121 protein-coding genes, 2 tRNA genes and 1 riboswitch (2 of these 124 only partly in view) are annotated in these 111,252 nt (G+C 71.9%); of the genes, 79 read left to right on the forward strand and 44 right to left on the reverse strand.

Translation table 11 applies throughout. The annotated features are described in order from the left end of the window. Positions 1 to 471: the 3' portion of a hypothetical protein gene (locus ACQPYE_RS07095; RefSeq protein ID WP_498720081.1), read on the forward strand. The gene continues 6 nt to the left of window position 1, outside the view; the window shows 471 of its 477 coding nt (coding positions 7-477); its start codon lies beyond the left edge, outside the window; its stop codon occupies positions 469 to 471. 84 nt (positions 472 to 555) lie between these two features. Here ACQPYE_RS07095 and ACQPYE_RS07100 read toward each other — a convergent pair whose 3' ends face one another. Then, complete coding sequence (locus tag ACQPYE_RS07100; RefSeq protein ID WP_498720082.1) at positions 556 to 1,149, reverse strand: GNAT family N-acetyltransferase; 594 nt, start codon at positions 1,147 to 1,149, stop codon at positions 556 to 558. Between the two features lie 27 nt (positions 1,150 to 1,176). Between ACQPYE_RS07100 and ACQPYE_RS07105 the strand changes: the two genes are divergently transcribed. The 4 genes from ACQPYE_RS07105 to ACQPYE_RS07120 are packed head-to-tail and all read left to right on the forward strand — an operon-like array spanning position 1,177 to position 5,808. Beyond that, the gene (locus ACQPYE_RS07105; RefSeq protein ID WP_498720083.1) at positions 1,177 to 2,127 is read left to right on the forward strand and encodes an ATP-binding cassette domain-containing protein; all 951 of its coding nucleotides are present in this window, start codon (positions 1,177 to 1,179) and stop codon (positions 2,125 to 2,127) included. Further along, positions 2,127 to 2,915, forward strand: coding sequence for an ABC transporter permease (locus tag ACQPYE_RS07110; RefSeq protein ID WP_498720085.1), 789 nt, complete (start codon positions 2,127 to 2,129; stop codon positions 2,913 to 2,915). Before ACQPYE_RS07105 ends, ACQPYE_RS07110 begins: the two co-directional genes overlap by 1 nt. Beyond that, entirely contained in the window at positions 2,912 to 3,775 is an 864-nt protein-coding gene (locus ACQPYE_RS07115) for an ABC transporter permease (RefSeq protein ID WP_498720086.1), read from the forward strand. The genes ACQPYE_RS07110 and ACQPYE_RS07115 overlap by 4 nt, the downstream gene beginning before the upstream one ends. Before the next feature lie 59 nt (positions 3,776 to 3,834). Continuing rightward, entirely contained in the window at positions 3,835 to 5,808 is a 1,974-nt protein-coding gene (locus ACQPYE_RS07120; RefSeq protein WP_498720087.1) for a TIGR03960 family B12-binding radical SAM protein, read from the forward strand. Between the two features lie 377 nt (positions 5,809 to 6,185). Here the strand turns inward: ACQPYE_RS07120 and ACQPYE_RS07125 are convergent, their stop codons facing one another. Continuing rightward, positions 6,186 to 7,664, reverse strand: coding sequence for a S8 family peptidase (locus ACQPYE_RS07125; protein WP_498720089.1), 1,479 nt, complete (start codon positions 7,662 to 7,664; stop codon positions 6,186 to 6,188). A 261-nt stretch (positions 7,665 to 7,925) separates the two neighbouring features. Here ACQPYE_RS07125 and ACQPYE_RS07130 point away from each other — a divergent pair, with 261 nt between their 5' ends. The 6 genes from ACQPYE_RS07130 to proB all read left to right on the forward strand — a co-directional run bounded on the left by ACQPYE_RS07130 (position 7,926) and on the right by proB (position 15,291). Beyond that, positions 7,926 to 8,669, forward strand: a complete 744-nt coding sequence (locus ACQPYE_RS07130) for a TIGR03936 family radical SAM-associated protein (protein ID WP_498720090.1) — start codon at positions 7,926 to 7,928, stop codon at positions 8,667 to 8,669. Between the two features lie 191 nt (positions 8,670 to 8,860). After that, positions 8,861 to 11,791, forward strand: a complete 2,931-nt coding sequence (locus tag ACQPYE_RS07135; protein ID WP_498720091.1) for a translation initiation factor IF-2 N-terminal domain-containing protein — start codon at positions 8,861 to 8,863, stop codon at positions 11,789 to 11,791. A 226-nt stretch (positions 11,792 to 12,017) separates the two neighbouring features. After that, complete coding sequence (rplU, locus tag ACQPYE_RS07140) at positions 12,018 to 12,332, forward strand: 50S ribosomal protein L21 (protein WP_053722830.1); 315 nt, start codon at positions 12,018 to 12,020, stop codon at positions 12,330 to 12,332. 14 nt (positions 12,333 to 12,346) lie between these two features. Next, a complete protein-coding gene (gene rpmA / locus ACQPYE_RS07145) occupies positions 12,347 to 12,610 on the forward strand; it encodes a 50S ribosomal protein L27 (RefSeq protein WP_033437370.1) in 264 nt (87 codons plus the stop codon). A 96-nt stretch (positions 12,611 to 12,706) separates the two neighbouring features. Next, on the forward strand, positions 12,707 to 14,164 hold the full coding sequence (obgE, locus tag ACQPYE_RS07150) for a GTPase ObgE (RefSeq protein WP_498720093.1): 1,458 nt from the start codon (positions 12,707 to 12,709) through the stop codon (positions 14,162 to 14,164). Beyond that, positions 14,161 to 15,291: a glutamate 5-kinase gene (gene proB / locus ACQPYE_RS07155; RefSeq protein WP_498720095.1), complete on the forward strand. Its 1,131-nt coding sequence runs from the start codon at positions 14,161 to 14,163 to the stop codon at positions 15,289 to 15,291. Before obgE ends, proB begins: the two co-directional genes overlap by 4 nt. Here the strand turns inward: proB and ACQPYE_RS07160 are convergent. Beyond that, positions 15,288 to 15,674, reverse strand: a complete 387-nt coding sequence (locus ACQPYE_RS07160) for a hypothetical protein (protein WP_498720096.1) — start codon at positions 15,672 to 15,674, stop codon at positions 15,288 to 15,290. The two genes, proB and ACQPYE_RS07160, sit on opposite strands and share 4 nt — an antisense overlap. Before the next feature lie 64 nt (positions 15,675 to 15,738). Here ACQPYE_RS07160 and ACQPYE_RS07165 point away from each other — a divergent pair, with 64 nt between their 5' ends. Beyond that, positions 15,739 to 16,203, forward strand: a complete 465-nt coding sequence (locus tag ACQPYE_RS07165; protein ID WP_498720098.1) for a MarR family winged helix-turn-helix transcriptional regulator — start codon at positions 15,739 to 15,741, stop codon at positions 16,201 to 16,203. 7 nt (positions 16,204 to 16,210) lie between these two features. Here the strand turns inward: ACQPYE_RS07165 and ACQPYE_RS07170 are convergent, their stop codons facing one another. The 3 genes from ACQPYE_RS07170 to ACQPYE_RS07180 all read right to left on the reverse strand — a co-directional run bounded on the left by ACQPYE_RS07170 (position 16,211) and on the right by ACQPYE_RS07180 (position 20,511). Next, positions 16,211 to 17,485, reverse strand: coding sequence for an MFS transporter (locus ACQPYE_RS07170; RefSeq protein ID WP_498720100.1), 1,275 nt, complete (start codon positions 17,483 to 17,485; stop codon positions 16,211 to 16,213). Between the two features lie 389 nt (positions 17,486 to 17,874). Next, positions 17,875 to 18,387 carry a GNAT family N-acetyltransferase gene (locus ACQPYE_RS07175; RefSeq protein ID WP_498720102.1) on the reverse strand — a complete coding sequence of 171 codons (513 nt, stop codon included), beginning with the start codon at positions 18,385 to 18,387 and terminating at the stop codon, positions 17,875 to 17,877. Positions 18,388 to 18,432: 45 nt separating this feature from the next. Then, a complete protein-coding gene (locus tag ACQPYE_RS07180) occupies positions 18,433 to 20,511 on the reverse strand; it encodes a RecQ family ATP-dependent DNA helicase (protein ID WP_498720104.1) in 2,079 nt (692 codons plus the stop codon). A gap of 141 nt (positions 20,512 to 20,652) precedes the next feature. Between ACQPYE_RS07180 and ACQPYE_RS07185 the strand changes: the two genes are divergently transcribed. From ACQPYE_RS07185 to ACQPYE_RS07245, 13 genes are all read left to right on the forward strand, one after another. Then, positions 20,653 to 21,918: a glutamate-5-semialdehyde dehydrogenase gene (locus ACQPYE_RS07185; RefSeq protein ID WP_498720106.1), complete on the forward strand. Its 1,266-nt coding sequence runs from the start codon at positions 20,653 to 20,655 to the stop codon at positions 21,916 to 21,918. Next, positions 21,915 to 22,475, forward strand: a complete 561-nt coding sequence (locus ACQPYE_RS07190; protein ID WP_498720109.1) for a TetR/AcrR family transcriptional regulator — start codon at positions 21,915 to 21,917, stop codon at positions 22,473 to 22,475. Before ACQPYE_RS07185 ends, ACQPYE_RS07190 begins: the two co-directional genes overlap by 4 nt. A 59-nt stretch (positions 22,476 to 22,534) precedes the next feature. Further along, positions 22,535 to 23,719, forward strand: coding sequence for a cytochrome P450 (locus tag ACQPYE_RS07195; RefSeq protein WP_498720111.1), 1,185 nt, complete (start codon positions 22,535 to 22,537; stop codon positions 23,717 to 23,719). Positions 23,720 to 23,731: 12 nt separating this feature from the next. Then, positions 23,732 to 23,863: a hypothetical protein gene (locus ACQPYE_RS07200; protein ID WP_498720113.1), complete on the forward strand. Its 132-nt coding sequence runs from the start codon at positions 23,732 to 23,734 to the stop codon at positions 23,861 to 23,863. Between the two features lie 90 nt (positions 23,864 to 23,953). After that, the gene (locus tag ACQPYE_RS07205; RefSeq protein ID WP_498720115.1) at positions 23,954 to 25,138 is read left to right on the forward strand and encodes a cytochrome P450; all 1,185 of its coding nucleotides are present in this window, start codon (positions 23,954 to 23,956) and stop codon (positions 25,136 to 25,138) included. Positions 25,139 to 25,142: 4 nt separating this feature from the next. Beyond that, complete coding sequence (locus tag ACQPYE_RS07210) at positions 25,143 to 25,364, forward strand: ferredoxin (protein WP_498720117.1); 222 nt, start codon at positions 25,143 to 25,145, stop codon at positions 25,362 to 25,364. 195 nt (positions 25,365 to 25,559) lie between these two features. Continuing rightward, positions 25,560 to 26,153, forward strand: a complete 594-nt coding sequence (gene nadD, locus ACQPYE_RS07215; RefSeq protein WP_498720118.1) for a nicotinate-nucleotide adenylyltransferase — start codon at positions 25,560 to 25,562, stop codon at positions 26,151 to 26,153. A 70-nt stretch (positions 26,154 to 26,223) separates the two neighbouring features. After that, positions 26,224 to 26,610 (forward strand): ribosome silencing factor, encoded by a 387-nt coding sequence (rsfS, locus tag ACQPYE_RS07220; protein WP_498720120.1) that lies wholly within the window; start codon positions 26,224 to 26,226, stop codon positions 26,608 to 26,610. Continuing rightward, positions 26,607 to 27,221 (forward strand): histidine phosphatase family protein, encoded by a 615-nt coding sequence (locus ACQPYE_RS07225; protein ID WP_498720121.1) that lies wholly within the window; start codon positions 26,607 to 26,609, stop codon positions 27,219 to 27,221. The genes rsfS and ACQPYE_RS07225 overlap by 4 nt, the downstream gene beginning before the upstream one ends. Continuing rightward, positions 27,218 to 27,949 (forward strand): diglucosylglycerate octanoyltransferase, encoded by a 732-nt coding sequence (gene octT, locus ACQPYE_RS07230; protein WP_498720122.1) that lies wholly within the window; start codon positions 27,218 to 27,220, stop codon positions 27,947 to 27,949. Before ACQPYE_RS07225 ends, octT begins: the two co-directional genes overlap by 4 nt. Positions 27,950 to 27,960: 11 nt before the next feature. After that, a complete protein-coding gene (locus tag ACQPYE_RS07235) occupies positions 27,961 to 28,803 on the forward strand; it encodes a DegV family protein (protein WP_498720124.1) in 843 nt (280 codons plus the stop codon). An 86-nt stretch (positions 28,804 to 28,889) separates the two neighbouring features. Then, positions 28,890 to 29,627: a ComEA family DNA-binding protein gene (locus ACQPYE_RS07240; protein WP_498720125.1), complete on the forward strand. Its 738-nt coding sequence runs from the start codon at positions 28,890 to 28,892 to the stop codon at positions 29,625 to 29,627. 673 nt (positions 29,628 to 30,300) lie between these two features. Then, positions 30,301 to 33,102, forward strand: coding sequence for a DNA internalization-related competence protein ComEC/Rec2 (locus ACQPYE_RS07245; protein WP_498720127.1), 2,802 nt, complete (start codon positions 30,301 to 30,303; stop codon positions 33,100 to 33,102). Between the two features lie 160 nt (positions 33,103 to 33,262). On the opposite strand, the gene thrC is transcribed toward ACQPYE_RS07245, so the two are convergent. Beyond that, a complete protein-coding gene (gene thrC / locus ACQPYE_RS07250; protein ID WP_498720129.1) occupies positions 33,263 to 34,525 on the reverse strand; it encodes a threonine synthase in 1,263 nt (420 codons plus the stop codon). An 11-nt stretch (positions 34,526 to 34,536) separates the two neighbouring features. Then, positions 34,537 to 34,652: riboswitch (SAM riboswitch) on the reverse strand. A gap of 96 nt (positions 34,653 to 34,748) precedes the next feature. Here thrC and holA point away from each other — a divergent pair. Next, entirely contained in the window at positions 34,749 to 35,732 is a 984-nt protein-coding gene (gene holA / locus ACQPYE_RS07255) for a DNA polymerase III subunit delta (RefSeq protein WP_498720130.1), read from the forward strand. 344 nt (positions 35,733 to 36,076) lie between these two features. On the opposite strand, the gene rpsT is transcribed toward holA, so the two are convergent. Together rpsT and ACQPYE_RS07265 are read right to left on the reverse strand one after the other, a co-directional pair. Then, on the reverse strand, positions 36,077 to 36,337 hold the full coding sequence (gene rpsT / locus ACQPYE_RS07260) for a 30S ribosomal protein S20 (RefSeq protein WP_123743614.1): 261 nt from the start codon (positions 36,335 to 36,337) through the stop codon (positions 36,077 to 36,079). Between the two features lie 128 nt (positions 36,338 to 36,465). Next, positions 36,466 to 38,745: a glycoside hydrolase family 3 N-terminal domain-containing protein gene (locus ACQPYE_RS07265; protein WP_498720132.1), complete on the reverse strand. Its 2,280-nt coding sequence runs from the start codon at positions 38,743 to 38,745 to the stop codon at positions 36,466 to 36,468. Between the two features lie 169 nt (positions 38,746 to 38,914). On the opposite strand from ACQPYE_RS07265, the gene ACQPYE_RS07270 reads away from it, so the two are divergent. Beyond that, on the forward strand, positions 38,915 to 39,718 hold the full coding sequence (locus ACQPYE_RS07270; protein ID WP_498720134.1) for a sulfite exporter TauE/SafE family protein: 804 nt from the start codon (positions 38,915 to 38,917) through the stop codon (positions 39,716 to 39,718). Here ACQPYE_RS07270 and ACQPYE_RS07275 read toward each other — a convergent pair. The 3 genes from ACQPYE_RS07275 to ACQPYE_RS07285 all read right to left on the reverse strand — a co-directional run bounded on the left by ACQPYE_RS07275 (position 39,687) and on the right by ACQPYE_RS07285 (position 41,709). Beyond that, on the reverse strand, positions 39,687 to 40,457 hold the full coding sequence (locus tag ACQPYE_RS07275; protein WP_498722855.1) for a VOC family protein: 771 nt from the start codon (positions 40,455 to 40,457) through the stop codon (positions 39,687 to 39,689). The genes ACQPYE_RS07270 and ACQPYE_RS07275 overlap by 32 nt on opposite strands. A gap of 114 nt (positions 40,458 to 40,571) precedes the next feature. Further along, positions 40,572 to 40,787 (reverse strand): type II toxin-antitoxin system antitoxin, encoded by a 216-nt coding sequence (locus tag ACQPYE_RS07280; protein WP_498720136.1) that lies wholly within the window; start codon positions 40,785 to 40,787, stop codon positions 40,572 to 40,574. Between the two features lies 1 nt (position 40,788). Then, positions 40,789 to 41,709, reverse strand: a complete 921-nt coding sequence (locus tag ACQPYE_RS07285) for an SPFH domain-containing protein (RefSeq protein WP_498720137.1) — start codon at positions 41,707 to 41,709, stop codon at positions 40,789 to 40,791. A gap of 121 nt (positions 41,710 to 41,830) precedes the next feature. Here ACQPYE_RS07285 and ACQPYE_RS07290 point away from each other — a divergent pair, with 121 nt between their 5' ends. From ACQPYE_RS07290 to ACQPYE_RS07300, 3 genes are read left to right on the forward strand one after another with little or no spacing between them, the layout of a single operon-like run. Continuing rightward, a complete protein-coding gene (locus tag ACQPYE_RS07290) occupies positions 41,831 to 42,940 on the forward strand; it encodes a winged helix DNA-binding domain-containing protein (protein WP_498720139.1) in 1,110 nt (369 codons plus the stop codon). Between the two features lie 4 nt (positions 42,941 to 42,944). After that, positions 42,945 to 43,406 (forward strand): GNAT family N-acetyltransferase, encoded by a 462-nt coding sequence (locus tag ACQPYE_RS07295; protein ID WP_498720141.1) that lies wholly within the window; start codon positions 42,945 to 42,947, stop codon positions 43,404 to 43,406. Between the two features lie 13 nt (positions 43,407 to 43,419). Beyond that, complete coding sequence (locus tag ACQPYE_RS07300; RefSeq protein ID WP_498720143.1) at positions 43,420 to 43,788, forward strand: VOC family protein; 369 nt, start codon at positions 43,420 to 43,422, stop codon at positions 43,786 to 43,788. Here ACQPYE_RS07300 and ACQPYE_RS07305 read toward each other — a convergent pair. After that, the gene (locus tag ACQPYE_RS07305) at positions 43,765 to 44,361 is read right to left on the reverse strand and encodes a class I SAM-dependent methyltransferase (protein ID WP_498720145.1); all 597 of its coding nucleotides are present in this window, start codon (positions 44,359 to 44,361) and stop codon (positions 43,765 to 43,767) included. The genes ACQPYE_RS07300 and ACQPYE_RS07305 overlap by 24 nt on opposite strands. 69 nt (positions 44,362 to 44,430) lie before the next feature. Further along, positions 44,431 to 44,865, reverse strand: coding sequence for a type II toxin-antitoxin system PemK/MazF family toxin (locus ACQPYE_RS07310; protein ID WP_498720147.1), 435 nt, complete (start codon positions 44,863 to 44,865; stop codon positions 44,431 to 44,433). 102 nt (positions 44,866 to 44,967) lie between these two features. On the opposite strand from ACQPYE_RS07310, the gene lepA reads away from it, so the two are divergent. Further along, positions 44,968 to 46,812 carry a translation elongation factor 4 gene (lepA, locus tag ACQPYE_RS07315; protein WP_498720149.1) on the forward strand — a complete coding sequence of 615 codons (1,845 nt, stop codon included), beginning with the start codon at positions 44,968 to 44,970 and terminating at the stop codon, positions 46,810 to 46,812. A gap of 119 nt (positions 46,813 to 46,931) precedes the next feature. Beyond that, entirely contained in the window at positions 46,932 to 47,450 is a 519-nt protein-coding gene (locus ACQPYE_RS07320) for a Uma2 family endonuclease (RefSeq protein ID WP_498720151.1), read from the forward strand. A 55-nt stretch (positions 47,451 to 47,505) separates the two neighbouring features. Here ACQPYE_RS07320 and ACQPYE_RS07325 read toward each other — a convergent pair whose 3' ends face one another. Further along, positions 47,506 to 47,727 carry a hypothetical protein gene (locus ACQPYE_RS07325; protein ID WP_498720154.1) on the reverse strand — a complete coding sequence of 74 codons (222 nt, stop codon included), beginning with the start codon at positions 47,725 to 47,727 and terminating at the stop codon, positions 47,506 to 47,508. 120 nt (positions 47,728 to 47,847) lie between these two features. After that, positions 47,848 to 48,273, reverse strand: a complete 426-nt coding sequence (locus ACQPYE_RS07330) for an HD domain-containing protein (RefSeq protein ID WP_498720156.1) — start codon at positions 48,271 to 48,273, stop codon at positions 47,848 to 47,850. A 109-nt stretch (positions 48,274 to 48,382) separates the two neighbouring features. On the opposite strand from ACQPYE_RS07330, the gene ACQPYE_RS07335 reads away from it, so the two are divergent. Then, a complete protein-coding gene (locus ACQPYE_RS07335) occupies positions 48,383 to 49,867 on the forward strand; it encodes a chitinase (RefSeq protein WP_498720158.1) in 1,485 nt (494 codons plus the stop codon). Between the two features lie 51 nt (positions 49,868 to 49,918). Here ACQPYE_RS07335 and ACQPYE_RS07340 read toward each other — a convergent pair whose 3' ends face one another. Further along, a complete protein-coding gene (locus tag ACQPYE_RS07340) occupies positions 49,919 to 51,478 on the reverse strand; it encodes an alkaline phosphatase D family protein (protein WP_498720160.1) in 1,560 nt (519 codons plus the stop codon). Positions 51,479 to 51,707: 229 nt separating this feature from the next. Between ACQPYE_RS07340 and ACQPYE_RS07345 the strand changes: the two genes are divergently transcribed. Both ACQPYE_RS07345 and ACQPYE_RS07350 read left to right on the forward strand, forming a co-directional pair. Further along, positions 51,708 to 52,745 (forward strand): NAD(P)H-dependent flavin oxidoreductase, encoded by a 1,038-nt coding sequence (locus ACQPYE_RS07345; RefSeq protein ID WP_498720162.1) that lies wholly within the window; start codon positions 51,708 to 51,710, stop codon positions 52,743 to 52,745. Between the two features lie 17 nt (positions 52,746 to 52,762). Further along, positions 52,763 to 54,412, forward strand: a complete 1,650-nt coding sequence (locus tag ACQPYE_RS07350) for a DUF885 domain-containing protein (RefSeq protein WP_498720164.1) — start codon at positions 52,763 to 52,765, stop codon at positions 54,410 to 54,412. On the opposite strand, the gene ACQPYE_RS07355 is transcribed toward ACQPYE_RS07350, so the two are convergent. Then, entirely contained in the window at positions 54,377 to 55,819 is a 1,443-nt protein-coding gene (locus ACQPYE_RS07355) for an amino acid permease (RefSeq protein WP_498720165.1), read from the reverse strand. The genes ACQPYE_RS07350 and ACQPYE_RS07355 overlap by 36 nt on opposite strands. A gap of 122 nt (positions 55,820 to 55,941) precedes the next feature. Continuing rightward, positions 55,942 to 56,910 carry a zinc-binding dehydrogenase gene (locus ACQPYE_RS07360; RefSeq protein WP_498720166.1) on the reverse strand — a complete coding sequence of 323 codons (969 nt, stop codon included), beginning with the start codon at positions 56,908 to 56,910 and terminating at the stop codon, positions 55,942 to 55,944. A 68-nt stretch (positions 56,911 to 56,978) separates the two neighbouring features. Between ACQPYE_RS07360 and ACQPYE_RS07365 the strand changes: the two genes are divergently transcribed. From ACQPYE_RS07365 to ACQPYE_RS07375, 3 genes are read left to right on the forward strand one after another with little or no spacing between them, the layout of a single operon-like run. Then, positions 56,979 to 57,215 (forward strand): hypothetical protein, encoded by a 237-nt coding sequence (locus ACQPYE_RS07365; protein WP_498720168.1) that lies wholly within the window; start codon positions 56,979 to 56,981, stop codon positions 57,213 to 57,215. A gap of 11 nt (positions 57,216 to 57,226) precedes the next feature. Continuing rightward, positions 57,227 to 57,664 (forward strand): guanyl-specific ribonuclease, encoded by a 438-nt coding sequence (locus ACQPYE_RS07370; protein ID WP_498720169.1) that lies wholly within the window; start codon positions 57,227 to 57,229, stop codon positions 57,662 to 57,664. Next, positions 57,661 to 57,930, forward strand: a complete 270-nt coding sequence (locus ACQPYE_RS07375) for a barstar family protein (RefSeq protein WP_498720170.1) — start codon at positions 57,661 to 57,663, stop codon at positions 57,928 to 57,930. The genes ACQPYE_RS07370 and ACQPYE_RS07375 overlap by 4 nt, the downstream gene beginning before the upstream one ends. Here ACQPYE_RS07375 and ACQPYE_RS07380 read toward each other — a convergent pair. Then, positions 57,927 to 58,718 carry an enoyl-CoA hydratase-related protein gene (locus ACQPYE_RS07380; protein WP_498720171.1) on the reverse strand — a complete coding sequence of 264 codons (792 nt, stop codon included), beginning with the start codon at positions 58,716 to 58,718 and terminating at the stop codon, positions 57,927 to 57,929. The two genes, ACQPYE_RS07375 and ACQPYE_RS07380, sit on opposite strands and share 4 nt — an antisense overlap. A 61-nt stretch (positions 58,719 to 58,779) precedes the next feature. Here ACQPYE_RS07380 and ACQPYE_RS07385 point away from each other — a divergent pair, with 61 nt between their 5' ends. From ACQPYE_RS07385 to ACQPYE_RS07400, 4 genes are all read left to right on the forward strand, one after another. Beyond that, positions 58,780 to 59,403, forward strand: coding sequence for a DJ-1/PfpI family protein (locus ACQPYE_RS07385; RefSeq protein WP_498720172.1), 624 nt, complete (start codon positions 58,780 to 58,782; stop codon positions 59,401 to 59,403). After that, positions 59,400 to 59,858, forward strand: coding sequence for a MarR family winged helix-turn-helix transcriptional regulator (locus ACQPYE_RS07390; RefSeq protein WP_498720174.1), 459 nt, complete (start codon positions 59,400 to 59,402; stop codon positions 59,856 to 59,858). The genes ACQPYE_RS07385 and ACQPYE_RS07390 overlap by 4 nt, the downstream gene beginning before the upstream one ends. Before the next feature lie 94 nt (positions 59,859 to 59,952). Continuing rightward, a complete protein-coding gene (locus ACQPYE_RS07395; protein WP_498720175.1) occupies positions 59,953 to 61,437 on the forward strand; it encodes a glycoside hydrolase family protein in 1,485 nt (494 codons plus the stop codon). A gap of 151 nt (positions 61,438 to 61,588) precedes the next feature. Then, positions 61,589 to 62,962: a hypothetical protein gene (locus ACQPYE_RS07400; protein WP_498720177.1), complete on the forward strand. Its 1,374-nt coding sequence runs from the start codon at positions 61,589 to 61,591 to the stop codon at positions 62,960 to 62,962. Between the two features lie 2 nt (positions 62,963 to 62,964). On the opposite strand, the gene ACQPYE_RS07405 is transcribed toward ACQPYE_RS07400, so the two are convergent. The 9 genes from ACQPYE_RS07405 to ACQPYE_RS07445 are packed head-to-tail and all read right to left on the reverse strand — an operon-like array spanning position 62,965 to position 71,244. After that, positions 62,965 to 63,696, reverse strand: a complete 732-nt coding sequence (locus ACQPYE_RS07405; RefSeq protein ID WP_498720179.1) for a sirohydrochlorin chelatase — start codon at positions 63,694 to 63,696, stop codon at positions 62,965 to 62,967. Further along, the gene (locus ACQPYE_RS07410) at positions 63,693 to 64,565 is read right to left on the reverse strand and encodes an ABC transporter permease (RefSeq protein WP_498720180.1); all 873 of its coding nucleotides are present in this window, start codon (positions 64,563 to 64,565) and stop codon (positions 63,693 to 63,695) included. Before ACQPYE_RS07410 ends, ACQPYE_RS07405 begins: the two co-directional genes overlap by 4 nt. Next, positions 64,552 to 65,340 (reverse strand): ABC transporter ATP-binding protein, encoded by a 789-nt coding sequence (locus tag ACQPYE_RS07415; protein WP_498720181.1) that lies wholly within the window; start codon positions 65,338 to 65,340, stop codon positions 64,552 to 64,554. Before ACQPYE_RS07415 ends, ACQPYE_RS07410 begins: the two co-directional genes overlap by 14 nt. 21 nt (positions 65,341 to 65,361) lie before the next feature. Then, positions 65,362 to 66,441, reverse strand: coding sequence for an ABC transporter substrate-binding protein (locus ACQPYE_RS07420; protein WP_498720182.1), 1,080 nt, complete (start codon positions 66,439 to 66,441; stop codon positions 65,362 to 65,364). Positions 66,442 to 66,462: 21 nt separating this feature from the next. Then, the gene (locus tag ACQPYE_RS07425; RefSeq protein WP_498720184.1) at positions 66,463 to 67,806 is read right to left on the reverse strand and encodes a sulfate adenylyltransferase subunit 1; all 1,344 of its coding nucleotides are present in this window, start codon (positions 67,804 to 67,806) and stop codon (positions 66,463 to 66,465) included. Next, complete coding sequence (gene cysD / locus ACQPYE_RS07430) at positions 67,807 to 68,712, reverse strand: sulfate adenylyltransferase subunit CysD (RefSeq protein WP_498720186.1); 906 nt, start codon at positions 68,710 to 68,712, stop codon at positions 67,807 to 67,809. It abuts the gene before it with no gap. Further along, on the reverse strand, positions 68,709 to 69,410 hold the full coding sequence (locus tag ACQPYE_RS07435) for a phosphoadenylyl-sulfate reductase (protein WP_498720187.1): 702 nt from the start codon (positions 69,408 to 69,410) through the stop codon (positions 68,709 to 68,711). Before ACQPYE_RS07435 ends, cysD begins: the two co-directional genes overlap by 4 nt. Beyond that, entirely contained in the window at positions 69,407 to 69,565 is a 159-nt protein-coding gene (locus tag ACQPYE_RS07440) for an Insertion element protein (protein ID WP_498720188.1), read from the reverse strand. The genes ACQPYE_RS07435 and ACQPYE_RS07440 overlap by 4 nt, the downstream gene beginning before the upstream one ends. Further along, positions 69,562 to 71,244, reverse strand: a complete 1,683-nt coding sequence (locus tag ACQPYE_RS07445) for a nitrite/sulfite reductase (RefSeq protein WP_498720190.1) — start codon at positions 71,242 to 71,244, stop codon at positions 69,562 to 69,564. The genes ACQPYE_RS07440 and ACQPYE_RS07445 overlap by 4 nt, the downstream gene beginning before the upstream one ends. A gap of 292 nt (positions 71,245 to 71,536) precedes the next feature. Between ACQPYE_RS07445 and hemW the strand changes: the two genes are divergently transcribed. After that, entirely contained in the window at positions 71,537 to 72,751 is a 1,215-nt protein-coding gene (gene hemW, locus ACQPYE_RS07450) for a radical SAM family heme chaperone HemW (protein WP_498720191.1), read from the forward strand. A gap of 47 nt (positions 72,752 to 72,798) precedes the next feature. On the opposite strand, the gene ACQPYE_RS07455 is transcribed toward hemW, so the two are convergent. After that, complete coding sequence (locus ACQPYE_RS07455; protein WP_498720193.1) at positions 72,799 to 73,230, reverse strand: nuclear transport factor 2 family protein; 432 nt, start codon at positions 73,228 to 73,230, stop codon at positions 72,799 to 72,801. A gap of 70 nt (positions 73,231 to 73,300) precedes the next feature. Further along, positions 73,301 to 74,035: a GNAT family N-acetyltransferase gene (locus ACQPYE_RS07460; protein WP_498720194.1), complete on the reverse strand. Its 735-nt coding sequence runs from the start codon at positions 74,033 to 74,035 to the stop codon at positions 73,301 to 73,303. A gap of 110 nt (positions 74,036 to 74,145) precedes the next feature. Here ACQPYE_RS07460 and hrcA point away from each other — a divergent pair, with 110 nt between their 5' ends. From hrcA to ACQPYE_RS07510, 10 genes are all read left to right on the forward strand, one after another. Further along, positions 74,146 to 75,168 carry a heat-inducible transcriptional repressor HrcA gene (gene hrcA, locus ACQPYE_RS07465; protein WP_498720196.1) on the forward strand — a complete coding sequence of 341 codons (1,023 nt, stop codon included), beginning with the start codon at positions 74,146 to 74,148 and terminating at the stop codon, positions 75,166 to 75,168. Between the two features lie 81 nt (positions 75,169 to 75,249). Further along, a complete protein-coding gene (gene dnaJ, locus ACQPYE_RS07470) occupies positions 75,250 to 76,401 on the forward strand; it encodes a molecular chaperone DnaJ (protein WP_498720197.1) in 1,152 nt (383 codons plus the stop codon). Further along, the gene (locus ACQPYE_RS07475; protein WP_498720198.1) at positions 76,398 to 77,132 is read left to right on the forward strand and encodes a 16S rRNA (uracil(1498)-N(3))-methyltransferase; all 735 of its coding nucleotides are present in this window, start codon (positions 76,398 to 76,400) and stop codon (positions 77,130 to 77,132) included. The genes dnaJ and ACQPYE_RS07475 overlap by 4 nt, the downstream gene beginning before the upstream one ends. Before the next feature lie 279 nt (positions 77,133 to 77,411). Then, positions 77,412 to 78,011 carry an alpha/beta hydrolase family protein gene (locus tag ACQPYE_RS07480; protein ID WP_498722856.1) on the forward strand — a complete coding sequence of 200 codons (600 nt, stop codon included), beginning with the start codon at positions 77,412 to 77,414 and terminating at the stop codon, positions 78,009 to 78,011. A gap of 126 nt (positions 78,012 to 78,137) precedes the next feature. Continuing rightward, on the forward strand, positions 78,138 to 78,479 hold the full coding sequence (locus ACQPYE_RS07485; RefSeq protein ID WP_498720199.1) for a histidine triad nucleotide-binding protein: 342 nt from the start codon (positions 78,138 to 78,140) through the stop codon (positions 78,477 to 78,479). 51 nt (positions 78,480 to 78,530) lie between these two features. Beyond that, a complete protein-coding gene (locus ACQPYE_RS07490) occupies positions 78,531 to 78,905 on the forward strand; it encodes a hypothetical protein (protein ID WP_498720200.1) in 375 nt (124 codons plus the stop codon). A 68-nt stretch (positions 78,906 to 78,973) separates the two neighbouring features. Next, positions 78,974 to 80,050 carry a PhoH family protein gene (locus ACQPYE_RS07495; protein ID WP_498720201.1) on the forward strand — a complete coding sequence of 359 codons (1,077 nt, stop codon included), beginning with the start codon at positions 78,974 to 78,976 and terminating at the stop codon, positions 80,048 to 80,050. Between the two features lie 5 nt (positions 80,051 to 80,055). Next, on the forward strand, positions 80,056 to 80,610 hold the full coding sequence (gene ybeY / locus ACQPYE_RS07500) for an rRNA maturation RNase YbeY (RefSeq protein ID WP_123743568.1): 555 nt from the start codon (positions 80,056 to 80,058) through the stop codon (positions 80,608 to 80,610). Positions 80,611 to 80,623: 13 nt separating this feature from the next. Further along, on the forward strand, positions 80,624 to 81,922 hold the full coding sequence (locus ACQPYE_RS07505; RefSeq protein ID WP_498722857.1) for a hemolysin family protein: 1,299 nt from the start codon (positions 80,624 to 80,626) through the stop codon (positions 81,920 to 81,922). Beyond that, the gene (locus tag ACQPYE_RS07510; protein ID WP_498720202.1) at positions 81,915 to 82,247 is read left to right on the forward strand and encodes a cytidine deaminase-like protein; all 333 of its coding nucleotides are present in this window, start codon (positions 81,915 to 81,917) and stop codon (positions 82,245 to 82,247) included. Before ACQPYE_RS07505 ends, ACQPYE_RS07510 begins: the two co-directional genes overlap by 8 nt. A 7-nt stretch (positions 82,248 to 82,254) precedes the next feature. Here the strand turns inward: ACQPYE_RS07510 and ACQPYE_RS07515 are convergent, their stop codons facing one another. Further along, complete coding sequence (locus tag ACQPYE_RS07515) at positions 82,255 to 83,103, reverse strand: C39 family peptidase (protein ID WP_498720203.1); 849 nt, start codon at positions 83,101 to 83,103, stop codon at positions 82,255 to 82,257. 167 nt (positions 83,104 to 83,270) lie between these two features. Between ACQPYE_RS07515 and era the strand changes: the two genes are divergently transcribed. The 9 genes from era to ACQPYE_RS07560 all read left to right on the forward strand — a co-directional run bounded on the left by era (position 83,271) and on the right by ACQPYE_RS07560 (position 89,351). Continuing rightward, positions 83,271 to 84,167, forward strand: a complete 897-nt coding sequence (gene era, locus ACQPYE_RS07520) for a GTPase Era (RefSeq protein ID WP_498720204.1) — start codon at positions 83,271 to 83,273, stop codon at positions 84,165 to 84,167. Between the two features lie 12 nt (positions 84,168 to 84,179). Continuing rightward, positions 84,180 to 84,932: a DNA repair protein RecO gene (gene recO / locus ACQPYE_RS07525; protein WP_498720205.1), complete on the forward strand. Its 753-nt coding sequence runs from the start codon at positions 84,180 to 84,182 to the stop codon at positions 84,930 to 84,932. Positions 84,933 to 84,986: 54 nt separating this feature from the next. After that, a complete protein-coding gene (locus tag ACQPYE_RS07530; protein WP_498720206.1) occupies positions 84,987 to 85,805 on the forward strand; it encodes an isoprenyl transferase in 819 nt (272 codons plus the stop codon). Continuing rightward, complete coding sequence (locus ACQPYE_RS07535; protein WP_230566865.1) at positions 85,806 to 86,234, forward strand: YbjN domain-containing protein; 429 nt, start codon at positions 85,806 to 85,808, stop codon at positions 86,232 to 86,234. Beyond that, positions 86,234 to 86,506, forward strand: a complete 273-nt coding sequence (locus ACQPYE_RS07540; RefSeq protein ID WP_498720207.1) for a hypothetical protein — start codon at positions 86,234 to 86,236, stop codon at positions 86,504 to 86,506. The genes ACQPYE_RS07535 and ACQPYE_RS07540 overlap by 1 nt, the downstream gene beginning before the upstream one ends. Before the next feature lie 127 nt (positions 86,507 to 86,633). Further along, a complete protein-coding gene (locus ACQPYE_RS07545; RefSeq protein WP_498720208.1) occupies positions 86,634 to 87,065 on the forward strand; it encodes a hypothetical protein in 432 nt (143 codons plus the stop codon). 38 nt (positions 87,066 to 87,103) lie between these two features. After that, positions 87,104 to 87,523: a hypothetical protein gene (locus ACQPYE_RS07550; RefSeq protein WP_498720210.1), complete on the forward strand. Its 420-nt coding sequence runs from the start codon at positions 87,104 to 87,106 to the stop codon at positions 87,521 to 87,523. Positions 87,524 to 87,572: 49 nt separating this feature from the next. Continuing rightward, a complete protein-coding gene (locus ACQPYE_RS07555; RefSeq protein ID WP_498720211.1) occupies positions 87,573 to 88,586 on the forward strand; it encodes a permease in 1,014 nt (337 codons plus the stop codon). A 30-nt stretch (positions 88,587 to 88,616) separates the two neighbouring features. Further along, positions 88,617 to 89,351: a TIGR03943 family putative permease subunit gene (locus ACQPYE_RS07560; protein ID WP_498720212.1), complete on the forward strand. Its 735-nt coding sequence runs from the start codon at positions 88,617 to 88,619 to the stop codon at positions 89,349 to 89,351. 9 nt (positions 89,352 to 89,360) lie between these two features. Here ACQPYE_RS07560 and ACQPYE_RS07565 read toward each other — a convergent pair whose 3' ends face one another. From ACQPYE_RS07565 to ACQPYE_RS07575, 3 genes are read right to left on the reverse strand one after another with little or no spacing between them, the layout of a single operon-like run. Continuing rightward, positions 89,361 to 89,804, reverse strand: coding sequence for a Fur family transcriptional regulator (locus ACQPYE_RS07565; RefSeq protein WP_498720213.1), 444 nt, complete (start codon positions 89,802 to 89,804; stop codon positions 89,361 to 89,363). After that, positions 89,801 to 90,205 (reverse strand): ArsR/SmtB family transcription factor, encoded by a 405-nt coding sequence (locus ACQPYE_RS07570; RefSeq protein WP_498720215.1) that lies wholly within the window; start codon positions 90,203 to 90,205, stop codon positions 89,801 to 89,803. The genes ACQPYE_RS07565 and ACQPYE_RS07570 overlap by 4 nt, the downstream gene beginning before the upstream one ends. 45 nt (positions 90,206 to 90,250) lie before the next feature. Continuing rightward, complete coding sequence (locus tag ACQPYE_RS07575; protein ID WP_498720216.1) at positions 90,251 to 90,517, reverse strand: DUF6703 family protein; 267 nt, start codon at positions 90,515 to 90,517, stop codon at positions 90,251 to 90,253. A 17-nt stretch (positions 90,518 to 90,534) separates the two neighbouring features. On the opposite strand from ACQPYE_RS07575, the gene ACQPYE_RS07580 reads away from it, so the two are divergent. Next, the gene (locus tag ACQPYE_RS07580; RefSeq protein ID WP_498720217.1) at positions 90,535 to 90,915 is read left to right on the forward strand and encodes an antibiotic biosynthesis monooxygenase family protein; all 381 of its coding nucleotides are present in this window, start codon (positions 90,535 to 90,537) and stop codon (positions 90,913 to 90,915) included. Positions 90,916 to 91,099: 184 nt separating this feature from the next. Beyond that, positions 91,100 to 92,485 (forward strand): glycine--tRNA ligase, encoded by a 1,386-nt coding sequence (locus ACQPYE_RS07585; protein ID WP_498720218.1) that lies wholly within the window; start codon positions 91,100 to 91,102, stop codon positions 92,483 to 92,485. 10 nt (positions 92,486 to 92,495) lie between these two features. Here the strand turns inward: ACQPYE_RS07585 and ACQPYE_RS07590 are convergent, their stop codons facing one another. Continuing rightward, a complete protein-coding gene (locus ACQPYE_RS07590) occupies positions 92,496 to 93,422 on the reverse strand; it encodes an AraC family transcriptional regulator (RefSeq protein ID WP_498720219.1) in 927 nt (308 codons plus the stop codon). Between the two features lie 94 nt (positions 93,423 to 93,516). Here ACQPYE_RS07590 and ACQPYE_RS07595 point away from each other — a divergent pair, with 94 nt between their 5' ends. Next, a complete protein-coding gene (locus ACQPYE_RS07595; RefSeq protein ID WP_498720220.1) occupies positions 93,517 to 93,936 on the forward strand; it encodes an anthrone oxygenase family protein in 420 nt (139 codons plus the stop codon). On the opposite strand, the gene ACQPYE_RS07600 is transcribed toward ACQPYE_RS07595, so the two are convergent. Next, a complete protein-coding gene (locus ACQPYE_RS07600) occupies positions 93,933 to 94,853 on the reverse strand; it encodes a tetratricopeptide repeat protein (protein ID WP_498720221.1) in 921 nt (306 codons plus the stop codon). The genes ACQPYE_RS07595 and ACQPYE_RS07600 overlap by 4 nt on opposite strands. A gap of 706 nt (positions 94,854 to 95,559) precedes the next feature. Between ACQPYE_RS07600 and ACQPYE_RS07605 the strand changes: the two genes are divergently transcribed. Beyond that, the gene (locus ACQPYE_RS07605; protein WP_498720222.1) at positions 95,560 to 97,002 is read left to right on the forward strand and encodes a SulP family inorganic anion transporter; all 1,443 of its coding nucleotides are present in this window, start codon (positions 95,560 to 95,562) and stop codon (positions 97,000 to 97,002) included. A gap of 38 nt (positions 97,003 to 97,040) precedes the next feature. Here the strand turns inward: ACQPYE_RS07605 and ACQPYE_RS07610 are convergent, their stop codons facing one another. The 3 genes from ACQPYE_RS07610 to ACQPYE_RS07620 all read right to left on the reverse strand — a co-directional run bounded on the left by ACQPYE_RS07610 (position 97,041) and on the right by ACQPYE_RS07620 (position 98,598). Further along, positions 97,041 to 97,502 carry a DUF6194 family protein gene (locus ACQPYE_RS07610; RefSeq protein ID WP_498720223.1) on the reverse strand — a complete coding sequence of 154 codons (462 nt, stop codon included), beginning with the start codon at positions 97,500 to 97,502 and terminating at the stop codon, positions 97,041 to 97,043. Positions 97,503 to 97,574: 72 nt separating this feature from the next. Continuing rightward, positions 97,575 to 97,850: a hypothetical protein gene (locus ACQPYE_RS07615; protein ID WP_498720224.1), complete on the reverse strand. Its 276-nt coding sequence runs from the start codon at positions 97,848 to 97,850 to the stop codon at positions 97,575 to 97,577. A gap of 16 nt (positions 97,851 to 97,866) precedes the next feature. Further along, complete coding sequence (locus ACQPYE_RS07620) at positions 97,867 to 98,598, reverse strand: Type 1 glutamine amidotransferase-like domain-containing protein (protein ID WP_498720226.1); 732 nt, start codon at positions 98,596 to 98,598, stop codon at positions 97,867 to 97,869. A 53-nt stretch (positions 98,599 to 98,651) separates the two neighbouring features. Between ACQPYE_RS07620 and ACQPYE_RS07625 the strand changes: the two genes are divergently transcribed. From ACQPYE_RS07625 to ACQPYE_RS07640, 4 genes are read left to right on the forward strand one after another with little or no spacing between them, the layout of a single operon-like run. Next, positions 98,652 to 99,290, forward strand: coding sequence for a YdcF family protein (locus ACQPYE_RS07625; protein ID WP_498720227.1), 639 nt, complete (start codon positions 98,652 to 98,654; stop codon positions 99,288 to 99,290). 17 nt (positions 99,291 to 99,307) lie between these two features. Beyond that, positions 99,308 to 100,570 (forward strand): deoxyguanosinetriphosphate triphosphohydrolase, encoded by a 1,263-nt coding sequence (locus ACQPYE_RS07630; RefSeq protein ID WP_498720228.1) that lies wholly within the window; start codon positions 99,308 to 99,310, stop codon positions 100,568 to 100,570. A 20-nt stretch (positions 100,571 to 100,590) separates the two neighbouring features. Then, positions 100,591 to 100,836, forward strand: coding sequence for a hypothetical protein (locus ACQPYE_RS07635; protein ID WP_498720229.1), 246 nt, complete (start codon positions 100,591 to 100,593; stop codon positions 100,834 to 100,836). Then, entirely contained in the window at positions 100,815 to 101,861 is a 1,047-nt protein-coding gene (locus ACQPYE_RS07640; RefSeq protein ID WP_498720230.1) for a serpin family protein, read from the forward strand. Before ACQPYE_RS07635 ends, ACQPYE_RS07640 begins: the two co-directional genes overlap by 22 nt. Positions 101,862 to 101,899: 38 nt before the next feature. Here ACQPYE_RS07640 and ACQPYE_RS07645 read toward each other — a convergent pair whose 3' ends face one another. Together ACQPYE_RS07645 and ACQPYE_RS07650 are read right to left on the reverse strand one after the other, a co-directional pair. Then, the gene (locus tag ACQPYE_RS07645) at positions 101,900 to 102,487 is read right to left on the reverse strand and encodes a PIN domain-containing protein (RefSeq protein WP_498720232.1); all 588 of its coding nucleotides are present in this window, start codon (positions 102,485 to 102,487) and stop codon (positions 101,900 to 101,902) included. Positions 102,488 to 102,551: 64 nt separating this feature from the next. Then, positions 102,552 to 102,995, reverse strand: a complete 444-nt coding sequence (locus ACQPYE_RS07650; protein WP_498720233.1) for a helix-turn-helix domain-containing protein — start codon at positions 102,993 to 102,995, stop codon at positions 102,552 to 102,554. Between the two features lie 169 nt (positions 102,996 to 103,164). On the opposite strand from ACQPYE_RS07650, the gene ACQPYE_RS07655 reads away from it, so the two are divergent. Then, positions 103,165 to 103,731, forward strand: a complete 567-nt coding sequence (locus ACQPYE_RS07655; protein ID WP_498720235.1) for a carboxymuconolactone decarboxylase family protein — start codon at positions 103,165 to 103,167, stop codon at positions 103,729 to 103,731. Positions 103,732 to 103,737: 6 nt separating this feature from the next. On the opposite strand, the gene ACQPYE_RS07660 is transcribed toward ACQPYE_RS07655, so the two are convergent. Beyond that, positions 103,738 to 104,664 (reverse strand): sigma-70 family RNA polymerase sigma factor, encoded by a 927-nt coding sequence (locus tag ACQPYE_RS07660; protein ID WP_498722858.1) that lies wholly within the window; start codon positions 104,662 to 104,664, stop codon positions 103,738 to 103,740. A 25-nt stretch (positions 104,665 to 104,689) separates the two neighbouring features. On the opposite strand from ACQPYE_RS07660, the gene dnaG reads away from it, so the two are divergent. From dnaG to ACQPYE_RS07675, 3 genes are read left to right on the forward strand one after another with little or no spacing between them, the layout of a single operon-like run. After that, entirely contained in the window at positions 104,690 to 106,585 is a 1,896-nt protein-coding gene (gene dnaG / locus ACQPYE_RS07665; RefSeq protein WP_498720236.1) for a DNA primase, read from the forward strand. Continuing rightward, positions 106,585 to 107,088: a hypothetical protein gene (locus ACQPYE_RS07670; protein WP_498720237.1), complete on the forward strand. Its 504-nt coding sequence runs from the start codon at positions 106,585 to 106,587 to the stop codon at positions 107,086 to 107,088. The genes dnaG and ACQPYE_RS07670 overlap by 1 nt, the downstream gene beginning before the upstream one ends. 53 nt (positions 107,089 to 107,141) lie before the next feature. Further along, positions 107,142 to 107,888 carry a trans-aconitate 2-methyltransferase gene (locus ACQPYE_RS07675; RefSeq protein WP_498720238.1) on the forward strand — a complete coding sequence of 249 codons (747 nt, stop codon included), beginning with the start codon at positions 107,142 to 107,144 and terminating at the stop codon, positions 107,886 to 107,888. A 76-nt stretch (positions 107,889 to 107,964) separates the two neighbouring features. Here ACQPYE_RS07675 and ACQPYE_RS07680 read toward each other — a convergent pair whose 3' ends face one another. After that, the gene (locus ACQPYE_RS07680) at positions 107,965 to 108,195 is read right to left on the reverse strand and encodes a hypothetical protein (RefSeq protein ID WP_073889848.1); all 231 of its coding nucleotides are present in this window, start codon (positions 108,193 to 108,195) and stop codon (positions 107,965 to 107,967) included. Positions 108,196 to 108,333: 138 nt separating this feature from the next. Here ACQPYE_RS07680 and ACQPYE_RS07685 point away from each other — a divergent pair. The 5 genes from ACQPYE_RS07685 to ACQPYE_RS07705 all read left to right on the forward strand — a co-directional run. Continuing rightward, positions 108,334 to 108,405 (forward strand) — tRNA-Asn (locus ACQPYE_RS07685). A 119-nt stretch (positions 108,406 to 108,524) separates the two neighbouring features. Then, on the forward strand, positions 108,525 to 109,370 hold the full coding sequence (locus ACQPYE_RS07690) for an oxygenase MpaB family protein (protein WP_498720239.1): 846 nt from the start codon (positions 108,525 to 108,527) through the stop codon (positions 109,368 to 109,370). A gap of 86 nt (positions 109,371 to 109,456) precedes the next feature. Then, positions 109,457 to 109,531: transfer RNA gene (locus ACQPYE_RS07695), tRNA-Ile, on the forward strand. Positions 109,532 to 109,806: 275 nt separating this feature from the next. Beyond that, positions 109,807 to 110,877, forward strand: coding sequence for a sigma-70 family RNA polymerase sigma factor (locus tag ACQPYE_RS07700; RefSeq protein WP_498720240.1), 1,071 nt, complete (start codon positions 109,807 to 109,809; stop codon positions 110,875 to 110,877). 47 nt (positions 110,878 to 110,924) lie between these two features. Then, positions 110,925 to 111,252, forward strand: partial view of a DHA2 family efflux MFS transporter permease subunit gene (locus tag ACQPYE_RS07705; RefSeq protein WP_498720241.1) — the 5' end (the start) only. 1,079 nt of this gene lie beyond the right edge of the window; the window shows 328 of its 1,407 coding nt (coding positions 1-328); its start codon is at positions 110,925 to 110,927; its stop codon lies beyond the right edge, outside the window.

The raw sequence follows: 111,252 nt of genomic DNA on the forward strand, positions 1-111,252 counted from the left end.
TACACGATCCTCTTCCAGCGGGTCCTCCCCGGCCGGACCTTCCAGGAGACCCTGGACGAGGTCAACGCCGGCTACGACCCGGACGCCGAGCCGACGCCCATGACCCTGACCGACGACCACCGCGCGGTCTGGGACAGGATCACGCGGCGGGTGTCGGAGGAAGCCGGTCAGGTGGTCATCGAGGAGTTCCGGTACAGCCTGAACCTCTGCTGGGACGGACCCGCCGGTCGGCTGATGCTCGACTACGACGGCGAGTCGGCGGCGATCGACATCGCCTACCGCTACCCGGGACCGGCGGCGCCGCCGATCATGACCCGGGCCTACCGGGTCGCCCGGGTGGTCGAGGAGGAGAGCGGTCTCGAAGGCTACGACGCCGTGGTGGGGCAGCCCGTCGCGACCGGTGACGTGGACGTGGCCGCCGCGGCGCTCGGCGGCACCTCGGGCTGGGCCCAGGCGACCCTGACGTCCTAGCGCGACCGTGCCGTCCTAGCGCCGTCGCCGGGTCAACGCGGCGCTGATCGGGTTGACGAACTGACGTCCTAGCGCCGTGCCGTCCTAGCGCCGGCCGGCCGCGGAACGCGCGGGCGACGAGCCTAGGCCGCCGGGGGCCGAGCCGTGCAGCACGGCGCCCTCGCGGTGGCCCAGGGGCAGGTACATGCGCACGTCGTCGAACCGGAAGTCGTCCACCGCGATCACGTTCGGCAGGCGTCCCCACTCGCGGAAGCCCAGGCTCTCGTACAGCTGGATCGCGCCGTGGTTGTTCCCGCGCACGCCGAGCGTCAGCACCTCCAACCCGGCCGCACGCGCGTGCTCGATCACCGCGCCCACCAGCCGCGAGCCCAGCCCGAGCCCCCGCGCCGCCGGGTGCGCGGTGACCCGCCGCACCTCGGCCATGTGCATGAACACCTCGCTCTCGGACCGCCGCCACGTCGCCGTGCCACGCAGCACACCGTCCACCCGCGCCACGACGAGCGCACCGTCCGCGGGTGAGGCGAGCACGCCGTCCAGCCACGCGTCCGTCGCCGCGCGCCCCGGCGGTCGCCGCCACCCGATCGCGCCACCGGCGGCCACCACGTCGTGCAGCACCTCGTGCACTTCGGCCCGAAGTCGTTCGTCGGCCACCGCCGGCCAGCTCAGGTCGATCTCCACGGCCGCCACCCTAAAACGGTTCCGGGAATGTCGGGTCCCGCCGCTAACGTGACGAACGTGACCCCCACCCTCGTCCACGCCAAGGGCCTGACCAAGCACTTCGGCTCGTTCGAAGCCGTCCGGGGCATCGACGTCGAGGTGAGCAAGGGCGAGGCGTTCGGCTTCCTCGGCCCCAACGGCGCGGGCAAGTCCTCGACCATGCGGATGGTGTCGTGCGTGTCACCGCGCACCGGCGGCGACCTGCGCGTGCTGGGCCTGGACCCGGACACCGACGGCCCGCGGATCCGCGCCCGGATCGGCGTCGTGCCGCAGCAGGACAACCTCGACACCGAGCTGACCGTCCGGCAGAACCTCCAGGTCTACGGCCGCTACTTCGGCCTGTCCCGGGCCGCGGTGCGCGAGCGCGCCGTGGAGCTGATGGACTTCGCCCAGCTCAGCGACCGCGCCGACGCCGAGGTGGAGCCGCTGTCGGGCGGCATGAAGCGGCGGCTCACCATCGCCCGCTCCCTGGTCAACGACCCCGACCTGCTGCTGCTCGACGAGCCGACCACGGGCCTCGACCCGCAGGCGCGCCACCTGCTGTGGGACCGGCTGTTCCGGCTCAAGCAGTCCGGCGTCACGCTGATCATCACCACGCACTACATGGACGAGGCCGAGCAGCTGTGCGACCGGCTGGTGGTGATGGACGGCGGTCGGATCGCGGCCGAGGGCTCGCCGGCCGAGCTGATCCGCCGCTACTCGACCAAGGAGGTGCTGGAGCTGCGCTTCCCGCCGGGCGAGCAGAGCGGTGACGAGGTGCGCGACCTGGCCGAACGGGTCGAGGTGCTGCCCGACCGGGTGCTGCTCTACACCGCCGACGGCGACGCGGCGCTGGCCGCGGTCCACGCGCGGGGCGTGCGGCCGGTGTCCAGCCTGGTGCGCCGCGGCACGTTGGAGGACGTGTTCCTGCGCCTGACCGGCCGGACGTTGGTGGACTGATGAGCGCGCACGTCCTGGGCCCGTGGCGCGCCGCGCTGATCTCGGTGGAGCACCACTGGACCTGGTACCGCCGCAACTGGCGGGCCACGGTGATCTCCAACTTCCTGCAACCCGTGCTGTTCCTGCTGGCCATGGGCGTCGGCTTCGGTTCCCAGGTGCGGCAGGGCGAGGCCACCGGCGGCCACCCGTACCTGGTGTTCCTCGCGCCCGCGCTGCTGGTCATCACCGCCGCGCAGAACGCCATGTTCGAGTCCACCTGGGCGGTGTTCTCGTCGTTCAAGTGGCAGCGCACGTACCTGGCGACGGTGTCCACCCCGATCACGCCCGCGCAGGTGCTCGACGGCCAGCTGCTGTGGATCGCGCTGCGCCTGGCGTCGGGCACCGCCGTGTTCCTCGGCATCGCCTACGCGCTGGGCGCGATCACCAGCCCGTCGGCGGTGCTGGCCGTGCCGTTCGCCACGCTGGCGGGCATGGCGTTCAGCGCGCCCGTGGTCGCCTACGCCGCCACCAGGGAGAAGCCGGACTCGTTCAACGCGGTCTTCCGCTTCGTGCTGATGCCGATGACCCTGTTCACCGGCGGCTTCTTCCCGCTGAGCCAACTGCCCGGCTGGGTGCACCCGCTGGCCTGGCTCACCCCGGTCTGGCACGGCATCGAGCTGGCCCGCGGCGCGACGTTCGGCACCCTGCGCCTGCTGCCCGCGCTGGGCCACGTCGCCTACCTGTCCGCCCTGGTCGCGCTCGGCGTCGTCCTGGGCCGCCGCTACTTCCGCCGGAGGCTGGCCGTATGACCAACGAGACCTCCACCACCGACCTGCCCGCACCCGGTCCACCGGTCACCCGGCGCACCGGCGCCGGCCTGCTGCTCCGGGTCGTCCCGCCGGGCCTGTACGCGGGCCGCGCGCACGTCCTGGTCGAACGGTCGTACCTGGTCAGCAGGCGTGGCTGGATGACGGTGCTCTCCGGCTTCTTCGAGCCGCTGTTCTTCCTGTTCTCCCTCGGCTACGGCCTGGGTCAGCTGGTCACCACCGTCGACGGGCCCGGCGGCCCGATGCCGTACGCCGAGTTCGTCGCGCCCGCCCTGCTGGCCGCCTCGGCGATGAACGGCGCGGTGTTCGAGGCGACGTTCAACCTGTTCTTCAAGTTCAAGTACGCCAAGACCTACGACGCGGTGCTGGCCACCCCGCTCGGCCCGGTCGACATCGCCCTCGGCGAGGCCGCCTGGTGCCTCATCCGCGGCGGCCTGTACTCGGCCGGTTTCATCGTGGTGATGCTCGGGTTCGGGCTGATCGGCTCGCCGTGGGCGCTGCTGGCGCTGCCCGCGTGCCTGCTGGTCGCGCTGGCGTTCGCGGCGGTCGGCATGGCCGCGGCCACGTTCATGCGTTCGTGGCAGGACTTCGACCTGGTGCAGCTGGCCGTGATGCCGCTGTTCCTGTTCTCGACCACGTTCTACCCGCTGTCGGTCTACCCGGGCTGGTTGCGGACCGTCGTCCAGTGGACGCCGCTCTACCACGCGATCGAGCTGATGAGGGCGCTGACCACCGGTCACGTCGGCTGGGGCGCGCTGACGCACGTCGCGTACTTCGTGGTGATGGTGGTCGTCGGGGTGGTCGTCGCCTCCCGCAGGCTCGGCAAGTTGCTGCTGACCTGACCTGGCCCACCCGGACCGCCGTTCCGGCCGGCGCCCGCACTGCCGTTACCCTGGTCGGCGTGAGCGTCGAGTCGGTCTTCCCCGCCCTGGAACCCCTGCTGCCGAGGGTGTCCAAGCCGGTGCAGTACGTCGGCGGGGAGCTCAACGCCACCCTGAAGGACTGGGACGCCGCCGCGGTGCGGTGGGCGTTGATGTACCCGGACGCCTACGAGGTGGGGCTGCCCAACCAGGGCGTCATGATCCTGTACGAGGTCCTCAACGAGCAGCCGGACGTGCTGGCCGAGCGGACCTACGCGGTGTGGCCCGACCTCGAAGAGCTGATGCGCGAGCACGGCGTGCCGCAGTTCACCGTGGACGGGCACCGGCCCGTCGGCGCGTTCGACCTGTTCGGGGTCAGCTTCGCGACCGAGCTGGGCTACACGAACATGCTCAACGCGCTCGACCTGGCCGGCATCCCGATCCACGCCGCCGAGCGCACCGACGACCACCCCATCGTGGTGGCGGGCGGGCACGCGGCGTTCAACCCGGAGCCGATCTCGCCGTTCATCGACGCGGCCGTGCTCGGCGACGGCGAGGAAGCCGTCCTGGAGATCACCGACATCGTCCGCGCGTGGAAGGCCGAGGGCCGTCCCGGCGGGCGGGACGAGATCCTGACCAGGCTCGCCGAGACCGGCGGCGTGTACGTGCCCCGGTTCTACGACGTCGAGTACCTGCCCGACGGCCGCATCCAGCGCGTGGTGCCCAACCGCGAGCGCGTGCCGTACCGGGTGTTCAAGCGGACCACGATGGACCTCGACGCGTGGCCGTACCCGAAGCAGCCGCTGGTGCCGCTCGCGGAGAGCGTGCACGAGCGGATGAGCGTGGAGATCTTCCGCGGCTGCACGCGCGGCTGCCGGTTCTGCCAGGCGGGCATGATCACCCGACCGGTGCGCGAGCGGTCCATCGAGGGCATCGGCGCGATGGTGCAGCGCGGCTTGGCGGCGACCGGGTTCGAGGAGGTCGGCCTGCTGTCGCTGTCCAGCGCGGACCACTCGGAGATCGCCGAGGTCACCAAGGGCCTCGCCGACCGCTACGAGGGCACGAACACCAGCCTGTCGCTGCCGTCGACCCGGGTGGACGCGTTCAACATCGACCTGGCCAACGAGCTGTCCCGCAACGGCCGCCGCTCGGGCCTGACGTTCGCACCCGAGGGCGGCAGCGAACGCCTCCGGCGCGTGATCAACAAGATGGTGTCGGAAGAAGACCTGATCCGCACGGTCAGCGCGGCGTTCGGCGCGGGTTGGCGGCAGGTGAAGCTGTACTTCATGTGCGGCCTGCCCACCGAGACCGACGACGACGTGGTCCAGATCGCGGAGATGGCCAAGAACGTCATCCGCGCGGGCCGCGAGGCGTCCGGCCGCAAGGACGTCCGCTGCACGATCTCCATCGGCGGGTTCGTGCCCAAGCCTCACACGCCGTTCCAGTGGGCCGCGCAGTGCGACCCGGAGACCGTGGACAACCGGCTGCGCCTGCTGCGCGAGGCGGTGAACTCCGACCGCTCCCTCGGCCGCAACATCGGCATGCGCTACCACGACGGCAAGCCGTCGCTGATCGAAGGGCTGCTCTCGCGCGGCGACCGGCGCATCGGCCTGGTGATCGAACGGGTGTGGCGCGAGGGCGGCCGGTTCGACGGCTGGTCCGAGCACTTCTCCTACGACCGCTGGGTGCGGGCGGCCGAAGCCGAGCTGCCCCCGCTGGGCGTCGACCTGGCCTGGTTCACCACGCGCGAGCGCGAGGAGCTGGAAGTCCTGCCCTGGGACCACCTGGACTCGGGCCTGGACAAGGAATGGCTCTGGGCGGACTGGCAGGACGCGCTGGACGAGCGCGAGCAGGACGACTGCCGCTGGACGCCGTGCTTCGACTGCGGTGTGTGCCCGGCGATGGGCACCGACATCGAGGTCGGGCCGACCGGCCGGACGCTGCTGCCGATCTCACCGGTGGGCAAGGGCTCCCCGGTGCGCAACCCGGCGTTGACCCCGGTGGTCCAGGGCTGACGGCCAAGGGCTGACCGAACCAGGGCTGACGGACCGTCGGCTCACGGGTGGGCTTCGGCCGCGTCGACCCGGATCGCGCGCACCGGGCACACCCGTGCCGCCGCGCGCACCTGCGGCGCTTGGTCCGCGTCGGGGTTGCCACGTACGCCACCCGCCCGGACAGCGTGGCGAGGTCCCGCACCCCGACGTCGTGTTGCGATATCGCGAGCACCACGTGCGCACCCCCTGTTAACCGCGTGGTCCACCCTCTGAGAAGGGACTACGAACGCGGGGTGCGCCGGTTCGACGGAAGGATCGGTCAGGGTGCGTGATCGATGTCACATCACTGATTTTAGGGGTTCGGAATCCCGATTCCGCGGACCGGTGCTCCGCCCGGCCTACTCCTGAACGGCGGCGAGCGCGTCGACCAGGCCGTGGCCGTAGAAGCCGTTGTACTCCGAGTGGCCCGTGCAGAACGCGTCCTGCACGCCCGTGCCGTTGAGGTCGTAGTCCGCCGGGCACGGCACCGTCTCGGCCCGCGCGTTGAGCATCTTCGACAGGTCCAGCGCGGTGGCGCCCGGGTGCGCGGACGCCAGCAGCGCCGCCACCCCCGACACGTGCGGCGCGGCCATCGACGTGCCGCACGAGTAGTCGTACCCGGCGGCCGGCACGGTCGACAGCACGCACCCGCCCTGCCCGTCGTCCGGCGCCTGCCTGCGGTCGCCGCCCGGCGCCGTCACGTCCACCGCGCCGAGCCCGTAGGAGCTGTACCCGGCCTTCACCTTGGCCGCGCCCACCGACGACACCGCCACCACGTTGCGCAGCTGGGCCGGCAGCACCAGGCACGTGTTGTCCACCGGCCGCGGCTTGACGTCCTCCGGGGCGGCGTTCGTCGGGCTCAGCGCGTCCCGACCCGGCTTGGTCAGGTCGGCCGCCGCGTTGCCCGCCGCCGCCACGGTCAGCACGCCGCGCCCGGACGCGTGCTCGACCGCCCGCCGCACCGCCTCGTAGACCACGGACTGGCCCTGCTCGTCCTGGCAGGTGAACACCCACGGGTCGATGAAGTAGCTGTTGTTGGTGATGGTCATGCCCCGTTCGGCGGCCCACATGAACCCGCACACCGCGTACTCGGGGTAGATGAACCCGGCGTCGTCCACGACCTTCACCGACGCGATCCGCACGCCCGGCGCCACACCCGTCGTGCCGAGGCCGTCGTCGGCCGCCGCGATCGTGCCCGCGACGTGCGTGCCGTGCCCGGACGTCGTCGGCGCCCACGCGGCGGGGGACGGGTCCGCCACGCCGGTCGTGCAGCCGGCGGACAGCGCCGGGTCCAGCGCGCCGACCAGGTCGGGGTGCGTCGGGTCGATGCCCGAGTCGAGCACGCCCACCACCACGTCCCGGCTGCCCTTGCTCACCGCGTGCGCCTCGGCCGCCCGGATCAGGTCCATGTCCCACTGCTCGGCCGTGCGGTCCGCCGTGCCGCCCGCGGCGCGCGCTCCGGTCGCCTCGTCGTCCTTCTTCTGCCTGGCGGGCGCGCCGTTGCGCTTGGACAGGCCGTCGGCCTGCGCGCTGTACGCCCGGTCCGGGCCGATGTGCTGCCCGAACCGGGGGTCCGGCGAGACGGCCACGGCCACCGCGATCTGCGGGTAGTAGTGGGCGGTCGTGCCGCACGCGGCGGTGATCTGGGCGTCGGCCAGCGGCGCGCTGGTGCCGGGGGCGAACACGACCAGGTAGCGCAGCGTCGGACCGGGCTGGACGCAGTCCACGGCGGGGACCTGCGTCTCGGGCTCGGCCGCGGACGCGGTCACCGAGAGGCAGCCGCTCGCGAGCAGCGCCGCGCTGACCGCGACCGCTTGGACGCGGCGGTGCAGAGGCACGGGGGACCTCCAGGGCTGGACCGGTGACGGGGGAGCCCGTCGAGCCGACGTCAGGGCGATCCGTCGATCGGAGTGCTGCTGCCGGACGGTAGCCAGACCGGGCGGAGCAGACAAGCGCAACGGTGCCGAACAGCTCCAAGGTACCGTCCTGCCGGAGTAGGAGCGTGGACCGTCGGGGTGCTGACCCCGTCGCGGGCCACCCGGTACCCAAGGGGAGTAGCCCTGAGCCGCCAGCAGCAGCCCAACCCGTCGGCCGCACCTGTGCAGAAGCTCCGACTGCGCTACGCCAAACGCGGTCGGCTGCGGTTCACATCACACCGTGACATCGCGCGCACGTTCGAGCGCGCGCTGCGCCGGGCGGGCGTCCCCATGGCCTATTCGCAGGGCTTCAGCCCCCACCCGAAGGTGTCATGGGTCGGCGCGGCGCCCACGGGCGTGGCGAGCGAGGCCGAGTACGTCGAGGTGTCCGTCGTCGACCGGGTCGACCCGGAGGCGCTGCGGGCCGCCCTGGACGCCGTGCTGCCGCCCGGGCTGGACGTGCTGGAGGTCGTCCAGTCCTCCGGCGGCACGCTGCCCGAGCGGATCGAGGCCAGCGCGTGGCGGGTCGAGCTGCCCGGCGTGTCGCCCGAAGAGCTGACCGAAGCCGTGGCCGCGCTGATGGGCTCGGCGTCCGTCGAGGTCGAGCGGCTGACCAAGGACGGGAAGAAGATCGTGGACGTGCGGCCGGCGATCGTGTCGGCCGAGGTCGAGGCCCAGGCGGGGGCGCATTCGAGCGACGCGGGACACGATGGACGAGATTTGTCACAGCCGTGTGGGATACTCATGACGGTCGTACGGCAGACAACCCCTACCGTGAGACCCGACGACGTGCTGAGTGCGCTCCGAGTCGTCGCCGACCTGGTTCCGCCGGTCCCCGCGAAGGCGACCCGGATGGCGCAGGGGCGGCTGGACGATGAAGGCGGCCTGGTCGACCCGCTTGCCCTGGACAGGGCGGCGGAGGTCTGACCGGGCGGTGATCGGAGCGGCGCTGACGGCGTCGTCGAAAGTGTTATAGGACCTGCTGTGCCGCTTGCCCCATCGGGTGGGCGCCACAGCGCGAGGCAAGGATTCCCGCCGCCAGCCGCGGCGGTGAGTGGACAAGAGAGGCCCCTGCGCGGCCGCGTCGGTTGGACGCGCCCGGGGGCGGAGGAGCTGCATTGTCGAACACGGAAAAGCCTGCCGGTGCCGCCGGCGGGGGTAACGCCACACCCGCACACCCGGATCTGGCGGACCTACCCGCCAAGCTGCGGGTGCACGCGCTGGCCAAGCTGCTCGGCGCGAGCAGCAAGGACGTGGTGGCCGTCCTCGCCGACCTGGGCGAAACGGTCAAGGGCGCGCAGTCGAGCGTGAGCCGCGATCTCGCGCTCAAGGTCGCCGAGAGCCTCCTGGCCTGGGACGACATCGTCACCGGTGAGGTGGACGAGCAGACCGAGGAACCGGTGCGGGTGACCCGCGAGGTCGCGCCGCTGGTGCCGCTGTTCGCGCCGCCGTCCGCGGTGTTCCTGCCGCCGACCCCGGTGGTCAAGGAGGTCCCGGCGAGCCGGGACGAGGACCTCGACGACACCGAGGACGACGACGCCGACGACCACGCGTCCGGCGATGACGCCGGTGACGAGGGCGAAGGCCGCCGCCGTCGCCGTCGCGGCCGTCGTGGGCGCGGTCGCGGCAAGGGCGTCGGCGACGAGAACGGCGACGACGAGAACGGCGAGGAGCAGGCCGAGGTCGTCGAGGCCGAAGCCGAGGCCGACGACGAGTCGTCGGCCGACGACGAGGGCCCGGGCAGCCGCCGTCGCCGTCGTCGCCGTCGCCGCAAGACCGGCGCCGAGGAAGAGGCCGCGCCGAGCGAGGACGACCCGCCGAACACGGTCGTCCACGTCCGCGAGCCCAGCCGCGACGCCCGTGACGACAAGGCCGACTCCGAGGCCGCGCAGAGCGAGGTGCGCAGCGTCCGCGGGTCGACCCGGCTGGAGGCCAAGCGCCAGCGCCGCCGCGACGGCCGCGAGGCCGGTCGCCGCCGCGCCCCCGTGCTGTCGGAGGCCGAGTTCCTGGCCCGCCGCGAGGCCGTGGAGCGCACGATGGTGGTGCGCGAGCGCGGCGACCGCACGCAGATCGGCGTGCTGGAGGACGGCGTCCTGGTCGAGCACTTCGTGACCTCGTCGGGCACCGGTTCGCTGGTCGGCAACGTCTACCTCGGTCGGGTGCAGAACGTGCTGCCGTCGATGGAGGCGGCGTTCATCGACATCGGCCGCGGCCGCAACGCGGTGCTGTACGCGGGCGAGGTCGACTGGGACGCGGCCGGCCTCGAGGGCAAGGCCCGCAAGATCGAGCAGGCCCTCTCGACCGGTGACAGCGTGCTGGTGCAGGTCACCAAGGACCCGGTCGGCCACAAGGGCGCCCGGCTGACCACCCAGATCAGCCTGCCCGGCCGCTTCCTGGTGTACGTGCCCGGCGGCGGCGCGACCGGCATCAGCCGCAAGCTGCCCGACAACGAGCGCAAGCGCCTCAAGGACATCCTCAAGCGCGTCGTCCCCGAGGACGCGGGCGTCATCATCCGCACCGCCTCCGAGGGCGTCGCGGAGGAGGAGCTGGCCCGCGACGTCACCCGCCTTCAGGCGCAGTGGCAGGTCATCAAGGACAAGGACACGCCCAAGGCCCAGGCGCCGCAGCTGCTGTACGAAGAGCCGGACCTGCTGGTGAAGGTCGTGCGCGACCTGTTCACCGAGGACTTCGCCGCACTCGTCGTCCAGGGCTCGGACGCGTGGGACACCATCGACGGCTACGTCCGGCACGTCGCGCCCGACCTCCAGGAACGGTTGCGCAAGCACGTGGGCACCAGCGACGCGTTCACCGAGTACCGCATCGACGAGCAGCTGCTCAAGGCGCTGGACCGCAAGGTCTGGCTGCCGTCGGGCGGCTACCTGGTCATCGACCGCACCGAGGCGATGACGGTCATCGACGTCAACACCGGCAAGTTCACCGGATCGGGTGGAAACCTCGAAGAGACGGTGACCCGGAACAACCTGGAGGCGGCCGAGGAGATCGTCCGCCAGCTCAGGTTGCGCGACATCGGCGGCATCATCGTGATCGACTTCATCGACATGGTGCTGGAGTCGAACCGCGACCTGGTGCTGCGCCGGCTGACCGAGTGCCTCGGCCGCGACCGCACCCGCCACCAGGTGGCGGAGGTGACGTCGCTGGGCCTGGTGCAGATGACGCGCAAGCGGGTCGGCACCGGCCTGCTGGAGGCGTTCTCGACGACCTGCGAGCACTGCCGCGGGCGTGGCGTGGTCGTGACGACCGAGCCGATGCACTCGCACGGCAACGGTGGCGGCGGCCAGCAGCCCCAGCAGCAGTCCCAGCCCCAGCAGCAGTCCCAGCAGCAGAGTGGTGGCCGCAAGTCGCGCCGCGCCAAGCACGCGGACGTCCCGGAGCCCGTGGCCGAGCAGACCGTGGAGCCGACCGAGGAGCCCGAGGCGATCGCGGAGCAGTCGACGTCGGTCGAGCCCCTGTCCGCCGTGGTGGAGGAGGAGGCCGCGCCGGAAACCCCGAAGCGCGACCGCCGCCAACGCCGCCGGGCCCGCCGCGAGGCCGGTGCGGTCATCAAGCACGGCGACGAGCAGCCCGAGCAGTCCGCGCCCGAGCAGCCCGAGCCGCAGCAACCTGAGCCGCAGCAGCCCGCTGTCCGGCAACCCGTCGCCCGGCAGGCCGCTCCCGAGCAGCCGGTCGCCGAGCAGCCCGCTCACGAGCCGGTCGCGCCTGCCGCGACCGCGGTCACGGCGGAGCCGGTCGTCGAGCAGGCCGTCGAGGCGCCCTCGGTGCCCGTCGCCGAGCCCGTCAAGACCGGGCGGACCCGCCGGCGGGTGACCAAGCCCGCCATGGTGCCCGAGCCCGTCACCCCGCCCGTCGCGGTGACGCCGGTGGAGGTCCCGCCCGCCCCGCGGGCGAGCGCCCCGGCCCCGGTCGCCGAGCAGCCGCTCAACGGCCACGTCGAGCCGAGCGCGCCCGCGGTGACCACGCGTCGCCGCACGGCCCGCCGCGCCGCCTCCCGGCCCGCCGGCCCGCCGCTGGACGGGGCCAAGGAGAGCTGATCCACCGCCTCGCCGGAACCGCTGCCCAGCCTGGCTGAGCAGCGGTTCCGGCGTCTCGGGGGCAGTACACCCACCCCGGTTTGACCCCGCAGTCCACCGCCACGTAACCTGATACGCGGCCCGCCGTCCGGTGGGCCCTGTCGCGTGAAGCCCAGCTCGCTCGTTGTCAGTGCAGCCGAGGCGCGCGCGATCCCGTCCCGTCGAGTAGCAGGAGACTTCCGTCCCGATGTACGCGATCGTCAAGACCGGCGGCAAGCAGTACAAGGTGGCTGTCGGCGACGTCATCGAGGTCGAGAAGCTCGAGGGCGAGCCGGACACCGAGATCACCTTCGCGGCGCCGCTTCTCGTTGTGGACGGCGATGACGTCACCTCCGCGGCGGACGCCCTGGCGAAGTTCTCGGTGACCGGCAAGGTCGTCGAGCAGACCAAGGGCCCCAAGATCCGCATCCACAAGTTCAAGAACAAGACCGGCTACCACAAGCGCCAGGGTCACCGCCAGAAGTTGACCCGCGTCGAGGTCACCGGCATCACCGGTAAGTGAGGATCTGACTAGCCATGGCACACAAGAAGGGCGCCTCCAGCTCCCGCAACGGCCGTGACTCCAACGCCCAGTACCTCGGCGTGAAGCGGTTCGGCGGTCAGGTCGTCAAGGCCGGCGAGATCCTGATCCGCCAGCGCGGCACCAAGTTCCACCCCGGTGTCAACGTCGGCCGCGGCAAGGACGACACGCTGTTCGCGCTGACGCCCGGTGCGGTCGAGTTCGGTAGCAAGCGCGGTCGCAAGACCGTGAACATCGTCCCGGTCGAGGCTGCTGCTTAAGCGCCTCGGGCGACGACGGAACGACCTCCGACGAGGGGCGGGACCGGTGCATTCCGGCTCCCGCCCCTCGTTGCTTCTTTAGGAAAGGAAGTCCCCGTGTCCCGCTTCGTCGACCGGGTCGTCATCCACGTCGCCGCAGGTGACGGGGGCAACGGGGTCGCGTCCGTGCACCGCGAGAAGTTCAAGCCGCTCGGTGGCCCCGACGGCGGCAACGGCGGCAAGGGCGGCGACGTCGTGCTGGTCGTGGACTCGCAGGTCCACACGCTCCTCGACTTCCACTTCCGCCCCAACGCCGCCGCCGGCAGCGGCAAGGGCGGACAGGGCGGCAACCGCGACGGCGCGCACGGCGCGGACCTCGAACTGCGCGTGCCCGACGGCACGGTCGTCATGACGCCCGAGGGCCAGGTGGTCGCGGACCTCGTCGGCGAGGGCACCCGGCTGATCGCCGCCCAGGGTGGTCGTGGCGGCCTCGGCAACGCCTCGCTGGCGTCCAAGGCCCGCAAGGCGCCCGGTTTCGCCCTGCTGGGTGAACCGGGGGAGCAGCACGACCTCGTGCTGGAGCTGAAGTCCGTCGCGGACGTCGGCCTGCTCGGCTTCCCGTCGGCGGGCAAGTCGTCGCTGATCTCGGTGCTGTCCGCGGCCAAGCCGAAGATCGCCGACTACCCGTTCACCACGCTGGTGCCGAACCTGGGCGTGATCACCGGCGGCGAGACCGTCTTCACCATGGCGGACGTGCCCGGCCTGATCCCCGGCGCGTCCGAGGGCAAGGGCCTCGGCCTGGACTTCCTGCGGCACATCGAGCGCTGCGCGGTGCTGGTGCACGTCGTGGACTGCGCGACATACGAGGCGGACCGCGACCCGCTGTCGGACATCGACGCGCTGGAGCAGGAGCTGGCGAAGTACACCCCCTCCCTGGCCGACGACCTGGCCGAACGGCCGCGCGTCGTGGTCCTGAACAAGATCGACGTCCCGGAGGCCCGTGAGCTGGCCGAGCTGGTGCGCCCGGACATCGAGGCACGCGGCCTGCCGGTGTTCGAGGTGTCCACGGCCAGCCGCGAGGGCCTGCGTGAGCTGACGTTCGCCTTGGCGCGGGTGGTCGAGGAGTACCGGGCGGCGAAGCCGAAGCAGGAGTCGACCCGGATCGTGCTGCGGCCCAGGGCCGTGGACGACCAGGGCTTCACCGTGGTGGAGGACCCGCTGAGCGAGGGCGGCTTCATCGTGCGCGGCGAGCGGCCCGAGCGGTGGATCCGGCAGACCGACTTCAACAACGACGAGGCGGTCGGTTACCTCGCCGACCGGCTCGCCCGCCTCGGGGTCGAGGACGCGCTGGTCAAGAAGGGCGCCGAGCCGGGCTGCCAGGTCACCATCGGCGACCTGGTGTTCGACTGGGAGCCGACGACGCCCTCGGGCATCGCGATGACCATGAGCGGTCGCGGCACGGACGTGCGGCTGGAGGTCAGCAACCGCGTCGGCGCGTCCGACCGGTTGGCGGCGAAGAAGGCCCGGCGCATCCCGGGCGAGTACGACGAGTTCGAAGAGGACACCGAGGAGTGATCGGAGCGGTGGCGGCGTCGCAGGCCCGGCAGGCGGTGTCCGCGGCGTCCCGGGTCGTGGTGAAGGTCGGGTCCTCGTCGTTGACCACCGCCGCCGGCGGGTTGGACCGGGCTCGGCTGGACGCCCTGGTGGACGCGGTCGCGGCGCGGTGCGCGGCGGGCAGCCAGGTGGTGCTGGTGTCGTCGGGTGCTATCGCGGCCGGTCTCGCGCCGCTGGGAGTCACGCGGCGGCCCCGTGACCTGGCCACGCAGCAGGCGGCGGCGAGCGTCGGCCAGTTGGCGCTGGCGCACGCGTACGCGAACTCGTTCGGGCGGTTCTCGTTGACCGTCGGGCAGGTGCTGCTGACGGCGGACGACGTCGTGCGGCGGTCGCACTACCGCAACGCGCAGCGCACGTTCTCCCGGCTGCTGGCGTTGGGCGCGGTGCCGGTGGTGAACGAGAACGACACGGTGGCCACCGAGGAGATCCGGTTCGGCGACAACGACCGGTTGGCCGCGCTGGTGGCGCACCTGGTCGGCGCGGACGCGTTGTTCCTGCTCTCCGACGTCGACGCGCTCTACGACGGCGACCCCCGGCAGCCGGGCGCGCAACGCGTCACCGAGGTGGCCGGCCCGTCCGATGTGGACGGTGTGCGGGCGGGTTCGTCCGGTGCGTCGGGCCTGGGCACGGGCGGCATGGCGTCGAAGCTGGCTGCGGCCAGGCTGGCGGCGTCGGCGGGCATCCCCGTGCTGCTGGCGGGTGCGGCGGACGCGTCACGGGCGTTGAGCACGGCGGACGTCGGCACGGCGTTCGCGGTGACCGGCCCGAGGCTGACCGCGCGCCGCTTCTGGCTGGGGCACGCGGCCGACGCGACCGGCAGGCTGGTGCTGGACGACGGCGCGGTGGCCGCGGTCGTCGGCCGGAGGCGTTCGCTGCTGGCGGCGGGCATCACCGGCGTGGAGGGCGCGTTCGAGGCCGGTGACGTGGTCGAGCTGGTCGACCAGTCCGGGCACGTGGTGGCGCGCGGCGTGGTCGGTTTCGACGCCGCCGAGCTGCCCGCCCTGATCGGCCGCAAGACCGGCGACCTGCCGGCGGAGCAGCGCCGGGAGGTCGTGCACGCCGACGACCTGGTGCCGTTGCGGGCTTAGCCGCGGTCGCGCAGCCACCGGCCGGCGGTCCGCCAGATCACGTGCGGGTCGACGTCGTCGGTGTGCCAGGTGGTGGCGCGGGTGACGCCGAGGTCCCGGTACTTGCGCATGATCGCCACGTGCGCGGGCAGGCCGACGAAGCCGCGCATGCCCGCCTGGTCGCGCCACACCGAGACCGAGCCCAGGCGCTTGCGCAGCGGTTCGGCCCACAGCCACAGGCCCACCGCGCCGTTCAGGCCCGGCCACTCACGGCTGAGCGTGAAGCCCGCCCGGTAGGCGCCCGGCGTGCGGTGGAGGCCGTCGAGCGTGAACTCGGTGACGCTGACGAGCACCGGTCCCGCGAAGTCCGCCTCCGGGCCGGTGATCCACTTGCTCCTGAGCACGTCGACTCCAGGTGTTCGGCAATTCGTCCGAACTTAAGATAGTTGGAAACTGAGACGATTTGTGGTGACTACCATCACCGGCATGGTCGAGGAGGAACGGCAGGACCTCGCCGCGCTGCTGCACCGGCTGACCAAGGCGCTCGTGGCCGCGGAACTGCCGCTGCTGGAGCGGCACGGGCTGGGCATGTGGGCCTACGTGGTGCTCACCGAGCTGTCCCAGGGCGCCGCGCCGACCCAGTTGGCGCTGGCCAGGGCGGTCGACGTGGACAAGACGAAGATGGTCGCGATCATCGACGGGATGGAGGCCGAGGGGCTGGTGTCCCGGCGGCCCGATCCGGACGACCGGCGGGCGCGGATCATCGAGCCGACCGCGGAGGGGCGCAAGCGGTTGCGCGGCGCCCGTGCCGCGATCCGGCGCCTGGAGGACGGCTTCCTGGCCGAGCTGTCCCCGACCCGGCGCGACACGGTGCTGGAGGCCCTGCGGGAGCTGTCGGACGAGCCGTTGTCCCGGCTGTCCGCGACCTCCTGACGCGGCGTTACCGCAGGGTCTCGCCCTTCGTCTCGGGCATCGTGAGGATGACGACGAACGCGATGGCGGCCCCGGCCGCGACGTAGACGAAGAACGTGCTGCCCGGCAGCCACTGGATCACCAGCGGCGCGGTGCCGCCGAACAACGCCACGGTCAGGTTGTACCAGGAGCCGATGCCCAGGGCGCGCAGCTCGGTCGGGAACAGCTCGCTCATCACGGCCGGCGCGATCGACGTCATGGCCGTGTAGAGCCCGAGACCGACGCAGAACACCAGCAGCAGGTTGCCGAAGCCCGGCCCGATCAGCGTGGACAGCGGCACCACCAGCACCGCCGTCGCGGCCGACCAGGCCAGCAGCTGGGGCTTGCGGCCGACCCGGTCCGACAACGCGCCCATCGGGTACTGCAGGACGATGAACAGGGCCGTCGCGATCGACAGGGCGAGGAACACGTCACCGGCGTCCGCACCCCGCTTGGTCACCGCGAACGGCGTCAGCGCGCTGAAGAACGTGTAGTAGCACAGCGTCGACAGCATGGTGAAGCCGATGAGCCGCCCCACCGCCTTGGGGTGCTCGCGCAGGGTCGTCAGCAGCGGGCGCTTGAGCTGCTGCGCCTTGGCCTTGTTGTGCTCGAACTGCTCGGTCTCCTCCAGGCTGCGCCGCAGCCACAGGCCCACCAGCCCCAGCACGCCGCCGACCAGGAACGGGATGCGCCAGCCGTACGACGCCAACTGGGCGGCGTCGAGCGAGCGGGACAGCGCGTACCCGAGCAGCGACGCGACCAGCACGGCGGTGCCGGTGGAGATGTAGAAGAAGGCCGAGTACCGCCCCCTCCGGCGCGGCGGCGCGATCTCCGCCAGGTACGCCGAGGCGTTGGAGACCTCACCGCCCAGCGACAAGCCCTGCGCGACACGGGCCACCAGCAGCAGCACCGGCGCCAACCACCCCACCTGGGCGTAGGTCGGCAGCAGCCCGATCGCGACCGAACCGCCGGCCATCAGGACGATGGTCAGCAGCATCGCCGTCCGCCGCCCGCGCAGGTCGGCGAACCGCCCGAGCAGGTACCCGCCCAACGGGCGGAAGAAGAACGCGATCGCGTACGCCGCGAGCGTGTTGATCAACGCGAGCCGCGGGTTGTCCTTCGGGAAGATCTGGGTGGCGAAGTAGATCGAGAACGTCGCGTAGATCGTCCAGTCGTACCACTCGATGGCGTTGCCGATGCTGGCCGCGACCAACTTCCTGACCGGCAGCCGGTGGGGTCGCTGCTCGGTGGTGGTCTCGCTCATGGCCGGACCCCCGCTCGGACCGAACGGTCCTGCCCGCCGGTCCCCGTGGCGACAGCGGTGATCGTGATCGTGCCGCGAGGTCGCCCGAGGCCGGGATGATCAACGGGTGTTGGCCCGGGTTGGTGCGGTGCGTGACGGACGACGAGCTCGCGGAGGGGCAGGCGGTGCTGGGTCGCGATCTCCAGGGCAGCCATGGTTGGACACAACCACAAAGCAGCCGCAGCCGGTAGATCCTTCACCGAACCCTGTCGCGAGCGTGCCTGGCGGCGTTCGCGGATGGGTGACGCGACAGCCCCGCCCGGGTGGTTTGCGGTGATGTCACGGCTGTGGAAGTGCGCGATCCCCTGGGTGTGAGGAAGGAGGATGCTCCCGGGCCGGCACCGGCCGCGTCAGGTCGTGCCTGCCCGCCACTGTTCGGCCAGCAGCCCGAACAGCAGGTCGTCCGTCCACTCTCCCTTCGCCCACGTGCTCCGCACCCGGTGCCCCTCCTGCCGGAACCCGAGCTTGGTCAGCAACCGCGCCGACCGGACGTTGCGGGCGTCGCACTCGGCGGACACCCGGTGCAGCCCGCGCACCTCGAACAGGTACGCCAACACCCGCCGCACGGCCTCCGCCGCGTACCCGCGCCCTTGGTACGCGGTCGCCAGCGTGTACCCGATCTCGGCCTGCCTCCGGTTCTCGTGCAGACCCACCCCGACGTCACCGACGAGCACCCCGTCCGCCTCGATCGCGAACTGGTGCCAGCCCGCCGCGGTCGGGTCGGCCGCCCCGACGTCCCGCACGAACTCCCGCGCCTGCACCAAGGAGAACGGCGCTTCCCAACCCTGGTACCTGGCCACCTCCGGCTCCGACCGGTAGGCGGCGAGCACGGGCACGTCGGCCGTCGTGAAAGGCCGTAACACCAACCGTTCCGTCGTCAGTCTCACCCCGTCACCCCCACCTCCTCGTCACGCCGTCACCGCCAACGCGAACGGCAGCACCGCCGATGCCCCCGCCCGCCGCAGCAGCCGCGTCGCGACCGTCATGGTCCACCCGGTGTCGACCTGGTCGTCCACCAGCAGCACCGGACCGTCCACACCGGACAGGTCCGGCACGTCGGTCTCGCGCACCAGCCCCGCCAGCCGTTGCGCGCTGTTGGCCCGGCGCGTCGCCTCGCCCAGCCACACCTGCCCGAGCAGCGGCAGCCGCCCGACCGCCGCGATCCGCTGCCCGAAGCTGCCCACGAGCGCGGGCCTGGACCGCGACCCGACCGTCACCACGCCCACCGGCCGTTGCGCCCAACTCCACGCGGAGAGCACCTTCACGCACGCGGCGAACACGTCGTCGGGGATCTCCTGGTCGGCCCCGGCGAACAACGACCGCAACCGGTTGCCCCAACCGATGTCGGTCAACCGCCCCAACGCCCGCCCGGTCGCCGCGATCTCGCCCGGCGTGATCTTCCCGGACAGCGACACCCCGGCCGCCGCCATCCCGGTCGGCCACATCTTGCGCGGCTCCACCTCGACGCCGGGCCGCAGCAGCCGTTCCCGCGCCGCCGACGCCGCCGTGTCCGACACCTCCGCCGACGGCCGCTCCCCGGTGCAGTTGTCGCACCGCCCGCACGGCGCCGCGTGCGGGTCGTCCAACTGCCGCAGCAGGAACTCCATGCGGCAGCCGTCGGTGGCGAGGTAGTCGAGCACCGCCTGCCGCTCCACCTGCCGCGCCGCCTCGATCCGCTCGTACCGCTCGGCGTCGTAGGACCACGGCTGCCCCGTCGCCACCCACCCGCCGCGCACCCGCCGCACGGCGCCGTCCACGTCGAGCACCTTCAACACCACTTCCAACCGGGTGCGCGACAGCTCCACCACCGGCTCGAGCGCCGCCGTCGACATCGCCCGGTCCGCCGGCAGCGCGTCGAGCACCTGCCGCACCACGTGCTCCGGCGGGAACGCCAGCGACGCGAAGTACGCCCAGATGTCCTTGTCCTCCGGGCCGGGCAGCAACAGCACCTCGGCCCGCTCCACACCACGCCCGGCGCGGCCGATCTGCTGGTAGTAGGCGATGGGGGAGGGCGGCGCGCCCAGGTGCACCACGAACCCCAGGTCCGGCTTGTCGAACCCCATGCCCAGCGCCGACGTCGCCACCAGCGCCTTGACGCGGTTCGCCAGCAGGTCCTCCTCGGCCCGTTGGCGCTCGGCCGGGTCGGTGCGGCCCGAGTACGCCGTCACCTCGTAGCCGCGTTCGCGCAGGAACGCCGCCACGTCGTCCGCCGCCGCCACCGTGAGCGTGTAGATGATCCCCGAGCCGGGCAGCCGCTCCAGCCGCTCGGCCAGCCACCCCAGCCTGGCCTCGGCGGTCGGCAGCCGGACCGCGGCCAGCCGCAGGCTCGCCCGGTCCAACGGCCCTCGCAGCACCAACGCGTCCGTGCCCGCGCCCAGCCCGAGCTGGTCGGCCACGTCGCGCACCACCCGGTCGTTGGCCGTGGCCGTGGTGGCGAGCACCGGCACGCCGGCCGGCAGCTCGGTCAGCAACGTCCGCAGTCGCCGGTAGTCCGGCCGGAAGTCGTGGCCCCAGTCGGAGATGCAGTGCGCCTCGTCCACCACCAGCAGCCCCGCCGACGCGGTCAGCGACGGCAGCACCGTGTCCCGGAAGTCCGGGTTGTTGAGCCGCTCCGGCGACACCAGCAGCACGTCCACGTCACCGGACGCCACCCGGTCCTGCACGTCCTGCCACTCGTCAGTGTTGGCCGAGTTGATCGTCGCCGCGTGCACGCCCGCCCGCGCGGCGGCGTCGACCTGGTTGCGCATCAACGCCAGCAACGGCGACACGATCACCGTCGGCCCCTCGCCCAGGGACCGCAGCAGCGCCGTGGCGATGAAGTAGACGGCGGACTTGCCCCACCCCGTGCGCTGCACCACCAGCGCCCGCCGCCGTTCGGACACCAGCGCGCGGATGGCCGTCCACTGGTCGTCACGCAGCACGGCCTGAGGGCCCGCCAAAGCCCTCAGCCGTTCCTCGGCCAGTTCCCGCAACGCGCTGTCGTCCATGGCGACACAGTGGCAGACCGCCCCGACAAGACGGACACCTGTGCGACGGTCCCGGCCGCGGCTTCACCCGATCGTGGACGGCCGTCCGATCCTCGGGAACCTCGAAGACAACCACGACCGGGTGACCGTAGGCTTGACGACGTGACTGATGACCTGCGCGAACAGGTGCACGCCGCGGCTCGGCGCGCCCGGGTCGCCGCCAACGAGCTCGTCCTCGCCACCCGGGAGGGCAAGGACGCCGCGCTGCACGAGATGGCCGCCGCGCTGCGCACCCGCGCCGCCGAGGTGCTGGAGGCCAACGGCAAGGACCTCGAAGCGGGCAAGGCCTCGGGCCTGAACCAGGGCCTGCTGGACCGCCTCACGCTCACCGACGCCCGGATCGAGGGCGTGGCCCAGGGCCTGGAGACGGTGGCCGGCCTCCCGGACCCGATCGGTGAGGTGCTGCGCGGCTCGATCCTGCCGAACGGCCTCGAGCTCAAGCAGGTCCGCGTCCCGATGGGCGTGGTCGGCATGGTCTACGAAGCCCGTCCGAACGTCACCGTGGACGCGGCCGGCCTGGCGCTGAAGTCCGGCAACGCGGCCCTGCTGCGCGGTTCGTCCACCGCCGAGCACTCGAACGCCGCGCTGGTCGCGATCCTGCGCGACGCGCTGGAGTCCGCCGGCCTGCCCGCCGACGCCGTGCAGCTGCTGCCGTGCCACGACCGCGCCTCGGTCACCCACCTGATCACCGCGCGCGGCCTGGTCGACCTGGTGATCCCGCGCGGTGGCGCGGGCCTGATCAACGCCGTCGTGCAGCAGGCCACCGTGCCGGCCATCGAGACCGGCGTGGGCAACGTGCACGTGTACGTGGACGCGAGCGCCGACCTCGACATGGCGCAGCGCATCGTGCTCAACTCCAAGACCCGCCGCACCAGCGTGTGCAACGCGGCCGAGTCACTGCTCGTGCACGCCTCCGTCGCGGACGAGTTCGTGCCCCGCATCATCGACGCCCTCAGGGCGGCGGACGTCACCATCCACGGCGACGAGCGGTTCGCCGGCGACCCCAGGGTCCAGGCCGCCACCGACGAGGACTGGGACACCGAGTACCTGTCGCTGGACATCGCCGCCCGCGTGGTCGGCTCGATCGACGAGGCCATCGGGCACATCGCCGCGCACGGCTCCGGCCACACCGAGGCCATCGTGACCAGCGACCTCGCCGCGGCCCGCCGGTTCACCACCAGGGTCGACGCGGCGGCGGTCATGGTCAACGCGTCCACCGCGTTCACCGACGGCGGCGAGTTCGGCATGGGCGCGGAGATCGGCATCTCCACCCAGAAGCTGCACGCCCGCGGCCCGATGGGGTTGGCCGAGCTGACCTCGTCCAAGTGGGTGGTCTGGGGCGAGGGGCACGTCCGGCCGGTGTCGTGAGCCGGCCCCGGGACGCCGCCGCGACCAGGGCGGCGTTGCTGGACGCCGCCACGAAGCTGTTCGGCGAGCGCGGGTTCGACCGGACCACGGTGCGTGACATCGCGAGCCTCGCGGGCGTGAACCAGGCCCTGCTGTTCCGCTACTACGGCAGCAAGGACGCCTTGTTCGCGACCGTGCTGGCCACGCAGAGCCGTGAGCTGCTGGAGGACTCGCCCGCCGAGCACCTGTTGCGCAACGTGCTGCTGCGGATGATGGAGGAGAGGCCGAGGCGCGAGGACCACCCGTTGTACGCGGTGCTGCGGTCCTCGCACCACGACTCGGCGGCGGAGGTCGTGCGGCGGCAGCTGGGTGAGGAGTACGCGCGCGCTCTGTCGTCCCTCACCGACGCGGAGGACGCGGAGCTGCGCGCGGACCTCGTCCTGGCGTGGGTCGTCGGCATCGGCGTGCTGCGCGGCGTGTTCGGCAAAGAGCCCTTGGCGGACGCGGACGCCGCGACCGTCGCGTCCTTGGTGACGCGAGCGGCCTCCGTCCTGTTGGAACGCAGCGAACCCGGTTGACGGTCCGTGACGACCTGCCTACTGTCGGATGTAAGCGAGTGCTTACACGGGGGTAGACGATGGAGACCAGGTCCTATCCGTTCGCCGAGCTCGACCACTTGGAGATCAACCCGACGTACTTCGAGCTGCAACGGGACGAGCCGGTCGCCAGGGTGCGGCTGCCCTACGGCGGCGAGGGCTGGCTGGCCACCCGCTACGAGGACGTCAAGACCGTGCTCGCGGACCCGAGGTTCAGCCGGGCGGCGGTGATGGAGCCGGGCGCCGACGTGCCGCGCACCCTCCCGACGATGCCGACGGACACGAACATCCTGAGCATGGACCCGCCGGACCACACGCGGCTGCGCAAGCTGGTCGCGAAGGCGTTCACGGCGCGGCGCACCGAGCAGCTGCGCGAGCGCGCCCAGGGGATCGTGGACGGCCTGCTGGACGACATGGAGGCGCAGGGCCCGCCCGCGGACCTGGTCGAGGCGCTGGCCATGCCGCTGCCCATCACGATCATCTGCGAGATGCTCGGCGTGCCGGTCGAGGACCGACGCCAGTTCCGCGCCTGGTCGGAAGCGGCGGTGGCGATCACCGCGTTCACCCACGAGGAGATCCTGGCCGCCGCCCAGGCGCTGCGGACCTACATCGGCGGGCTGGTCGAGCGCAAGCGCGCCGAGCCCACCGACGACATGCTCTCCGTGCTGGTCGCCGCGCGTGACAACGACGACCGGCTCAGCGAGCCGGAGCTGGTCTCGTTCGGGGTGACGCTGCTGGTGGCGGGGCACGAGACCACCGCGAACCAGATCGGCAACTTCGTCTTCCAGCTGCTGCGCAGGCCGGACCGGCTCGACGAGCTGAGGGCGGACCCGTCGCTGGTGCCCGCCGCGATCGAGGAGCTGCTGAGGTTCACCGCGCTGGGCGGCTCCGCGGGCTTCCCCCGGATCGCGACCGCGGAGGTCGAGCTGTCCGGCGTGACGATCAAGCCGGGGGAGGCGGTGTTCGTCAACAACGTCACGGCGAACCGCGACCCGTCGGTGTTCGCCAACCCCCATGAGCTGGACTTCCACCGCGAGCACAACCCGCACATCATGTTCGGCCACGGCGCGCACCACTGCATCGGCGCGCCCCTGGCCCGGATGGAGTTGCAGGTGGCCATCGGCACCCTGATCGAGCGGTTCCCGCTGCTCCGGTCGGCCGGCGACGTGACGTTCAAGAAGGGCCGGCTCATCCGCGGCCCGCAGGCGCTGCCGGTGCGGTGGTGACCCGATGAGCCGGTGGACCCGGACGCCGCGGTGATCGACGCCGCGGAGTCGTGCCCGGTGGAGGCCGTCCTGGTGCGTTCGGCGGACGGTGCGGTGCTCGCGCCCCAGCCCTGGCGGACGAGGGCTCCGCAGCGCCGCCGGTGAAAGCCGTAGCGGCGTCGCGGAGCACGTCCCCCGTGCCCGGCGGGATACCTACTGTCGGGGGCAAAGTGATCACTGGCAGTGGGGGTACCGATGGCGGCCAGGTCCTACCCGTTCCCCGAACCCGACGACCTCGTCGTCAACGAGACCTACCTGGAGCTGCAACGGGACGAGCCGGTGGCCCGCGTGCGGCTGCCGTACGGCCGGGAGGCCTGGCTGGTCACCCGGTACGCCGACGCCAAGGTCGTGCTGGCCGACCCGAGGTTCAGCCGGGCGCCGGTGATGGACGCCGACTACGACCCACCGCGGACCATGCCCGCAGTGCCGAACATCACCACCATCCTGAGCATGGACCCGCCGGAGCACACCCGGTTGCGCCGGATCCTGGCCAAGGCGTTCACCGCCCGTCGCACCGGGCAGCTGCGTGAACGCGCCCAGCAGATCGTGGACGGCCTGCTGGACGACCTGGAGGCCCAGGGACCGCCCGCGGACCTGGTCGACACCCTGGCCATGCCGGTGGCCATCACGCTCATCAGCGAGATGCTGGGCGTCCCGATGCCGGACCGGGCCAAGTTCCGCGAGTGGTCGGACGCGGCGGTGGCGATCACCGCGTTCACCGTGCCCGAGATCGAAGCCGGCGCGGCGTCGCTGCGCGCTTACATCCGCGAGCTGGTCGAGGACAAGCGCGAGAACCCGGCCGACGACATGCTCACCGTGCTGGTGCACGCGCACGACAACGACGACCGGCTCACCGAGGAGGAGCTGGTGTCGTTCGGCGTCACGCTGCTCATCGCGGGCCACGAGACGACCGGCAGCGAGATCGGCAACTTCGTCTACCAGCTGCTCCGCCAGCCGGCCCGGTTGGCGGAGCTGCGCGCGGACCCGTCGCTGGTGCCGGCCGCCGTGGAGGAGCTGCTCCGGATCACGAAGCTGTCCGGCTCGCCCGGCTTCCCCCGGATCGCCACCGCCGACGTGGAGCTGTCGGGCGTGACGATCCGCGCCGGTGAGGCGGTGTTCGTGGACGGCTTGGTGGCCAACCGCGACCCGGCGGTGTTCCCCAACCCCCATGAGCTGGACTTCCACCGCGAGCACAACCCGCACTTCGCGTTCGGCCACGGCGTGCACCACTGCATCGGCGCGCCCTTGGCAAGGATGGAGTTGCAGGTCTCCATCTCGACCTTGCTCAATAGGTTCCCGCACCTGGAGCTGGCCGACGACGTGGTGTTCAAGAAGGGCAGACTGGTGCGAGGCCCCGAACGACTACTGGTGAGGTGGTAGACCGATGAGCGAGTGGACGATCGAAGTCGACAAGAGCGCGTGCCTCGGGACCGGCATGTGCACGTCGATCGCGCCGGACCACTTCCGCCTCGACGGCGGCACGGCCACGCCGATCAAGTCGGCGGTGGACCCGGACGACGCGGTCGTGGACGCCGCGGAGTCGTGCCCGATGGAGGCCATCCTGGTGCGTTCGGCGGACGGCACGGTGCTCGCGCCGCAGCTGTAGAAAAAATTCCAGCCGATCGCGTCATAACCGCGTGACGTGCGCGTTCCTCTACCGTGCGGCTCTGGATTCGGGGTGGGCCGCGCGATCCGCGGTCGCGGCCCACTCCCCCGGGCCGCGACCGGGGCACGAGTGCGCGGGCGGCCTTTCGGGGAGCGACCGGTCGCCCGCGCACCACCCGAACTAGGCTCACCTCCCATGTCGAACCGGCGGATCGGCGTCATGGGTGGCACCTTCGACCCGGTGCACCACGGGCACCTGGTCGCGGCCAGCGAGGTCCAGGCCCGCTTCGACCTCGACGAAGTCGTCTTCGTGCCGACGGGCCAGCCCTGGCAGAAGAGCGAGCGCGAGGTCAGCGCGGCCGAGGACCGGTACCTGATGACGGTCATCGCCACCGCGTCCAACCCGCGGTTCTCGGTCAGCCGGGTGGACATCGACCGGCCGGGCCCGACGTACACCATCGACACCCTCACCGACCTCAAGGTCGGGCGCCCGGACGCGGACCTGTTCTTCATCACCGGCGCGGACGCGCTGGAGCAGATCCTGTCCTGGCGGCGCGCGGACGACGTGTTCGGCCTGGCCCACTTCATCGGAGTCACCCGACCGGGTTACGAACTGGTCGACACCCACCTGCCGCCGGGCGCGGTGTCGCTGGTGGAGGTGCCCGCGATGGCCATCTCGTCGACCGCCGTTCGCGACCGGACGGCCGCCGGACTGCCCGTCTGGTACCTCGTGCCGGATGGTGTCGTCCAGTACATAAGCAAGCGTCGGCTTTACTCGATGCCGGACTGAGCCGGGGACGCCGGTACCCTCATTGACTCGTGCGGGCGTAACGGCGCCCGCCGGTGTGATGAGGAGTGACGTGGCAGCCACCGACGAGGCACGACGGTTGGCGCTGGCCGCCGCTGACGCGGCAGCCGACAAGAAGGCGCACGACGTGATCGTGCTCGACGTGTCCGACCAACTGGTGATCACGGACTGCTTCGTGATCGCCTCCGCCGCGAACGAGCGGCAGGTCGGCGCGATCGTGGACGGCGTCGAGGAGAAGTTGCGCGAGATCGGCCGCAAGGCGGTCCGCCGTGAGGGCGCGCGCGAGGGCCGTTGGGTCCTGCTGGACTTCGTGGACGTGGTCGTGCACGTCCAGCACGCGGAGGAACGCACCTTCTACGGCCTGGAGCGGCTGTGGAAGGACTGCCCGCGCATCGAGTTCGACGCCGGACCACCGGCCGACGAGGTCGCCGAGGCATGACCCTGAACCGGCTCGTGCTGTGGCGGCACGGTGAGACCGACTACAACGCGACCGGTCGCATGCAGGGCCACCTGGACTCGTCGCTGACCGAGACCGGGTGGAACCAGGCGCGGTTCGCGGTGCCGGTGCTCGCCGGGTTCGAGCCCGAGCTGGTGGTCGCCTCCGACCTGCGCCGCGCCAGGGACACCGCCACGGTGTTCACCGACGCGACCGGCGTCGACCTGCGCGTCGACGAACGGCTGCGCGAGACGCACCTGGGCAAGTGGCAGGGGCTGACCTCGACCGAGATCGAGTCGGAGTGGCCGGGCTCGCTGGACCTGTGGCGGGCCGACGGCACCCTGGCGCCGCCGGACGGCGAGACGCGCGTGGTGGTCGCCGAGCGCGCTCTCGCCGTGGTGGCCGAGGTGGACGCGGAGTTCTCCGGCACGGTCATGCTGTGCGCGCACGGCGGCCTGATCAGCGCGTTGACCGGGAGGTTGCTGGAACTGCCGGTCGACCGCTGGGCGCTGCTGGGCGGCATCGGCAACTGCCACTGGACCGTCTTCGTCCGTCGGCCGCACGGCGACGGCAGGTGGCGGCTGTCGTCGTACAACGCCGGAAGCACCAGGTGAGACTGCTCGTCCTCGGCGATTCGCTCTCGTTCCACGGTCCGCAGGGGCCGTTGCCCGCCGACCACCCCGGGTTGTGGCCGAACGTCGCGGCGTCGGCGTTGGGCGGGCACGCGGAGCTGGCGGCGGGGTTCGGCTGGACGGCCCGTGATGCCTGGTGGTCGTTGACCGGGGACCCTCGGGTGTGGTCGTTGCTGCCGCGCACGGACGTGGTGGTGCTGGCGGTGGGGCACATGGACACGCTGCCGTCGCCGTTGCCGACCTACCTGCGGCAGGGCTTGCGCTACCTGCGGCCGGACGGGCTGCGGCGACGGGCCCGGGCCGGGTACCGGACGTTGCAGCCGGTGCTGTCGCGGGCGTTCTGCGGGTACCCGGTGGCGCTGCCGCCTCGCGTGACCGTGCGGTACCTGAACGACTCGGTGTGCGCTGTGCGTGCTCTGGCGCCGCGGATCAGGGTGGTCGGGATGACGCCCTCGGTGCACTGCTCGTCCGCCTACGCGGGTGTGCACAGTGGACGTGCGGCGGGGGAGCGCGCGCTGCGTGCGTGGGCGGACGGGACCGGCGTGCCGCTGCTGGACGTGCCGCCGTTGGTGGGCGACCACGTTCGGTCACGGCTCGGCAACCCGGACGGCATGCACTGGGGCTGGGAGGGGCACGAGCTGGTCGGGCGGGCCATGGCGGAACTGATCAGGTCCGTGGCGGTCGGCCACCCGGGTGCGGCGGAGCCGTAGTCTCGGCACTCGTGTCCACCACGATCGTCACCGACTCCACGGCGTACCTGCCCGAGGGGTTCGCCGAGCGGCACGGCGTCCGGGTCGTGCCGCTGCACGTGGCCGTGGACGGTCGCAGCAGGCTGGACGGGGTGGACTTCGGACCGGCGGAGCTGGCCGCCGCGTTGGGGGAGCACCGGCGGGTGACCACGTCCCGGCCGACGCCGGGTGAGCTGGCCGAGGTGTACCGGTCCGCGTTGGCCGAGGGCGCGGAGGCGATCGTGTCCGTGCACCTGTCCCGTGACCTCTCGGGCACGTGGGAGGCCGCGCGGTTGGCCGCGGAGGAGGTCGACCCGAGCCGGATCAGGGTGGTCGACTCGCGGGCCACGGGCATGGGGTTGGGGTTCGCTGCGCTGGCCGCGTGCGCCGCGGGTGGGGACGCCGCGTGCGCGGAGGAAGCCGCCGTGGCGGCTGCGGCCAGGGTCAGGATGTTCTTCTGCGTGGAGACGCTCGACCACTTGCGGCGGGGCGGGCGGATCGGCGCCGCCGCCGCGCTGGTGGGCACCGCGTTGGCGGTGAAGCCGCTGCTGCACGTGGACGACGGTCGGATCGTGCCGTTGGAGAAGGTGCGCACGATGGGGCGGGCGATCGGCCGGCTGGTCGACCTGGCGGCGTCGGCGGCGGGTTCCGGGCCGGTCGGCCTGGCCGTCCACCACCTGGCCGCGCCGGAACGCGCGGCGGAACTGGCGGCGTTGCTGGACGACCGCGTGCCCGGCTCGACCGGCTGTCTGATCTCCGAGGTCGGAGCGGTGATCGGCGCGCACACGGGCCCCGGTGTGCTGGGTGTCGTGGTGCTGCCCGGAGGGGTCTCCTAGCTCCCCTTATCCATCATTCAGCCAGTTGTCCACAGATCGGGAACTCCCTCCCCACCCCCTGCTCCACCCGGCCTAACGTCGATCCCATGTTCGACAAGAACCCGGAAACCACGACCGCCCGACTGAAGGCCCTCATCTCCCAGGAGCGGGGCAGACACCGCGCGTCAGACGCCGAGACCCTCGTCTTCGTCTCGTCGGACGGCGGTGCCGATCCGCCCAACCCGCTGCACCGCCCGCTGCACCGCCTGCTGCGCCGCTGGCTGCCCGAACCCGTCGTCCCGCACCGCCGCAGGTTCCTGCTGGCGGGCGTGATGGCCGGCGTGGCGCTGGTGGTCGCCCTGGCCCTGTGGTGGGAGCGGCCCGTGCCGGAGAGCCCGCCGGACCTGCCGGTGGCCGAGGCCGCCGTCGTCACCCGGGCCGAGGAACAACTCGTCGTCAACGTGGTGGGCCTGGTGCCCACGCCGGGCCTGGTGACCGTCCCGAACGGCGCGAGGGTGGCCGACGCGCTGCGAGCGGCGGGCGGTGCCAACCCCGGCGCCGACCTGACCCCGCTGAACCTCGCCCGCAAGGTCACCGACGGCGAGCAGATAGCCGTGGGAATCGCCATCCCGCACCAGGCCGACACGACCACCGAGCCGCTGAACCTGAACACCGCGACCAAGGACCAACTGGACACCCTGCCCGGTGTCGGTCCGGTGACAGCACAGCGGATCGTCGACCGAAGGCAGAAACGCGGCCCGTTCACGTCCCTCGACCAACTGGGCGAGATCGAGGGCATCGGCGACGCGAAACTGTCCAAACTCCGCGACCTCGTCCGCCTCTGACGCCACTCGGAGACCACCATGCCTCCCACCCGATCCTGCCGTCATCTCCAACGCCGCCAACCCTCCGCCCTCCTGACGCGCCTCCGCCGTGCCATCCGCACCGCCAAATCCCGCCTGACCACCCTGTCGAGGTTCCGCTGGGTGAGCTCGTGAACCGCGCACCCACCCCCGTCCACACCAACCCTCCACCTGCCCCGGACCAGACGCGCCGCCCTCACTTCACCTCCCCAGCCCCACCCCGAGACGGAGGTCAACGATCACCTGCCGCAGATCTGACCAACCGCACCCATCGCCGACTCAACCGCCGTAGTCCGCACTGACTGGCCCTTGGCCCAGAAGAGCCGGATCCAACGCACCTGAACTCCCGTCGATTGCCACCCCCAAGACTCAGCCTCGACATAAGCGGCACTCGACCCAAGCTTCGACCGCCGCCATCCCGATGGCTCAATCGTGAGTTTCGGGAGCGCAATGGTCCCGGCTCATCTAATCCTCCCGCACAAGCGGTCCTGCCACGGTGCTGATCGGCGTAGCGAGCGGCGTGGGCGTTCGGCCGATCGCAGTCGTTATCGGTCCAATTCGCTGTCATCCGGGCGGCTCGTTCATGGCGTAGTAAGCGGTGCGGGCTATTGGCCTGTTCGCTGTCGTTCTCCGTGTCTACCTTGAGGGTGAGGTCGTGAGTCCTCGTGCGTATCTGGTTCCTGCCGCGCTGGCGGTGTGGGCGACGGCCTTGGCCGGGCTGTTGTGGGCGTGGTGGGCCGCACTCGCGGTCGGTCTGGTCGCCGGCGTGATCGGTGGCCCGGCCTTGCGCCGGTGGCGCCCGGCAGCGGTGGCGGTGGCTGTCGCGGGTCCGTTGGCGGCGTGTTGGATCGGCGCGCAGGCTCACGGAGCGGCTCACCACCCGTTGCGGGTCGAGGCGGAGCGGGGCACTCCCGCCACCGTCCACTTCGAACTCGACAACCGGCCGCACGGCTTGCGCACCAGTGGGTTCGGCTCGCGTGCGGGTGGGGTCGACCTGGTGTTGGTGCGTGGATCGCTTGACGACGGTGGTCGGATCGTCGTGCTGGCGCCGGCGGCGCGGTGGCGGGATCTCCTTCCGGGTCAACGAGTCACCGCGCGCGGCACCCTCGCCCCTCCTCGCGGAGGTGAGCTGACGGTCGCGGTGCTGCGGGTTCGGGGACCTCCGGGGGACGTGACCGAAGCGCCGGTGTGGCAGCGGGTCGCCGAGGACCTGCGTGCCGGACTGCGGGACGCGAGCACCTCGCTCGACCCCGAACCGGCCGGGTTGCTGCCCGCGCTCGTCGTCGGCGACACCTCCCGCCTCCCACCCAGGGTGGTGGAGGAGTTCCGCACGGCGGGTCTCGCCCACGTCCTCGCCGTCAGCGGCGCGAACCTGGCGATCCTCTGTGGCGCGGTCCTGTTGCTGCTGAGGTTGCTGCGGGTCGGTCCGCGTGGTTGCGCGGTGGGTGCGATGGCGGCGCTGGTCGGGTTCGTGGTGCTGGCCGGGCCGGAGCCGAGTGTGCTGCGGGCCGCCGTGATGGGTGCGGTGGCGTTGCTCGCGCTGGTGCTGGGTCGGGAGCGGTCGGCGTTGCCGGCGCTCGCGGCGGCGGTGGTGGTCCTGGTGCTCTACGACCCGGAGTTGGCCACCGAGCCGGGGTTCGGCCTGTCGGTGGTGGCGACGGCGGCGCTGGTCCTGCTCGCGCCGAGGTGGGCCGCGGCGATGAAGGAGCGCGGCGTCCCGGTGGGCTTCGCCGAGGCGTTGGCGGTGCCGGTGGCGGCGAACCTGGCCACCGCGCCGCTGGTCGCCGGGATCTCCGGCCAGGTGAGCCTGGTCGCGGTGGTGGCGAACCTGCTGGTCGCTCCGGTCGTGGCCCCGGCCACGGTGCTCGGTGTGCTGGCCACCGTGCTGGCGTCGGCGCACGAGCCGGCGGCCCGGTTGGTCGTCGAGGTGGCCGGTCCGGCGGTGAGTTGGCTGATCACGGTCGGCAGGCACGCGGCGGCCGTGCCCGGCGCGGCGGTCGCGTGGCCCAGTGGCTGGGTCGGCGGGGTGCTGCTGGCCGGGGTGCTGGTGCTCGGCTACGTGGTCACGAGGCTGCGCCGGGTGCGGACGCTGGTCGTGGCGGCCGTCGTCGGCGCGGTGGTGGTGGTCGTGCCGCTGAACGTGGTCTCGCCCGGTTGGCCGGTGCCCGGCTGGTCGGTCGTGGCCTGTGACGTGGGACAGGGCGACGCGGTGGTCCTCGCCACCGCCGAGCGCGACCGGGCGGTGTTGGTGGACGCGGGGCCGGACCCGGTGCCGGTGCTGTCGTGCCTGCGCCGGCTGGGGGTGCGGCGGATCCCGTTGGTGGTGCTCAGCCACCTGCACGCCGACCACGTCGGCGGGTTGGCGGCGGTGTTGGCCGAACGGGGTGTGGGCGCGGTGGCGGTGGGGCCGTCGCGGGAGCCGGAGTGGGCCTGGGAGGAGGTGAGGGATCGGGCGCGGACGGCCGGGGTCCGCGTGGTCGAGTTGACCGCCGGGCAGCGGCTGAGCTGGCCGGGACTGGAGCTCGACGTGCTGGGACCGCGGGCGGACCCGGCGAGCGGGACGGACACGAACACGGCGGTCAACGACGCGTCGTTGGTGCTGCGGGCCTCCACCGCGGCCGGGCGGGTGTTGTTGACCGGCGACATCGAGCTGGCCGGGCAGGCGGACCTGCTCGGCGGGCACGTGGACCTGCGGGCCGACGTGCTCAAGGTGCCGCACCACGGGTCGCGGTACTCGTCACCGGCGTTCCTCGCGGCGGTCCGGCCGCGGATCGCGTTGGTGAGCGTCGGCGCGGACAACCGCTACGGCCACCCCAGCAGGGTGCTGGTCGACGCGTTGACGAGCCGAGGCGCGTTGGTGCTGCGCACGGACCGGGACGGTGACACCGCCGTCCTGGCAGGCCCGGACGGGCCGCGGGTCGCCCGCGGGAGCGGCGGCCATCACGACAACGGGCAAGGGGAGAACCATGAAGAACGACGTCTGGATCCGATTGCACTCCGGCTGGTCGCCGAAAGGCGGCAACCGGGCCGTGGCGTGGGCGTTGTGGCAGCCCGGCTACACCGCCCAACCCTGGCCGAGCGACGAACTCCGGCCCGCGTTCACCTACTACGTCTGCGAGGAGCTGCCCAGCGGCGAGCGGGGCATCGTCGCCAGGGCGACGGCCACCGGCGTGATCCGCCTGGCGCAGGTCTACTCGCCGGACACCGCCTACCGGCTGATCGCCGACGGCCTGTTCGACGCGGACCTCGCCATACCGCCGGAGGAGTGGCACGCCGAGCGCTACAACCAGGAGAAGGCGACACGACCCTGGCCGCAGATGCTCACCGCCTGGCGCGTGGTCACCGAACCGGTCGGCCCGCACGTCCTGCCGGAGCTGACCGCCTTCCCCCGGACGGGGTGGCTGCGCTCCTCCCGGATCGCCCTGTGACCACAACGGCAGACGGGAGGCACCGATGAGACGAGCGGCAGCCGAGGTGACAGCCGCGACGCGACCGAGGTGGCCGGCACTCGGCCGATCACCGCCGATCCGGCCGCCGGCGGGCTGACCGGGGCCGTTCCCGCCTGAGGCCGAGAACCACGGGAACCGTGGCCTCAGGCGGGAACGGGCGGTGCGGGGTCAGTCCTGGAGGGCCTTCATGACGGCCTCGGCCGACGGCGGGACGTTGGCGCGGGGGCCGACGCGGTCGCCGAGGGCGTCCAGGGTCTTGAGGCCGTCGCCGGTGATCAGGAGCACCGTCTCGCCGTCCGGGTCCAGCTGACCGGTCTCGATGAGCTTCTTCGCGGTCGCGACGGTGACGCCGCCGGCGGTCTCGGCGAAGATGCCCTCGGTCCGGGCCAGGAGGCGGATGCCCTCGACGACCTCTTCGTCGGTGACGTCCTCGATCGCGCCGTTGGTGCGGCGGACGGCGTCCAGCACGTAGGGGCCGTCGGCGGGGGCGCCGATCGCCAGCGACTTGGCGATGGTGTCCGGGCGGACCGGGGTGACCACGTCGTGGCCCGCCTTGAAGGCGGCCGCGACGGGGGAGCAGCCGGTGGCCTGCGCGCCGAACACGCGGTACGGGGTCTGCTCGACCAGGTCGAGCTCGCCCAGCTCGCGGAAGGCCTTGTCGACCTTGGTCAGCTGCGAGCCGGACGCGATGGGCACCACGATCTGGTCGGGCAGCCGCCAGCCGAGCTGTTCGGCGACCTCGTACCCGAGCGTCTTGGAGCCCTCGGCGTAGTAGGGGCGGACGTTGACGTTGACGAACGCCCAGTCCTCGTGCTCGGCGGCCAGTTCCTGTGCCAGCCGGTTCACGTCGTCGTAGTTGCCGTCGACGGTGATCAGGTTGCCGCCGTAGACGGCGGTCATGAGGATCTTCGCCCGCTCCAGCGTGGACGGCACCAGGACCACCGACTGCCAGCCCGCGCGGGCGGCGGCGGCGGCGACGGCGTTGGCCAGGTTGCCGGTGGAGGGGCAGGCCAGGACCTTGAAGCCGAGCTCGCGGGCGGCGGCGAGGGCGACACCGACCACGCGGTCCTTGAACGAGTGGGTCGGGTTGCCGGTGTCGTCCTTCACCCACACCTTGCGGACGCCGAGGGCCTTGGCGAGGCGGTCGGCCTCGACCAGGCGGGTGCCGCCGGGATTGGTGTTGGGGTGCGACTCGACGGTGGTCGGCACGGGGAGCAGGCCGCGGTAGCGCCAGATCGACCGGGGGCCCGCCTCGATGTCCTCGCGACGGATCCGACCGAAGTCGTAGGCCACTTCCAGCGGCCCAAAACACTCGAGACAGGCGTACTCGGCGGCGAGCGGCGTCTGGTGGCCGCATTCACGACACGACAGCGCACGGGCAGGACCGAGGTCGAAGGAGGTGGTGGCCGAGGGCACACTGACAGCAGTCATCGCGAGGTATCTCCTCATCTTTCCCGCGCACCGCGGGTCGGAATTGGCACCGTGATCGCCAGCGGACGCTGTGCGACGGGTTGCCGGGGCTTCTACGGGCCGATCCCTCTGCCCCTCTGGATGAGCGGTATTCAGTTGTGCCTCTCAACCTACGTCACGATCCCGACCCTCAGCCAGCGACGTCCACCATCCGGACGTCTGCCGCCCGTGGGAGGATCGCGCCGTGAGTGCGCCCGCTGACATGCCCGACGCCGTGCACCTGATCATCGGCGAGGAGGAGTTGCTGGTCGAGCGCGCGGTGCGCGGTGCGTTGGCGGCGGCACGGAAAATCGATTCGCAGGCCGACCTGACCCGCGTCCGCGTGACCGATCTCACCCCGCCTGAGCTGGCGGAACTGGTGAGCCCGTCGCTGTTCGCCGAGGGCCGGGTGGTCGCGCTGGAGGCCGCGCAGGAGTGCGGCAAGGAGATCGCCGACGCGGTTCTCGGCTACGCCAAGGCCCCGGCGGACGGGGTGACGGTGGTGGTCGTCCACAGTGGCGGCGGGCGCAGCAAGGCGGCCAAGGAGCTGCCCGCGGCGCTGCGCAAGGCCGGCGCCCGCGTGACCGAGTGCCCCAAGATCACCAAGGCGGCGGACCGCGAAGCGTTCGTGCGCAACGAGATCCGCGCGGCCGGTGGCGGCAAGGCCGACCCGGAGGCCGTGGCGGTGCTGATCGAGGCGGTGGGGTCGGACCTGCGCGAGTTGGCGGCGGCGGCCTCGCAGCTCGTCGCCGACACGGGCGGCAAGGTCGACGCCGAGGCGGTTCGCCGCTACCACCGCGGCCGGGCCGAGGTGACCGGGTTCGCGGTCGCGGAGAAAGCCGTGATGGGCGACCGGGCCGGTGCGCTGGAGGCGTTGCGGTGGGCGATCCAGCTCGGTGTGCCGCACGTGCTGGTCGCCGACGCGCTGGCCGACGCGGTGCGCACGGTCGCGCGGGTGTCCGCGGTGGGCCGGGGTGACCCGTTCAAGCTGGCGGGCGAGCTGGGCATGCCGCCGTGGAAGGTGAAGAAGGCCCAGGGTCAGTCGCGTGGCTGGGAGGAGCGGGGGCTCGCGGCGGCGATGACGGTGGTCGCGGACCTGAACGCCGACGTCAAGGGCGTCGCCGCCGACTCGGGCTACGCCCTGGAACGCGCGGTGCTGAAGATCGTCGCCGCCCAAGGCCGCCGCTGAGCGCGAGGCTGCCGGACCGCCACCGATCGCACCGATCGCCGGTTGACCGGCCGAGGCTGCCGGGTCACTGACACCGCCGGGTCGCCGGGGTGCGGGGTGCCGAGGTGCTGGCCGCTGGGGCCGGGGTGCTGAGTGAGGCTGCTGGGCACTGACGGCTTGGGGCCGGGGTGCTGGGCGGGCGGCCGGGCCGCTCACTGCTGGGTGCCGGCTGTGAGGCTGTCGGCTGTGGAGCGTGCCGCTGCTGGGCGCTGGCCGCAGGACCCCGCCGGTTGCGGAGGAGTGGAGACGTGAAGTGCCGCCCACCCCGGCGCGGGGTGGGCGGCACTGTCAGCGTGAAGACCAGATCAGATCTGGTTGGCGCGCCGCGCCAGCGCCGACTTCTTGTTGGCGGCCTGGTTGGAGTGGATCACTCCCTTGGAGACGGCCTTGTCGAGCTTGCGGGACGCGTCCTGCGCCAGCGCGACGGCCTTCTCCTTGTCACCGGCCTCGGCGGCCTCACGGAACTTGCGGATGGCGGTCTTGAGGGACGACTTGACGGCCTTGTTGCGCAGGCGCGCCTTCTCGTTCGTCTTGATCCGCTTCATCTGGGACTTGATGTTCGCCACGCGAAAGCCACCTTTTCCTCGGTCTCGGAGTCGCACCGCGCTTGTCACCGGCTCCGCCCCACGAGGGGACGGGTTTCCTCCACAGCGGAATGCCGCGCGGGTACGACCGAGAAGGTTATCAGGGCAGCTCACCGCACCGTGAATCGAGCCCTCCCGTCGCCGACCACGACCTCGTAGTCGCCCCTGGCGACCTCGGGCTTGCCCGAGCCGTCCATGTCGCCCGCCGTCACCGCGAGCCGCTGCACGTCGAACGTCACCTCGACCGCCCGCTGCTCGCCCGCCTTCAACGCCACCCGCGTGAAGCCGACCAGGCGCTGCGGCGGCGTGAGCACCTTGCTCACGGGCTGGTGCACGTACACCGGCACGACGAGCGCGCCGTCACGCGCACCGGTGTTGGCGACGGTCACCGTCACCTTCACCTGGTCGTCCCGCCGCACCTCCGCCGACCTCAGCACGGGCGCGGACGTGGTGAACGTCGTGTAGGACAGGCCGTGCCCGAACGCGAACGCCGGGTCGTAGGCCGAGCTGGGCGAGGTGTTCGCGCCACGCACCTGGTCGTAGGAGAACGGCTGGTCGCCGACCGTCTTCGGCCACGACACCGGCAGCTTGCCGCTCGGGTTCACCGCGCCGAACAGCACGTCGGCGATCGCGCCGCCGCCCTCGGAGCCGGGCAGCCAGCCCGCGACCAGCGCCGGCGCGTCCGCCACCGTGCCGAGCACCTGCGGACGGCCGGTCAGCAGCACGACCACCACCGGCTTGCCGGTCGCCCGCACCGCGTCCACCAGGCCCTGCTGCGCCGCGGTCAGCGCGGGTTCCTCGGTGTCCGACTCGCCCTCCGCGCCCGGGTCCTCGCCGAGCACGACGACCACCGCGTCGGCGTCACCGGCCTGCGCCACCGCGTCGGCCTGCGTGGCCGCCCCGACGACGTTCGCCGACGGCGCGGCGGCCTTGATGCCCTGCAGCACCGTCACCGTCGGCGGCATCGGCGACGAGGCGGGCACGCCCTGCCAGCCGACCGTCCAGCCGCCGAGCTGCCTGGCCGCGTCGTCGGCCGCGTCACCGGTCACCACGAGCTTGCCCACGCCGGTCGACAGGGGCAGCACGCCGTCGTTGCGCAGCAGCACGGTGCTCTCCGCCGCCGCCTGGCGGGCCAGCGCCCGGTCCGCGCCGTTCACGATCGCGTCGGCCTTCGCCGCGTCGACGAACGGCTTCTCGAACAGCCCCAGCTCGAACTTGAGCTTCAGGATCCGCCGCACGGCCTGGTCGATCCGCTTGCCGGGGATCGCGCCGCCGCGCACGCCCGCCAGCAGCCCGGCGGTGAACCCGGCCGCGTCCGACGGCTCCATCGCCATGTCGACGCCCGCGTTCACGGCCATCGCGATGGCCTCCTCGTAGTTCGCCGCCACGTGGTAGCGGTCCACCAGGAACCGGATGTCCTCCCAGTCGGTGATCGCCACACCCCGGAACCCCATCCGGTCGCGCAGCTGCGTGGTCAGCAGGTACTTCGACGCGTGGGCGGGCACGCCGTTCACCGCACCGGAGTTGATCATCACGGTGCCCACGCCCGCGTCGAACTGCGGCTGGAACGCGGGCAGCACGGTGTCCTGCAGGTACCGGATCGGCAGCTGGGCGGGCGCGCGGTCGTGGCCGTTGAACGGCTCCGAGTAGCCCGCGAAGTGCTTGGCGGTGGCGGTCAGCTTCGCGGTGCCGTCGGTCGGGTCGCCCTGCTGCCCGCGCACGTTCGCCGCCGCGAGGGCGCCGGCCAGCACCGGGTCCTCGCTGTAGGTCTCGTAGTACCGGCCCCAGCGGGTGTCGCGGGCGATGTCGGAGACGGGCGCGAAGTTCCAGAACACGCCGGTCGCGCGCATGGCCCGGCCGGTGGACGCGCCGAGCTTCTCCTGCAGCTCCGGGTTCCAGGTCGCGCCGAGGCCGATCTGGTGCGGGAACATGGTGGCGCTGAGCACGTTCGAGTGGCCGTGCACGCCGTCCGCGCCGTAGATCAGCGGGATCTTCAGCCTGCTGCGGTCCAACGAGTACTTCTGGATGGCGTTGGTCATCTCGGCCCACGCGCGCGGCGTGTTCGGGTTGGGCGCGTCGCCGCCGCCGGACAGGATCGAGCCGACCTTCGCGTCCTCCAGCACGGCCTTCATGCAGTCCTCGCGCAGCGGACCGGCGTTCCACTCGCAGTTGCCGCGCAGCTTGCCCAGCCGGATCTGGGTCATCTGGCCGACCTTCTCCTCCAGCGTCATGCGCCTGAGGAGGTCGTCGACCCGGCGGTCGACGGGCGCGCGTGCGTCCTGGTAGCCCTGTCCGGCCGGCTCGATGATGCCGCCGGCCTGCGCCCCGGTGACCATCAGGGTCAGCACGACCAGCGCGGCCACCGTGGTCCGCTTGCGGGATCTCAACACCGAGAACCTCCAGGTGGATCGGGAGAGAACACCCGGGAACACCCTTCCTCGCGTGACCTGAGGCACAACAGGGCTGAACGGACCATTTGGGAGCGTTCCCATGTCCACTACCAGCCACGTAGGACGCACCACGGAAAAAGCAGTACAACCGTCCGATTACTCTGAACGGGTGACCGCCGCACTCGACTGGCCCGGCTTCGGGCACATCTCGCTCGCCGCCCTGGTGTTCCTCTGCCTGGCCGCCGCCCTCGCGGGCGCGGTCGACGCGGTGGTGGGTGGCGGTGGGCTGATCCAGCTGCCCGCGCTGCTGCTGATCGCGCCCGGCGGCCAGCCGCTCTACGCGCTGGCCACCAACAAGATCGCCTCCGTGGTCGGCACGGCGGCGGCGGTGCGCACCTACGCCCGGCAGACCACGATCGACTGGTCCTCGGCGTTGCCGATGGCGACGGCCGCGTTCGCGGGGGCGGTGGGCGGCGCGGCGTTCGCGGGGGCGCTGGCGCCCGGTGTGCTCAACGGCGTGGTGCTCGTCGCGCTGGTCGGCGTCGGCCTCTACACGTGGCGCAAGCCGGAGCTGGGCGTGGCCGAGGCGCCGAGGTTCACGCGCTTCGCGCAGGTCGTGGTGATGGCCCTGGGCGGCGCGTTGATCGGCTTCTACGACGGCTTGGCCGGTCCGGGCACGGGCGCGTTCCTGGTGTTCCTGCTCGTGGGTCTCGTCGGGTTCGCGTTCCTGCGCGCGTCGGCCACGGCCAAGATCGTCAACGTGGCGACCAACCTGGGCGCGCTGCTCTACTTCATCCCGGCCGGGAAGGTGTTGTGGGGCCTGGGCCTGGTGCTCGCGCTGTGCAACGTGACCGGCGCGGTGTTCGGCGCCCGGCTGGCGGTGCGGCGCGGCTCGGCGTTCGTGCGCCGGGTGTTCCTCACCGTCGTGGTCGCGCTCGTGGTCAGTCTGGGGTGGAAGGCGGCGGTTGGATGAGCCGGAACGTCGCGCCCATCGGGTCGCCGACCGTGGTGAACCGGCCGAACCTCGACTCGACCACGTCGCCGACCGTGACGCCGCCCAGCTCGCTCACCCGCCTGGCCGCCGCGTCGGCGTCGGTGACCGCGAAGTACGTCATCCAGTGCGGCGGGATCTCGGCCGGGATCTCGTTGACCATCCCGAACACGCCCGCCACCGCGCGCCCCTCCACCCGCAGCTGGGTGTACGGGAAGTCGGGCAGCGGGTCCAGCCCCACGTCGAACACCTGCTGGTAGAACTCCGCCGCGCCGAACGCGTCGCGGGTGGCCAGCTCGTTCCAGATCACCGAGCCGGGCTCGTTCACCACGTACGCGCCGATGTGCGTGCCCGCCTCCCACAGCCCGAACGCCGCGCCGTAGGGGTCCACCGCGATCGCGCCGCGTCCCGGCCCGCCGGTGTCGAACTCCGGCACGAGCACCTTGCCGCCGTTGGCGTTGAGCCTCTCCACCGACTCGTCCAGGTCGTCGGTGGCCAGGTAGGTCGTCCACACCACGGGGAACATCACGTCCGACGGCATCTCGCCGAACCCCGCCACGGGCAGGCCGCGCGCCAGCGCCATCGTGTAGTGCCCGGTCTCCGGGCCGCCGATCTCGAAGTCCCAGCCGAACAGGCCGCCGTAGAACTCCATGGTGGCCTCACGGTCGGTGGTCATCATGTCCACCCACGCGGGTGTGCCTGGCGGGTACGGGGAGTCCATCTCGCTCACCTGGCCAACAGTCGCACCGGCCGTCACGCTCCGCGAGTCGATCAACGCCCGACCGGGTGGCACGCGAACGCCGTCGGTGCGATGGAGCCGCACCGACGGCGTCGGTCATCCGGTCGAGCCGTTCCCGTCGCTCTTGCGGGGCCGGCCGCGCCTGGGTTGGTCGGCCGCGCCGGTGGGCAGGCGACCGGCTTCGGCGAGCGCTCGGCGCAGCAGGAACTCGATCTGCGCGTTCGTGCTGCGCAGCTCGTCGTTCGCCCACCTCGTCAGCGCGTCGTGCACCGCCGGGTCGAGGCGCAGCAGGACGCTCTTGCGCTCGGCCACCTCAGGTGTACAACGACCCGGCGTTGACCACTGGCTGGGTGGATCGGTCGCCGCAGAGCACGACCAGCAGGTTCGACACCATCGCCGCCTTGCGCTCCTCGTCCAGTTCCACCACGTCCTCCTCGGCGAGCCTGGCCAGCGCGAGCTGGACCATGCCGACCGCTCCCTCCACGATCCGCGACCGGGCCGCGACCACCGCGCCCGCCTGCTGGCGCTGCAGCATCGCGTGCGCGATCTCCGGAGCGTATGCCAGGTGCGTGAGCCGGGACTCGATCACCTTCACCCCGGCGGACTGCACGCGGGCCGAGATCTCCACCGACAGCGTCTCGGTGATCTCGTCCGCGTTCTCCCGCAGGGACAACCCGGCCTCGTCGTGGTTGTCGTACGGGTAGCTGGTCGCGATGTGGCGCACCGCGGTCTCGGTCTGGATGCCGACGAACCGCACGAAGTCGTCCACCTCGAACATCGCCCGCGCGGTGTCCTCCACCTGCCACACCACCACGGCGGCGATCTCGATCGGGTTGCCGTCCGCGTCGTTGACCTTCAGCGTCGCGGTCTCGTGGTTGCGGATCCGGGTCGACACCTTCACCTTCGTGGTGAACGGGTTCGCCCAGCGCAGGCCGTCCTCGCGGACGGTGCCGGTGTAGCGGCCGGCGAACTGGAGCACCCGCGACTCGCCCGGCGCGACGGTGAACAACCCGATGGACGCGACGGTGGTGCCGACGATCAGCAGGGCGCCGGCCACGATCGCCGGGACGGAGGGCCCGTCGTCGCCCGGGATCGAGCCGAACGCGATCAGCGCCGCGCTCGCCAGCGCCCCGACCACCACGCCCGCGAGCACGCCCCACCCGGACGGCGCGCGTGCTTCCTTCTCCCGGACGACCGGGACCGGCATCTGCACCGCGATGTCGGTGACGTCCATGTTCCACCCCTCGATGTCATATCGCTTGCCTAGCAAAGTGATATCACTTTTCCAGGTCGGCGGGCAAGCCGGTCGCGCTATGAGGACAGGAGTTGACCGCGATGGGTCCTACGGTGGCCCCATGACCCCGGTACTGAGCCGTCGCGCCCTCGGCCGAGCCACCCTGGCCCGCCAGTTCCTGCTGGCCCGCACCGAGGCCGCCGTGCCCGAGGTCGTCGCGCACCTCGTCGGGTTGCAGGCCCAGACGCCGCACACCTGGTACACGGGCCTGTGGTCGCGGATCGCCGGCTTCACCCCCGACCGGGCCGCGGACCTGCTCGTGGACCGGGAGCTGGTGCGCATCGCCGTGATGCGGTCGACGATCCACCTGGTCACCGCCGCGGACGCCCTCGCGCTGCGCCCGGTGGTCCAGCCCGTGCTCGACCGCGACCTGTTCCGCAACTTCACCCACGGCCGGGACATGCGCGGGCTGGACGTGGACGCCGTGGTGGCCGCCGGTCGCACGTTGCTGGCCGAGAAGCCGCGCACCAACAAGGAGCTCGGCGCGCTGCTGCACGAGCGGTGGCCGGACCGCGCGCCCGCGTCGCTGGCCTACGCGATCCGGTGCCTGGTGCCGTTGGTGCAGGTGCCGCCGCGCGGGGTGTGGGGCCGCAGCGGCACGATCGCGCACACCAGCGCGGAGACGTGGCTGGGCGCGCCGGTGGCGGAGCGGCCGTCGGTGGGCGACCTGGTGCTGCGCTACCTCGCCGCGTTCGGTCCCGCGACGGTGAAGGACGTGCAGACCTGGTCCGGCCTCACCAGGCTGCGCGAGGTGGTCGAGGGGCTGCCGCTGCTGCGGCTGCGCGACGAGGACGGCCAGGAGCTGGTCGACCTGCCCGACGCGCCCCGGCCGGACGAGGACGTGCCCGCGCCGCCGAGGTTCCTGTACGACTTCGACAACGTGCTGCTCTCGCACGCCGACCGCCGCCGGGTCGTCACCGACGACGTGCGCGCCCAGCGGTACGACCCGCACGGTCCCGTGCCGCAGTTCTTCCTGGTCGACGGCGTCACGGCGGGCGACTGGAAGCTGCACCGGACCAAGGAGGTCGCCACGCTGGAGCTGCGGCCGTTCCACCGACTGACCGCGGTGGACGAGGTGGAGCGGGAGGGCCGGCGGCTGCTGTCGTTCCTCGCGGCGGACGTGCCGGAGCACGAGGTCCGGACAACCCCACCGGCGGCTCGACGCCCCTGACCGCATGAGGACGATCACCGTGCGCCCACCCCGCGCAGACGACCTCGCGCCGCTGGTCGAGGTCTACGTGCGGGCGCGGCGCAGCTACTACGACGGACACCTGCCAGAGGAGGAGTTGGCCGAGTGGGAGCGGTCGGCGCGGTCCCTCGGCGACGACATCTTCGACCAGCCGGGCAGGGTGTGGCTGTGCGCCGACCTGGACCACGAGTTCGCCGGGTTCGCGCAGGTCAGGGCGGGCGGTGAGCTGGGGCTCCTGCACGTCGCCCCCGCGCGTTGGGGCAACGGCGTCGGCCTCGCGCTGCACGATGCCGCCGTGGACGCCCTGCGCGACCTCGGCGTCACGACCGCGCGCCTGGACGTGTTCGCGCACAACCACCGGGCGCGGCGCTTCTACCTCGCCCGGGGTTGGCGCGAGGTCGGCCGGGACGAGTCCCACCTGCGAATGGCGCTGGAGCTGGAGGTGTGATCGCCTGGACGGCGTGGAGATCCTGAGCAGCCGCGTCCTCGTCCGCTCCCCCGAGCCGGAGCGCGCGCGGGCGTTCTACCGGGACGTGCTGGGCCTGGCCGTGTCCCGGGAGTTCCCCGGCGGCACGGTGTTCTTCCTCGGCCAGGGGTTCCTGGAGGTCTCCGGCGCCTCGGCCGGGCACCCGACGGACGCCACCCAGCTGTGGCTCCAGGTACGTGACCTGGCCCGGGCCGCCGAAGAGCTCGCCGAGCACGTCGTCCGGCCCGCCCGGCGCGAGCCGTGGGGCCTGGACGAGCTGTGGATCGCCGACCCGGACGGCAGGCGGATCGTGCTGGTCGAGGTGCCCGCCGACCACCCGCTACGCCGGGACGTGCGCCAGTAGCCGCACCGCGGGCCCGATCACGCCGCCGTACTGGTGCAACGACGTGCGCACCCCGGCGAACCCCGCCGCCTCGGCCTCCCGGATCAGGTCGTACTCGGAGGTGTCCAGCGCCCGCCGGTGCACCGAGACGACCAGCCTGCCACCGGGCCGCAGCACCCGGAACAGCTCGTGGAACGCGGCCGGCCGGTTGCCCCACAGCTGGAGGTTGTTCACCGAGACCACCACGTCCACCGAGCCCTCGGGCTGGCCCGTCCGCGTCGCCGCACCCTCGCACAGCTCCACCCGGCCGGCCACGATCAGCTCGGCGCACCGCTCGCGCGCCTCGTCCAGCATGACCTGCGACGGGTCGACGCCGATCGCCTTGAGCGCGCGGTCGCCGGCCAGCTTGAGCCCGACGCCGGGACCGGGGCCGAGCACCAGCACGACCTCCTCGGACGTCGGCGCGGCCAGCTCGGCGACGTCCTCCTCGACCTTCGCGTTCAGCACGGCCATGACCCGGCCGCCCAGCTCGCCCACCTTGCCGCGCGGGTGCCCGAACGCCGCGTCCAACGCCTTCGCCAGGTTGTTCGCCATGTCCCCAGCGTCGTCACGGCGAGCCCCGGTCGCATCGGGGATCGCCCCGAGGGCGGTCCGGGGTGGGGGTCAGCGCCAGCCCATTCGCCGCAGCGCGTCCACGACCAGCGAGAACCGCTCCGGCTCCAGCACCGAGCCCTCCCGGCGGATGTCGTCCTCGGCCAGCTCGAAGACCCGGTCCAACCGCAGGTAGGAGCGCCTGCCGTCGCGGTCCCAGCGGCCGGAGCCCAGGTCGAGGCAGTCGTCCAGCTCGTGCGGGTCGGGGGTCCTGCTGGTCAGCATCAGGCCGAGCAGCGCCCGGCGGTGGCGGCCGACGACCAGCAGCGGCCGGTCCTTGCCGCGATCCGGGTCCTCCTCGAAGGGGACCCAGGCCCACACCACCTCGCCCGGGTCGGCCAGGCCGTCCAGGTCGGGGGAGTACTCCAGGGTGGCCGCCACCGCGGCCGTGTGGACCTCGCGCACCGCGCCCCTCGAAGGGCGGGCGTCTTCACCGTTCGCGTACACGGCGGGCAGCATATGGTCTCGGTCACGTACGCGCGGGACGCCGCGACCCCGTGACGTGAGAAGATGGGTCGATCCCCCGTCCTTCGTGTGCGAGGAACCTGAGTGACCACGTTCGCCGACCAGACGTTCACGCCTCCGGACCTGATCCGGAACTTCTGCATCATCGCGCACATCGACCACGGCAAGTCGACCCTGGCCGACCGCATGCTGCAGCTCACCGGCGTCGTCGAGGGACGCGCCATGCGCGCTCAGTACCTCGACCGCATGGACATCGAGCGCGAGCGCGGCATCACCATCAAGGCCCAGAACGTGCGGCTGCCGTGGCAGGTCAACGGCCAGGACCACGTGCTGCACATGATCGACACCCCGGGTCACGTCGACTTCACCTACGAGGTGTCGCGGGCGCTGGAGGCGTGCGAGGGCACCGTGCTGCTGGTCGACGCCGCGCAGGGCATCGAGGCGCAGACGCTCGCCAACCTGTACCTGGCGATGGAGAACGACCTCACCATCATCCCGGTGCTGAACAAGATCGACCTGCCCGCGGCGGACCCGGACAAGTACGCCAAGGAGCTCGCGCACATCGTCGGCTGCGAGCCCGAGGAGGTGCTGCGCGTCTCGGCCAAGACCGGTCTCGGCGTCCAAGCGCTGCTGGACGAGGTCGTCAAGCGCGTGCCCGCGCCGGTCGGCGACGCCGACGCGCCGCCCCGCGCGATGATCTTCGACTCGGTGTACGACACCTACCGCGGCGTGGTCACCTACATCCGCGTGGTCGACGGGAAGATCACCCCGCGCCAGCGGATCCGGATGATGTCCACCAACGCGACGCACGAGCTGCTGGAAGTCGGCATCATCTCGCCCGAGCCGAAGCCGAGCGTCGGCCTGGGCGTCGGCGAGGTCGGCTACCTGATCACCGGCGTGAAGGACGTGCGCCAGTCCAAGGTCGGCGACACCGTGACGGCGGAGAAGAACGGCGCCACGAAGCCGTTGGCCGGGTACCGCGAGCCGCGGCCGATGGTCTACTCCGGGCTGTACCCGGTGGACGGCTCGGACTACCCGATCCTGCGCGAGGCGCTGGAGAAGCTCCAGCTCAACGACGCCGCGCTGACGTTCGAGCCGGAGACGTCGGCCGCCCTGGGCTTCGGCTTCCGGTGCGGCTTCCTCGGCCTGCTGCACCTGGAGATCACCCGCGACCGGCTGGAGCGCGAGTTCGGCCTCGACCTGATCTCCACCGCGCCCAACGTGGTCTACCGCGTGGTCATGGACGACGGCACCGAGCACGTGGTGACCAACCCGTCCGACTGGCCGGACGGCAAGCGCGCCGAGGTGTACGAGCCGATCACCAAGTGCACGATCATCGCGCCGAGCGAGTACATCGGCGCGATCATGGAGCTGTGCCAGGCCAAGCGCGGTCAGCTGGGCGGCATGGACTACCTGTCCGAGGACCGCGTCGAGCTGCGCTACACCATGCCGCTCGGCGAGATCATCTTCGACTTCTTCGACGCCCTGAAGTCGCGCACGCGCGGTTACGCGTCGTTGGACTACGAGGAGTCGGGCGAGCAGGACGCCGAGCTGGTGAAGGTCGACATCCTGCTGCAGGGCGAGCCGGTGGACGCGTTCAGCGCCATCGTGCACAAGGACTACGCCTACGCCTACGGCACCAGGATGGCCTCCAAGCTGCGCGAGCTGATCCCCCGGCAGCAGTTCGAGGTGCCGATCCAGGCGGCCGTGGGCGCCCGCGTGATCGCCCGCGAAACGATCCGCGCCATTCGCAAGGACGTGCTCGCGAAGTGCTACGGCGGCGACATCACGCGCAAGCGCAAGCTGCTGGAGAAGCAGAAGGAAGGCAAGAAGCGGATGAAGATGGTGGGCCGCGTCGAGGTCCCCCAGGAAGCCTTCGTCGCCGCGCTGTCCACCGACGACTCCGGCAAGGACAAGGGCAAGAAGTAGGACCACCGGCCCCATTCGCGCCGACCGGCACATCTTCGGGTGACGGGTCGGCGCGAATTGGCGTTCTCGAGGGTTTCCTCTGCCATGGTTGGCGCACCGACTTGGAGGAGGAGGCAACGATGATTCTTGATGACGGCCGTCGTTATGAACTCATTGACGGGATGCTGCACGTCAGTCCGGTGCCCGGCATTCGGCATCAGATGGTGGTCATGGGACTGATCGTCTCCCTGGGCGCCGATTGCCCCGACAGGCTGCTCGCACTTCCGGGTCCACTCGCGGTGCGTCCGTCCGAGTCGACGGAGGTGCAGCCGGACTTCCTGGTGGCCCCCGTAGAGGATTTCACCGAGGAGGCGCTGCCGGTCGCGCCGCTGTTGGCGGTCGAGGTGTTGTCGCCGGAAACGGAGCTGTACGACCTCACCCTCAAGAAGGCGGTGTACGAGCGCATCGCGGTGCGCAGCTACTGGATCATCGATCCGCAGGACCCCAAGCTGACCGCGTTCGAACTAAACGCCGAAGGCCGCTACGAGCAGGTGGCCGAGGTGCAGGGGGAGAAGGCGTTCGACGCGATGCTGCCGTTCCCGGTGCGGATCGTGCCCGCCGAACTGCTCGGCACGCTGTACGACCGGCCCCTGGAATGACGGAAGGGCCCTCAGGACGTCCCTGTCCTGAAGGCCCTCGAAGGGGTGCGGCGGCTCAGCTCTGGTTGCGCAGAGTGGTGCTGAGCGCCTGGCGGCGGAGGATCGCTTCGATCTCGCGCGCCTCGTGGCTGGAGTGCCGGGCGAGGATGGCTTCCATGTCCATCCGGGCGCTCGGGGTGTCGTAGGTGGCCAGCTCGCGGTTCAGCTCGGCTTCACGCTCGCGAAGCTGCCGACGGGTGGCGAAGTACGTGCGAACGGTCTTCAGAGGGTTGGTCATGTCGCCTTTCGATCGTCTCTCTGTATCGGTTCACCTACTATCTTGCCGCACGTCAGGGGCTTGCGCGACCAAATACGGCGTGATCTCCGCCGCAAGTGTCACGGTGGCGTGAAGGCCACGTCACCGGCCCAGGACGTCCAGTGCCCGGGAGTACTTCGCCCGCAGCCGGTCCTGGGTGGCGGTGTCGAGCAGGGCCAGCCGCGGTGGTGAGGTGTTGTCGGCGATGTCGGCCCGCTTGACCTCCACCGCGACCGGGTCGGTCAGCACCCGTGCCAGGTAGTCCTCCTGCGTCTCGCCCTCGCGGTGACTCAGCGCGAGGACGGTCGCCACCACCTCCGGCGGGCACCCGGCGGCCAGCAGGTCGTCGGCGGTGACCGCGGTGTCCTCGACCACGTCGTGCAGCACGGCCGCCATGCGCGCGTGCTCGCCGGCCACCCGGCCCATCACCCGCAGCGGGTGGCCGATGTACGGCTGGCCGGACTTGTCGACCTGTCCCTCGTGGGCCGCCCGCGCGATCCGGATCGCGTCATCAACGGTGAACGTCATCGGATCATTGTTCACACCCTTGACAAGACCTAGTGGTCTAGTCCATTTTTCGGGTGGCCCACGTCACCTGTGCTGGGCTTTGGCCGCCGACGAGAACGTGGAGGTGGACGTGCTTTCGAGGACGAGACGCGCACTGGGCGCGGTGCTGGCGGGTGTGCTGGCCATCGCGGGCCTGACCTTGGTGGTCGTGGGCAGCGCGTCGGCCGCCAACCTGGTCGCCAACCCCGGGTTCGAGGGCGGCACGGGCGGGTGGACGTGCAGCGCCGCGGCGACGGCGGCGACCACGACCAAGCGCAGCGGCACGCACGCCCTGGCGGGCACCCCGGCGGGCCAGGACAACGCCCGCTGCTCGCAGACGATCTCCGTGCAGGCCAACACCGCCTACAAGCTGTCCGCGTGGGTCCAGGGCAGCTACGTGTACCTCGGCGTGAGCGGCACCGGCAGCGGCGACAAGAGCACGTGGACGCCCGGCTCGACGGGCTTCAGCCAGCTCTCGATCGACTTCACCACCGGCGCGAGCACCAGCGTCACCATCTACGTGCACGGCTGGTACGGCCAGCCGACCTTCTACGCCGACGACGTGAGCCTCGACGGACCGGGCACCCCGCCGACGAGCACCACCACCAGCACGAGCACGAGCACCACGACCACCACCACGACGACGACCACCACCACGACCACGACGACCGGCAACCCGGACCCGTCGCTGCCCAAGCACGCGCTCACCGGCTACTGGCACAACTTCGACAACGGCTCGCGCCTGCTCAAGCTCGCCGACGTGCCCACCACGTACGACATCGTGGCCATCGCGTTCGCCGACGCCACCACCACGCCGGGCGCGGTCTCGTTCACCCTCGACCCGACGTTGTCGAGCAAGCTCGGCGGCTACACCGACGCGCAGTTCAAGGCCGACATCCGCACCCTGAAGGCACGCGGCCAGAAGGTGATCATCTCCGTCGGCGGCGAGAAGGGCACGATCAGCGTCGGCAACTCCACCGCGGCGACGAACTTCGCCAACAGCGTCAAGACCCTCATCGCGAACTACGGGTTCGACGGCGTGGACATCGACCTGGAGAACGGCGTCAACGCCACCTACATGGCGCAGGCGTTGCGCGCCATCCACGCGGGCGGCGGCAAGGTCATCGCGATGGCCCCGCAGACCATCGACATGCAGTCCACCGGCGCGGAGTACTTCAAGCTGGCGCTGGCCGTGAAGGACATCCTCACGGTGGTCAACATGCAGTACTACAACTCCGGCTCGATGCTCGGCTGCGACCAGAAGGTCTACTCCCAGGGCACGGTGGACTTCCTGGTGGCGCTGGCCTGCATCCAGTTGCAGAACGGCCTGCGCCCCGACCAGGTGGGCCTGGGCCTGCCCGCCTCGCCGTCGGGCGCCGGCGGCGGCTACCAGTCGCCCGCGAACGTCAACGCGGCGTTGAACTGCCTGGCCAAGGGCACGAACTGCGGTTCGTTCAAGCCCGCGCAGACCTGGCCGGGCATCCGCGGCGCGATGACGTGGTCGATCAACTGGGACGCCGTCAACAACTGGCAGTTCGCCAACGCGGTGGCCCCGCACCTGGACACGCTGCCGTAGCGCGGTGGACGCCGTCCCTCCCGTCACGCCACGGGAGGGACGGCGCCGTCGCTAGCCGATCCGCTGCGTGCCGGACGGCACGGTCACCGTCTTCGCCACCGCGGCCGGCGAGTCGGAGCGGGTGCGGTCGGCCAGGAAGTACCAGCTCATCCGCACGTGCTCGCGCCGCACGTCCAGCACGGTGTAGCCGTGCGAGTCCAGCTCCACCCACTTCAGGTGCCGGTTCAGCCCGACCAGCGCGGCCTCCAGCGCCAACGACGTGGTGCGCGGCGGCGAGCCGGTGAGCTCGTCGACGTTGTCCGAGGTGACCGACGGGACGACCAGTTCGGTGGCGATGGTCTTCGTCAGCGGGTACAGCGCCTCGTCCACCGGCACGTCGAACGCCCACGAGCTGTGCACGTCACCGGTGAGGAACACGGTGTCGCGCACGTCGTGCTCGGCCAGCAGCGCGATCACCGCGTCGCGGTCCCGCGGGTAGCCGTCCCACTGGTCGTTGTTGATCGTCGGTCCGACGAGCCGCGTCACGGCCCCTGCCTGCGGCACGGGCGGCACGAGCAGCGGCGAGAAGATCACCGGGTTGCCGATCAGCTTCCACTGGACGTCGGTGCGCAGCAGGCCGTCGCGCAGGAACGCCATCTGGTCCGGACCCGTGAGCGTGCGGCCGGGGTCGCCCACCTGCTCCTGGTCCACCTGCCGGCTGCGGTACGAGCGCAGGTCGAGCATGGTCAGCTCGGCGAGCGTGCCGAAGCGGAGGCGGCGGTAGACCCGGTCGCCGTCGAGCCGCACGGGCATCCACTCGTGGTAGGCGCGCATGGCGGCGGCACGGCGGTCCGCCCACGTGCCCTCGGTCGTCTCGTCGTGGTCGGGCGAGCCGCCGGACCAGGCGTTCTCCGCCCACTCGTGGTCGTCCCACGTGATGATCCACGGGTAGGTGGCGTGCAGTTTTCGGAGGTCCGGGTCGGTCTTGTACTGGGCGTGCCGGACCCGGTAGTCGGTCAGCGACCGCGCCTCGCCCGGAGGCTCGTGATCGCGGGACCGGGTGCCGATGTAGTCCTCGTACAGGTAGTCGCCCAGGTGCACGACGGCGTCGAGGTCGTCGCGCTCGGCGAGGTGCCGGTAGGCGGCGAAGCGGCCCGCGACCCAGCTGGAGCAGGAGACGACGCCGAACCGCAGCCCGTCGACCTCGGCGTGGTGGGCGGGCGCGGTGCGGGTGCGGCCGACGGGGGAGTGCCCGCCGGCGAAGGTGAAGCGGTAGAAGTACCAGCGGCCGGGGCGCAGGCCGTCGACGTCCGGCTTGACGGTGTGGTCGCGGTCGGGGCCGGTGGTGACCTCGCCGCGCCGGACGACTCGGCGGAACCGCGCGTCCTCGGCCACCTCGTAGCCGACCACCGCGGTCGGGCCCGCGCCGGAACCGGGCGCGCTGTCCTCGGTGGGCGTGACGCGGGTCCACAGGACGACCCGCTCGGGCAGCGGGTCGCCGGACGCGACACCGTGCCGGAAGTGCGGGGTCGAGGCCTCGGCGGACGACGCGGGCAGCGCGGGCGCGAGCAGCGCCACGCCTGCGAACGCGCCGAACCGCAACGCGTCCCGCCGTGGATGGGTGTTGGGCATGCCCTCTACGACGACGTGGTGGCCCCTGGAGGTTGCCCGTTGTCCCGCCCGGCGAGCACGACACACCGCTCCTGAACGTAGGACTCTCGCGTCCTGAACGTAGGACTCTCGCGTTCCGAACGCAGGACTCTCGCGAGAGTCCTGCGTTCGGAAGGCGCCGTTTTGCGCAAGGACGCCGTGGACCTGCGACTACGTGACCGGAGGCGTGGCGCGGGTTAGGGTCGGCGCCATGTTGGACCGACTCGAAGTGCCCGTCATCGCCGCGCCGATGGCCGGCGGGGCGTCCACCCCCGCGCTCGTGGCCGAGGTCGGCCGGGCGGGTGGCCTCGGGTTCCTGGCCGCCGGCTACCTGTCCGTCGAGGCGGTCGCCGAGCAGATCACCGCGACCACCGCGCTGACCGACCGGCCGTACGGGGTGAACCTGTTCGTGCCCGGCCCCCGGTCCACCACCGACCTGTCCGGCTACCGCGACCGCGTCAAGGAGCAGTCGCCGACCGAGCCGGGCGAACCGCGGTGGGACGACGACGCCTACGCCGCCAAGCTCGAACTCGTGATGGCGTTGCGCGTCCCGGTCGTGTCGTTCACGTTCGGCTTGCCGAACCCCGAGGACGTGCACCGGCTGCACGCGGCCGGCTCGACGGTCGTCGTCACGGTCACCACACCGCACGAAGCCGCGCAGGCGGCGCAGATCGGCGCGGACGCGTTGTGCGTGCAGGGGAGTGAGGCGGGCGGGCACCGCGGCACGTTCGCCGACGACGGCGTCTCGCCCGGGGGCGGCGAGCTGTTCGGCGTGCTGGCGGCCTTGCGGCTGGTCCGCGCCAAGGTGGACCTGCCGCTGATCGCCGCCGGCGGCCTGGTGCACGGCGCGGACGTGGCCGCCGTGATCACCGCGGGCGCGGTCGCGGCGCAGCTCGGCACCGCGTTCCTGGCGACCCCGGAGGCGGGCACGTCCGCCGCGCACCGCCAGGCCCTCGCCGAGGGAACCCGCCGCACCGCGTTGACCAGGGCGTTCAGCGGACGTCCGGCGCGCGGCCTGGTGAACCGGTTCCTGGTGGACAACCAGGAGCAGGCCCCCGCCGCGTACCCGGAGGTGCACCACCTGACCCGGCCGGTGCGCGCGACCGGCGACCCGGAGCTGATGTCGTTGTGGGCCGGGCAGACCTACGCGCTGGTCCGACCGGCCCCGGCCGCCGAGGTGGTGGCGAGGCTGGTCGCCGAGGCGCGCCAAGCCCTTTCCGTCGCGATCACGCGCATTTCGCCGGTGTAGCACCACAGAATGGCGACGTGACCACCGCGCGTGAACTCGCCGACGAGATGCTGACCCTCGTCCTGGACGCCGACCCCGTCATGGCGACGCTGCTCGGCATCCCGGGCTGGGACCACCGGCTGCCCGATCCGAGCGTCGAGGGCGGACTCGTGCTGCGCGCCCGTGCCGAGGACATCGCGCGGCGGGTGCGCGCCGAGGACGACGACCCGGTGACGCGCGCGGTGGTCGTGCAGCAGGCGTGGAGCCTGGTGCACCGCCTCGACGCGAACCTGGTCGAGCACACGCACGCCGAAGGCCTCACCGCGCCGTTCGCGGTGGTGCTGGGCGCGTTGCCGCTGGTCCGCCCGACCGACGACGACGCGCGGCAGGCGTACCTGACCCGGCTGTCGTCGCTGCCCGCCTACCTGGACGCGCTCACCCGGAGGCAGCGCGACTCGACCCGGCCCCCGGTCGGGCACCTGGTGGAGGCCGCGATCCACCGCGTCGACCGCTACCTGGCCGACGACGAGGACGCGCTCGGCCTCCCGTTGCGGGACGGCCCGTACGCCGAGGTGTGCGCCCGGCTGCTGCACGAGACCGTGCGCCCGGCCATCACCCGCTACCGCGACTTCCTGCGCGCCGAGGTGGTCGAGCGCGGTCGCGGCGAGGACCGGCCCGGCCTGTGCTGGCTGCCCGACGGCGACCTGGTCTACGCCGACCTGGTCCGCATGTACACCACGACCGGCCACACACCCGAGGAGCTGCACCGGATCGGCCTGAACCTGATCGAGGAGCTGGACCGGGAGTACGAGGAGATCGGCGGCCGGGTGTTCGGCCCGACCCCGGCCGCCGGCGTGCGCGCGCGCCTGCTCGCCGACCCGGAGCTGCGCTGGAGCGGCGCCGAGGAGATGGTGGAGCTGGCCGCCGCGTGCATCGCGCGCGCCGAGGAGGTCTCGGGCGACTGGTTCGGCACGGTGCCGCAGGCTCGGTGCGTGGTCGAGGTGGTGCCGGAGGCGGAGGCCCCGAACGCCCCGCTGGCCTACTACATGGACCCGGCGCTGGACGGCTCCCGGCCGGGCACCTACTTCGTCAACACCCACCAGTCCGGGCTGCGCGAGCGGTTCAGCGCCGAGTCGACCGCGTTCCACGAGGGCGTGCCGGGCCACCACTTCCAGATCGCGCTGGCCCAGCGGCTCGACGACCTGCCGGTGCTGCGCCGGTTCGCGTCCATCGAGTCCTACCTGGAGGGCTGGGCGCTCTACGCCGAGCGGCTGGCCGACGAGATGGGCCTCTACAGCGACGACGTGGCACGCCTCGGGATGCTCGCGGGCGACTCGTTGCGCGCCGCGCGCCTGGTGGTGGACACCGGTCTGCACGCGTTGCGCTGGACGCGGCAGCAGGCCGTGGACTACCTGCGCGCCAACGCCGTCATGCCGGACGTGGACATCTTCTCCGAGGTCGACCGGTACATCGAGAACCCCGCGCAGGCGCTGTCCTACATGGTGGGGCGGCTGGAGATCCAGCGCCTGCGCGGTGAGGCGGAGCGGAGGCTGGGCGACCGCTTCGACATCAAGGCGTTCCACGACCTCGTGCTGGGCGGCGGGCCGCTGCCGATGGCCGTGCTCGCCGACGTGGTCGACGGGTGGTGCGACTCAGTCCTCGACGTCCGAGGGGTTGTTGAGCACTGACCTGCGCCTGCTGTAGGCGAAGTACACGACCAGGCCGATGAGGAACCAGACGCCGAAGCGCAGCCAGGTCTCCGGCGCCAGGAACGTGATCAGCCACAGCGAGAACACCACGCCGATGATCGGCACGACCGGCATGCCCGGCGTCTTGAACGTGCGCGGCAGGTTCGGCTGCTTGTACCGCAGCACGATCACCGCCACGCAGACCACCACGAACGCCAGCAGGATGCCGATGTTGGTCAGCTCGGCGGCCTCGGCGATCGGCAGGAAGCCCGCGATGACGGCGGACGCGACGCCGAGCACCCACGTGGTGCGCGTCGGCACGTGCTTGACCGGGTGGGTCTTGGCGAACCACTTCGGCAGCAGGCCGTCGCGCGACATCGAGTAGCCGACCCGGGCCGCGCCCATCAGGAACGTGAACAGCACCGTCGTGATGCCCAGCACGGCGCCGACCGAGATGATGATGCCCAGCGCGGGCAGGCCGATGTCGGCGAACGCCGAGGCGAACGCGCTCTCCGCGTCCACGTCCTTGAAGTTCACCATGCCGGTGAGCACGAGGCAGGCCAGCACGTACAGCACCATCGAGACGGCCAACGAGTAGATGATCGCCTTCGGCATGTGCTTCTGGGAGTCCTTCGACTCCTCGGCCGCCGTGCTCATCGCGTCGTAGCCGAACACCGCGAAGAACACCGTGGCCGCGCCGGTGAGCGCGCCGGAGATGCCGAACGGGAAGAACGGGTTGTAGTTGTCGGTGTTGATGTGGAACGCGCCGACCACGATCACCAGCAGCACCACGGCGACCTTGAGGTACACGAGGATCGTCTCGAAGCGGGCCGCGTTCTTCATGCCCGTGTTGAGCACGAAGGCGATCAGCAGGCACAGCAGCACGGCGAACAGGTTGACCTTGTAGCTGCCCGCCGCGACGTCGCCGGTCTCGGTGCCCGGTGCGCCGAGCATCCACACCGGCAGGTCGATGCCGAGCAGGTTCAGCAACTCGTTGAAGTAGCCGCTGATGCCGATCGCCACCACGGCCACGATCGCGGTGTACTCCAGCAGGAGGTCCCAGCCGATGAACCAGCCGACGATCTCGCCGAGCACGGCGTAGCCGTAGGTGTAGGCCGAGCCCGCCTTGGGGATCAGGCCCGCGAACTCCGCGTAGGAGAACGCGGCCGCCGCGCTGGCGATGCCCGCGACGAGGAACGAGATGAGCACGGCGGGGCCCGCGGTCTTGTTGGCCACGGCGCCGGCCAGCGAGAAGATGCCCGCTCCGATGATGCCGCCGATGCCGATCGCGGTGAGCTGCCACAGCCCCAAGGTCCGGGTCAGCGCCGTCTTCTCGTCGCCGATCTGCTCGATCGGCTTGCGGCGGAACACGCCGCTGCCACGGCCGAATCCGTCCTGCACCGTCATTCGTCCAGCTCCCTCGGTGGATTGGTGTGCGGCGAACCGTACGCCGGTCGGTCGTCACCGGGTTTGTTCGATTGCACCATTCGAGGGAGTGGTTTTTGTGCGGGCGTACGGGTTGACGAAGTTCAGCCGCGCGTGAAGACGATCTTGCCCGCGGTCTCGCCGTCGAGCATCGCGCGCAAGCCCTCCTCGACCCGCTCGAACGGCAGCTCCGCGCCGATCTGCGGGCGCAGGCCCGTCAGGTCGCAGAACGAGAGCAGGTCGCCCAGCTCCGCGCGCGTGCCCATGGTCGAGCCGACCACCCGCAGCTGGAGGAAGAACAGCCGAGGCAGCTCGGCCGCCGACGCGTCACCGCTCGTCGCGCCGGAGATGACCAGCGTGCCGCCCGGCTTGAGCGCCTTCATCGAGTGCGACCAGGTGGCCTTGCCGACGGTCTCGAACACCGCGTCCACCCGTTCGGGCAGCCGTGCGCCGGACTCGAAGGTCTGGTGCGCGCCCAGGCTCCCGGCCAGCGCGCGCTTCTCCTCGGTGCGGCCGGTCACCCACACGCGGAAGCCCGCCGCACGGCCCAGCTGCACCAGCGCCGTCGACACCCCGCCGGACGCGCCCTGCACCAGCATCGTCTGCCCCGGCCGCAGCCCCGAGTTCACGAACAGCATCCGGTACGCGGTCAGCCACGCCGTGCCCATGCACGCCGCCTCGGCGAAGCTCAGCCCCGCCGGCTTCGGCAGCGCGTTGCGCCCGGGGACCACGACGTAGTCGGCGAACGTGCCCTGGTGCTTCTCGGTGAGCAGGGTGCGGCGCGGGTCGAGCGTCTCGTCACCGGACCAGTCCGGGTCGCCGATCACGGAGTGCAGCACGACCTCCGTGCCGTCCTCCAGCACGCCCGCGCCGTCGCAGCCCAGGGTCATCGGGAACTGCTCCGGCTTGATGCCCACGCCGCGCAGCGTCCAGAGGTCGTGCATGTTGAGGCTCGCCGCCTTGACGGCCACCTTCACCCAACCCTCCGGCACTTCGGGCTCCGGTCGTTCGCCCACGCGCAGGGCGGCGATCGGGTCTTGCGGGCTCGGCTCGGCTGCGTAGACGGCGAACATGCGGGCAACTTACCGAGTGGTAGTGATCCGTGTGCGGTGAAGCGCGTCACGGGACTAGGCTCGACGGCGTGGTTGACGCGTTCGAGCAGTGGTGGGACGGGGTCGAGCTGTGGCTGGCGCAGCTGGCGTTCCCGTTCCAGTTCGCGCTGCTCATGTGCGTGCTGCTGCCGTTGTGCCTGGGGGTGGCCCGGCTGATCGACCGCGTCGTGGACAACGCCTCGACCAGGTTCAACCCGGTGCCCAAGGTCCCGCCGCCGGCTGCCGACGCGCAGCCCCGGAAGGTGGAGGCGGGCGAGCCTTCGTAGGCTCTGGAACCGTGACTCCCGCCCGGCGGCTCTCCGTCGCACTGCTCGGCCTGATCGCGCTGGTCGTGGTCGGCTACTTCGCCAAGGACCTCACCGGCACGTCGTCGGACCCGGCGCCGCCCTCGTCGTCGTCCTCGGCCTCGGTGCCGGGCGCGGGCTCCGGGCTGCCGGTCGAGCCGCTGTCGAGCCTGCCCGCGCAGGTCGAGGCCACGTGGGAGCTGATCGGCAAGGGCGGGCCGTTCCCGTACCCGCGCAACGACGGCGTGACGTTCCAGAACCGCGAGAAGGTGCTGCCGGCCAAACCCTCCGACTACTACCGGGAGTACACCGTGCCCACGCCGGGCAGCGACGACCGCGGCGCGCGGCGGCTGGTGACCGGGTCGTCCGACGAGGTGTACTACACCGCCGACCACTACGAGTCGTTCGTCGTCGTGGACGTGGACGAATGACCTACCGGCACGTGGTGCGCCGGGGCGCGCGCTCGAAGAAGGCCGCCATCGGGGCCATCGCGGAGGCGTTGAGCTTCCCCGACTGGTTCGGGCACAACCTGGACGCGCTGTACGACTGCCTGACCGACCTGTCGTGGCTGCCCGAGGGCGAGCACGTGCTGGAGTGGGAGGGCGGCGACGACGCCGTGGAAGCCGTGCTGGCGGACGCGGTCGCCCGAACCGCCGACCTGGGCGACCGCGTCCTGACCGTCGTCTACACCGACTAGACCTCCGCGCCCGCCTCTTCCTTCGGTACCCAGGACGGCTTGCGCTTGCCGACGAACGCGGCGATGCCCTCCTGACCCTCGGGGCCGCCGAAGTGCCGTGCGGACAGGGCCAGCATGTCGGCGAACACCTCGCCCAGGTCGGTGGACCGGGGCTCTTGGAGCATCCGCTTGGTGGCGGCCAGGGCGGTGGGCGCGCCGAGGGCGAGCATGTCGGTGTAGCGGGTGACCTCGGCGTCGAGGCCGTCGGCGGGCACGGCGGAGTTGATCAGGCCGATGGCGACGGCCTTCGGCGCGGCGAACGTCTCGCCGGTCAGGAACAGCTCGTGCGCGGCACGGGGCAGCAGGCGGGGCAGCACGGTCACCGAGATGACGGCGGGCACCACGCCGATGCGGACCTCGCTGAACGCGAACGTGGCCGTGTCCACCGCGACCGCGATGTCGCACGCCGCGACCAGGCCGACGCCGCCCGCGCGCGCGGGACCCGCGAGCCGTGCCACCACGGGCTTCGGGCTGGTCCAGAGCCGCTCCAGGATCGCCGGGAACTCGTTGACCCCCTGCTCACCGGCACTCGCGCCGCCCGCCTCCTTGAGGTCCATGCCGGAGCAGAACACCGGTCCGGTGTGGCTCAGCACGACCACGCGCACGGCGTCGTCGGCCGTGGCGGTCTCCAGGTGCCCGATCAGCTCGGCGCGCAGCCGGGCGGACAGGGCGTTGCGGTTGTGGGGGGAGTCCAGCGTGATCGTCGCGATGCCACGCCGCACCTCGTAGTGGACCAGCTCGTCTGCCATGGGCCGCACTCTACGATCCCGCACAATTGACAGCACTCTGTCAAAATGACAGGATGCTGTCATGACAACGGAGACGGTCCACCTCGCCCTGTACGACACGCTGGCGGACTGGGAGTTCGGGTACGCGACGGCGCAGATCAACACGCCGCAGTTCCAGAAGGCGCCCGGCCGGTACCGGGTGCGGACCGTGGGCGCGACGCTCGACCCGGTGACGTCCATCGGCGGCCTGCGGATCACGCCGGACCTGGCGTTGGCCGACGTCGACCCGGCGGACAGCGCGATGCTGATCCTGCCCGGCGCGGACACGTGGGAGAGCGGCGACAACGCGGTGTTCGGCGCGGCGGCGCGGCGGTGGCTGGACGCGGGCGTGCCGGTGGCGGCCATCTGCGGCGCGACGGTCGGCCTGGCCGCCGAAGGTCTGCTGAACGACCGCGCGCACGGCGGCAACGTGGTCGGGCAGCTGGAGGCCGTGCCGGGGTACACCGGTGCGGCGCTGTTCAGCGGTGAGCGCGCGGTGCGGGCGGACGGCGTGATCACGGCGGGCGCGGCGTCGGCGTTGGAGTTCGCGCGGGAGATCTTCGTGGAGCTGGACCTCTACGAGCCGGCGGTGCTGGAGGCGTGGTACGGCCTGTACCGGACGGGCGACCCCTCGTGGTTCGGCAAGCTCGTCGCCGCGGTGTCGTGACCGAGGTCGAGCCCCGCACCGAGGCGGGGGACGTGCTGACCGAGGTCGTCATGCGCACGTTCCGCCTCTACGGCGGTTTCCTGGAGGCTGCGGAGGTGATGACGAAGCCGGTCGGCCTGACCGCCGCGTGGTGGCAGGTCCTCGGCGCCGTCCTGCGCGAACCGCTGCCGGTGTCGGGCATCGCCCGCGAGATGAGCCTGACCAGGCAGAGCGTGCAGCGCACCACCGACCTGCTGGTGGCCAAGGGCCTGGCCGAGTACCTGCCGAACCCGGCCCACAAACGCGCCAAGCTGTTCCGCCCCACGGCGGCGGGCTACGAGGCCGTCTCACGCCTGGCCCAGGCCCAGCACGCGTTCACCAACCGGATCTCGGCCCAGGTGGACCCGGACGACCTGCGCACCACGCTCAAGGTGATGGAACGCCTGGTGGAGGCCTTGGACGCGGACGAGGGGTGACGGTCGGACGATCGATTTTCGCCGTCGTCGTGACATAGCGGTTGGTGACATCGTTCTTCATCCATATGGATCAGTCGCCCACTAGAGTGGCGACATGCCCCCCGGTCGACGACTGTCCGTGCTGCTGGCTGCCTGCGTGCTCGCGGGCACGGTCACGGCGTGCGTCGGCTCGGTCGAGAGCGGCGACTCGATCAGCCTCGCCCCGACGCGGCAGGCCACGTCGTCACCGGCGCCGCCTCCTCGGGAGAAGCTCGTGCTCGCGGTGGACGAGCCGCGGCAGAGCTCCGGCGTCGTGGTGCGGGGCGCCGGGGACGCGCCGTACAACTACGCGCCTTCCGTGCTCAGCGAGGGCGGCCGGATCCGCGCGTGGTGGTGCAGCCAGCTGAGCGTCGCGCAGCCGGGCGGCGACGACATCCTCCACAGCGAGGGGTCGACGCTGGACGGGGCGTTCACCGCGGCGTCCCCGGTCTTCTCCGGCAGCTCCAGCGGGTTCGACGCGATGCACGTGTGCGACCCGTCGGTGATCCGCGTCGGCGGCACCTACTACCTGTACTACACGGCCGCGTCGCGGGACGACCACGCCAACGGCAGCGCCATCGGTGTCGCGACGAGCCCGGACGGCGTCGTCTGGACCCGCGCGAACAACGGTCGGCCGATCGTCGTGCCGTCCGACGACGTCATCCGCGAGAACACCTACGGCGCGGGCCAGCAGTCCGCCGTGCACGTCGACGGCTGGTTCTACCTCATGTTCACCGACACCACGGGCCGCGCGTCCCACCCGAACGGCGCCGGCCAGTTCGTGCTCCGCTCCCGCGACCCCCTGTTCGGCAAGGGGGTCGAGGCGCTGACCGAGGCGGGGATGGCGCCGGTGTCCGCGACGAACCGGCCACGCACCCGTTCGGTGGTCGAGGCGTTCAGCGCGGACTGGATGTGGATCGACGCCGTGTCGGCGTTCGCGATCGCCCACGAGACCGACGCGGGCACCACGGTCACGTTCTGGGACGAGGACTTCACCCGTCACCCGTTCGACCCGGTGCTGATCCCCGGCGTGTGGCGGGAGGGGCCGGGGTTGGTGCGCACCGCCGAAGGCCACGCCCCGATCGACCCGGCCGACCCGTGCGGCCGGGTGTCCCTGGACGTGCTGCGCGCCACCGCGATCGGCGCCGCGGGCGCGCCGACGGACATCAGGCACTTCGGCCTCGACGCGGTCGGCCTGCGGGGCTGCGCCACGGCGGCCGAGGCCAGCGCGCTGGACGGCTACGCCGTGCCGTCCCCGGAGAACACGGCCGACGTGGTGGTCGGCAACAAGGTGGTCCGCTTCGAACGCCGTTCGGTGGCCGTGAAGTTCTCCCGCGGCGTGCTGGCGCAACGGCCGGCGGTCGTGGACTCGCTGCCGGTCGCGGTCCGCGTGCCCGCGGGGGCGCAGGCGGTGCGCGCCCCGGACAACGAGGTCGGGCTGGTGCTGGACGACAAGCTGTGGGTCGTCGACTCGGCCGAGGTGGCGGCGCTGAACTCGTCCCCGATCACGAACGTGACCGCGGAGCAGTGGACCCGCTACGAGCGCGGTCGGCTCTCGTAGCCGGCTGATCCCGGTCGCGGCACTCGTGCCGGCCGGGCAATCGGTGCCCGACCTGGTCGGGGAACGTCGCAAGGCACCGGCGCACGACCGCCGACGGCAGACCGGTACTTTTCCGCTACCCGTTCCACGGGCGTCTGGGGAGGGCCGCTGGGTGACGGTGACGACCGAGGCCGGGCCGAGAACCCGGCAACCGGGGCTGCGCGCGCTCGCCGGCGGTCTGCTGCCCCCGCCGCCCGCGCCTTCGGCGTCGCGGGCGCGGACCGCGGCGGGCTTGCTGCTCTCGTTCGCCGCCGCGCTCGGGTTCCTGCTCCTCACCCCCGCCGGCCGGGCCCGGCTCGACCACCTGTGGGCCGAGGACGGCGCGCGGTTCATGGTGGACGCGGTCACGTCGCCCGCGTTCTCGAACCTGGTCGAGCCCTACGGCGGCTACCTGCACGCGTTCCCCCGGCTGGTGGCCGAACTGGTCGCGCTGCTCCCGCTGGAGTGGGCCGCCGCGGGTTTCGCGGTCGCGGCGGCCGTGCTGCGCGCCGTGGTCGCCCTGATCTCCTTCGCGGCCTCCCGCGCGTACCTGCGCTCGACGCCGCTGCGGGTCGCGCTCGCGGCGCTGGTGGTCGTGCTGCCCGCCGGCAACTCCGAGCCGTTGAACAACATGTCGAACCTGCACTGGTTCCTGTTGTACGGGGTGTTCTGGGCACTGCTGTGGCGCGACGCCCCACGCCTGCCGATCGCGCTGTTCGTGTTCCTCGCGGCCGTGTCGAGCCCGCTGGTGCTCGTCCTGGCGCCGATCGCCGTGCTGCGGTTGGCGCTGCCGCGCAAGGAGCTGCCCATCGCCTTCCTCGCGGGGACGCCGGCGCAAGGCGTGGCGATCCTGTTCGCCGAGCGGAACCCGTACTCGCACGACGCGGTCGACCCGGTGCAGGTGGCGCTCGCGAGCCTGCTGCGGGTGCCCGTGGTGGCGTTCACCGGGTCGGAGCAGGTCGCCCGGATCTACCCGGAACACGGCAACGCGGTGATCCTGGCCGTGCTCGCGCTCGCCGCCGTGCCGATCGCGCTGGCCCTGCGGCGGGGCGACCGGGCGGGCAGGTTCCTGGTGCTGCTCGGCGTGGGGTGCGGCGCACTCGTCATCGTCGTGTCCCTGACCGCCAACTGGAGCGCCGGCCTTCAGGCGCAGCACCCGGAGGTGGTGCTGGCCGGACAGCGCTACAGCATCGCCCCGTGCCTGTTCCTGTTCGCCGCCATCGCGGTGGGTCTCGACGCCGTGCCCGCCCGGCGGTGGGAGCGACCGGTGGTGGTGGCCTGCCGGTCGGTGATCGCCCTCGCCGTGGCCGTGAGCGTGTTCCTGCACTTCGGCTCGGCCGAGGTGGTGCTGACCGGCGTTCCGTGGGACGGCAGCGTCGCCCGGGCGCGGGTGCAGTGCGCCGAGGGCAGCCCGGTCGGCCGCCTGGAGCACGAGCCGACGACCTGGTTCTTCGAACTGCCGTGCCGCCACGTCGTGAGCGTGAGCGGCGTCCGACCGGGGTCGTGAGCTCAGGCGGTCCGGGCCAGGTCGGCGGTCAGGGCCGCGCGGTAGCGGTGGAGGACCAGCTCGGCCACTTCCGGGTCCGGGCCCAGCGGCGGGGCGATGATCGCGCCCTCGCCGGCCAGCCGGGACACGCGGTCCGGGAGGAAGCCCGGTGCCAGGAACCACGACGCCACGGCGATGCGGCGGGCGCCGCCGGCGCGCAGGCGGGCGACCGCGGCGGGGACGTCGGGCTGAGCGGCGGAGGCGAAGGCCGCCTCCACGCCCGCCCAGCCGGAGCCGGCGGCCCAGCGGGCGGCGATGGAGGACACCAGGGCGTTCGCCGGCGGGTGGGACGAGCCCGCGCCCGCCAGGACCACGCCGAGCGTGCGGTCACGGGAACGGACGCCCACCGAGGCCAAGCGGCGCAGGGCGGCCGACTCCAGCCGGGGGTCCGGCCCGAGCACGTCGGCGATCGTCACGGCCAAGCCGGGCAACCGGACGTCCGCCACCGCCCCCGGCACGTCCACCCGCGCGTGGAAAGCCTTGCCCAACAACAACGGCACCACCACGGCCGAGCGGTGGCCGTCCGCGTACACCCCGCGCAGCACGTCACCCAGCAGCGGCACGGAGAGGTCCAGGAACGACCCGCGCACGTCCACCGACGGAGCCAACGCCCGCACCACGTCCAACAACTGGTGCACCACGGCCGCCGAGCGCGGATCACGGCTGCCGTGCGCCACGGCCACCAACGCGGTCACAGCGCGCCCGTCAATCCGCGCGCGCGCAACACCGCCCGCTCCAACGGCCGGAACACCAGCAGCTCGATCCCCACGCCGACCAGCAGGATCAGGAAGATCGCGGCGATCACCATCGAGATGTCGTTCAGCGACGCGCCGTTGTGCAGGTACTGGCCGAGTCCCTCACCGAGCTGCGGCGACGTGGCGATGATCTCCGCCGCCATCAGCGACCGCCACGAGAACGCCCACCCCTGCTTCAACCCCGCCAGGTAACCCGGCAGCGCGGCGGGCAGCAGGATGTGCCGGGCCGCCGCCATCCGACCCGCGCCCAACGCCTGACCGACGCGCGGCAGCAGCGGCGGGATCTGGTCGACGCCCGACACCAGGCCGTTGGCGATCGACGGCACCGAGCCCATCAGCACGACGAAGTAGATGGTCGTGGGCGTCGCGCCGAACCACAGGATGCCCGCCGGCACCCAGGCCACCGACGGCAGCGACTGCAGGCCGGTCAGCAACGACCCGATGGCCGCCCGCACCACCCGCACCTTGGCGATGAGCAACCCCAGCGGAGTGGCGATCACCACGGCGGTGAGGAAGCCGAGCACCGCGCGGCTGACCGAGGTCCACAGCACCTCGAACGCGCGGCCGGTCTCGATCGCCTCGGCCACCGCCGCCCACACCGAGGAGGGCGACGGCAGCTGGTACTCCGGCCACAGCGCCGCCGCCCACAGCGCCTGCCAGACGCCGAGCAGCACCGCGAACGCGATCAGCGGCGGCACGGCGGTGCGCAGGAACCGCCTGCGCCACGACGGCCGCTGCTCCTGCGACGGCGCGTCCAGCGCGTCCAGGCCCGCGCCCACCGCCGCGAGGTCCGTGTCAAGCTGCGGCATGACCGCTGATCACCTCTCGCAGGTGGGACGTGATGTCTTCGATGACGGCGGGCTCGTCGCAGTCCACGGTGGACCACTCGCGCACCACGCGGCCCGGGCGGGAGGACAGCAGCACGACCCGCTGGCCCAGCCGCACGGCCTCGCGCACGTCGTGCGTGACGAACAGGATCGCCGTCGACGTCTCCTGCCACACCCGCACCAGCTCCGCCTGGAGCACGTCGCGGGTGATGGCGTCCAGCGCGGCGAACGGCTCGTCCATCAGCAGCAGGCCGGGCGTGCCCTCCTCGGCGCTGCCCAGCGTGGACGCCAGCGCGCGCGCCAGCGCCACCCGCTGCCGCATGCCGCCCGACAGCTCGTGGGGGCGCTTGTGGCCCGCGCCGACCAGCCGCACCAGCGACAGCAGCTCGCTGGCCTTCTCCCGGCGCGGACCCCGCTTGAGGCCCGCCAGCCGCAGCGGCAGCTCGACGTTGCGCGCCGCGGTCAGCCACGGCATCAGCGCGGCCTCCTGGAACATCACGGCGGGCCGGGACGTGGTCAGCTCGATGCTGCCGGAGGTGGGCGCGTCCAGCCCGGCGACCAGGTTCAGCAAGGTCGACTTGCCGCAGCCGGACGCGCCCAGCAGGCACACGAACTCGCCCGGGGCGACCCGCAGGTCGACGCCGTCGAGCGCGACGACGCCGGCCGGACCGTGGCCGAAGACCTTCCGCACCCCGGACAAGGTCACCGCGGCGTCCACGTCGGACACGGCCGCTGGGGTCTCAAGCGTGGCGGTCATGGTGTGCCTGCCTTCCTCGAGTTACTTCTTGTCCAGCCCGGCGGTGTCCACGGTCGGCTTGCCCGCCGCCGAGAGCACCTTGTTCAACAACGTGAAGTCGGCGAGCCCGGCCACGTCGGCGGCTTCCTTCGCCACTCCCGCCGTCACCGCGTCCTGCGCCAGCCGCGGGAAGCTCTTGGCCTGCGGGTCGACCGTCAGCTCGATGTTGTCGAACGCCCGGTCCAGCACCGGCTCGCCCAGCGCCTTGCCGGTGAGGTCCTTGAGCGCCTTGTTGATGATCTGCTTGGCCTCGGCCTTGCCGTTGAGGGCGAAGTCCGTGGCCGCGAGGTGGCCGCGCAACAGCGCCTCGACCGTCTGCGGGTGCTCCTGGAGGAACTTGGTGCGCACCAGCAGCACCGTGGTCGGGAACTTGCCGCCCTCCCACAGGTCCTTCTCGTCCAGCAGCACCTTCGCGCCCGCGTCCAGCACGAGCCGCGACGACCACGGCTCCGGGGCCCACGCGCCCTGCACGTCGCCCTTCTTGAACAGGTCGAGCGACTGCGAGTTCTCCGTGTTGGTGACGTTCACCTGGTCGGCGCCCGCGCCGATGGCCAGCTTCTCGTCGGACAGCCACTTCTTCAGCGCGACGTCCTGCGTGTTGCCGAGCTGCGGGGTGGTGATGACCTTGCCCTTGAGGTCGGCGGGCGAGGCGATGTCGGGCGCGACCACCAGCTGCGCGCCGCCGGACGTGGCGCCGGAGATGAGCCGGACCGCCTCGCCCTTGGACTTGGCGTAGGCGTTGATGGCCGGGCCGGAGCCGATGAACGTGGCGTCCAGCGACTCGCCGAGCAGCGCGTTGACCGCCTCGGGACCCGCGTTGAACGTCTGGGTGGTGAGCTTGGTGCTGCCGAGTTCCTTGGTGAACAGGCCCTTGTCGACGCCGATCAGCGCGGCGGCGTGGGTGACGTTGGGGAAGTAGCCGAGGCGGATCTCCGCGGCAGCCCCCTTGTCCTGCGAGGGCGCGGTGTTGCCGTCGACCCCGGTGTCAGCTCGCGAGCAGGCGGCGAGGGCGACGAGGGCGGTGGCTATGGCCAGGGACTTGGTCAGGATGCGGCTGCTCACGGCGGCGGTGGCCTTTCTGGGTCAGGGACCGGGGGAGACGAGGGCGTGGTTGTCGGGCAGGGCGGCGTCGCCGCCCTCGGTACAGCTGTCCACGCCGTCCACCTCCGGCAGCGGCGCACCCACGAGCCCGGCGGCGAGCGTGCTGCCGTCGGCCGCGTCGATGACCAGGAACGCCCCCGTGCGGCGGTCCTTCGTGTAGTCGTCCACCGGGATCGGCTCCGCAGTGCGCACCGAGACCTGGCCGATCTCGTTGAGCGACAGGGAGCCCGGCGCGTCGGTGCTGCCGAGCTTCTGCTCGTCGAACCGGGTGCGCAGCTCGGTGACGATCGCCTGCACGGTCCGCGTGCCGTGCTTGACCAGCACGCGCGCGCCCGGCGTCAACGCCTTCTCCGACAGCCAGCACACCGTGGCGTCGAACTCGTCGGTCACCTTCGGCGGCTGCCCGGCGGTGGCGATCAGGTCGCCGCGCGAGACGTCCAGGTCGTGCGCCAGCAGCAGGGTCACCGAGTGGCCCGCGGCGGCCTCCTGCAACGGGCCGTCGGCGGTGTCGATGCCGGTCACCGTGGAGCGCAGCCCGGCGGGCAGCACGGCGATCTCGTCGCCGACCCGCACGGTGCCCGCCGCGACCTGGCCCGCGTAACCGCGGTAGTCCGGGTGCTCGGCGGTGCGCGGGCGGATGACGTACTGCACGGGGAAGCGGAACGGCGCGTCGTGCGCGTCCGGCTCGACCGGCACCGTCTCCAGGTGCTCCAGCAGCGTCGGGCCGTCGTACCAGGGCGTCCGCGCCGAGCGCTCCACCACGTTGTCGCCCGCCAGCGCGGACACCGGGATCCCCACCACGGCGTCCTCGGCGTACCCGAGGGCGGTGGCGTGCGCGGTGAACTCCTTGGCGATGCGGGCGAACGTCACCTCGTCGAAGTCCACCAGGTCGATCTTGTTGACCGCCAGCACCAGGCGCGGCACGCCGAGCAGCGCCAGCACGGCCGCGTGCCGCCGGGTCTGCTCGATGACGCCCTTGCGCGCGTCGACCAGCAGGACGCCGAGCTGCGCGGTGGACGCGCCGGTCACCGTGTTGCGGGTGTACTGCACGTGACCGGGGGTGTCGGCCAGCACGAACGAGCGCTTGGGCGTGGCGAAGTAGCGGTAGGCCACGTCGATGGTGATGCCCTGCTCGCGTTCCGAGCGCAGCCCGTCCACCAGCAGCGACAGGTCGGGCGTGGTCAGGCCGCGGTCGGCGCTGGCGCGGTGCACCGCGTCCAGCGTGTCGGCCAGCACCGACTTGGTGTCGTACAGCAACCTGCCGACCAGGGTGGACTTGCCGTCGTCCACGCTGCCCGCCGTCGCCAACCTCAACAGGTCGCTCATCTAGAAGTAGCCCTCCCGCTTGCGGTCTTCCATGGCGGCCTCGGACAGCCGGTCGTCCGCGCGGGTCGCGCCGCGCTCGGTGAGCCTGCTGGCCGCCACCTCGGCGATGACGGCCTCGATGTCGGCGGCGTCGGACTCGACCGCCCCGGTGCACGACCCGTCGCCGACGGTCCGGTAGCGGATGGTCTTCTCGAGCTTCTCCTCGCCCTCGCGGGGACCGCCCCACGGACCTTCCGCCAGCCACATCCCGTCGCGCAGGTACACCTCGCGCCGGTGGGCGTAGTAGATCGACGGCAGCTCGATGCCCTCGCGGGCGATGTAGTGCCACACGTCCAGCTCGGTCCAGTTGGACAGCGGGAACACCCGGACGTGCTCGCCGGGGCGGTGCCGGCCGTTGTAGAGGTTCCACAGCTCCGGGCGCTGCCGGCGCGGCTCCCACTGGCCGAAGGAGTTGCGCAGGCTGAAGATCCGCTCCTTGGCGCGGGCCCGCTCCTCGTCCCGGCGACCGCCGCCGAACACCGCGTCGAACTTGTGGCCGGTGATCGCGTCCAGCAGCGGCACGGTCTGCAACGGGTTGCGCGTGCCGTCGGGGCGCTCGGCCAGCCGGCCGTCGTCGATGTAGTCCTGCACCTTGGCGACTTCCAGCCGCAATCCGTGCTGGGCCACGACCTTGTCGCGGAACTCGATGACCTCGTCGAAGTTGTGCCCGGTGTCCACGTGCAGCAGCGGGAAGGGCACCGGCGCCGGCCAGAACGCCTTGACCGCGAGGTGCAGCAGCAGGGTGGAGTCCTTGCCGCCGGAGAAGAGGATCACCGGCCGGTCGAACTCGCCCGCCACCTCGCGGAAGATGTGGATCGCCTCGGACTCCAGGCGGCCCAACGTGTCGAGAGCTGTCGCGGTGGTCATCCGTGCAACCCGCATTCGGTCTTGGACTGGCCCGCCCACCGGCCGCTGCGGGCGTCGGCGCCCGGCAACGGCTTCGCGGTGCACGGCGCGCAGCCGATGGAGGGGTAACCCGCCTGCACGAGCGGGTTCTCCAGGATCCCGTGCTCGGCGATGTAGGCGTTGAACTCGTCGTCGGACCAGGGCGCGATCGGGTTGACCTTCACCAGGCCGTTGCGCTCGTCCCACGTGACGATCGGCGTGTTCGCCCGGGTCGGCGCGTCCACGCGGCGCACGCCGGTGACCCACGCGTCGTAGTCCTTCAGCGTGCGCTGCAACGGGATGACCTTGCGCAGCTGGCAGCACCGGGTCGGGTCGGTCTGGTTCAGCAGGCCGAACCGGGCCTCCTGGTCGGCCACCGACTGCTCGGCCGCGGCGTTGACGATGTGCACGCCCGGGTAGACCAGGTCCACGGCGTCCCGCGTGCCGATGGTCTCGGCGAAGTGGTAGCCGGTCTCCAGGAACAGCACGTCCACGTCCGGCTTGACCTTGGTGGCCAGGTCGACCAGGACGGCGTCCTGCATGTTCGACGCGACGATCCAGCTCTCGCCGAACGTGCGGGCGGTCCACGCGAGCGCCTCTTCGGCACTGGCGTCCGCCAGCTCGACCGAAGCGGCCTCGGCGATCACCTTCAGTTCCTCGACCCTGGTGGGGGCGGTCATCGCTGCACCTCCTGAGGAAGGTTGAGACCAACGAACTTCACGGTGAACACGCGGCGGCAGGAGGCGCACAGCCACGAGTGGCCGGGCTCCTCCTCGGGACGGAGGTCCTCGTCGCCGCAGTAGGGGCAGTAGAACGGCGTAGCGCGCTCGCTCACTTCAGATCACCCTCGTCCGCCCGGGCGACCCACTGCGCGAACCGCTCGTCGGTCTCGCGCTCGGCCACGAAGTTGCGCACCACGCGCTCGACGTAGTCCGACAGCTCGGCGGCGGTGACCTTGTGGCCGCGCAGCTTGCGGCCGAACCCGGCGTCCAGGCCGAGCCCGCCGCCCAGGTGCACCTGGAAGCCCTCGACCTGCCTGCCGTCGGCGTCGGTGACGATCTGGCCCTTGAGCCCGATGTCCGCGGTCTGGATCCGGGCGCACGAGTTCGGGCAGCCGTTGATGTGCACGGAGATCGGCTCGGTGACGCCCGCCACGACGTCGGCCAGCCGCGTCTCCAGCGCGGACACCAGGTCCACCGCGCGCGCCTTGGTCTCGACGATCGCGAGCTTGCAGAACTCGATGCCGGTGCAGGCCATCACGCCACGCCGCCACGGCGACGGCTCGGTCTGCAACCCCAGCTTCGCCAGGTCCGCCTGGAGGCCCTTCACCTCGGCCTCGGGCACGTCCAGCACCACGAGCTTCTGCTGCGGCGTCAGCCGGACCCGGCCCGAACCCGCCCGCTCCACCACCTTGGCCACCTCGACCAGCGTGGAACCGGACACCCGGCCCGCGATCGGGGCCGCGCCGATGTAGAACAGGCCGTCCTTCTGCCGGTGCACGCCGATGTGGTCGCGGGGCGTCGCGGGGTTCTCCGGCGCCGGGCCGTCGACCATCTTGCGCTTGAGGTACTCGGTCTCCAGGACCTCGCGGAACTTCTCCGGGCCCCAGTCGGCGACCAGGAACTTGATCCGGGCGCGGTGCCGCAGCCTGCGGTAGCCGTAGTCGCGGAAGACGCTGATCACGCCCTCCCACACGTCCGGCACCTCGTCCAGCGGCACCCACGCGCCGAGCCGCTTGCCGATCATCGGGTTGGTGGACAGGCCACCGCCGACCCACAGGTCGAAGCCGGGGCCGTGCTCGGGGTGGTCCACGCCGACGAACGCCACGTCGTGGATCTCGTGCGCGGTGTCGGGCAGGCCGGAGATCGCCGTCTTGAACTTGCGCGGCAGGTTCGAGAAGCGCGGGTCGCCGATGTAGCGGCGCAGGATCTCGTCGATCGCGGGGGTACCGTCGACCACCTCGTCCTCGGCGATGCCCGCCACCGGCGAGCCGAGGACGACGCGCGGGCTGTCGCCGCAGGCCTCCATCGTGGTCAGGCCCGCGTCCTCCAGCTTCCGCCAGATCGTGGGCACGTCCTCGATGCGGATCCAGTGGTACTGCACGTTCTGCCGGTCGGTGATGTCGGCGGTGTCGCGCGCGTAGGTCTGGGACAGCTCGCCGATCAGCGCGAGCTGCTGCGTGGTGAGCCTGCCGCCGTCGATGCGGACCCGCAGCATGAAGTACTCGTCGTCCAGCTCCTCCGGCTCCAGCGTCGCCGTGCGACCGCCGTCGATGCCGGGCTTGCGCTGGGTGTAGAGGCCGTACCAGCGGAAACGGCCGCGCAGGTCGGCCGGGTCGATCGAGTCGAAACCACCGTGGGCGTAGATGTTCTCGATCCGCGAACGGACGTTGAGCGGGTTGTCGTCCTTCTTGCTCCGCTCGTTCGGGTTCAGCGGCTCGCGGTAGCCCAGCGCCCACTGCCCCTCACCTCGGCGCTGCTTGGTGCGCTGAGGCGTCGTCGTCGGGGGGACCATCCTCGTCCTCCGGGGATTCGGGGCGCTGGTGCGCGTGCGAGTCCCAGGACAGCCGTGGTGGGGGTCTCGTCAGCGCACCCGGCGCCGACGGGAACAAAAAGGCAGGCGCGGGTTATGCCGAACGACGGCACATCGCGCTGGAGACACGACGGAAGTCGACGTGGCGGCGGACCACCAGGCGGACTCCGGTCGATGTCATGGGCCTCAGCGTGCCACGCGTCCACGTCGTGGTCCACCGCCATCCGCATCGTGGGACGGGGTTGCGCTGCTGGTAGGTGGGACAATGGGCGTCATGCCCTCCGCTCTGCCGATCGGCGATCCCGCGCCGCCCGACGGCTCACTCCCCGCCTCCGCGCTCACCGGTCTCGGTGACCGCCCGTTCGGGGTCTACGTGCACGTCCCGTTCTGCGCGACCCGGTGCGGCTACTGCGACTTCAACACCTACACCGCCGGTGAGCTGGGCACTTCCGCGTCACCGGCGTCCTGGCTGGAGGGTCTGCGACGGGAGCTGGACCTCGCCGCGTCCGTGCTGGGCGTCCCCCCGGCGGTGGACACGGTGTTCGTCGGCGGTGGCACACCGTCATTGCTCGGCGCGGCGGGGTTGGGTCAGGTGCTCGACGCGGTGCGGTCGTCGTTCGGCCTCGCGCCGGGCGCGGAGGTCACCACGGAGTCCAACCCGGAGTCCACCTCGGCCGGGTTCTTCTCGGCCATCCGTGATGCTGGTTACACCCGCGTCTCGCTGGGCATGCAGTCCGCCGCCCGGCACGTGCTGGCCGTGCTCGACCGCGCGCACACCCCGGGCCGCCCGGTCGCCGCCGCGCGGGAGGCCCGCGAGGCGGGCTTCGAGCACGTGAACCTCGACCTCATCTACGGCACGCCGGGCGAGACCCTCGCCGACCTCCGCTCGTCGCTCGACGCCGTCCACGACGCGGGCGTGGACCACGTGTCGGCGTACGCGCTGATCGTGGAGGAGGGCACCGCGCTGGCCCGCCGGGTGCGCCGGGGCGAGCTGCCGATGCCCGACGACGACGTGCTCGCGGACAAGTACGAGCTGCTCGACGCCGCCCTGACCGCACAGGGCCTGACCTGGTACGAGGTGTCGAACTGGGCCGCGTCGGCGGAGGCGGAGTGCCGGCACAACCTGCTGTACTGGCAGGGCGCGGACTGGTGGGGCGCGGGCCCCGGCGCGCACAGCCACGTCGGCGGCGTGCGCTGGTGGAACGTCAAGCACCCGGCGAAGTACGCCGAGCTGCTGGCCGCCGGCGCGTCACCCGCCGCGGGACGCGAGGTCCTCGCCGAGGACGACCGCCGGGTGGAACGCGTGCTGCTGGAGCTGCGCCTGGCCACCGGCCTGCCGCTGGACGTCCTCGACGACGGGGGCCGGGCCGAGGCCAAGACCGCCGCCGCCGACGGCCTGCTCGACCAGGTCGCCCTCGACCGGGGCCGCTGCGTGCTCACCGACCGGGGTCGGCTGCTCGCCGACGCCGTGGTGCGCCGGCTCACCTGACCGCGACGGCCGCGGCCCGGTCCGGACCGCGGCCGTCGCGGGGTGCGTCAGGCGAGGCGGTCCGGCAGCGCGGCGAGGGTGTAGTTGGCCCAGATGTAGCTGTCCATCTGGTGCTGGTCCGCGGACAGGTTGACCACCCGGTCGATCCGGCCGTCGTCGTCGAAGTGCCACAGCAGGGCCCACAGGGTGTCGACCTTGCCCTCGCCCGCGGTGGTCCAGCCGCGGTGCACGTCCACCACGTACTCGTCGTTGGCCTCCAGGAACAGCGGGTCGGCCTGGAAACCCGCCTTGCCCAGCGCGGTGAAGAAGGCCGCGACCTCCTCGACGCCCCGCTTGACGCCCGCCAGCGGGTGGTGGCCCGGGATGGTCCACTCGATGTCGTCGGTCATCACGGCGCGCATGGCGTCGAGGTCGTAGGTGGCGTACGCGGCGAAGAACTTCGTGATGGCGTCGAGCTTGGCGGCCTTGTCGGCGCTCATGGGACCCCCAGTGGTCGCGGCGTGGTGCTTTCCGGCCGGCAACCCTAGCCAAGGAGCCGGGCGCGGGTGATCACTTCAGGCTGATCGACGCGGACTCCCCGATGGTCCGGTAGCCCAGCGCCCCGTAGAGGCGGGTCACCTTCCCGTCCGGCTCGGTCTCCAGGAACGGTGTGCAGCCCGCGTCGAACACCCGCGCGGTGAGGTCGGCGCAGACCGCCGACGCGATGCCGCGCCTCCGCAACGCCACCGGCACCGCGATGCCCGCCACCTGCGACAACCCGTGCCTCGGCGCGGTGAAGGCCCCCGCGCCCGCCGGCTCGCCCGCCAACCGGGCCAGCACGATCACCCCGTCGTCGCGCAACAGCGACCGCTGCCGCGCCACGTCCTCCGCGCCGACCGGCCCGGCCACGCCGAACGCCGTGTTCTGCACCACCGACACCGCGAACAGGTCGTCGTCCGAGGTCACCGCCTCGATCGCCAGCCCGGCGGGCGACGGCGGCGCGACCAGGTCGTCGATCGCCATCACCGGCAGCAGGTGGTCGACGGTGAACCCGGCCGCCTCCAGCGCCGCGTCCACCACCGGCGACGGCCGCAGGTACTCCAGCCTCGGCGTGCGCGCCCGCGACCGGAACGCCGCCACCAGCGCGTCCACGTCACCCCGCGTCGGCGCCGCGCCCTCGTCCGGCACGGCGTAGTTCAGGAACGAGCTGTCGCCGTGCGCGTCGAAGCGGACCAGGAACGGTCCGACGCGCTCGGCGTCGGCCCTGATCGCGTCGCGCAGGGCGGTCTGGATGCGGGTGAGCACGGTCGAAGCTACCCATCGCACCGAAGCGCGGCGAGCGGGTTTTCCGATCCGGGCCCGAACCTCCGTAAACTCAAGGTGAAGCAGCCCTGTCCGTCCTGGAGGTGACGCGCGTGAACGCCGATGAGCGCCGGTTCGAAGTGCTGCGCGCGATCGTCGCCGACTACGTGTCCAACCAGGAGCCGGTCGGCTCGAAAGCCCTGGTCGAGCGGCACAACCTGGGCGTGTCGAGCGCGACCGTGCGCAACGACATGGCGACGCTGGAAGAGGACGGGTACATCACCCAGCCGCACACCAGCGCCGGCCGCGTGCCCACCGACAAGGGCTACCGCCTGTTCGTGGACCGGCTCAGCGAGGTCAAGCCGCTGTCCACGCCCGAGCGCAGGGCCATCCAGAACTTCCTCGAAGGCGCCTACGACCTGGACGACGTGCTGCGGCGCAGCGTCCGGCTGCTGGCCCAGCTGACCCGCCAGGTCGCCGTCATCCAGTACCCGACGCTGAGCCGCTCCACGGTCCGGCACATCGAGGTGCTCGCCATCACACCGGCGCGCCTGATGCTGGTGCTGATCACCGACACCGGCCGGGTCGACCAGCGCTCGGTCGACCTCGGCGACGTGATCACCGAGGACAACGTGGCCCGCATCCGGTCCATGCTCAACGGCGCCATGGTCGGCAAGCGGCTGTCCGACGCCTCGGCCGAGGTCGCGAAGCTGCCCGACGAGTCGCCGGGCGAGCTGCGCGACATCGTGCTGCGGGTGAGCACGGTGCTCATCGAGTCGCTGGTGGAGCACCCCGAGGAACGCCTGGTCCTGGGTGGCACGGCGAACCTCACCCGCAACGTGGCAGACTTCCCCGGTTCGCTTCGCCAGGTGCTCGAGGCGCTGGAGGAGCAGGTCGTGGTGCTCAAGCTGCTCGCCGCGGCCCGCGACCCCGGCCGCATCCTGGTGCACATCGGCGAGGAGAACGAAGCGGCCGAGATGCGCAGCACCTCGGTCGTGTCCATCGGCTACGGCAGCCGGGACAACCTGCTCGGCGGCATGGGAGTGGTGGGGCCCACCCGCATGGACTACCCCGGCACGATGGCGGCGGTGCGAGCGGTCGCCAACTACGTGGGGGAGATCTTGACCGGACGGTGACGGCGGGGAACACCGCGGTCCCGCAGGACGTTTCGCAAGCGAGCGGACGCGTGTCGAAGCGCGTTCGCAGGAGGAAACACGGTGGCGAGGGACTACTACGGCACGCTCGGGGTCTCCAAGAACGCGACTCCCGACGAGATCAAGCGCGCCTACCGCAAGCTCGCGCGGCAGCTGCACCCGGACGTCAACCCCAACGAGGAAGCGCGCTTCAAGGAGGTGACCGCCGCCTACGAGGTCCTGTCGGACCCGAAGAAGCGGCAGGTCGTCGACCTGGGCGGCGACCCGTTGGAGCCGGGCGGCGGTGGTATGCGCGGTGGCGGCGACCCGTTCTCGGGATTCGGTCTCGGCGACATCATGGACGCGTTCTTCGGCGCGGGCGGCGGTGGCGGACGCGGTCCGCGCAGCCGCGTGCAGCCCGGCTCGGACGCGCTGATCCGGCTGTCGATGACGCTGGAGGAGTGCGCGGCGGGCGCGTCGCGCGAACTGACCGTCGACACGGCGATCCTGTGCGACCGGTGCGTCGGCAGCGGCTGCGCGGACGGCTCGTCCCCCGTGCGCTGCGACACGTGCGGCGGGCGGGGCGAGGTGCAGTCGGTGCAGCGCTCGTTCCTCGGCCAGGTCGTCACCGCGCGGCCGTGCCCGGTGTGCCGCGGTCTGGGCGAGGTCATCCCGGACCCGTGCCAGCAGTGCGCGGGCGAGGGCCGGGTGCGCTCGCGGCGCACCATCTCGGTGCAGATCCCGGCCGGCGTGGCCGAGGGCATGCGGGTGCGGCTCGCGGGCCAGGGCGAGGTCGGCCCCGGCGGCGGACCGGCGGGCGACCTGTACGTCGAGGTCGAGGAGGTGCCGCACGAGGTCTTCGAACGTGACGGCGCGAACCTGCACTGCTCCGTGCGCATCCCGATGACGACCGCGGCCCTGGGCGCGGTGCTGCCGTTGCAGACGCTGGACGGCGAGGAGGAGCTGGAGATCGAACCCGGCACCCAGCCGAACACCGAGCTGGTGCTCACCGGGCGCGGCATGCCCCGGCTGCGGTCCAGCGGTCGCATCGACGGCCGCGGCGACCTGCACGTGCACCTGGAGGTCGTCACGCCCACGAAGCTCGACGCCCGGCAGACCGAGCTGCTGCGCGAGCTCGCCGTGTCGCGTGGCGAGGACGAGCCGACGCTCGCGCACAACGGCAAGGGCGGCGGCGGGCTCTTCTCGCGGCTGCGGTCCGGCCGCAACCACCGGTGACGCTGCCGGTCTTCCTGGTCGCCGCGCTGCCGCCCGGTGACGAGGCCGTCCTGGACGGCCCCGAAGGGCGGCACGCGGCCACCGTGCGCCGGTTGCGCGCGGGGGAGGAGCTGGTGCTCTCCGACGGCACGGGCGCCCAGGTGCGGTGCGTGGTGTCGGAGGCGTTCAAGGACTCCTTGCGGCTGCGCGTCGTCGAGCGGTGGACCGTGCCCGAACCGGGCGTGCGGGTCGTCGTGGCGCAGGCGCTGGTGAAGGGCGACCGGGGCGAACTGGCCGTCGAGCTGGCCACCGAGGCCGGTGTGGACGGGGTCGTGCCCTGGCGCGCCTCGCGCTGCGTGACGAAGTGGGAGGACGGGCCGCGCGGCGCGAAGGCCCTCGAACGCTGGCGCGGCACCGCGCGTGAGGCGGCCAAGCAGGCACGCCGGGCGCGCGTGCCATCGGTCGCGGAACCCGTCTCGACGTCCGGGCTCGCGCGGTTGGCGTCATCCTCGGCGGTCACTTTGGTTTTGCACGAATCCGCTTCCGCCGGCATCGGATCGGTTCAGCTGCCCGCGTCGGGTGATGTGCTGCTGGTCGTCGGACCGGAAGGTGGCATCACCGACGAGGAATTGTCCACGTTGACCGGTGCGGGCGCGCACGTAGTGCGACTGGGACCTACCGTTCTGCGAGCGTCGACCGCCGCCGCGGTCGCTTTGGGTGCGCTGGGTGTGCTGACCGATCGCTGGCGGTAATTGGTGTTGCCCTCTTCTGGCGAACGCCTGACATAGGGGTTACGCTGATGGCCGAGGGGTTGCATTGGTCTAACCAAGATCGGCTCCTCGACGGAACTCGCCGGACACCTCCCCCCTCGGTCCGGCGCCGCCGCGTCGCGGTGGGACGACCCCCAGGTCCCACCGCGACGCGGCCTCTTTTTTGCCTCCAAGGGGTTTCGATTGCGCATCGTCTACGGACCGCACCCGAGTCAGTTCGGCGAGTTTTCCACGCCACCCGGTGAATCGTTTCCGGTGATCGTGGTAATCCACGGTGGTTTTTGGCACCAGCGCCACGGATTGGAACTCGGCCGACCGTTGGCCGCTGACCTGGTCATTCACGGCGTGGCCGCGCACAACATCGAGTACCGGCGGGTAACCGGCGGCGGCGGTTGGCCGGAGACCGGTGACGACGTGCTCGCCGCGATCGACGCCCTCGACCCCGCGCTCGGCCCGGTGGTCACCCTGGGTCACTCCGCGGGCGGCCACCTGGCGGTGTGGGCCGCCGCCCGCCACCCCCGCGTGGTCGGCGCCGTGGCCCAGGCGGGCGTCCTCGACTTCCTCCAGCACCCGCGGATCACCCGCCGCGCCGCCGAGCTGCTGGGCGGCACCCCGGCCGAAGTGCCCGCGCGCTACGCCGACGCGTCGCCGGCCGCCCTGCTCCCCATCCCGAAACCCCTGGTCCTGGTGCACGGCGAGGACGACGAGGACGTGCCGTTCGCCCAGAGCGAGGCGTTCGCCCGCGCCTCCGGCGCCGAGCTGATCGCCCTCCCGGCCACCGACCACATGGCCCTGATCACCCCGGGCACCCCGGCCTGGACCGCCTGCCGCACCGCCGCCCTCCGCCTCGCCCGCCCCTAGAACCCGCGCGAGTCCTACGTCCAGAACGCGAGAGTCCTACGTTCAGGACCCCCGTGTCCTACGTTCAGGACCCCCGAGTTGAACGCTCAGGACGCGCGACGTGCGGGGTGGGTAGCCTGCGGAGCCATGTCCGACTGCCTGTTCTGCCGCATCGTCGCCCGCGAGATCCCGGCGACCGTGGTGCACGAGACCGACACCACGCTGGCGTTCCGCGACATCTCGCCCCAAGCGCCCACGCACGTCGTGCTGGTGCCGAAGGCGCACGCCGCGGACGCCGTGGCACTGGCCGCCGCCGCGCCCACCGTGCTGGACGACCTGTTCCTGGCCGCCGGCGAGGTGGCGAAGGCCGAGGGCGTCGCCGACAGCGGCTACCGGCTGCTGTTCAACACCGGCGCCGACGCGGGCCAGACCGTCTTCCACGCCCACCTGCACGTCCTCGGCGGACGACGGCTCGGCCCGCTCGCCTGAGCCGTGCCGCCGAACGCGCCGACGTGCGCCGTCACCGGCCCACCGACTCTCGTGCCGCGGCTGCCGTACGAAGTCGCGTGCGACGACGCCACCGGCGTGCCCGCGAACTCCGGCACGTGCTCCACCAACCGCCGCCCGAGCCCGCCGTGGCTCGACGCCACCAGCACCGTGCCGACCACCGCGCACTCCCCGCCGAACCGGGTGACGACGGCGGTGCCGACCAGCTCACCGCCGTCGAACACGCCGAACCCGGCACCGACCCCGCAGCGGGAACGCCCACTCGGCCGGCTCCCGCCCGACGCGAAGCGGACGCGGGCAGGCCGGTCGTCGGGGGTGAGCACGCGCGACTCCGCCACGCCCTCGATCACACCCACCGTGCACAACCCGTTCCTTACTCCGGTGCGGAGTGTCGGTGCTGACGGCTAGCATCGGGAGCGGTAGGTCGAACCCACCCGAGCACGGCGCGAACGCGCAGGAAGAGGGCCCGAGGCCACGTGGCCGGTACCGACGACAACACGCCGCAGCCAGTCCCCGCGGCGGCCGACGCCCAATCCAAGTTCGCCGTGCCCGATGGCGCGGTGCTCGCCCTGCTCGGGTCGCGTGACGAGAACCTCCGGCTCGCCGAGGAACTGCTGGTCGCGGACGTGCACGTGCGCGGCAACGAGATCACGCTCTCCGGCCAGCCCGCCGACGTGGCGTTCGCCGAGCGCGTGTTCGCCGAGCTGGTCACGCTCGCCGGCCGCGGTCAGCAGGTCGGCCAGGACACGGTCCGCCGCACGGTCGCCATGCTGTCCGCGGGCACCGCGGAGTCGCCCGCCGAGGTGCTGAGCCTCGACATCATCTCCCGGCGCGGGCGCACCATCCGGCCCAAGACGCTGAACCAGAAGCACTACGTGGACGCGATCGACCAGAACACCGTGGTGTTCGGCATCGGCCCTGCGGGCACCGGCAAGACCTACCTGGCGATGGCGAAGGCCGTGCAGGCGCTGCAGGCCAAGCAGGTCAACCGCATCATCCTGACCCGCCCGGCGGTCGAGGCGGGCGAGCGGCTCGGCTACCTGCCCGGCACGTTGTACGAGAAGATCGACCCGTACCTGCGCCCCCTCTACGACGCGCTGCACGACATGGTCGACCCCGAGTCGATCCCCCGCCTGACCCAGGCGGGCACGATCGAGGTCGCCCCACTGGCCTACATGCGTGGTCGCACTTTGAACGACGCGTTCATCATCTTGGACGAGGCGCAGAACACGACGCCCGAACAGATGAAGATGTTCCTCACCCGGTTGGGGTTCGGCTCGAAGATCGTGGTGACCGGTGACATCACGCAGATCGACCTGCCCGGCGGTCAGCGCAGCGGCCTGAAGGTCGTCAAGGACATCCTCGAAGGCGTGGACGACGTCCACTTCTCCATCCTGACCAGCAACGACGTGGTCCGCCACCGGCTGGTCGCGGACATCGTGGACGCCTACGAGAAGTGGCAGGTCGAGCAGGACGAAGGCGGTGCCGCCGACCGGCACGAGCACCACGCCGGACCCGGTGCGAGGTCGCGCGGGCAGCGCCGGGGACGATAGGCGCCGTGAGCATCGAGATCGCGAACGAGTCGGGCGTGAACGTGGACGAGCCGTCCATCGTCGCCGCCGCCCGGTTCGCCCTGGACCGGATGGGCGTCAGCCCGTTGGCCGAGCTGTCCGTCCTGCTGGTCGAGCTGGACGTGATGGCGGACCTGCACCAGCGCTGGATGGACCTGCCCGGCCCGACGGACGTCATGGCGTTCCCGATGGACGAGCTGGACTCGGCGCGCCGACCGGACGCGGCGGGCCTCGGCCCGGCGCTGCTCGGCGACATCGTGCTGTGCCCGGACTTCGCCAAGGACCAGGCCAAGAAGGCGGGCCACAGCCTGCTGGACGAGCTGCACCTGCTGACCGTGCACGGCGTGCTGCACCTGCTCGGCTACGACCACGCGGAGCCGGCCGAGGAGCGGGAGATGTTCACGTTGCAGAACCGCATCCTGGGCGACTTCCGCACGGCGGCGGCCGAGGCGGAGCGCAAGTCGGCGCAGCGCGAGGCCGACTCGAAGCTCCTCGGGGCGGTCGGCCTGGAAGACGCGGACCGGCCCGAGCCGACAGCCTGAGGCGGCCGAGGTGATAGGCAGTTCCGCCGGCCTCCTGGTGCTGGCCGTGGTGTTGGTGTTGTCGGCGGGCGCGTTCGCGGGCGTGGACGCGGCGCTGGGCACGGTGTCGCGGGCACGTGTCGAGGCGTTGCAGCGGCAGGGTCGGGCGGGCACGGGGCACTTGATCCAGCTGCTGGCCGACCGGCCGCGGCACGTGAACCTGCTGCTGTTGCTGCGCCTGGGCTGCGAGCTGGCGGCGACGGTGCTGGTGACCGTGGTGTGCCTCGGTCTCATCGCCACGGACTGGGTGGCCATGCTGGTCGCCGGGCTGAGCATGCTCGTGGTGTCGTACGTGCTGGTCGGCGTGGGTCCGCGGACGATCGGCAGGCAGCACCCGTACGCGGTGAGCCTGCTCGCGGCGGGTCCGATCCGGGTGCTCGGTCGCGTGCTCGGCCCGTTGAGCAAGCTGCTGATCCTGGTCGGCAACGCGATCACGCCGGGCAAGGGCTTCCGCGAGGGGCCGTTCTCCTCCGAGGTCGAGCTGCGCGAGCTGGTGGACATGGCGCAGGAACGCGGCGTGGTGGACGAGGGCGAGCGGGAGATGATCCACTCGGTCTTCGAGCTCGGCGACACGATCGCGCGCGAGGTGATGGTGCCGCGCACCGAGATCGTGTGGATCGAGCAGGCCAAGTCGATCCGCCAGGCGCTGGCCCTGTCGCTGCGCACCGGGTACACGCGGGTGCCGGTGATCGGGGAGAGCGTGGACGACATCGTCGGCGTGGTGAACCTGAAGGACCTGGTGCGGCTGACGTTGTCCGAGGAGCCGAACGGCACGTCGGTGGCGGACGTGATGAAGCCGGCGTCGTTCATCCCGGACTCGAAGCCGATCGCGGACCTGCTGCGGGAGATGCAGCTGTCGCGCAACCACCTGGCGGTCGTGGTGGACGAGTACGGCGGCACGGCCGGCCTGCTCACCATCGAGGACATCCTGGAGGAGATCGTCGGCGAGATCACCGACGAGTCCGACACCGACGACCGGCCGCCGGTGGAGCACCTGACCGACGGTTCGGTGCGGGTCAGCGCGCGGTTGCCGGTGGACGACCTGGACGCGTTGTTCGGCACGGAGCTGGACGACCACGAGGTGGAGACGGTCGGCGGCCTGCTGGCGCAGCGCTTGGGCCGCGTGCCGCTGCCGGGCACGGAGGCGGAGATCGCGGGCCTGCGGATGCGGGCCGAGGGCGGCAAGGACGAACGCGGGCGGATGCGCATCACGACGGTGCTGGTGCGCCCGGCGAACAACGGCGACGACAGCGAGGGGACCACCGGTGAGTGACCTCGACCCCGAGGACCAGAAGATCGTCACGCTGGCGCGCTCGGCGCGGGCCCGCACGGGTGCGGCCGAGGGCGCGGCGGTGCGTGACACCGACGGTCGGACCTACGCGGCGACCACGGTCGCGTTGCCGTCGTTGAAGCTCACCGCCCTCCAGGCGGCCGTCGCGGCGGCCGTGTCGAGCGGCGCCGAGGGCTTGGAGGCGGCAGCCGTCGTCACCGGCGCTTCCGAGGTGGACGAGGACTCCCTGGCCGCCGTGCGCGACCTGACCGCCGGCGCGCCGGTGCTGCGCGCCGACGCGTCCGGCGCCGTGCGGGAGACCGTGTAGGCGCTGCTCAGAGCAGCACGCCGGCGCGGCCGAGGTCGTGGTTGAAGTAGGCCGAGAGGGTCGAGGCGGACGCCCGGTAGACGATCGCCTGCGAGGCGGGGTCGAGCACCAGGTAGTCCCCGTCGTACCCGGCGACGGTGAGGAAGTGCGGCACGTTCCGGCCCGACCACGGCAGGCTGACCATGTTGCCCGCCACGATCGCCGGTCGGCCGCCGCGGACGTGGGTGAGCACCCGGTTCAGGTCGTTGAAGACCACGGTGGCGCTCACGCCGTTGCGCGCCAGCGCCCGCTGGACGTCGGACTCGTTCGTGCCGAACTTGCCCGGGTCGTTCCACGTCGGGTCGTAGCCCATGTCGGACCGCGCCCGGTTGATCGCGTCGACCGGGCGGCTCGCGTTCCACGACCTCGGTGTCACGCCGGCCGCGAGCAGCGCGGACACCACGGAGGCCGGACCGCAGTCCTCGCCCTGGTTGAGCTGCCCGTGGAACTGCGACACCGGCACCAGCCGCCCGGTCTGGGCGCCGCAGTCCGGCACGCCCGGGATCCGGTAGTCGTGGCCGGTGGCCAGGTAGGCGTCGGCGAGGTAGCCGCGCAGCGCGGGCACGTAGTCCCACAGGTCGCTGGTGAACCCACGCGTGTTGGTCACCGACTGGCCGCGCGCCTGGCACGAGATGTCGACCCGCTGCCCGTCCCACACGAGGCCGAGCGAGGAGGCGGCCGAGGTCGGCGCGGACCGGATGGTGAGGCCGTCGCCGTCGGTGTTGCCGACCGTGGCCGTAGCCGCCGACGCCACGCCGGCACCGCCGACGAGCGTCGACGCCACCAACACGGGCAAGAGCAGGAGCAGTCGCTTCACGGGTGCCTCCACGTGGTCACCGGGGCAGTCACACGGGGGTGGGAGAAGCGCTTCGCGGTGGCGGTTCCCGGTCCGGGCGAGCGGCTTCGTGGTCGCGCAGGGCCCGCCGTGCCGAGACTGGCCAGGGCTGACGCGGCGCGGCCGGCGGGTACGGGGACAATGGGCGGATGGATGGTTACCGCTCCGGGTTCGCGTGCTTCGTCGGCCGCCCCAACGCAGGCAAGTCGACGTTGACCAACGCGCTGGTCGGGACCAAGGTCGCGATCACGTCGAGCAAGCCGCAGACCACCCGGCACACCATCCGGGGCATCGTGCACCGCGAGGACGGCCAGCTGGTCCTCGTGGACACCCCCGGCCTGCACCGCCCGCGCACGCTCCTCGGTCAGCGACTCAACGACCTGGTGCGGGAGACGTGGACCGAGGTGGACGTGGTCGGGTTCTGCGTGCCCGCCGACCAGAAGGTCGGCCCCGGCGACAAGTTCATCGCCGCCGAGCTGGCGAAGATCGCCAAGCGCACCCCGGTCATCGGCATCGTCACCAAGACCGACCTGGTCGGCCAGCAGCAGGTGGCCGAGCAGCTGCTCGCGCTGCAGAAGGTGATGGACTTCGCCGACCTGATCCCGGTGTCCGCGGTGAACGGCTACCAGGTCGACGCCCTGGCCGACCTGGTGCTGGGCAAGCTCCCCGAGGGGCCGGCGCTGTACCCGGACGGCGAGCTGACCGACGAGCCGGAGCTGACCCTGGTGGCCGAGCTGATCCGGGAGGCCGCGCTGGAGGGCGTGCGGGACGAGCTGCCGCACTCGATCGCGGTCCTGGTCGAGGAGATGCTGCCCCGCGAGGGGCGTGACGACCTGGTGGACATCCACGCCAACGTGTACGTGGAGCGGCCGAGCCAGAAGGCGATCATCCTGGGCCACCGGGGCGAGCGCCTGAAACAGGTCGGGATCACCTCCCGCAGGCAGATCGAGAAGCTGCTCGGCACCCGCGTGTACCTCGACCTGCACATCAAGATCGCCAAGGACTGGCAGCGCGACCCGAAGCAGCTGCGCAGACTGGGTTTCTAGGGACTGGCGACAGTGGCGAACCTCTACCGCGACACCGGTGTGGTCCTGCGGGTGCAGAAGCTCGGCGAGGCCGACCGGATCATCACGCTGCTCACGCAGAAGCACGGCAAGGTGCGCGCGGTGGCCAAGGGCGTGCGCCGCACGTCGTCGCGGTTCGGCGCGCGGCTGGAGCCGTTCGGGCACGTGGACGTGCAGTTCTACCCCGGCCGGACGCTGGACGTGATCACGCAGGTGGAGACGCTGGACGCGTTCGGCGTGGTGCTGGTGGACGACTACCAGCGCTACACGGCGGCGTGCGCGGTGCTGGAGACCGCGGACCGGCTCACGTCCGAGGAGGGCGAGCCCGGCCTGCGGCTGTACCTGCTGGTCGTGGGCGCGTTGCGGGCGCTGGCGGCGAAGGAGCGGGACGCCTCGCTCATCCTCGACGCCTACCTGATGCGCGCGATGGCGTTCGCGGGCTGGGCGCCGGCGGTCGACGAGTGCGCCCGCTGCGCCGACCCCGGCCCGCACAAGGCGTTCAACGTGCACGCGGGCGGCATGGTGTGCGCGCGGTGCCGCCCGCCGGGCAGCGCCACGCCGTCCACCGACACGTTGCGCCTGCTCGCCGCGCTGCTGCACGGCCGCTGGGACGAGGTGCAGGGCATCCCCACCGGTGCGCGCCGCGACGCGAGCGGCCTGGTCGCCGCGCACCTCCAGTGGCACCTGGAGCGGCAGTTGCGCTCGCTGCCGTTGGTCGAGCGAAAGGCGCAGCCGGCCGACGGTTAGAGTCGCCTGCCGCGCGGAGAACTCCTCCGCGGCACACCATCCGAGAGGACAGCCATGCTCCGCCGACGGCGGGTTGAGCGCGTCCAGCGCGTCACCCGACCCCCGGAACCGCACCCCACCGGCGCCACGCCCCCGGTGCTGCCCGCCGACCTCGTGCCCAGGCACATCGCGATCGTGATGGACGGCAACGGCCGCTGGGCCAACCAGCGGGGCCTGTCCCGCATCGAGGGGCACAAGCGCGGCGAGGCCGTCGTGGTGGAGGCGGCCAAGGGCGCGATCGAGATGGGCGTGAAGTGGCTGTCGCTGTACGCGTTCTCCACCGAGAACTGGCGGCGCAGCCCGGAGGAGGTCCGCTTCCTCATGGGCTTCAGCCGTGACGTGATCCGCCACCGCACCGACGAGCTGGACGAGCTGGGTGTGCGGGTGCGGTGGGCGGGTCGCCGGCCGAGGCTGTGGCGCAGCGTCATCAAGGAGCTCGAGGTCGCCGAGGAGCGCACGAAGGACAACGACGTGCTGAACCTGGCGATGTGCATCAACTACGGCGGGCGGGCCGAGGTCGGCGACGCGGCGCGGGAGATCGCCCGGCTGGTCGCGGCGGGCGAGATCAACCCGGAGAAGGTCGACGAGCGGACCCTCGCCAAGCACATGTACCAGCCCGACATGCCGGACGTGGACCTGTTCATCCGGCCCTCCGGCGAGCAGCGCACGTCCAACTTCCTGCTGTGGCAGTCGGCGTACGCGGAGCTGGTGTTCCAGGACATCCTGTGGCCGGACTTCGACCGGCTGGACCTGTGGCGCGCCTGCGAGGCGTACGCCATGCGCGACCGGCGCTTCGGAGGCGCCGTGGACAAGCCCGACGTGGAGGATTCCTAAGTGACCGACGAGGACGCCAAGGTGACCGCGGAGCTGCTCACCGCGGCCCGTGAGGCGTTGGAGATGTTCCACGAGGTGCACGTCGACGACGACGGCGCGCTGAGCTTCCAGCACGCGGAGGTGCCGTGCGCGGTGCAGGCGATGCGGCTGGCCGACGGCCTGACCGTGCTCAGCCTGACCTGCGTGGTGGCGTGGGACCTGCCCAACGACCCCAGCCTGGCCGTGTCCGCCGCGGAACGCGCCGGTCAGGGCCTGTTCGGCACGCTCGGCGTGGTGAACACCGAGCGTGGGATGGATGTCACGTTGCGCTACGCGTTCCCGGCCGAGGGGCTGAAGCCGGAGCCGTTGAGCACGCTGTTGATGCTGGTCGTGTCCACTGCCTCGCAGCTGCGCAACGAGCTGCTGGCCGGAACCGGGGACGGTGCCTGATGGCCGGGGTGATCGTGTACGAGCCCGATGACGACGGGGACGTGGAGGGCCTGCCGTGGGCCATCACGTTCGAGGCGTCGGCGGGGGAGGAGTGGGCCTCGTTCGTGTGCGGGCCCTACGAGCGCGACGACGCGGTGCGGCTGGCCGAGGAGGTGCTGGCCGCGAGCCGCGGCGTGACCGCCGTGGTGGAGCCCCTGCTGCCGGTCACCGAGGCGGTGGACGTGCTGGCGACGATCGCCGAGCTGCGCGACGAGGAAGAAGCGGCGGAGTAGCCGCCCCGGCGGGAGCGGTTCGGCGGGACGGTTCGGCCGTGTGCGGCGGTCGGGTCACCCTGTGGACGGCAGTGCCGGGGGACGCACCTCGCTACCGTTGCCGGACCGTTCCCGCCGGAGGTGTCCCGTGGTCGTCAAGAAGATCGCCGTGTCGGTCGCCGCGGTGCTGGTCGCGGTCGCCTGGTCGTTGGTGCCGGTCGGGACGGCGGTGGCGGCGGCGGGCATCACCGTGTCCGGCGTCTCGGTCGGCGCCTACCCGGACAGCGGTCTGTGGATCTCCGGGACCGCCACCTGCTCCACCACCACCGGCACCGCCACCGTCGACGTGACGGCCTTGCAGGTCCTCTTCGGCGCGAACGCCTCCGGGTGGGGCAGCACGACCATCTCGTGCGTGGACCAACCGGCCTACTGGTCGGTGTTCGCGAGCACCGCCGGCTCGTGCTTCTACCCGGGCACCGGCTCCGGGTGCTTCCAGCACAGCTCGCTGGCCAGCGTGTTCGCCACGCTGACCAGGAGCGGCGCGCAGGAGGCGTTCCACGGCGACGTCCACCCGACCTGACCTGGCAGTTCGACCACCCACCAGTGCCGGAGGTGCTCGTGAGAGCCAGACCCCTCGCCGTGTTGGCGACGATGCTGTTCGCGGTCGTGTGGTCGTTGGCGCCGGTGGGTCCGGCGTTCGCGGCGGCGGGCATCACCACCACCTCCGTCTCGATCGTCGACTCCCCTCGGCACGGCCTGATGGTCTACGGGACGGCGACCTGCTCCACCACCACCGGCACGGCCACCGTCGCCGTGTCGGTCCTCCAGTTCCAGGGCACGGTCATCGGCACCGGGAGCACCACGATCTCGTGCGCCGGCCGGCCCGCCGACTGGTCGGTGCTCGCCGACCCGGGCACGTGCGTCCCCTTCCCCAGCCACATCGGGTGCTTCCGCCCGAACTCGGTGGTCAACGTGGCCGCCTTCCTGACGAGGAACGGCGTGCAGGAGGCGTTCAAGGGCGGCGGCTTCACGACCTGACCGTCGTGGGGGCTTCGGACGGGAGCGGACGTCTGGCATCATTTCGACAGTGACAATCACTGGCGAAATCCGGGGCGCGGGACCGCGCCGTCCGCCGCCGCCGCGCTGGAAGATCACTTCGCTGGAAGTGCTCTGCGCGCTGCTCGTGGCGGCGCTGTTGTTGCAGGACTGGCTGGTAGGCGTGCTCGACGTGCCGGTGCTGCGCACGGCGTCCACGGTGTTCGTCGCGGTGTGCGTGCAGGCGCTACCGTTCCTCGTCCTCGGGGTGTTGATCAGCGGCGCGATCGCGGCGTTCATCCCGGCGACCGTGCTGCGCCGGGCGTTGCCCAGGAGGACCGCGCTGGCCGTGCCCGTCGCCGGTGTCGCCGGGGTGGCCCTGCCCGGCTGCGAGTGCGCGGCGGTGCCCGTCTCCCGGCGCCTGATGCAGCAGGGCGTGGCGCCCGCCGTGGCGCTGACGTTCCTGCTCGCGGCGCCGGCCGTGAACCCGATCGTGCTGGTGTCCACGGCCGTCGCGTTCCCCAACGCGCCGATGATGGTACCCGCGCGGTTCGTCGGCGCGCTGCTCACCGCCGTGGTCATGGGCTGGCTGTGGACCCGGTTCGGCAAGGCCGAGTGGATCGCCGAACGCGCGTTGCGCCGCCTGCCCGACCACGACGGCTCGTCGCGCTGGCTGGTGTTCGCCGAGACCGCGCGGCACGACCTGGTCGACGCGGGCGGGTTCCTGGTGCTCGGCGGCGTGTTCGCGGCGGCGTTCAACGTCCTGGTGCCGCAGGCCTGGCTGGAGACGTTGGGCGGGCAGGTCGTGCTGGCCGTGGTGGTGCTGTCGCTGTTGGCCGTGGTGCTGGCGCTGTGCAGCGAGGCGGACGCGTTCGTCGCGGCCTCGATGTCGGCCCTGCCGCTGCTGCCCCGGCTGGTGTTCCTGGTGGTCGGCCCGGCGGTCGACGTCAAGCTCATCGCGCTGCAGGCGGGCGCGTTCGGCAAGTCCTTCGCGGCGCGCTTCGCACCGGCCACGTTCGTGGTGGCGATCGCGTCGGCCCTGGCGGCGGGAGCGGTGTTCCTGTGAGGCGGGAGAATCGGGGAGGCGTGGGCGACCATGAGGCGTGAGACGCAGAACATCCTGCTGGTCCTGCTCGGCGGCGCGCTGCTCAAGCTCGCGCTGACCGGCACGTACCTGCGGTACGTCAAGGAGTCGTTGCAGCCGTGGCTGGTCGTGACCGGCGGCGTCATGGTGGTGCTGGCGCTGGTGTCGATCGCCCGCGACATCCGCGCCGGCCAGGACCGAGGGGGTCAGGCGCAGCCCAGCGGGGTCGAGCACGCCGGGCACGAGCACGGCACGTCGCGCAGCCCGTGGATGCTGCTGCTGCCGGTGTTCGCGGTGTTCCTGATCAGCCCGCCGGCGCTGGGCGCGGACACGGTCAACCGGTCCGACCGCAACGCCGCCCAGGAGGCCAACGCGTCCAGCGGGTTCGCGCCGCTGCCGTCCGACGAGGTCGTCCCGCTCACCATCAGCGAGTTCGTCACGCGCACCGCGTGGGACGACTCCGGTTCGCTGGACGACCGCACGGTCCGGCTCACCGGGTTCGTGGTGCGCAAGGAGGCCGACGTGTTCATCGCCCGGCTGACGATCTCGTGCTGCGCCGCGGACGCCTCGCCGGTCAAGGCGAAGATGGTGGGTCAGGACTTCGCCGCGCTGCCGACCGACCAGTGGGTCGAGGCCACCGGCCGGGTGGTGCCCGGCTCGGCGACCAAGGAGAGCGCGTTCGTGCCCACGTTCACGGTGTCGCGGATCGTGCCGATCACCACGCCCGAGGACACCTACGAGGGCTGAGGCCGCGGGCTACGAGGGCTGCGCCGCGGGTCGGCCGTCGGCGCAGCAGTCGCGGCACGTGCCGAAGATCTCCACGGTGTGGCTGACCTCGACGAACCCGTTCTCCGCCGCGATCCGGTCGGCCCACTTCTCCACCGCCGGGCCCTCCACCTCCACCGTGCGACCGCAGCTGCGGCACACCAGGTGGTGATGGTGGTGCTGGGAGCAGCGGCGGTAGATCGCCTCGCCCGAGTCGGTGCGCAGCACGTCGACCTCGCCCGCGTCGGCCAGGGACTGCAACGTGCGGTAGACCGTGGTCAGGCCGATGCCCTCGCCGCGCTTGCGCAGCTCCTCGTGCAGCTCCTGGGCCGAGCGGAACTCGCCCAGCGAGTCGAGCAGCTTGGACACGGCGGTGCGCTGCTTGGTCGAGCGCAGCCCGGGCACCGCGGTGGTCGGGCGCTCGCTAGTGGTCACATCTCCTCCGTCCGGGGGGTCCGGTCGGTCTGGTTGATACCACGCGGCGGCCCCTCGTCCACATGGGTCACCGCGTCCACCACGATGTGCGCGAGGTGCTCGTCGACGAGCCGGTAGACGACCTCCCGGCCGTGCCGCTCGCCGTGCACCACGCCCGCGGCCTTGAGCACCCGCAGGTGCTGGCTGATCAACGGCTGGGCCACGCCCAGCGCCTCGACCAGCTCGTGCACGCACCGGTCCGCCTCGCGCAGTTGCAGCACGATCGCGATCCGCACCGGCGCGGCGAGCGCCCGCAGCAACTCGCCCGCCGCGGCCAGGGTCCGGGTCGGTTGCCGCGGCGCGGGTGGTGGCACCCGGCGTTCCGTGGAGTGCACGTGTTCGCCTCGCACTCCGACCGTCACGGCGCCTCCCACGTGGTATGGATTTTCACCACCGATACTACGGCGCTAGAGCACGGACACCGTGATGAGCACCAGCACCCCGAGAACGAGCAGTCTCAACACGCGCGCGCTCGGGGTGAGCAGGGGCCAGGTGGTGGCGAGCAGCGACGCCACCCCGAGCGCCAACAGGCCCAGCAGCAGCGCGCCCACCGTGCCCCGCACCGACACGCCCACCACGAACAGCGCCAGGACCAGCAGGAACGCCGCCGGCGCGGGCACCCGCGAGAGCGGTCCGGCACCGGGGATCAGGGTCCGCTTCGAGTTACCAGCCACCGTGGCATCCTTGCACCGTGCTGCTCGTGTGCCGCTTCACCGTGGCGGAAACCGGGGTCGAGGCGTTCACCGGGCGCGTCGACCGGGCGTTGGCCCTGCTCACCGCCCAGCCCGGCTGCCGACGTGCCCAGCTGTCGCGGTCGACGGACGAGGCGGACCGCTTCGTGCTGACGGTCGAGTTCGACTCCGTGGTGGCCTACCGGCGGGCGCTGTCGCCGTTCGAGGTGCGTGAGCACGTCATCCCGCTGCTGTCGGAGGCGAGCACCGACGAGCCGGCCGCCTACGAGCCGCTGCTGGTGGCCGCCGACGGCGCGGTCCGCCGCGAGGTGAGCCTGCTGGCGCACGACGCGGGCACCGTCCGCCTCGGCGAAGCCGCCGGTCCGACCACTCCGCGCTGACCCACCCGGGTCCCACCGCCCCACGCGGCCACTTCACCGGGACGTCACCACCACCTCGCCGGGACGCCGCCGTCACCGGAACGCGCGCACGGGTGTCGCCCGGTCGCCGGCGGGCCACCCGGCGGCAAGGACTACCCTGGCAAGCCCGTTTCCGTCCTTTTCTGCATCTCCCGATGGAGTGTCCGTGGCAGCCGATCGCATCGAGACCGTCGTCAGCCTGTGCAAGCGTCGCGGGTTCGTCTACCCGTGTGGCGAGATCTACGGCGGCACCAGGTCGGCCTGGGACTACGGTCCGCTCGGCGTCGAGCTGAAGGACAACATCAAGCGCCAGTGGTGGAACTTCATGGTGCGCGGTCGCGAGGACGTGGTCGGCCTCGACTCGTCGGTGATCCTGCCGCGCGAGGTGTGGGCGGCGTCCGGCCACGTCGAGGCGTTCGTCGACCCGCTGATCGAGTGCAACTCGTGCCACAAGCGGTTCCGGCAGGACACGCTGGTCGAGGAGTACGCGGAGCGCACCGGCAAGCAGGTCGCGGAGGGCGACGTCTCCGACGTGCCGTGCCCGAACTGCGGCAACCGCGGCCAGTACACCGAGCCGAAGATGTTCAACGGCCTGCTCAAGACCCACCTCGGCCCGGTCGAGACCGACGAGGGCCTGCACTACCTGCGCCCGGAGACCGCGCAGGGCATCTTCACGAACTTCCTGAACGTGCAGACCACGTCGCGTCGCAAGCCGCCGTTCGGCATCGGCCAGATCGGCAAGAGCTTCCGCAACGAGATCACGCCGGGCAACTTCATCTTCCGCACGCGCGAGTTCGAGCAGATGGAGATGGAGTTCTTCGTCGAGCCGGGCACGGACGAGGAATGGCACCAGTACTGGATCGACGAGCGCACGCGTTGGTACAACGAGCTGGGTATCTCCAAGGAGAACCTGCGGCACTACGAGCACCCGAAGGAAAAGCTGTCGCACTACTCGAAGCGCACCGTCGACATCGAGTACCGGTTCCAGTTCGGCGGCCAGGAGTGGGGTGAGCTGGAAGGCGTCGCCAACCGCACCGACTTCGACCTGAACACGCACTCGGAGCACTCGGGCGTCGACCTGTCGTACTTCGACCAGGCCACCAACTCCCGCTACCGGCCGTTCGTGATCGAGCCCGCCGCGGGTGTGGGCCGGCCGATGATGGCGTTCCTGCTGGAGGCCTACACCGAGGACGAGGCGCCGAACGCCAAGGGCGGCGTGGACAAGCGGGTCGTGCTGCGCCTGGACCGCAGGCTGGCCCCGGTGAAGGCCGCCGTGCTGCCGCTGTCGCGCAACGCCGACCTGTCGCCGAAGGCCAAGGACCTGGCCAACGCCCTGCGCAAGCACTGGAACATCGAGTTCGACGACGCGGGCGCCATCGGCCGCCGCTACCGCAGGCAGGACGAGATCGGCACGCCGTTCTGCGTGACGGTCGACTTCGACACCCTCACCGACCACGCCGTCACGGTGCGGGAACGCGACACCATGTCGCAGGAGCGCGTGTCGATGGACCAGCTGGAGGGCTACCTCGCCGCCCGCCTGATCGGCGCCTGACGCCGGCGGTTCACGCGTTGGCGCGGTGTTCGGAGGGGGTCAGACCGCGTTCCCTCTTGAACGCCGTGCTCAGCGCGAAGGCGGTGCTGTAGCCGACTTGGCGGGCGACGGCGGCGACGGTGGCGGACGGTTCGCGCAGCAGGTCGGCGGCCAGGGTGAGGCGCCAGTCGGTCAGGTAGGCCATCGGCGGTTCGCCGACCAGGTCGGTGAACCGCTTCGCCAACGCCGCCCGGGACACGCCGACGGCCTCCGCCAGCGTGCCGACGGTCCACGGGCGCGCCGGGTCGCCGTGCAGCAGGCGCAGCGCGCGCCCCACCACGGGATCGGCGTGCGCCGAGTACCAGGTCGGCGCCTCCGCCTCCGGGCGGCAGAACCACGACCGCAGCACGGAGATCAGCACCAGGTCCAGGAGGCGGTCCAGCACCGCTTCCTGGCCCGGCTCGTCCCGGGTGATCTCGTCGGCCAGCAGCGGCACCAGCGGCAGGTCCGCGCGTGGCGCCACGAGGAACGGCGGCAGCGCCGACAGCAGCCGCCTGCTCACCTCGCCGTCCACCTGGTACGTGCCGCTGAGCACCACCACCGACCCGTCGGGGTTCGCGCCCCACGTGCGCACGCCCAAGCCCCACTGCTCGCACAACGCGGCGCCGTCCGGCGTGGTGGTGATCTCGCCGGGGTGGACCACCGCCTGCACGGGCGTGCCCGGGTCGTCGGCCAACGCGTACGGGTCGGGCCCGCGCAGCACCGCCACGTCACCGGCGCGCAGCGGCACGGGCTCGGCGTCGTGCGGCAGCAGCCACCCGTCGCCGCGCACCATCGCCACCACGGTCAGCGGCGCGCGGTCCTCGACGCGCAGCGACCACGGCGGGTCCAGGACGGTGCGCATGAGGAACGCGCCACGGGCGCGCGGCCCGTCCAGCAGCCCGGCGAGAACGTCCACGGCCGCCAGCCTAAGACGCTCGCGCATGCGATCGAGGCGGTCGGCGATGGAAAGCCGAGGACCGGTCGACTTGACTGGGCCCATGTTCCCCACGGTGACGATCATCGCGGCCCTCGGCTGCGGGATGATGGCTGGAGTCTTCTTCGCGTTCTCCGCGATGGTCGTGCCCGGCCTGCGACGGGCCGAGCCGGCGGTCGGCGTCGCCGCCATGCGGGCGATCAACCTCGCCGTGGTCAACCCCGCGTTCATCGGTGCCTTCCTCGGCACGGCGGTCGTCGGCGTGGTCGCGGCGTTCGAGGGCGACCCGTGGGCGTGGGCGGGCGCGGCCCTCTACGTCCTCGGCGGGATCGTGCTCACGGGCGCGTTCCACATCCCGCGCAACAACGAGCTGGAACGGCTCGGCACCACCGAGTACTGGACCCGCTACCTCCGCGAGTGGGTGCCCGTGAACCACGTCCGGGCGTTGCTCAGCCTCGCCGCCGCCGCGTCGTTCACCCTCGCCGCACTCGGCTAGCCGACTGGGCGGCCACAGCACTTCTTGTACTTGAGGGTCGAGCCGCACCAGCAGCGCTCGTTGCGGGCAGGGGGCCAGGCGACCGTGCCGCCTTCCTCGACGATCTCGTTCAGGCATGCCCTGCGGGTCTGCTCCTCGGCGGGGTCGCCGCCGGTCCTGGCCGCGAACTCCGAGATCCGGGCGACGGTCAGCGGCACCATCGAGATCCGGGCGGGGACCGTCTCGGCCAGCTCGCGGTTGGCGGCCTCGCGCTCGGCCATCACGAGGTCGACATCGGCGTGCTGGACCAGCTGCGGCCAGGTGGCGTGCGCGTGGGCGATCTCGTCGCGCGGCCAGAACAGCACCCGCACCTCCTTCGGCGCGGCCGGCGGCGTCAGGGCGCGGGCGAACTCCTCCGCGTGCTCTTCCAGGGACTCGACCGACTCGTCCAGCTCGTCCGGGGGCATCGCCAGGGCCTGGCGCACACGTCGTCGGCCGACCAGGAGGTTGTTGGCGTGGGAGACGAACCCGAACTCGCCGTCCCGCTGCGCCAGCTCCTCCTCGGTCAGCCGGGACGCGGCCATGGTGAACCAGGTCAGCGCCTCTTCGAGCGCGCCGCGTGCCTCCAGCAGTTCGGCTGCCAGGTGGTACGGCGATGCCGACGGCGGACGCTCGCGGCGCAGGGTGTCGAGCTGGGCCCGGGCCTCCTCGACCCGGTCGAGGTCGAACAGCAGGTCGGCCAGTGCCACGCGGGCCTCGCCGGCCTCCTCGCCGCCCTCGGCGATCACCTGGTCCAGCAGTGCGACCGCGCGGTCGTGGTCACCCGCCTCGCGCCACTCCTCGGCCGCCTCGATCAGGATCTGCGCCCGCTCGTCGGGGTACCGCGCCAGGTCGGCTTCCAGCTGAGCGGCGATGTCCGAGGCCTTTCCCGTCTTCATCCCGCAGAGGGCATTACGATCACTGAGAGTGATTGACCACCCAGGTGAATGACCTGCGTCACGCACAATCGAGTGAATATCGAGCTGAGTCCACGAAGGCGGTTCCGGATTCACCACAACGTCACCCGGCTTTGTGACACTTGGTCCAGGCGCAGCTCATCGGGGGGTGTCATGGCGCGTGTCGTTGTCGTCGCAATCGCCTTGGCGCTCGTCGCCGTGCTCGCACCGTCGCCGTTGGGCCAAGTCGGCGTCGTGCGCGCGGCCCCGGTCGGCCACAGCGTGGCCGGTTCGGAGGAAGAACCCGCCCGCGAGTGCCGCAACGGTCCCGAGCCGCGATCTTGGTCCACCCGATCGTGGCCGGCCAGGGGCTTCACGCGCCCTGATCGCGGCACCCCCGGCACGGCCCGCCGCGCCACCGGGGAAACCGCCCCGCCGGTAGGGCGAGGCCGCGAGGAACACCTCCGCTCCTGGACCACGCCGTCGGCTTTACAGGTGTTCCGGAACTGATCGGCGCCCCATCGCCAGTAGTTCGCATCGTCCGACCACAGACGAGTGGGGTAATCCGAATGGAATTCCGTCACCGGTTCCGTCCTGCCCGCGCACACCCACCTCGCGTTTCCCAGGAAATGAGACGAGGACCCGCCGGCGAGGCCGAACCCTTCACCCGAAAGAACTCACGCTCGGTGAACGACCCGAGGGCCGACGCGTGAGCACCCGGACCGAACGACCCGCGCCGCCGACCTTCTGGCCCGACGTCGGCGCGTCGCTGGTGGTGTTCCTGGTGGCGCTCCCGCTGTGCGTGGGCATCGCCGTCGCCTCCGGCGTCCCGGCGGAACTGGGCATCATCACCGGGGTGGTGGGCGGCCTCCTGGTCGGCCTGCTGCCCGGCAGCACCATGCAGGTCAGCGGCCCGGCGGCGGGCCTGACCGTGCTGGTCGCGGACACCGTCGCGGCGCACGGCCCGCGCGCGCTGGGCCTCATCGTGCTCGGCGCGGGCCTGCTCCAGGTGGCGATGGGCCTGCTGCGCCTGGGCCGCTGGTTCCGCGCCATCTCGCCCGCCGTGGTCCAGGGCATGCTCGCGGGCATCGGCCTGGTGCTCGTGCTGGGCCAGCTCTACCCGTTCGGCGGGCAGGACCAGCCCACCACGACCGGTGCGAAGTTCGCCGGCCTGGCCGACCTCGTCCGGGCCGCGCTGACGACGGCGGTCGGGTTGAGCGGCGTGGCCGTCGGCGTGCTGACGCTGGTCGTGGCGTGGCTGTGGAAGCGCACGCCGTGGCGCGCCGTGCCGGGGATGCTGGTGGCCGTCGTGGTCGCCTCGGCGGTGGGCGCGCTGCTCCCGTTGCCGCGCATCTCGGTCGGCCCGCTGACCGACGTGGTGTCCCTGGTCGACGTCTCCCTGCTGAACGCGGGCGTGCTGGGCGCGATGCTGACGTTCGCCCTCGTGGCGTCGGCGGAGAGCCTGTTCAGCGCGGCGGCCGTGGACCGGATGCACAACGGGCCGCGCACGAGGTACAACCGGGAGCTGGTCGCGCAGGGCGTCGGCAACGCGGTGTGCGGTGTGCTCGGCGCGTTGCCGATGACCGCCGTGATCGTGCGCAGCGCGGCCAACGTGGACGCCGGCGCCCGCACCCGGCTGTCCCGCGTGCTGCACGGCGGGTGGCTCCTGGTGTTCGTCGTGCTGCTGCCGGGCGTGCTGTCCTACGTCCCGCTGGCGGTCCTGGCCGCACTGCTGGTGCAGGCGGGCTGGAAGCTCCTGGCGCCCAGGCAGGTCCTGGCCCTGGCCCGCGCGGACCGCGCGGAAGCCGGCGTCCTGGTGCTCACCGCGGGCCTGATCGTGCTGACGGACCTGCTCACCGGCACCCTCGTCGGCCTGCTGGCGGCGGTGGTCAAGACGGCGTGGGACATGTCCCGCCTGACCGTCACGGTGACCGCGCACGGCGAGGACCACCACCACGTGGCGGTGCGCGGCAACGCGACGTTCCTCAAGCTGCCGGGCCTGCTGGAGAGCCTGGAGGCCGTGCCGGACAGCAGGCACGTCCGGGTCGACCTGACCGGTGTCCGCCACCTCGACCAGGCGTGCGGCCAGGCGATCGACCACTGGGCCGAGCGACGCGGCAGCGTGGAGCTGATCCACCCGGTGTCCGACTGAGGTGACCCCCGGCGCGGGTGATCCCCGCGCCGGGGACCTCACGCCCGAGCCCGCCGGGCGTGGTTGGCGTGCTTGCGGGCGGCGAACCCGTGCGCCTCGACGAGCAGCGGCCGGATGGCGTCCGACATCGCCCCGCCCGGCGACACCACGCAGACCCAGTGCTGCGACGCGTAGACGGGGTGCGGCATCAAGCGGTCCCGTTCCGCGTGGTCGAATCCGGTCTTCAACACGCCCTGCTCGTCGCGCTCGGTCGGCACGGGCCCGAACATCGCGGTGTAGGTCGCCTTGGTGAGCCCGATGTTGAGCCGGTAGGCCCCCGGCTCGGCCAAGTCGGACACCCGCTCGTGGTTGTCGCTCGTCACGATCGTCGCGAACGGCATCTGGCGCTCCGGCGGGAGGTCGCCGTCGGGGTCGTAGAGGAAGAACGTGTCGCCAGCCGCCTCCACGACGCGGGTCCCGGCGAAGGCGGTGATGTGGTCCGTCATCTCCTCGGCAGTCACACCTTCAAGCGTAACTTTCAACTGCTTTGTGAGACTTCCCGGAAGAACCTCCAGGAGAAGTGGCTAAAAGTCTCAACCCACCTGATCGGTGAGCGCGGCGACCAGGGTGGTCGTGACGCCGGACAGGGTGGTCGAGGTCGGCCGCGGCCCCGACCGCCCGCGCCACCGCCGCCGAGAGGTCCGGGGCGGGTGCCTCGGCGGCACGTGGAGCGGCCGGGCCGGGGTGCTCGCGGCGCTCGGGGGCGCGGGCGACGACGCCTGCGCGGCGTGGTCCGCGGTTCGCGGGCACACCAGCGCGACTACGCCTGCGATCACCGCGACCGCGACCACCCACCAGCGTCTTCCCACACCTCAACGGTCCGTCTCACAACCGCCTGACGTCGAGCGGTTCCTCCTGTGCGGTTCCTGAAGATTCGTCACGTCGGACCACGTAGGCGCCACCGGTGCGCCGTTCGGACACCGCCTCCACGAGTTCCGCGCCGTGGTAGACGAGCCCGGCGCCGTCGTCGGTGCAGTGCGTCACCGGCAGCACGCCCGCCGCCACCGCCGCGTGGATCGTCGGACGCCGCGCCGCCTCGCTGTCGTAGTGCACGCCGTTGCCGTACGGCAGGAAGCCGAGGCCGTTGGTGACCACGCGCAGCTCCGGCCCGAACGAGTCCGTCGAGCCGCCCAGGAACCAGCAGATCGACCCGGCGGACACGCCACCGAGCACGACGCCGTCCTGCCACGCGCCGCGCAGCGCCGACCCGAGATCGTGCACCGCCCACACGGCCAGCAGGTTCGCCACCGAACCACCGCCGACCCACACGACGTCGTGCGCACCGAGGAAGCCCGGGACGTCCGTCGTCGGCGGCATGGTGAACAGGTTCAAGTGCGACACCTCCCACCCCGCCAGCTGCCCGGCTTCGGAGATGTCCGCGTTGAACCACCGCTGGTCGCCCGAGGCCGTGCCGATGTGGCACAGCCTGGGCTTGCGGCCGTGTACGCCGGACAGGTCGACGGCGTGGTGCACGAGTCGGTGGAACTCCAGGTTGGTGCGGCGCCCGGCGCGGAAACCACCTGAGGTCGCCACGATCGTCGGCTGGTCTGCTGCCATGCCCGCGATCCTGGCAGCGCTCACGCCCGAGCGGGTGTGGAATCATCCCCGGCGTGACGTTCCTGCCGAGACTCCGCAGGCTTGCCACGCGTGTCGTCCTCGGCGGCATCGTGATCGGGCTCCTCGTCGTCAGCGGCACGGCGTTCCGCGTGTGGCAGGTGGCCCGCGAGGACGACCGCGCCCACGCCGACATGGCCGTGGTGCTCGGCGCGGCCCAGTTCAACGGCGTGCCCTCCGACGTCCTGGAGGCACGGCTGGAGCACGCGCGCCGGCTGTACGAGCAGGGCGTGGTCAACTACATCGCCACCACCGGCGGCAGGCAGCCCGGCGACAACTTCACCGAGGGCGAGGCCGGCCGGATCTGGCTGGAGGCGCACGACGTGCCCACCGACCGGATCCTCGAAGTCGGCGAGGGCACCGACACGCTGGGCAGCATCCGCGCGCTCGCCGTCGCCGCCCGCGCGAAGTCGCTCACCACGGCCGTGATCGTCAGCGACCCGTGGCACTCGCTGCGGGCGCGCACCATGGCCGAGGACGAGGGCCTGTCCGCGTGGACGTCGCCCACCCGCAGCGGCCCGAACGTGCAGACCCGCCAGACCCAGCTGTTCTACATCCGCCGCGAGACCGGCGCGCTGCTCTACTACCACCTGATGAAGGCGCCGGCGGGCGCGTTCGACGGCATCCTGCTCTGAGCACCTACCCTGGGCCGATGAGTCAGGGCTACACCGGGCACGACTCCGCGCGGCTGCTCCCCGAGCCGCCCAAGACAGCGGTGCTGCCCGGCGCGCGCACCGAGCGCCGCTCGCCGTTCTCCCGCGACCGGGCCCGCGTGCTGCACTCGGCGGCGCTGCGCCGGCTCGCGGGCAAGACGCAGGTCGTCGGCCCCGGCGAGGGCGCGGAGGTGACCGGCGTGCCGCGCACCCGGCTCACCCACTCGCTGGAGGTCGCCCAGATCGGCCGGGGCATCGGCGAGGAGCTGGGCTGCGACCCGGACGTGGTCGACACCGCCGGCCTCGCCCACGACATCGGGCACCCGCCGTTCGGCCACAACGGTGAACGCGCGCTCGACGAGCTGGCCGGGCCGTGCGGCGGTTTCGAGGGCAACGCGCAGACCCTGCGCATCCTGACCCGGCTCGAACCCAAGACCGCGAAGGGCCTCAACCTGACCCGGGCGTGCCTCGACGCGGCCACCAAGTACCCGTGGACCCGCCGTCCCGGGATGGTGAAGTTCGGCGCCTACGACGACGACCTCAGCGTGTTCGCGTGGGTCCGCGAGGGCGCGCCGGACCGGAGGCGGTGCCTGGAGGCGCAGGTCATGGACTGGGCCGACGACGTCGCCTACTCCGTGCACGACGTGGAGGACGGCGTGCTGGCGCACCGGATCAGCCTGGCCGCCCTCGGCGACCCGGCCGAACGCGCCACCATCGCGGGCCTGGCGGCCAAGCACTTCTCCGACGAGCCGACGTCCGCGCTCGAAGGCGCCGCCACCGAGCTGCTCGGCCTGCCGGTGATCGCCGAACTGGCCGAGTACGACGGCTCGCTGCGCGCCCAGGTGGCGTTGAAGCGGCTCACCAGCGAGCTGGTCGGCCGGTTCGCGTCCGCCGCCGTCGGCGCGACCCGCGAGGTGCACGGCGACGGCCCGCTGAGCCGCTACCAGGCCGACCTGGTCGTGCCGCCCCGGGTCGCGGCCGAGGTGGCGCTGCTCAAGGCGGTCGCAGTCCGGTACGTGATGAGCGACCCGTCCCGGCTGGCCATGCAGGCCCGGCAGCGCGAGCTGGTCGCCGAACTGGTCCACCTCCTGCTGATGCGCGCGCCGGACACCCTCGACCCCGCGTTCCACCCCGCGTGGGCCGCCGCCGGCACCGACGCCGAACGGCTGCGCGTCGTGGTCGACCAGGTCGCCTCGCTCACCGACGCCCAGGCCGTGGCGTGGCGGCGGGCGCTGGCGAACGACCACCCCGAACCGCTGTGACCGGTGGCACACTCGACCTCATGGCAGAGGAGTCGAGAAGGCCGCGGGGTCGTTCGTGGCCGTGGCGCAGACCGACCCGCGAACCCGTCCTCGTCGCCCGCGAAGTGCCGTACGGGTGGGACGATGACCCCGATGACGGTTCCACCGGGGTGCGCGAACCGCGCCACCCCCAGCCGCTCGGACCGACGAGCGGCGCGGGCGAGCGTCCGATCCCGGACGAGCCCACAGCGGTCAAGGAGACCCAGTGCCCGATCGAGCGCACCTGACGTTCGCCCTCACCCTCCACGACGCCATCGCGCCCGACCGCACCCGCAACGCGTGCTGGTCGCCGTACTCGGTGGCCAGCGCGCTCGGCCTGACCGCGCACGCGGCGCGTGGCGAGACGGAGGCGGAACTGGTCGCGCTGCTCGGCGCGGACCACGCCGAGGTCCTCAAGGGCGCGGTGGTGGGCGACGACGCCGAGTTCGCCGTGTCCAACACGCTGTGGGCCTGGGACGAACTGCCGATCGACGAGGGCTTCCTCACCGACCTGGCCGGGTGGCCCGGCGCGAACGCCCGCTCCGCGCCGTTCGCCGGCGATCCGGAAGGCTCCCGCAAGCTCATCAACGCCGACGTGGCCGAGACGACCCGGGGGTTGATCCCCGAGCTGCTCTCCGCCGGCGCGATCACCTCCGACACGGTCGCGACGCTGGTCAACGCCCTGTACCTGAAGTGCGCGTGGCGCGAGGAGTTCCCCGAGCACGACACGGCCGACCTGCCGTTCCGGGGCGCCGGGAACGTCGCCACCATGCGCCGTGAGGGCAGCACGCGGTACGCCCGACGGGACGGGTGGCAGGCCGTGGCGCTGTCCGCGCGCGGCGGCGTCGAGGCGGTCGTGCTGCTGCCCGACGACGACCTCGGCGGCACGGAAGGCGTGCCCGAGGTGCTGGCGGCGTTGGACCACGACCGGGTCGAGCTGTTCCTGCCCAAGCTGGCGCTGACCGCGAACATCTCGCTCGCCGCGTCGTTGCAGCAGGTCGGCGTGCGCACGATGTTCGGTCGCGGAGCCGATCTCACCGGGCTGAGCCCCGACCCGCGGCTCTACGTGGACGACGTGGTGCACGAGGCCGTGCTGAGGCTGGACGAGCAGGGCTTCGAGGGCGCGGCGGCCACCGCCGTGGTGATGCGCATGACGTCGTTCATCCCGGCCGAACCCGCCCGCACGGTCCGCGTCGACCGGCCCTACCTGCTGCTGGTCCGGCACGCCGACACGGGCGCGATCTTCTTCCTCGCCCAGGTCGCCAAGCCGTGAGTGACCAGGTGCGACGACTTTCGAGCGACGGGTCGGGTTCAGCCGGGAAGTGACAGATTCCCTTGATGGACCCGCACCCGTTCGGCGAACCGAGGACACTGCGCCGCGACAAGGTGGCCCGCCAAGTCGGCGCGGCCACCTCGTCGGGCCCAGTACACGGTTTGTTCGCGAGTCACGAGTTGCACCAGTGCGGGTGCGCTGTCGTCGACCAGAACGAAGAAGTCGTCAGGTGTGTAAACCTCATAGGGCCTTGAGTCCGCGTCTTCATCCGCGATGAAGAAACCGTTGTCGCCGGTCAGGATGAAATCCGCTCGGCAGGCCACGGCCGCAGTGTGCACGTGCCGGTCGTCACCGTCCCTGCCCGTGAACGAGTCGTCGACGGAGAAGTCCTCCACCCTGCCACCCTCGAACGTCCTCGCGATCAGATCCCGTATCGAGGTGATCTTCGCGCCGTTCCACGCCGGGTGGTTTCGACGTAGCCGGTAGATCGTCTCCGCCAGAACGTCCTCGGTCCAGTAGACTGTGTAAACCTCTCCGGATGACCTCAATTGCAACAGCGCAAGCCAGTCCCGCAGAGTGCGGGAATACAGCACATTCGCGTCGACGAAGACTCTGGTGGAAGCCACCGCGAGAGGTTAGCTGTCGACCATGCCTTCTCGGTGGTCGGGTCGGCAGCCCATAATACGAATGTCAGTCGTCTTCCAGCGCCCGCAGTTCATCGAATGCGGCCAACTGGCGTTGCCGACGCGCATGCCGCTCTTGCAGCACATCGGCCGTCCGCAAGCGGGTGTGCGAGCCGACCTTGTGCGAGGGAATCGCGCCGGCACTGATCTTGCGCATCAAGGTCGGCCTGGAGATGCCCAGTAGTTGGGCGGCAGCGGTGGTCGTCAGCTCCTCGGGCATCGCGCTGACGGTGACCACGTGTCCCTGAGCCACGGCTTGGACGACCTGGGCGATGATCGCCGACAACTCGTCCGGTACCGGGACGGCTTCACCTTGGCCGTCGGTCAAGGCGGTGAATCGCGCACCACGAGAAGGGAGCTGCGTCATCAGCGCCTGTGCTTGCCGCTGGTCGAGTTCGTCCGCCAACACGACATCACGGTCAGCCGTCGCCACTACGGTCGACACCGCCATCACTCCCTCAGCAGGGTACTTCAGTTACAACCGATCGCAGTTGCACTTATATGTGCAACCTTCGTTCATGGAACCACGCCTGTTGCGCTGGTGCAACCTCGGCTCGTGACTGTCACGTCGTGAGGTCCCTCCTCGTCCACCGGGTGAAGACCCGAGACGAGGAGGGGACATGCCCAGGATCCCGGCCGTCACGACCGAGCAGGCCAACCCGCTGGTAAGGTTCGCCTACCGGTTCGCCAGGAAGCGCTTCGGCGCGGTGCCGGAGCCGTTCACGGTGACCGCGCACCACCGCAAGCTGTTCGTCGCGGGCGCGCGGCACGAGATGGCGGTGGAGAAGGCCGCCAAGACGCTGCCCGTGTCGTTGCGGGAGCTGGTCGTCTACCTCACCGCGGTGAAGCTCGGCTGCTCGTGGTGCGTCGACTTCGGCACCATGCTGATCAAGCACGAGGGCCTGGACGTCGACCGGCTCAAGGAGATCCACGACTACCCGACCTCGGACAGGTACACCGAGCTGGAGAAGCTGGCCCTCGCCTACGCCGACGCGATGACCGAGACCCCGACCGCCGTCACCGACGAGCAGGTCGCCGAGCTCGACCGGCGGCTGGGCCACCAGGGGCTGGTCGAGCTGACCTACCTGATCGCGCTGGAGAACCAGCGCGGCCGGTTCAACTCGGCGTTCGGCATCACCGACCAGGGGTTCACCTCGGGTGACGCCTGCCGGGTGCCGATGCCGTAGGCGGTCTCAGAGGCGTTCGGGGAACGGCACGTGGCCGAGCTTGTCCGGGTTCGACATGTCGTACACGCCGGCCACCTTGCCGTCCCGCACCACGACCGCCTCGACCCTCGGCGTCAGCTCGCCCTGGGCGCCGAACACCAGCCCGACGTCGCCGTTGACCAGCGCGGGCTGCCCCTCGACCGCGCCGTAGCGCCGCATCAGGCCGAGGATGAAGCGCGCCACCTTGTCCACACCGCTGACCACGCGGGCCGCGGTCTTGGCCTTGCCGCCGCCGTCGCCGACGAGCACCACGTCCGGGTGCAGCAGGCCGATCACCGCGTTGACGTCACCGGTCGCCAGGGCCTGGAGGAACCGCTCCAGCACCTCGCGCTGCTCCTCCAGCGCCACCCTCGGCGGCGGGTCGGCGTCGGCGGCCGCCTTGCGGCCACGTGAGGCGTGCTGACGGGCCGTCGCGACCGTGCAGCCCAACGCGTCGGCGATCTCCGCGAACGGCACGCCGAACGCGTCGTGCAGCACGAACGCCACCCGCTGCTCGGGCGTGAGGCGGTCCAGCACCACCAGGGCCGCCAACCGCACGCCGTCGTCGCGCACCACCGCGTCCAACGGGTCGTCCTCGCCCGATGTGACCAACGGCTCGGGCAGCCACTGCCCGACGTACCGCTCCCGCCGCACCGCGGCCGACCGCAGCCGGTCCAGGCAGATCCGGCCCACCACGGTCGTCAGCCAGCCGCGCAGGTCCCGGATGCCGGATCGGCCCTCCTCGGTGAGGCCGGCCAGCCGCAGCCACGCCTCCTGCACCGCGTCCTCGGCGTCCGCGACGCTGCCGGTCAGCCGGTACGCCACGCCGACCAGGTGGGAGCGGTGGCCGGTGAAGGTCGACGCCAGGGTCTGCTCGGAGGCAGAGGTCTCCTCACCGGTGGTCACGGCCACCAGTCTGCCAGCACTAGACTCGCTCGACGTGGCAGGACGCATCCGGGAGAGCGACGTCGCACTGGTGCGTGACCGGAGCCGGATCGACGAGGTCGTGGGGGATCACGTCTCCCTGCGCGGCGCCGGCGCGGGCGCGTTGAAGGGCCTGTGCCCGTTCCACGACGAGAAGTCGCCGTCGTTCAACGTCCGTCCTTCGCACGGCACGTTCCACTGCTTCGGCTGCGGCGAGGGCGGCGACGTCATCGCGTTCGTGATGAAGATCGAGCACCTCGGGTTCGTGGAGGCCGTCGAACGGCTGGCCGACCGGTCGGGCATCCAGCTCACCTACGAGGGCGGCGGCGCGACCGTCCAGCGCGACCGCGGCACCCGCAGCAGGCTCATCGAGGCGCACCGGGCCGCCGCCGAGTTCTACGCCGAGCAGCTGGCCACGCCGGACGCGCTGGCCGCCCGCGAGTTCCTGGCGCAACGCGGTTTCGACGAGGCCGCGGCGCGGCAGTTCGGCTGCGGTTTCGCGCCGGCCGGCTGGGACAAGCTCACCAAGCACCTCCTCGGGCGCGGGTTCGAGCTCACCGAGCTGATCAAGGCCCAGCTGACCAAGGAGGGCAGGCAGGGGCCGATCGACCGGTTCCACCGCCGGCTGCTGTGGCCGATCCGGGACATGGGCGGCGAGGTCGTCGGCTTCGGCGCCCGCCGGATCTTCGACGACGACCAGATCCAGGCCAAGTACCTCAACACCAGCGAGAGCCCGATCTACAAGAAGTCGCAGGTGCTGTTCGGGCTGGACCTGGCCAAGCGGGAGATCGCCAAGCGCAGGCAGGCCGTCGTGGTCGAGGGCTACACCGACGTGATGGCCATGCACCTGGCGGGCGTGCCGACGGCGGTCGCGTCCTGCGGCACGGCGTTCGGCTCGGACCACATGAACGTGCTGCGCCGGCTGCTGATCGACGACTCGATGAACGGCGAGGTGATCTTCACCTTCGACGGCGACGCGGCCGGGCAGAAGGCGGCGCTGAAGGCGTTCGAGGGGGAGCAGGCGTTCTCCGCGCAGACCTACATCGCCATCGCGCCGGACGGCATGGACCCGTGCGAGCTGCGGCAGGACAAGGGCGACGTGGCCGTGCGCGACCTGGTGGCCCGCCGCACGCCGCTGTTCGAGTTCGCCATCAAGACGCGGTTGAAGGACTACGACCTGGACTCGGTGGACGGCCGGGTCGAGGCGCTGAAGGTCATGGTGCCGTTCGTGGCGCAGATCAAGGACCGGGCCAAGCGGGACGGTTACGCGACCCGGCTGGCCTGGTGGGTCGGCTGGGAGGACGAGTCGGCCGTGGTGCGCCGGGTGCGCGAGACCGCGACCGGCCGTGCCCCCGCGCCGTCACGGCGTGCCGCGCCCGTCGACCCGAACCAGGGCGCGCTGGCCGTGGACGTCGACGGGCCGACCCGCCCCGATCCGCGCGACCCGGCGCTGTGGGCGCAGCGGGAGGCGTTGAAGGCGGCGCTGCAACTGCCCGAGATGGCCGGGCCGTACTACGACTCGCTGCCCGACGAGGCGTTCACGCACCCCGCGTACCTGGCGCTGCACCAGGCGATCCGGGAGGCGGGCGGCGCGTCGTCCGGGCTGTCGGGTCCGGCGTTCCTGGACGCGGTGTCGCAGGCGTGCCGGCACCAGGCCGTGCGGTCGGTGCTGACCGAGCTGTCCGTCGAGCAGCTGCGGGTCAAGGCGGACGACGAGTACCGGTACGTGCAGGGCGTGCTGGCACGGTTGCAGCAGATCCTGGTGGCGGGGCAGATCACCGAGATCAAGTCCCGGCTGCGGCGCGTGTCGCCGGTGGAGGAGCCCGACGAGTACCGGGCCCTGTTCGGCGACCTCATCGCGCTGGAGGACTACCACAAGGCGTTGGGCCAACAAGCGGCGGGCGGGCTGTGATGGGGCTGTTCCGGAGGGTTTTCGGCTCGGGCGCGCCCGAGGGGTTCACCGGGTCGCTGGACGCCGACGAGAACGTGCTGGCGTCGGCCCCGGTCGGCTCCGGGTGGCTCGTGGCGACGTCGCACGGGCTGTGGCTGCCCGGTCCGCGCCGGGTCGGGTGGCACCTGATCAGCAAGGCGACGTGGAGCGGGAACGCGCTGGGGGTGATCGAGGCGGTCGAGGACGGCACGGCGGGTGGGGCCGTGCTGCTGCGCGACCTCGTGCCGCAGCGGTTCCCGCTGGAGTCGCCGGGCAAGGTGCCCGAGGTCGTGCACGCGCGGGTGACCGGGTCGATCAAGTCGCGGGAGCACAACGAGACCGTCGGCGCGTGGTTCGTGCAGCGCAAGGTGGCCGGGCGGGACGGCGTGGTGCTCCAGGTGCGGCCTGATCCGGGCGCGGACGTGGAGCGGGTCCGCGAGGTCGCGGCCTCGGTGGCGGCGAAGATCGCCCAGCTGCGCGGGTGAGCGTTCCCGGCGTACGGTAGCAGTACGTCCGTACTGTTGCTAGGGGTGCGCGCATGTGGGATCCGGACAAGTACCTCGCGTTCGCCGACCACCGGTCGCGACCGTTCCACGAGCTGGTGGGCCGGGTCGGGGCCACGTCGCCGCGGCGGGTGGTCGACCTGGGCTGCGGTCCGGGGAACCTGACCGCGTCGCTGGCCGAGCGGTGGCCGTCGGCGGTGGTGGAGGCGTTCGACTCGTCGCCGGAGATGGTCTCGGCGGCGCGGGCGCGCGGGGTCGACGCGCGGGTCGGCGACGTGGCGACGTGGGAGCCCGGGCCGGACACCGACGTCGTGGTGACCAACGCGGTGCTGCAGTGGGTGCCGGGGCACGAGGACCTGCTGCGGCGGTGGGTCCGGGCGCTGCCGTCCGGCGCGTGGCTGGCGGTGCAGGTGCCGGGCAACTTCTCCGGACCGTCGCACGAGTTGGTGCGATCGCTGGTCGACGCGTCGTGGCCCGCGTTGCGGGGGCTGATGCGGCCGTCTCCGGTGCTCGACGCCCTGGGGTACGCCGAGGTGCTCGACGGCTGCGCGGTGGACGCGTGGGAGACGACCTACCTCCAGCGGCTGGCGGGGGAGGACGCCGTGCTGGAGTGGATCACCGGGACGGCGCTGCGGCCGATCCGGGCGGCGTTGGACGACGGCGAGTGGGCCGTGTTCCGCGGTCGGCTGGCGCCGCTGCTGCGCGAGGCGTACCCGCGCCGGGCGGACGGCACGACGTGGTTCCCGTTCCGCCGGGTCTTCGCCGTGGCCCGCGTGCCGTAGCCCACTCGTCGAGGTGCACCGAGGCCGCCTCCGGTGGGGGAGGCGGCCTCGGTGCGCCCAGTCGACGCGGGTGCGCTCAGTTGGCGCGTGGGATGACGGGGTCGCGCCGGTGACCGTTGGCGTTCGGCTGGTGTCGACCGAAGCCCGTCTTCTCACCCACCTTCGCGCGCACGATGCCCGCCGCGCCCTGGACGGCCGGGTGGTCGGCCAAGGAGCGGTAGGCGCGCACGATCTGGTCGTAGCGCTGGCGTCCGGCGCGCGCCCCTAGGACGTAGCCGACGGCGGCGCCGAGCAGGATGCCCTTCATGAGGTGGTCCTCTCCTGGAGATCGTGCCTGGTCACAACCCTTCCTACCGCACGAGGAGGGGGGTGTGCGCGAGCACTGTTCCGGATGCGCTAGAGTTACGTCCTGTCGGGCCGGGAGGCCTGGCCTACAACAGAACATTCCCCCTTAGCTCAATGGCAGAGCATTCGACTGTTAATCGAAGGGTTACTGGTTCGAATCCAGTAGGGGGAGCGCGATGGCAGCCCCAGGTCCACCGGCCTGGGGTTTCGTCGTGTCATGGGGTCCGGGTACCCGCGAGTCACCCGTTTGTCACACCCTCGTGGCCGGTTTCTTCGGGCAGGCTGAGCCGCATGGCCGACCGCTTCGCCAACCGGCGCCGGATCACCTCGCTGGACCCCGAGCGCGACCACGTCGAGATCATGCGCCTCTCGTCCGGGCACGAGTTCCCGTGGGACTACGTGCGGTCGCTGGAGTTCGCCCTGTTCCGGACGTACTGCGTGCCGTCGATCTCGGCGCTGCTGGCCGAGACCGGCGAGTTCGAGCGCCGGCCGCAGCAGCGGTACGACGACACGGCGTTGCTGATGGCCGAGCTGGTGGAGCACGGCTACGACTCGCCGCGCGGCCGTGAGGCGTTGCGCGTGGTGAACCGGCTGCACGGGCGGTACGAGATCTCGAACGACGACATGCGGTACGTGCTGTCGACGTTCATCTTCGACCCGATCGAGTGGATCACCCGGTACGGCTGGCGGCCCCTGACCGACCACGAGCGGCTGGGCGCGTTCCACTTCTACCGCGCCGTCGGCGTGCGGATGGGCATCAAGGACCTGCCGTCGACCTACTCGTCCTACGCGGCGTTCAAGCGCGAGTACGAGGAGGAGCACTTCACCTACAGCGACACCAACCGCGCGATCGGCCGGTACACGCTGGACCTGTTCTGCTCCTGGTACCCGGCGCCACGCGCGCTGACGTCCCGCGCGGTGCTGGCGATGCTCGACCAGCCCATGCTGACCGCCTTCGGCTTCCCCGCCCAACCCCCGTGGCTCACCAAAGCCGCCAGAACGGTCCTGCGCCTGCGAGCCGCCGCCGTCCGCCTCCTCCCACCCCGCAGGACTCCACGCCTGACCAACGACCCGAAGAACCGCACCTACCCGGGCTACCCGACGGGCTACCGGCCCGCCGACCTCGGAGCCCCGTAGTCCGCCAGTGCACAGCTTGGTCACGCCACCCGGGTTGTCGAGACGCGGGGGAGCCTCCCTCTGTACCCTCCGGAACCGCACGTCAGGGGGCGGTAGCTCAGCCGGTCAGAGCAGCGGACTCATAATCCGTCAGGTCGTGGGTTCGAACCCCACCCGCCCCACTGTCGGTGCCGGTCAGGAGGGTGGCGTTGATCCGGTGCGTGGTCAACGCCGCTCTTCGCCCACTTCACGGGCACAGTACGGCCCGGGATGTCTCCGTTGCGCCCGACATCCGGGTAGCGCCGCGCTGTCGGCGACCGAGGCGTGGTGACTGACACCTTTCCGGGTCCGGCGGTGTCTGTACCTCCGAGAGCAGCGTTCCGCCCGCACGACCAGGCCGGGTCAGGCCGGGGTGGTGTGGGCGGGGACCGGGGAGTGGGGAGGCACCGTGCAGGGGATGTCGGCGGTCAGGGGGATCGACGCGTCGGTCCGCGGGCAGCGAGGGGCGGGGGAGTTGCTCGCGTCGGCACGTGGCGGGGACGGGGAGGCGTTCCGGGGGCTCGTGGAGCCGTACCGGCGGGAGTTGCAGGTCCACTGCTACCGCTTCCTCGGCTCCGTGCAGGACGCGGAGGACGTGGTGCAGGAGACGTTGTTGGCGGCGTGGCGGGGGATCGGGGGGTTCGAGGAGCGGGCGTCGGTGAGGACGTGGCTCTACCGGATCGCGACCAACCGGTGCCTGAACGCCTTGCGGGCCGGTGGTCGTCGGTCGAACGACCGCGTGGCCCACCGAACGGAGGTCCCGTTGCCCGAGCCGTCCCACCGCCGTGCCGAGCCGAGCTGGCTGGAGCCGTACCCCGACGCGCTGCTCGACGAGATCGCCGACCACGCGCCAGGACCGGAGGCGCGCTACGAGGTCCGGGAGTCCGTGTCGTTGGCCTTCCTCACCGCCTTGCAGGAACTGCCGCCGAAGCAGCGGGCCGTGCTGGTGCTGCGGGACGTGCTGGGGTTCCGGGCGGCCGAGGTCGCGGACATCCTCGACACCTCCGAGGACGCGGTCGCCGCCGCCTTGAAACGAGCCCGCCGCACGCTCGCGCGCGAACTCCCGAGCCGGGAGAGCGCGCCGCTGCCCAACTCGCCGCGGGAACGCCGGGTCGTGGACGACTTCGCCCGCGCGTTCCAGGCCGGCGACGTGGACGCGGTCGTGGAGCTGCTGGCGAACGACGCGCGGCTGACCATGCCGCCGATGCCGCTGGAGTACCGGGGCCCGGCCGACATCCGCCACTTCCTGGCCACCGTGGCGCTGCGCGACGGGATGCGGCACGTGCTGGTCCCGACGCGCGCCAACGGCCAACCGGCCTTCGGCTTCTACCTGCGCGACCCCCGGACGCCGATCCTGCACGCGCACGGCGTGCTGGTGCTGACCCTGGCCGGCGACCGGATCACCGGGCTGACCCGGTTCCACGACAACTGCTTCCTCCCCCTCTTCGGGCTTCCGCGATCACTGCGCGCCTCCATCGGCAGCGCATGACCGCGGACGCGAACGGCCGGGGAACGGTGAGCACGGGAACGGGACGGATGACGTCCAAGCAGGCGTGGACGTTGGGGCTCGCCTCGCTGGCGTCGTTCATGATGGCCCTGGACAGCCTGGTCGTGACCACCACGCTGAGCACGATCCGCGCGGACCTGGCGGCGTCGGTCGAACAACTCGAATGGGTCGTCAACGCGTACAACCTGACGTTCGCGGTGCTGCTGCTCACCGGCGCCGCGCTGGGTGACCGGTTCGGCCGCCGCAAGGTGTTCGGCGCCGGTCTGGCGCTGTTCACCGTCGCGTCGGTGGCGTGCGCGCTGGCCCCGGACATCGTCTACTTGATCATCTTCCGCGCGTCGCAGGGCGCGGGCGCCG

Source organism: Actinosynnema sp. CA-299493, from assembly GCF_050946825.1.
Taxonomy (GTDB): domain Bacteria; phylum Actinomycetota; class Actinomycetes; order Mycobacteriales; family Pseudonocardiaceae; genus Actinosynnema.

Coding starts and splice junctions, on each gene's coding strand:
- ACQPYE_RS07210 (WP_498720117.1), top strand. CDS start 25,143: ATGAGCGAGTGGACGATCGAAGTCGACAAGAGCGCGTGCCTCGGGACC.
- ACQPYE_RS07650 (WP_498720233.1), bottom strand. CDS start 102,995: ATGGCGGTGTCGACCGTAGTGGCGACGGCTGACCGTGATGTCGTGTTG.
- ACQPYE_RS07530 (WP_498720206.1), top strand. CDS start 84,987: ATGCTCCGCCGACGGCGGGTTGAGCGCGTCCAGCGCGTCACCCGACCC.
- ACQPYE_RS07295 (WP_498720141.1), top strand. CDS start 42,945: ATGAGGACGATCACCGTGCGCCCACCCCGCGCAGACGACCTCGCGCCG.
- ACQPYE_RS07105 (WP_498720083.1), top strand. CDS start 1,177: ATGTCGGGTCCCGCCGCTAACGTGACGAACGTGACCCCCACCCTCGTC.
- ACQPYE_RS07675 (WP_498720238.1), top strand. CDS start 107,142: ATGTGGGATCCGGACAAGTACCTCGCGTTCGCCGACCACCGGTCGCGA.
- ACQPYE_RS07385 (WP_498720172.1), top strand. CDS start 58,780: ATGACAACGGAGACGGTCCACCTCGCCCTGTACGACACGCTGGCGGAC.
- ACQPYE_RS07445 (WP_498720190.1), bottom strand. CDS start 71,244: ATGGTCCCCCCGACGACGACGCCTCAGCGCACCAAGCAGCGCCGAGGT.
- ACQPYE_RS07655 (WP_498720235.1), top strand. CDS start 103,165: ATGCCCAGGATCCCGGCCGTCACGACCGAGCAGGCCAACCCGCTGGTA.
- hemW (WP_498720191.1), top strand. CDS start 71,537: ATGCCCTCCGCTCTGCCGATCGGCGATCCCGCGCCGCCCGACGGCTCA.
- ACQPYE_RS07240 (WP_498720125.1), top strand. CDS start 28,890: ATGTTCGACAAGAACCCGGAAACCACGACCGCCCGACTGAAGGCCCTC.
- ACQPYE_RS07170 (WP_498720100.1), bottom strand. CDS start 17,485: ATGAGCGAGACCACCACCGAGCAGCGACCCCACCGGCTGCCGGTCAGG.
- ACQPYE_RS07325 (WP_498720154.1), bottom strand. CDS start 47,727: ATGACCAACCCTCTGAAGACCGTTCGCACGTACTTCGCCACCCGTCGG.
- ACQPYE_RS07275 (WP_498722855.1), bottom strand. CDS start 40,457: ATGGACTCCCCGTACCCGCCAGGCACACCCGCGTGGGTGGACATGATG.
- ACQPYE_RS07690 (WP_498720239.1), top strand. CDS start 108,525: ATGGCCGACCGCTTCGCCAACCGGCGCCGGATCACCTCGCTGGACCCC.
- ACQPYE_RS07560 (WP_498720212.1), top strand. CDS start 88,617: ATGAGGCGTGAGACGCAGAACATCCTGCTGGTCCTGCTCGGCGGCGCG.
- ACQPYE_RS07600 (WP_498720221.1), bottom strand. CDS start 94,853: ATGAAGACGGGAAAGGCCTCGGACATCGCCGCTCAGCTGGAAGCCGAC.
- ACQPYE_RS07305 (WP_498720145.1), bottom strand. CDS start 44,361: ATGGCGAACAACCTGGCGAAGGCGTTGGACGCGGCGTTCGGGCACCCG.
- ACQPYE_RS07195 (WP_498720111.1), top strand. CDS start 22,535: ATGGAGACCAGGTCCTATCCGTTCGCCGAGCTCGACCACTTGGAGATC.
- ACQPYE_RS07485 (WP_498720199.1), top strand. CDS start 78,138: ATGTCCGACTGCCTGTTCTGCCGCATCGTCGCCCGCGAGATCCCGGCG.
- ACQPYE_RS07115 (WP_498720086.1), top strand. CDS start 2,912: ATGACCAACGAGACCTCCACCACCGACCTGCCCGCACCCGGTCCACCG.
- ACQPYE_RS07180 (WP_498720104.1), bottom strand. CDS start 20,511: ATGGACGACAGCGCGTTGCGGGAACTGGCCGAGGAACGGCTGAGGGCT.
- ACQPYE_RS07330 (WP_498720156.1), bottom strand. CDS start 48,273: ATGACGTTCACCGTTGATGACGCGATCCGGATCGCGCGGGCGGCCCAC.
- ACQPYE_RS07635 (WP_498720229.1), top strand. CDS start 100,591: ATGGCAGAGGAGTCGAGAAGGCCGCGGGGTCGTTCGTGGCCGTGGCGC.
- ACQPYE_RS07680 (WP_073889848.1), bottom strand. CDS start 108,195: ATGAAGGGCATCCTGCTCGGCGCCGCCGTCGGCTACGTCCTAGGGGCG.
- ACQPYE_RS07670 (WP_498720237.1), top strand. CDS start 106,585: ATGGGGCTGTTCCGGAGGGTTTTCGGCTCGGGCGCGCCCGAGGGGTTC.
- ACQPYE_RS07630 (WP_498720228.1), top strand. CDS start 99,308: ATGAGTCAGGGCTACACCGGGCACGACTCCGCGCGGCTGCTCCCCGAG.
- ACQPYE_RS07355 (WP_498720165.1), bottom strand. CDS start 55,819: ATGACGGTGCAGGACGGATTCGGCCGTGGCAGCGGCGTGTTCCGCCGC.
- ACQPYE_RS07340 (WP_498720160.1), bottom strand. CDS start 51,478: ATGCCCAACACCCATCCACGGCGGGACGCGTTGCGGTTCGGCGCGTTC.
- era (WP_498720204.1), top strand. CDS start 83,271: ATGGATGGTTACCGCTCCGGGTTCGCGTGCTTCGTCGGCCGCCCCAAC.
- cysD (WP_498720186.1), bottom strand. CDS start 68,712: ATGACCACCGCGACAGCTCTCGACACGTTGGGCCGCCTGGAGTCCGAG.
- ACQPYE_RS07620 (WP_498720226.1), bottom strand. CDS start 98,598: ATGGCAGCAGACCAGCCGACGATCGTGGCGACCTCAGGTGGTTTCCGC.
- ACQPYE_RS07285 (WP_498720137.1), bottom strand. CDS start 41,709: ATGGACGTCACCGACATCGCGGTGCAGATGCCGGTCCCGGTCGTCCGG.
- ACQPYE_RS07410 (WP_498720180.1), bottom strand. CDS start 64,565: ATGCCGCAGCTTGACACGGACCTCGCGGCGGTGGGCGCGGGCCTGGAC.
- ACQPYE_RS07380 (WP_498720171.1), bottom strand. CDS start 58,718: ATGGCAGACGAGCTGGTCCACTACGAGGTGCGGCGTGGCATCGCGACG.
- ACQPYE_RS07360 (WP_498720166.1), bottom strand. CDS start 56,910: ATGTTCGCCGTCTACGCAGCCGAGCCGAGCCCGCAAGACCCGATCGCC.
- ACQPYE_RS07700 (WP_498720240.1), top strand. CDS start 109,807: ATGTCGGCGGTCAGGGGGATCGACGCGTCGGTCCGCGGGCAGCGAGGG.
- rpmA (WP_033437370.1), top strand. CDS start 12,347: ATGGCACACAAGAAGGGCGCCTCCAGCTCCCGCAACGGCCGTGACTCC.
- ACQPYE_RS07205 (WP_498720115.1), top strand. CDS start 23,954: ATGGCGGCCAGGTCCTACCCGTTCCCCGAACCCGACGACCTCGTCGTC.
- ACQPYE_RS07290 (WP_498720139.1), top strand. CDS start 41,831: ATGACCCCGGTACTGAGCCGTCGCGCCCTCGGCCGAGCCACCCTGGCC.
- ACQPYE_RS07425 (WP_498720184.1), bottom strand. CDS start 67,806: ATGAGCGACCTGTTGAGGTTGGCGACGGCGGGCAGCGTGGACGACGGC.
- thrC (WP_498720129.1), bottom strand. CDS start 34,525: ATGACTGCTGTCAGTGTGCCCTCGGCCACCACCTCCTTCGACCTCGGT.
- ACQPYE_RS07540 (WP_498720207.1), top strand. CDS start 86,234: ATGGCCGGGGTGATCGTGTACGAGCCCGATGACGACGGGGACGTGGAG.
- ACQPYE_RS07435 (WP_498720187.1), bottom strand. CDS start 69,410: ATGACCGCCCCCACCAGGGTCGAGGAACTGAAGGTGATCGCCGAGGCC.
- ACQPYE_RS07110 (WP_498720085.1), top strand. CDS start 2,127: ATGAGCGCGCACGTCCTGGGCCCGTGGCGCGCCGCGCTGATCTCGGTG.
- ACQPYE_RS07455 (WP_498720193.1), bottom strand. CDS start 73,230: ATGAGCGCCGACAAGGCCGCCAAGCTCGACGCCATCACGAAGTTCTTC.
- ACQPYE_RS07395 (WP_498720175.1), top strand. CDS start 59,953: ATGCCCCCCGGTCGACGACTGTCCGTGCTGCTGGCTGCCTGCGTGCTC.
- ACQPYE_RS07375 (WP_498720170.1), top strand. CDS start 57,661: ATGACCTACCGGCACGTGGTGCGCCGGGGCGCGCGCTCGAAGAAGGCC.
- rplU (WP_053722830.1), top strand. CDS start 12,018: ATGTACGCGATCGTCAAGACCGGCGGCAAGCAGTACAAGGTGGCTGTC.
- ACQPYE_RS07225 (WP_498720121.1), top strand. CDS start 26,607: ATGACCCTGAACCGGCTCGTGCTGTGGCGGCACGGTGAGACCGACTAC.
- ACQPYE_RS07415 (WP_498720181.1), bottom strand. CDS start 65,340: ATGACCGCCACGCTTGAGACCCCAGCGGCCGTGTCCGACGTGGACGCC.
- nadD (WP_498720118.1), top strand. CDS start 25,560: ATGTCGAACCGGCGGATCGGCGTCATGGGTGGCACCTTCGACCCGGTG.
- ACQPYE_RS07345 (WP_498720162.1), top strand. CDS start 51,708: ATGTTGGACCGACTCGAAGTGCCCGTCATCGCCGCGCCGATGGCCGGC.
- ACQPYE_RS07320 (WP_498720151.1), top strand. CDS start 46,932: ATGATTCTTGATGACGGCCGTCGTTATGAACTCATTGACGGGATGCTG.